99 protein-coding genes (1 of these 99 running past the window's edge) are annotated in these 113,751 nt (G+C 71.3%); 46 read left to right on the top strand and 53 right to left on the bottom strand.

Annotated elements, in window-relative coordinates; all coding sequences use genetic code 11:
* The first annotated feature begins 250 nt into the window (after positions 1–250).
* Together KOI35_RS32200 and KOI35_RS32195 are read left to right on the top strand one after the other, a co-directional pair.
* Positions 251–2,692 carry a sensor histidine kinase gene (locus tag KOI35_RS32200; protein ID WP_215792427.1) on the top strand — a complete coding sequence of 814 codons (2,442 nt, stop codon included), beginning with the start codon at positions 251–253 and terminating at the stop codon, positions 2,690–2,692.
* 26 nt (positions 2,693–2,718) lie between these two features.
* Entirely contained in the window at positions 2,719–3,348 is a 630-nt protein-coding gene (locus tag KOI35_RS32195) for a TetR/AcrR family transcriptional regulator (RefSeq protein WP_215792426.1), read from the top strand.
* Here the strand turns inward: KOI35_RS32195 and KOI35_RS32190 are convergent.
* From KOI35_RS32190 to KOI35_RS32180, 3 genes are all read right to left on the bottom strand, one after another.
* The gene (locus tag KOI35_RS32190) at positions 3,338–4,525 is read right to left on the bottom strand and encodes a fumarylacetoacetate hydrolase family protein (protein WP_215792425.1); all 1,188 of its coding nucleotides are present in this window, start codon (positions 4,523–4,525) and stop codon (positions 3,338–3,340) included. The two genes, KOI35_RS32195 and KOI35_RS32190, sit on opposite strands and share 11 nt — an antisense overlap.
* 117 nt (positions 4,526–4,642) lie before the next feature.
* Positions 4,643–5,314, bottom strand: a complete 672-nt coding sequence (locus KOI35_RS32185; RefSeq protein ID WP_215792424.1) for a response regulator — start codon at positions 5,312–5,314, stop codon at positions 4,643–4,645.
* A complete protein-coding gene (locus tag KOI35_RS32180; RefSeq protein ID WP_246614143.1) occupies positions 5,311–6,447 on the bottom strand; it encodes a sensor histidine kinase in 1,137 nt (378 codons plus the stop codon). The genes KOI35_RS32185 and KOI35_RS32180 overlap by 4 nt, the downstream gene beginning before the upstream one ends.
* Before the next feature lie 167 nt (positions 6,448–6,614).
* Here KOI35_RS32180 and KOI35_RS32175 point away from each other — a divergent pair, with 167 nt between their 5' ends.
* Positions 6,615–8,573, top strand: a complete 1,959-nt coding sequence (locus KOI35_RS32175; RefSeq protein WP_215792422.1) for a hypothetical protein — start codon at positions 6,615–6,617, stop codon at positions 8,571–8,573.
* A gap of 13 nt (positions 8,574–8,586) precedes the next feature.
* On the opposite strand, the gene KOI35_RS32170 is transcribed toward KOI35_RS32175, so the two are convergent.
* On the bottom strand, positions 8,587–16,362 hold the full coding sequence (locus KOI35_RS32170; protein WP_215792421.1) for a CHAT domain-containing tetratricopeptide repeat protein: 7,776 nt from the start codon (positions 16,360–16,362) through the stop codon (positions 8,587–8,589).
* 413 nt (positions 16,363–16,775) lie between these two features.
* Between KOI35_RS32170 and fusA the strand changes: the two genes are divergently transcribed.
* Positions 16,776–18,677: an elongation factor G gene (fusA, locus tag KOI35_RS32165; protein ID WP_308121241.1), complete on the top strand. Its 1,902-nt coding sequence runs from the start codon at positions 16,776–16,778 to the stop codon at positions 18,675–18,677.
* Between the two features lie 47 nt (positions 18,678–18,724).
* Here the strand turns inward: fusA and KOI35_RS32160 are convergent, their stop codons facing one another.
* A complete protein-coding gene (locus tag KOI35_RS32160; protein WP_215792419.1) occupies positions 18,725–19,225 on the bottom strand; it encodes a cupin domain-containing protein in 501 nt (166 codons plus the stop codon).
* Positions 19,226–19,244: 19 nt separating this feature from the next.
* The gene (locus KOI35_RS32155) at positions 19,245–20,117 is read right to left on the bottom strand and encodes an NADP-dependent oxidoreductase (RefSeq protein WP_215792418.1); all 873 of its coding nucleotides are present in this window, start codon (positions 20,115–20,117) and stop codon (positions 19,245–19,247) included.
* 126 nt (positions 20,118–20,243) lie between these two features.
* Between KOI35_RS32155 and KOI35_RS32150 the strand changes: the two genes are divergently transcribed.
* Entirely contained in the window at positions 20,244–20,945 is a 702-nt protein-coding gene (locus KOI35_RS32150; RefSeq protein WP_308121240.1) for a M24 family metallopeptidase, read from the top strand.
* Positions 20,946–20,947: 2 nt separating this feature from the next.
* Here the strand turns inward: KOI35_RS32150 and KOI35_RS32145 are convergent, their stop codons facing one another.
* Genes KOI35_RS32145 through KOI35_RS32100 form a run of 10 tightly spaced genes read right to left on the bottom strand, consistent with a single transcriptional unit; the run spans position 20,948 to position 32,170 of the window.
* Positions 20,948–21,685 carry an SDR family oxidoreductase gene (locus KOI35_RS32145; RefSeq protein WP_215792416.1) on the bottom strand — a complete coding sequence of 246 codons (738 nt, stop codon included), beginning with the start codon at positions 21,683–21,685 and terminating at the stop codon, positions 20,948–20,950.
* The gene (locus KOI35_RS32140; RefSeq protein ID WP_215792415.1) at positions 21,679–22,689 is read right to left on the bottom strand and encodes a zinc-dependent alcohol dehydrogenase; all 1,011 of its coding nucleotides are present in this window, start codon (positions 22,687–22,689) and stop codon (positions 21,679–21,681) included. Before KOI35_RS32140 ends, KOI35_RS32145 begins: the two co-directional genes overlap by 7 nt.
* Positions 22,686–24,173, bottom strand: a complete 1,488-nt coding sequence (locus KOI35_RS32135; protein WP_308121239.1) for an aldehyde dehydrogenase family protein — start codon at positions 24,171–24,173, stop codon at positions 22,686–22,688. Before KOI35_RS32135 ends, KOI35_RS32140 begins: the two co-directional genes overlap by 4 nt.
* Positions 24,170–24,955, bottom strand: a complete 786-nt coding sequence (locus KOI35_RS32130; protein WP_215792414.1) for an IclR family transcriptional regulator — start codon at positions 24,953–24,955, stop codon at positions 24,170–24,172. Before KOI35_RS32130 ends, KOI35_RS32135 begins: the two co-directional genes overlap by 4 nt.
* Positions 24,956–24,957: 2 nt before the next feature.
* Complete coding sequence (locus KOI35_RS32125; RefSeq protein ID WP_246614069.1) at positions 24,958–25,701, bottom strand: maleate cis-trans isomerase family protein; 744 nt, start codon at positions 25,699–25,701, stop codon at positions 24,958–24,960.
* Entirely contained in the window at positions 25,698–27,086 is a 1,389-nt protein-coding gene (locus KOI35_RS32120; RefSeq protein WP_215792413.1) for an alpha/beta fold hydrolase, read from the bottom strand. Before KOI35_RS32120 ends, KOI35_RS32125 begins: the two co-directional genes overlap by 4 nt.
* Positions 27,083–28,564 (bottom strand): aldehyde dehydrogenase family protein, encoded by a 1,482-nt coding sequence (locus KOI35_RS32115; protein ID WP_215792412.1) that lies wholly within the window; start codon positions 28,562–28,564, stop codon positions 27,083–27,085. The genes KOI35_RS32120 and KOI35_RS32115 overlap by 4 nt, the downstream gene beginning before the upstream one ends.
* A complete protein-coding gene (locus tag KOI35_RS32110) occupies positions 28,561–30,075 on the bottom strand; it encodes a sugar ABC transporter ATP-binding protein (RefSeq protein WP_215792411.1) in 1,515 nt (504 codons plus the stop codon). The genes KOI35_RS32115 and KOI35_RS32110 overlap by 4 nt, the downstream gene beginning before the upstream one ends.
* Entirely contained in the window at positions 30,072–31,076 is a 1,005-nt protein-coding gene (locus KOI35_RS32105) for an ABC transporter permease (protein WP_215792410.1), read from the bottom strand. Before KOI35_RS32105 ends, KOI35_RS32110 begins: the two co-directional genes overlap by 4 nt.
* Before the next feature lie 29 nt (positions 31,077–31,105).
* Positions 31,106–32,170, bottom strand: coding sequence for a sugar ABC transporter substrate-binding protein (locus tag KOI35_RS32100; RefSeq protein WP_215792409.1), 1,065 nt, complete (start codon positions 32,168–32,170; stop codon positions 31,106–31,108).
* Positions 32,171–32,484: 314 nt separating this feature from the next.
* Between KOI35_RS32100 and KOI35_RS32095 the strand changes: the two genes are divergently transcribed.
* From KOI35_RS32095 to KOI35_RS32070, 6 genes are read left to right on the top strand one after another with little or no spacing between them, the layout of a single operon-like run.
* A complete protein-coding gene (locus KOI35_RS32095; RefSeq protein ID WP_215792408.1) occupies positions 32,485–33,711 on the top strand; it encodes an FAD-dependent oxidoreductase in 1,227 nt (408 codons plus the stop codon).
* Positions 33,708–34,328: an isochorismatase family protein gene (locus KOI35_RS32090; RefSeq protein WP_215792407.1), complete on the top strand. Its 621-nt coding sequence runs from the start codon at positions 33,708–33,710 to the stop codon at positions 34,326–34,328. Before KOI35_RS32095 ends, KOI35_RS32090 begins: the two co-directional genes overlap by 4 nt.
* Positions 34,329–34,339: 11 nt before the next feature.
* The gene (locus KOI35_RS32085) at positions 34,340–35,422 is read left to right on the top strand and encodes an alcohol dehydrogenase catalytic domain-containing protein (RefSeq protein WP_215792406.1); all 1,083 of its coding nucleotides are present in this window, start codon (positions 34,340–34,342) and stop codon (positions 35,420–35,422) included.
* Positions 35,419–36,270 carry an isocitrate lyase/PEP mutase family protein gene (locus tag KOI35_RS32080; protein ID WP_215792405.1) on the top strand — a complete coding sequence of 284 codons (852 nt, stop codon included), beginning with the start codon at positions 35,419–35,421 and terminating at the stop codon, positions 36,268–36,270. Before KOI35_RS32085 ends, KOI35_RS32080 begins: the two co-directional genes overlap by 4 nt.
* Positions 36,267–37,541, top strand: a complete 1,275-nt coding sequence (locus tag KOI35_RS32075; RefSeq protein ID WP_215792404.1) for an aconitase/3-isopropylmalate dehydratase large subunit family protein — start codon at positions 36,267–36,269, stop codon at positions 37,539–37,541. The genes KOI35_RS32080 and KOI35_RS32075 overlap by 4 nt, the downstream gene beginning before the upstream one ends.
* Positions 37,538–38,053, top strand: coding sequence for a LeuD/DmdB family oxidoreductase small subunit (locus KOI35_RS32070; protein ID WP_215792403.1), 516 nt, complete (start codon positions 37,538–37,540; stop codon positions 38,051–38,053). The genes KOI35_RS32075 and KOI35_RS32070 overlap by 4 nt, the downstream gene beginning before the upstream one ends.
* 40 nt (positions 38,054–38,093) lie before the next feature.
* Here KOI35_RS32070 and KOI35_RS32065 read toward each other — a convergent pair whose 3' ends face one another.
* Genes KOI35_RS32065 through KOI35_RS32055 form a run of 3 tightly spaced genes read right to left on the bottom strand, consistent with a single transcriptional unit; the run spans position 38,094 to position 40,115 of the window.
* A complete protein-coding gene (locus tag KOI35_RS32065; RefSeq protein ID WP_215792402.1) occupies positions 38,094–38,978 on the bottom strand; it encodes a DUF5996 family protein in 885 nt (294 codons plus the stop codon).
* Positions 38,978–39,667 carry an alpha/beta fold hydrolase gene (locus tag KOI35_RS32060; protein ID WP_215792401.1) on the bottom strand — a complete coding sequence of 230 codons (690 nt, stop codon included), beginning with the start codon at positions 39,665–39,667 and terminating at the stop codon, positions 38,978–38,980. Before KOI35_RS32060 ends, KOI35_RS32065 begins: the two co-directional genes overlap by 1 nt.
* 34 nt (positions 39,668–39,701) lie before the next feature.
* Entirely contained in the window at positions 39,702–40,115 is a 414-nt protein-coding gene (locus tag KOI35_RS32055; protein WP_215792400.1) for a MarR family winged helix-turn-helix transcriptional regulator, read from the bottom strand.
* 79 nt (positions 40,116–40,194) lie between these two features.
* On the opposite strand from KOI35_RS32055, the gene KOI35_RS32050 reads away from it, so the two are divergent.
* Entirely contained in the window at positions 40,195–41,103 is a 909-nt protein-coding gene (locus tag KOI35_RS32050; protein WP_215792399.1) for an alpha/beta hydrolase, read from the top strand.
* Here KOI35_RS32050 and KOI35_RS32045 read toward each other — a convergent pair.
* Genes KOI35_RS32045 through KOI35_RS32020 form a run of 6 tightly spaced genes read right to left on the bottom strand, consistent with a single transcriptional unit; the run spans position 41,074 to position 47,624 of the window.
* A complete protein-coding gene (locus KOI35_RS32045; protein WP_215792398.1) occupies positions 41,074–42,150 on the bottom strand; it encodes a tartrate dehydrogenase in 1,077 nt (358 codons plus the stop codon). The two genes, KOI35_RS32050 and KOI35_RS32045, sit on opposite strands and share 30 nt — an antisense overlap.
* Positions 42,151–42,153: 3 nt before the next feature.
* Positions 42,154–43,137, bottom strand: a complete 984-nt coding sequence (locus tag KOI35_RS32040) for an ABC transporter ATP-binding protein (RefSeq protein ID WP_215792397.1) — start codon at positions 43,135–43,137, stop codon at positions 42,154–42,156.
* Positions 43,134–44,132: an ABC transporter ATP-binding protein gene (locus tag KOI35_RS32035; RefSeq protein ID WP_215792396.1), complete on the bottom strand. Its 999-nt coding sequence runs from the start codon at positions 44,130–44,132 to the stop codon at positions 43,134–43,136. Before KOI35_RS32035 ends, KOI35_RS32040 begins: the two co-directional genes overlap by 4 nt.
* Entirely contained in the window at positions 44,129–44,992 is an 864-nt protein-coding gene (locus tag KOI35_RS32030; protein ID WP_215792395.1) for an ABC transporter permease, read from the bottom strand. Before KOI35_RS32030 ends, KOI35_RS32035 begins: the two co-directional genes overlap by 4 nt.
* A complete protein-coding gene (locus tag KOI35_RS32025) occupies positions 44,989–45,975 on the bottom strand; it encodes an ABC transporter permease (protein WP_215792394.1) in 987 nt (328 codons plus the stop codon). Before KOI35_RS32025 ends, KOI35_RS32030 begins: the two co-directional genes overlap by 4 nt.
* On the bottom strand, positions 45,957–47,624 hold the full coding sequence (locus KOI35_RS32020; RefSeq protein WP_215792393.1) for an ABC transporter substrate-binding protein: 1,668 nt from the start codon (positions 47,622–47,624) through the stop codon (positions 45,957–45,959). Before KOI35_RS32020 ends, KOI35_RS32025 begins: the two co-directional genes overlap by 19 nt.
* A 200-nt stretch (positions 47,625–47,824) precedes the next feature.
* Between KOI35_RS32020 and KOI35_RS32015 the strand changes: the two genes are divergently transcribed.
* Positions 47,825–48,532, top strand: coding sequence for a TetR/AcrR family transcriptional regulator (locus KOI35_RS32015; RefSeq protein ID WP_215792392.1), 708 nt, complete (start codon positions 47,825–47,827; stop codon positions 48,530–48,532).
* Here KOI35_RS32015 and KOI35_RS32010 read toward each other — a convergent pair.
* From KOI35_RS32010 to KOI35_RS32000, 3 genes are read right to left on the bottom strand one after another with little or no spacing between them, the layout of a single operon-like run.
* On the bottom strand, positions 48,511–50,271 hold the full coding sequence (locus KOI35_RS32010) for an alpha/beta hydrolase family protein (protein WP_215792391.1): 1,761 nt from the start codon (positions 50,269–50,271) through the stop codon (positions 48,511–48,513). The two genes, KOI35_RS32015 and KOI35_RS32010, sit on opposite strands and share 22 nt — an antisense overlap.
* Positions 50,268–51,347 (bottom strand): M20/M25/M40 family metallo-hydrolase, encoded by a 1,080-nt coding sequence (locus KOI35_RS32005; protein ID WP_215792390.1) that lies wholly within the window; start codon positions 51,345–51,347, stop codon positions 50,268–50,270. Before KOI35_RS32005 ends, KOI35_RS32010 begins: the two co-directional genes overlap by 4 nt.
* Positions 51,344–52,237, bottom strand: coding sequence for an alpha/beta fold hydrolase (locus KOI35_RS32000; protein WP_215792389.1), 894 nt, complete (start codon positions 52,235–52,237; stop codon positions 51,344–51,346). Before KOI35_RS32000 ends, KOI35_RS32005 begins: the two co-directional genes overlap by 4 nt.
* A 265-nt stretch (positions 52,238–52,502) precedes the next feature.
* On the opposite strand from KOI35_RS32000, the gene KOI35_RS31995 reads away from it, so the two are divergent.
* Positions 52,503–53,003, top strand: coding sequence for a hypothetical protein (locus KOI35_RS31995; protein WP_215792388.1), 501 nt, complete (start codon positions 52,503–52,505; stop codon positions 53,001–53,003).
* A gap of 171 nt (positions 53,004–53,174) precedes the next feature.
* On the opposite strand, the gene KOI35_RS31990 is transcribed toward KOI35_RS31995, so the two are convergent.
* Positions 53,175–53,798 (bottom strand): GOLPH3/VPS74 family protein, encoded by a 624-nt coding sequence (locus tag KOI35_RS31990; RefSeq protein WP_215792387.1) that lies wholly within the window; start codon positions 53,796–53,798, stop codon positions 53,175–53,177.
* A 77-nt stretch (positions 53,799–53,875) separates the two neighbouring features.
* Between KOI35_RS31990 and KOI35_RS31985 the strand changes: the two genes are divergently transcribed.
* Together KOI35_RS31985 and bla are read left to right on the top strand one after the other, a co-directional pair.
* Positions 53,876–55,636 (top strand): carboxylesterase/lipase family protein, encoded by a 1,761-nt coding sequence (locus KOI35_RS31985; protein WP_215792386.1) that lies wholly within the window; start codon positions 53,876–53,878, stop codon positions 55,634–55,636.
* A 17-nt stretch (positions 55,637–55,653) separates the two neighbouring features.
* Positions 55,654–56,547 carry a class A beta-lactamase gene (gene bla / locus KOI35_RS31980; protein WP_215792385.1) on the top strand — a complete coding sequence of 298 codons (894 nt, stop codon included), beginning with the start codon at positions 55,654–55,656 and terminating at the stop codon, positions 56,545–56,547.
* A gap of 89 nt (positions 56,548–56,636) precedes the next feature.
* Here bla and KOI35_RS31975 read toward each other — a convergent pair whose 3' ends face one another.
* Positions 56,637–57,374, bottom strand: coding sequence for a helix-turn-helix domain-containing protein (locus KOI35_RS31975; protein WP_215792384.1), 738 nt, complete (start codon positions 57,372–57,374; stop codon positions 56,637–56,639).
* 86 nt (positions 57,375–57,460) lie between these two features.
* Here KOI35_RS31975 and KOI35_RS31970 point away from each other — a divergent pair, with 86 nt between their 5' ends.
* Positions 57,461–58,102 carry a GOLPH3/VPS74 family protein gene (locus tag KOI35_RS31970; protein ID WP_215792383.1) on the top strand — a complete coding sequence of 214 codons (642 nt, stop codon included), beginning with the start codon at positions 57,461–57,463 and terminating at the stop codon, positions 58,100–58,102.
* A gap of 11 nt (positions 58,103–58,113) precedes the next feature.
* Entirely contained in the window at positions 58,114–58,596 is a 483-nt protein-coding gene (locus tag KOI35_RS31965) for a hypothetical protein (RefSeq protein ID WP_215792382.1), read from the top strand.
* Between the two features lie 74 nt (positions 58,597–58,670).
* On the opposite strand, the gene KOI35_RS31960 is transcribed toward KOI35_RS31965, so the two are convergent.
* Positions 58,671–59,873, bottom strand: a complete 1,203-nt coding sequence (locus KOI35_RS31960; protein ID WP_215792381.1) for a pectate lyase — start codon at positions 59,871–59,873, stop codon at positions 58,671–58,673.
* A gap of 196 nt (positions 59,874–60,069) precedes the next feature.
* Between KOI35_RS31960 and KOI35_RS31955 the strand changes: the two genes are divergently transcribed.
* Positions 60,070–60,804: a cellulose binding domain-containing protein gene (locus tag KOI35_RS31955; protein ID WP_308121238.1), complete on the top strand. Its 735-nt coding sequence runs from the start codon at positions 60,070–60,072 to the stop codon at positions 60,802–60,804.
* A gap of 103 nt (positions 60,805–60,907) precedes the next feature.
* Here the strand turns inward: KOI35_RS31955 and KOI35_RS31950 are convergent, their stop codons facing one another.
* A complete protein-coding gene (locus tag KOI35_RS31950) occupies positions 60,908–61,729 on the bottom strand; it encodes an oxidoreductase (protein ID WP_215792380.1) in 822 nt (273 codons plus the stop codon).
* Between the two features lie 86 nt (positions 61,730–61,815).
* Here KOI35_RS31950 and KOI35_RS31945 point away from each other — a divergent pair, with 86 nt between their 5' ends.
* Positions 61,816–62,673, top strand: a complete 858-nt coding sequence (locus KOI35_RS31945) for a helix-turn-helix transcriptional regulator (protein ID WP_215792379.1) — start codon at positions 61,816–61,818, stop codon at positions 62,671–62,673.
* A 109-nt stretch (positions 62,674–62,782) separates the two neighbouring features.
* Here KOI35_RS31945 and KOI35_RS31940 read toward each other — a convergent pair whose 3' ends face one another.
* Positions 62,783–65,125, bottom strand: a complete 2,343-nt coding sequence (locus KOI35_RS31940) for an AbfB domain-containing protein (protein WP_215792378.1) — start codon at positions 65,123–65,125, stop codon at positions 62,783–62,785.
* A 132-nt stretch (positions 65,126–65,257) separates the two neighbouring features.
* On the bottom strand, positions 65,258–66,157 hold the full coding sequence (locus KOI35_RS31935) for a LysR family transcriptional regulator (RefSeq protein WP_215792377.1): 900 nt from the start codon (positions 66,155–66,157) through the stop codon (positions 65,258–65,260).
* Between the two features lie 91 nt (positions 66,158–66,248).
* Between KOI35_RS31935 and hisD (KOI35_RS31930) the strand changes: the two genes are divergently transcribed.
* The 9 genes from hisD (KOI35_RS31930) to KOI35_RS31890 are packed head-to-tail and all read left to right on the top strand — an operon-like array spanning position 66,249 to position 75,146.
* Positions 66,249–67,559 carry a histidinol dehydrogenase gene (gene hisD / locus KOI35_RS31930; RefSeq protein ID WP_215792376.1) on the top strand — a complete coding sequence of 437 codons (1,311 nt, stop codon included), beginning with the start codon at positions 66,249–66,251 and terminating at the stop codon, positions 67,557–67,559.
* A 33-nt stretch (positions 67,560–67,592) separates the two neighbouring features.
* Positions 67,593–68,354, top strand: a complete 762-nt coding sequence (locus KOI35_RS31925) for an ATP-binding cassette domain-containing protein (protein WP_215792375.1) — start codon at positions 67,593–67,595, stop codon at positions 68,352–68,354.
* Positions 68,351–69,343 (top strand): ABC transporter permease, encoded by a 993-nt coding sequence (locus tag KOI35_RS31920; protein ID WP_215792374.1) that lies wholly within the window; start codon positions 68,351–68,353, stop codon positions 69,341–69,343. Before KOI35_RS31925 ends, KOI35_RS31920 begins: the two co-directional genes overlap by 4 nt.
* Before the next feature lie 25 nt (positions 69,344–69,368).
* Positions 69,369–70,349, top strand: coding sequence for an ABC transporter substrate-binding protein (locus tag KOI35_RS31915; RefSeq protein WP_215792373.1), 981 nt, complete (start codon positions 69,369–69,371; stop codon positions 70,347–70,349).
* Positions 70,349–71,536 carry an ester cyclase gene (locus tag KOI35_RS31910; RefSeq protein WP_215792372.1) on the top strand — a complete coding sequence of 396 codons (1,188 nt, stop codon included), beginning with the start codon at positions 70,349–70,351 and terminating at the stop codon, positions 71,534–71,536. The genes KOI35_RS31915 and KOI35_RS31910 overlap by 1 nt, the downstream gene beginning before the upstream one ends.
* Positions 71,533–72,408: a nitrilase-related carbon-nitrogen hydrolase gene (locus KOI35_RS31905; protein ID WP_215792371.1), complete on the top strand. Its 876-nt coding sequence runs from the start codon at positions 71,533–71,535 to the stop codon at positions 72,406–72,408. Before KOI35_RS31910 ends, KOI35_RS31905 begins: the two co-directional genes overlap by 4 nt.
* Positions 72,408–73,715, top strand: coding sequence for a histidinol dehydrogenase (gene hisD / locus KOI35_RS31900; RefSeq protein ID WP_215792370.1), 1,308 nt, complete (start codon positions 72,408–72,410; stop codon positions 73,713–73,715). The genes KOI35_RS31905 and hisD (KOI35_RS31900) overlap by 1 nt, the downstream gene beginning before the upstream one ends.
* A complete protein-coding gene (locus KOI35_RS31895) occupies positions 73,708–74,469 on the top strand; it encodes an SDR family NAD(P)-dependent oxidoreductase (protein WP_215792369.1) in 762 nt (253 codons plus the stop codon). The genes hisD (KOI35_RS31900) and KOI35_RS31895 overlap by 8 nt, the downstream gene beginning before the upstream one ends.
* Complete coding sequence (locus KOI35_RS31890) at positions 74,466–75,146, top strand: alpha/beta fold hydrolase (RefSeq protein WP_215792368.1); 681 nt, start codon at positions 74,466–74,468, stop codon at positions 75,144–75,146. Before KOI35_RS31895 ends, KOI35_RS31890 begins: the two co-directional genes overlap by 4 nt.
* Positions 75,147–75,149: 3 nt before the next feature.
* On the opposite strand, the gene KOI35_RS31885 is transcribed toward KOI35_RS31890, so the two are convergent.
* Both KOI35_RS31885 and KOI35_RS31880 read right to left on the bottom strand, forming a co-directional pair.
* Positions 75,150–76,148 carry a LacI family DNA-binding transcriptional regulator gene (locus KOI35_RS31885; protein ID WP_215792367.1) on the bottom strand — a complete coding sequence of 333 codons (999 nt, stop codon included), beginning with the start codon at positions 76,146–76,148 and terminating at the stop codon, positions 75,150–75,152.
* 2 nt (positions 76,149–76,150) lie between these two features.
* A complete protein-coding gene (locus KOI35_RS31880; RefSeq protein ID WP_215792366.1) occupies positions 76,151–77,068 on the bottom strand; it encodes an HpcH/HpaI aldolase family protein in 918 nt (305 codons plus the stop codon).
* 115 nt (positions 77,069–77,183) lie between these two features.
* On the opposite strand from KOI35_RS31880, the gene KOI35_RS31875 reads away from it, so the two are divergent.
* From KOI35_RS31875 to KOI35_RS31860, 4 genes are all read left to right on the top strand, one after another.
* Positions 77,184–78,299 (top strand): cupin domain-containing protein, encoded by a 1,116-nt coding sequence (locus tag KOI35_RS31875; RefSeq protein WP_215792365.1) that lies wholly within the window; start codon positions 77,184–77,186, stop codon positions 78,297–78,299.
* A gap of 80 nt (positions 78,300–78,379) precedes the next feature.
* Positions 78,380–79,204 carry a DUF4397 domain-containing protein gene (locus KOI35_RS31870; protein ID WP_215792364.1) on the top strand — a complete coding sequence of 275 codons (825 nt, stop codon included), beginning with the start codon at positions 78,380–78,382 and terminating at the stop codon, positions 79,202–79,204.
* A complete protein-coding gene (locus tag KOI35_RS31865; protein ID WP_215792363.1) occupies positions 79,201–79,893 on the top strand; it encodes a class F sortase in 693 nt (230 codons plus the stop codon). Before KOI35_RS31870 ends, KOI35_RS31865 begins: the two co-directional genes overlap by 4 nt.
* A 17-nt stretch (positions 79,894–79,910) precedes the next feature.
* Positions 79,911–80,726, top strand: a complete 816-nt coding sequence (locus tag KOI35_RS31860) for an aldo/keto reductase (RefSeq protein ID WP_215792362.1) — start codon at positions 79,911–79,913, stop codon at positions 80,724–80,726.
* On the opposite strand, the gene KOI35_RS31855 is transcribed toward KOI35_RS31860, so the two are convergent.
* The 5 genes from KOI35_RS31855 to KOI35_RS31835 form a co-directional block, all read right to left on the bottom strand.
* The gene (locus KOI35_RS31855; protein ID WP_215792361.1) at positions 80,703–81,974 is read right to left on the bottom strand and encodes an MFS transporter; all 1,272 of its coding nucleotides are present in this window, start codon (positions 81,972–81,974) and stop codon (positions 80,703–80,705) included. The two genes, KOI35_RS31860 and KOI35_RS31855, sit on opposite strands and share 24 nt — an antisense overlap.
* On the bottom strand, positions 81,971–82,906 hold the full coding sequence (locus KOI35_RS31850) for an SDR family oxidoreductase (protein WP_215792360.1): 936 nt from the start codon (positions 82,904–82,906) through the stop codon (positions 81,971–81,973). The genes KOI35_RS31855 and KOI35_RS31850 overlap by 4 nt, the downstream gene beginning before the upstream one ends.
* Before the next feature lie 118 nt (positions 82,907–83,024).
* Positions 83,025–83,540 carry a copper resistance CopC family protein gene (locus tag KOI35_RS31845; protein WP_308121237.1) on the bottom strand — a complete coding sequence of 172 codons (516 nt, stop codon included), beginning with the start codon at positions 83,538–83,540 and terminating at the stop codon, positions 83,025–83,027.
* Positions 83,537–84,709, bottom strand: a complete 1,173-nt coding sequence (locus KOI35_RS31840; protein WP_215792358.1) for a Dyp-type peroxidase — start codon at positions 84,707–84,709, stop codon at positions 83,537–83,539. Before KOI35_RS31840 ends, KOI35_RS31845 begins: the two co-directional genes overlap by 4 nt.
* On the bottom strand, positions 84,706–85,245 hold the full coding sequence (locus tag KOI35_RS31835; protein WP_438870640.1) for a copper chaperone PCu(A)C: 540 nt from the start codon (positions 85,243–85,245) through the stop codon (positions 84,706–84,708). Before KOI35_RS31835 ends, KOI35_RS31840 begins: the two co-directional genes overlap by 4 nt.
* Positions 85,246–85,556: 311 nt before the next feature.
* Here KOI35_RS31835 and KOI35_RS31830 point away from each other — a divergent pair, with 311 nt between their 5' ends.
* A complete protein-coding gene (locus KOI35_RS31830; RefSeq protein WP_215792356.1) occupies positions 85,557–85,946 on the top strand; it encodes a hypothetical protein in 390 nt (129 codons plus the stop codon).
* 57 nt (positions 85,947–86,003) lie between these two features.
* On the opposite strand, the gene KOI35_RS31825 is transcribed toward KOI35_RS31830, so the two are convergent.
* Complete coding sequence (locus KOI35_RS31825) at positions 86,004–87,584, bottom strand: ricin-type beta-trefoil lectin domain protein (protein WP_246614068.1); 1,581 nt, start codon at positions 87,582–87,584, stop codon at positions 86,004–86,006.
* A gap of 161 nt (positions 87,585–87,745) precedes the next feature.
* Positions 87,746–89,383: a carbohydrate-binding domain-containing protein gene (locus tag KOI35_RS31820; RefSeq protein ID WP_215792355.1), complete on the bottom strand. Its 1,638-nt coding sequence runs from the start codon at positions 89,381–89,383 to the stop codon at positions 87,746–87,748.
* 150 nt (positions 89,384–89,533) lie between these two features.
* Between KOI35_RS31820 and KOI35_RS31815 the strand changes: the two genes are divergently transcribed.
* Complete coding sequence (locus KOI35_RS31815; RefSeq protein WP_215792354.1) at positions 89,534–91,492, top strand: M6 family metalloprotease domain-containing protein; 1,959 nt, start codon at positions 89,534–89,536, stop codon at positions 91,490–91,492.
* Here the strand turns inward: KOI35_RS31815 and KOI35_RS31810 are convergent.
* Positions 91,482–93,122, bottom strand: a complete 1,641-nt coding sequence (locus tag KOI35_RS31810) for an alpha/beta fold hydrolase (RefSeq protein WP_215792353.1) — start codon at positions 93,120–93,122, stop codon at positions 91,482–91,484. The genes KOI35_RS31815 and KOI35_RS31810 overlap by 11 nt on opposite strands.
* Positions 93,123–93,175: 53 nt before the next feature.
* On the opposite strand from KOI35_RS31810, the gene KOI35_RS31805 reads away from it, so the two are divergent.
* Positions 93,176–93,541: a hypothetical protein gene (locus KOI35_RS31805; protein WP_215792352.1), complete on the top strand. Its 366-nt coding sequence runs from the start codon at positions 93,176–93,178 to the stop codon at positions 93,539–93,541.
* 16 nt (positions 93,542–93,557) lie between these two features.
* Here KOI35_RS31805 and KOI35_RS31800 read toward each other — a convergent pair whose 3' ends face one another.
* From KOI35_RS31800 to KOI35_RS31775, 6 genes are all read right to left on the bottom strand, one after another.
* The gene (locus KOI35_RS31800) at positions 93,558–94,391 is read right to left on the bottom strand and encodes a molybdate ABC transporter substrate-binding protein (protein WP_215792351.1); all 834 of its coding nucleotides are present in this window, start codon (positions 94,389–94,391) and stop codon (positions 93,558–93,560) included.
* Between the two features lie 126 nt (positions 94,392–94,517).
* A complete protein-coding gene (locus tag KOI35_RS31795) occupies positions 94,518–95,249 on the bottom strand; it encodes a lytic polysaccharide monooxygenase (RefSeq protein ID WP_215792350.1) in 732 nt (243 codons plus the stop codon).
* A 110-nt stretch (positions 95,250–95,359) separates the two neighbouring features.
* Entirely contained in the window at positions 95,360–97,789 is a 2,430-nt protein-coding gene (locus KOI35_RS31790) for a putative bifunctional diguanylate cyclase/phosphodiesterase (protein ID WP_215792349.1), read from the bottom strand.
* Positions 97,790–97,871: 82 nt separating this feature from the next.
* Complete coding sequence (locus KOI35_RS31785; protein ID WP_215792348.1) at positions 97,872–99,377, bottom strand: S8 family serine peptidase; 1,506 nt, start codon at positions 99,375–99,377, stop codon at positions 97,872–97,874.
* A 71-nt stretch (positions 99,378–99,448) separates the two neighbouring features.
* Positions 99,449–101,131: a hypothetical protein gene (locus tag KOI35_RS31780; protein ID WP_215792347.1), complete on the bottom strand. Its 1,683-nt coding sequence runs from the start codon at positions 101,129–101,131 to the stop codon at positions 99,449–99,451.
* Positions 101,132–101,210: 79 nt separating this feature from the next.
* Complete coding sequence (locus tag KOI35_RS31775; protein WP_215792346.1) at positions 101,211–101,966, bottom strand: hypothetical protein; 756 nt, start codon at positions 101,964–101,966, stop codon at positions 101,211–101,213.
* A 195-nt stretch (positions 101,967–102,161) separates the two neighbouring features.
* Here KOI35_RS31775 and KOI35_RS31770 point away from each other — a divergent pair, with 195 nt between their 5' ends.
* Positions 102,162–104,405 carry an ATP-binding protein gene (locus KOI35_RS31770; RefSeq protein WP_215792345.1) on the top strand — a complete coding sequence of 748 codons (2,244 nt, stop codon included), beginning with the start codon at positions 102,162–102,164 and terminating at the stop codon, positions 104,403–104,405.
* Positions 104,406–104,483: 78 nt separating this feature from the next.
* On the opposite strand, the gene KOI35_RS31765 is transcribed toward KOI35_RS31770, so the two are convergent.
* Both KOI35_RS31765 and KOI35_RS31760 read right to left on the bottom strand, forming a co-directional pair.
* Positions 104,484–105,341 (bottom strand): hypothetical protein, encoded by an 858-nt coding sequence (locus KOI35_RS31765; protein WP_215792344.1) that lies wholly within the window; start codon positions 105,339–105,341, stop codon positions 104,484–104,486.
* Complete coding sequence (locus KOI35_RS31760; protein ID WP_215792343.1) at positions 105,338–105,865, bottom strand: peptidase inhibitor family I36 protein; 528 nt, start codon at positions 105,863–105,865, stop codon at positions 105,338–105,340. Before KOI35_RS31760 ends, KOI35_RS31765 begins: the two co-directional genes overlap by 4 nt.
* Before the next feature lie 168 nt (positions 105,866–106,033).
* On the opposite strand from KOI35_RS31760, the gene KOI35_RS31755 reads away from it, so the two are divergent.
* From KOI35_RS31755 to KOI35_RS31735, 5 genes are read left to right on the top strand one after another with little or no spacing between them, the layout of a single operon-like run.
* Positions 106,034–106,969 carry a glycosyltransferase family 2 protein gene (locus KOI35_RS31755; RefSeq protein WP_308121236.1) on the top strand — a complete coding sequence of 312 codons (936 nt, stop codon included), beginning with the start codon at positions 106,034–106,036 and terminating at the stop codon, positions 106,967–106,969.
* Positions 106,966–108,120 carry a mannosyltransferase family protein gene (locus tag KOI35_RS31750; RefSeq protein WP_215792342.1) on the top strand — a complete coding sequence of 385 codons (1,155 nt, stop codon included), beginning with the start codon at positions 106,966–106,968 and terminating at the stop codon, positions 108,118–108,120. Before KOI35_RS31755 ends, KOI35_RS31750 begins: the two co-directional genes overlap by 4 nt.
* A gap of 41 nt (positions 108,121–108,161) precedes the next feature.
* The gene (locus tag KOI35_RS31745; RefSeq protein WP_215792341.1) at positions 108,162–108,824 is read left to right on the top strand and encodes a response regulator transcription factor; all 663 of its coding nucleotides are present in this window, start codon (positions 108,162–108,164) and stop codon (positions 108,822–108,824) included.
* Complete coding sequence (locus tag KOI35_RS31740; protein ID WP_215792340.1) at positions 108,824–109,861, top strand: sensor histidine kinase; 1,038 nt, start codon at positions 108,824–108,826, stop codon at positions 109,859–109,861. Before KOI35_RS31745 ends, KOI35_RS31740 begins: the two co-directional genes overlap by 1 nt.
* A gap of 8 nt (positions 109,862–109,869) precedes the next feature.
* Positions 109,870–110,685 (top strand): patatin-like phospholipase family protein, encoded by an 816-nt coding sequence (locus KOI35_RS31735; protein ID WP_215792339.1) that lies wholly within the window; start codon positions 109,870–109,872, stop codon positions 110,683–110,685.
* Positions 110,686–110,710: 25 nt separating this feature from the next.
* Here the strand turns inward: KOI35_RS31735 and KOI35_RS49090 are convergent, their stop codons facing one another.
* Positions 110,711–111,187, bottom strand: coding sequence for a PH domain-containing protein (locus tag KOI35_RS49090; RefSeq protein WP_215792338.1), 477 nt, complete (start codon positions 111,185–111,187; stop codon positions 110,711–110,713).
* An 84-nt stretch (positions 111,188–111,271) separates the two neighbouring features.
* Between KOI35_RS49090 and KOI35_RS31725 the strand changes: the two genes are divergently transcribed.
* From KOI35_RS31725 to KOI35_RS31710, 4 genes are all read left to right on the top strand, one after another.
* Entirely contained in the window at positions 111,272–111,919 is a 648-nt protein-coding gene (locus tag KOI35_RS31725) for a response regulator transcription factor (protein WP_215792337.1), read from the top strand.
* Positions 111,920–111,988: 69 nt separating this feature from the next.
* The gene (locus tag KOI35_RS31720) at positions 111,989–113,182 is read left to right on the top strand and encodes a cytochrome P450 (RefSeq protein ID WP_215792336.1); all 1,194 of its coding nucleotides are present in this window, start codon (positions 111,989–111,991) and stop codon (positions 113,180–113,182) included.
* A gap of 5 nt (positions 113,183–113,187) precedes the next feature.
* The gene (locus KOI35_RS31715; RefSeq protein ID WP_215792335.1) at positions 113,188–113,385 is read left to right on the top strand and encodes a ferredoxin; all 198 of its coding nucleotides are present in this window, start codon (positions 113,188–113,190) and stop codon (positions 113,383–113,385) included.
* Positions 113,382–113,751, top strand: partial view of an NAD(P)/FAD-dependent oxidoreductase gene (locus tag KOI35_RS31710; RefSeq protein WP_215792334.1) — the 5' portion only. It continues 755 nt past the right edge of the window; the window shows 370 of its 1,125 coding nt (coding positions 1–370); the start codon lies at positions 113,382–113,384; its stop codon lies beyond the right edge, outside the window. The genes KOI35_RS31715 and KOI35_RS31710 overlap by 4 nt, the downstream gene beginning before the upstream one ends.

Genomic DNA, 113,751 nt, shown 5'->3' with positions numbered 1-113,751 from the left:
TCCAGCGCGGCCGACCCAAACCCCAGGACCAGCACTTCGGAAAAGTCACAACCCGAACCCGCCAACCACCAGCCTAAAACACCACCCACCACAAACCCTTGACAGAGGGGTGCCGGGAGCGACGGTCCGTCACCCACCACTCAGCCGGGACATCAGGCTCTTGACGGTGAAGTCCGAGCATTACCACCACGCTGGGACGTCAGGTTCTTGATCTTGATGCTGGAAACTACCGCCGAAGAGAGCGGACGACATGGCACGTGGCGAACTGCGGATCTTTCTCGGTGCTGCTCCCGGCGTGGGCAAGACCTACACGATGCTGGAGGAGGCGCATCGGCGGGCCGAGCGCGGCACCGATGTGGTGGTCGGGCTGGTCGAGACGCACGGGCGTAAGCACACCCAGGCGATGATCGCCGACCTCGAGGTGGTGCCGCGCACCGAGATGCGGTATCGCGGGGCCGGCTTCACCGAGATGGATCTCGACGCGTTGCTGGTGCGCAAGCCTGAGCTGGCCGTGGTCGACGAACTGGCCCACACGAACGTGCCGGGGTCGCGCAACGCCAAGCGGTGGCAGGACGTCAACGAGCTGCTGGACGCCGGGATCGACGTGCTGACCACGGTCAACATCCAGCATCTGGAGTCGCTCAACGACGTGGTCGCGCAGATCACCGGGGCGCAGCAGCGCGAGACCGTGCCGGACGCGGTGGTGCGGGCGGCCGAGCAGGTCGAGCTGGTCGACATGACGCCGGAGGCGCTGCGCCGGCGGATGGCGCACGGCAACATCTATCAGCCCGAGAAGATCGATGCCGCGCTGGGCAATTATTTCCGTACGGGCAACCTGACCGCTCTGCGCGAACTGGCCCTGCTGTGGCTGGCCGACAAGGTCGAGGAGCAGCTGGACAAGTACCGGGCGGATCACCGGATCAGCGCGACCTGGGAGACCCGCGAGCGGATCGTGGTGGCCCTGACCGGTGGGCTCGAGGGCGACACGCTGATCCGCCGGGCGGCCCGGATCGCGGCCCGCGACAAGGGCGCCGACCTGATGGCCGTGCACGTCACCCGCAACGACGGTCTGGCCGGGGCGGATCCGGCTGTGCTGGCCCGGCAGCGGGTTCTGGTGGAGAGCCTGGGCGGCACCTATCACCAGGTGGTCGGGGCGGACGTGCCGCGGGCGCTGCTCGACTTCGCGGGGGCCGTCAACGCGACCCAGATCGTGCTGGGGGCGTCCAGCCGGGGCAAGATCGCGCAGCTGTTCTCGGCCGGTGTGGGCGTTACCACCACCGCCATGTCCGGCAGCATCGACGTGCATCTGGTGACCCACGAGCGGGCGGCCCAGGGGCGGCGGAGGCGCAGGTTGCCGGCCGCGCTCTCCCGGCGCCGCCGGATCGCCGGTTTCGTCGTGACGGTCCTCGGCCTGCCCGCCCTGACCGCCGTGCTCGAGGTCGGGCCGTCGCTGTCGCTGACCAACGACATCCTGCTCTTCCTGGCTCTCGTCATCGGGGTCGCCCTGGTCGGCGGACTGTGGCCGGCCCTGCTGGCCGCGGTGGCCGGGTCGCTGCTGCTGAACTGGTTCTTCACCCTGCCGTACGGGCGGCTCACCATCGCCGAGGGCGACAATCTGCTCGCGCTGGCGATCTTCGTGGTGGTGGCGGTGGCGGTGAGCTGGGTGGTCGATACCGCGGCCCGCAAGACCCGGCAGGCCGCGGCCGCCTCGGCCGATGCGCAGACCCTCGCCACGGTGGCGGGCAGCGTGCTGCGCGGTGAGCGGCCGCTGATGGCGTTGCTGGAGCGGCTGCGCGAGACGTTCACGCTCGAGTCGGTGACCCTGCTGGACAAGGGCACGGTGGTCGCGCACGTGGGGGAGGCCTGCGCCAGTCCGAAGGATGCCGACGTGGAGGTCAAGGTCGACGACAACCTGACGATGTTGTTGCGTGGTCATCCACTGGCGGCGTCGGACCGGCGGATCGTGGAGGCGTTCGCCGCGCAGGCCGCGATCGCGATGCGGCATGAAGCGTTGACCGCCGTCGCCGAAGCCGACCGGATGCGCACCGCACTGCTGGCCGCGGTCAGCCACGATCTGCGCACGCCGCTGGCCTCGGCCAAGGCGGCGGTGGCCGGGCTGCGCAGCGACGAGGTCCACTTCGACGAGGAGGACCGCCGCGAGCTGCTGGCCACCGCCGACGAGTCGCTGGACCGGTTGGTGCGGCTGGTGACCAACCTGCTCGACATGAGCCGGCTGCAGGCGGGCGCGCTCGGCGTGACCGCGGTGGACATCGGCGCCGAGGACATCGTGCCGGGCGCGCTGGACGACCTGGGCGAGGAGGGTCGCCTGGTGGTCGTCGAGATCCCGGACGATCTGCCGCCGCTGCACGCCGATCCGGGGTTGTTGCGACAGGTGCTGGTCAACCTGGTCGCCAACGCGTTGCGGTACAGCCCGCCCGGCCGGCCGCCGACGGTCACGGCCGGAGTCTCCGAGCTGCGGGTCATCGACCACGGACCGGGCATTCCCGAGGACCGGTGGGACGACGTGTTCCTGCCCTTCCAGCGGCTCGGCGACCGCGACAACCACACCGGTGTCGGCCTCGGGCTGGCCCTCTCGCGTGGTCTCACCGAGGCGATGGGTGGCACCCTGGTTCCCGAGCACACCCCGGGCGGCGGACTCACCATGGTGCTGACGCTGCCCACTTTGCCGTGACCCGGTCACACTGCCAGGATCGAGCCATGGTCTCTCGCGCTACCTATCACCACGGCGACCTGCGGTCCGCGCTCATCACGGCGGGGATCGGCCTGGCCCGGGACGGTGGTCCGCAGGCGGTGGTGCTGCGCGAGGTGACCCGCGCGGTGGGGGTGGCGCCGAACTCGGCGTACGGGCACTTCGCGACCCTGACCGCGCTCAAGAAGGCGGTGGCCGAGCAGGCCCGGGGGGACATGGCCGAAGCGATGGCGGCCGACCTCGACGCCGTGGCCGCGAACGAGCCGGACGACCCGGCGGAGGCGGCGAAGACCTATCTGATCGAGGTGGGCCGCGCCTACGTGCGGTTCGCGCTGGCCGAGCCGGGCCTGTTCCGGACCGCGATGGGTGGCGACCCGACCGGTCTCCGGGTTCCCGCCGAAAAGGACGATGACGGCCGGCTCAAGCCCAAGGTCTTCCTGCTGCGGGCGCTCACCCGGCTCAGCGAGGCCGGCTGCATGCGGCCCGGGGACACCGAGCGGGCCGTGCTGGCCAGCTGGGCGACCGTGCACGGCCTGTCGATGATGCTGCTCGACCTGCTGCCGCAGCTGAGCGACGAGCAGAAGGACGCCGCCGTCGGCGGCGTCCTCGACGTGCTGGTCGCCGGGCTCAGTTCGTGATCGTGGTGAAGATCTGACCGAGGCCGTCGGCCCGGGTGACGATCTCGTCGCCGGGCTTGAGATAGACGCCGGCGTTGCGGGCGTCGCGGACGTACACCTGCAGGGCCGAGTCCACGATGGAGTCGGCGTTGGTGCCGAAGCTGCCGGCCCACTCCAGGAAGCCGAGGAACCGCTGGCGGGTGTCCGGTGCGCGGTAGACGACGCCCTCCGGGGTGCCGGTCTGCAGGATCGTGCCGCGGGTGATGACGCCGGGCCGGTCGGTCAGGAGGGTCGGCACCCCGTCGCTGTCCCAGGTGCGATCGCCGGCGGCCAGCGTCTTCGCGATCATCGTGCGGACGTCCCAGATCAGGTTGTCCGGGTGGGCGCGCTGGCGCAGATCACCGTTGACGAACAGGTCGAGCTGCAACTTCGTGTAGTACGCCGCCCAGTCGGCCGGGATGACGAACAGGTCGCCGGTACTCAGGAAACCGGGCTGGCTCTTGGCGTTGGTGAACCCGGCCCCGCCGGTCAGGTTGTCCGGCTCGATCTGGCTGACCAGCAGCTCGCGGTCGGTCCAGTCGTTGGAGAGGACCAGACCCAGATGTTCCGGTACGCCCGTTGCCGCGCTGATGTCGTTCAGGGCGACGATGCCCAGCTCCACCTCGTAGTCGAGCAGCCCGGCGCCGACCGGAAGCGGGCTGTGCGAGTTCGTCGGCTCGGCGATCTTGGGGAAGACGAACGGTTCCTCGATCGTCGCCTCGGCCTGGTGCTCCTTGTAGTTGGTGCCGATGCCGACGTGGTGCGAGTGCGTGTCCAGCGAGGTCAGGGTGTCGGCGGCGGCCACCGTGACGCGCTTCCGGCCGGGGTCGGTCGCGATCGCCCGGATGGCCTCGTACCCGAGCTTGTCGAAGGCGGCGATGGGCTCGGTGAAGTCGCCTCCAAGATCAACCCCACTGATCAGACCTTTCCCGTACGCGGTGACAGCCAGCACCCTCGGGCCGTCGCCCCGGTCGACGCGGGCGAAGGTCAGCGCCGTGGCCGGGTCGGCGATGGTGACGTGGCCGGTGGCGGCGGGGTCGAGCTTCTCGGCGTAGACGAGCGGGAACTCGGCCGGGAGGGCGCGGGCGACGCCGTACGAGCCCAGGCCCGCTGCGGTCAGGGTGGCGGCGACGATGCCGGTGACTACGAGAGTCTTCATGACGGTTCTCCTGATTCGTAGTTGCTGCCGGGGTGGCGAGCAGAAACGTACGAACGGGAACCGGAACGGGGCATCACCCCGCGGGTGCGGGTGGGCCGTACCGGCGTACGGGCTGCGTCAGGACGAACCGGGTTTGACGACACCGGTGTCATAGGCGAGCAGTACGGCATGGACCCGGTCGCGCAGATGCAGCTTGGTCAGGATCCGGCTGACGTGGGTCTTCGCGGTCTGCTCGGCCATGAACAGGTCCTGGCCGATCTCGGCGTTCGAGCGTCCGGTGGCGATCAGCCGGAACACCTCCCGCTCGCGCTCGGTGAGGCTGTTGAGGACGGTGACCGGTTTCAGGCCGGCCGGGCGGCTGCCGACGAAGTTCTCGATGAGCCGGCGGGTGATCTGCGGGGCGATCAGCGAGTCGCCCCGGGCCACGACCTGCACGGCGTTGGCGAGCTGTGGGGCGTCGGCGTCCTTGAGCAGGAAGCCGCTCGCGCCCGCCTCCAGGGCGGCATACACGTAGTCGTCGATGTCGAAAGTGGTCAGCATGATGACCCGGGGGACGGGTGCCGGACCGGTGGCGCGGGTCAGCTCGCGGGTGGCGTCGATCCCGTTCATCTTGGGCATCCGGACGTCCATCAGGACGACGTCGGGGTGCAGGAAACGGCTGCGCGACAACGCCTCGGCGCCGTCGCCGGCCTCGCCGACCACGGTGATGTCGTCCTCGGCGCCGAGCACGGCGGCCAGGCCCACGCGGTACATGGGCTGGTCGTCGACGATGAGCACACGGATGGTCATGGCTGCTCCGATGGGGCGGGGATGGTTGCCTCGACGAGATAGCCGCCGTCTGTCGTGGGCTCGGTCGTGAGGCGGCCGCCGAGCAGCATGACCCGCTCCCGCATGCCGCGCAGCCCCTGACCACCACGGTCCGGGCTGGGCGTGGCCGTCGCGGGGGCTTCATTCCGTACGGAAACATGGTTCGCCTTGATGATCACCTCGGTGGCGGCGGCCGGCGCGTGGCGGACGACGTTGCTGAGCGCCTCCTGCACGATGCGGTAGATCGTGAGCTGGACCAGCGGGCTCGCCTCGTTCGCGACGGGGTCGACCGCCAGCCGGATCGGGATGCCGGCCCGGGAGGTGGCGGCGATCAGCTCGTCGAGGTCGCCGAGGCCCGGCTGCGGCTGCCGGTCAGCGTCGTCGGAACGCAGGACGCCCAGAAGCTGGCGCATCTCGTCGAGCGCCGTGCGGGCACCCCGGGCGATGTCCCGGAACTCGCCGTCGATGGTGGCCGGATCCGCGCCCCGCAAACGGATCGGGGCCGACATCGCCTGCATGTGGATCAGCGACATGCTGTGCGCGACCACGTCGTGCAACTCGCGCGCGATGCGGGCCCGCTCCTCGACGAGCTCTTTGCCGCGCCGCGCGGCGGCCAGCTCGGCCCGGATCCGGCGCCGCTGGCCGAGGGCGATCGCCGCCACCAGCACCGTGGCCGTGTAACCGGCGTAGATCGACAGGTTCGTGCCCCACTGGTCGGGATTCTGGTATCGGGCCGGGTTGGCCACGATCAGCCCGATCAGCACGACGACGCTCGACCACCAGGTGACCACCGGGGTGGGCCAGCGCTCACGCAGACCCAGCAGCAGGATCAGGGCGCCGAGCGACAGCATCGCGGGGATCGGGAGCGGCCAGGGCTCGTCGTCGGCGTGCCGGGTGGCCAGCACCAGCGCGACGACCGAGGCCAGATGCACGACGACCGCGGGCCTCGGCCGGAAGATCGCGAGCACAAGCGAGCCGCACTGCACGGTGGTGATGGTGAAGGCGGTGACCAGATTCAGTTCGTACAGGGAAATGATGACCGGAACCGAGACGGTGTAGAGGCACGTGAGGAAAAGCGCCATCACGCACCAGGCCCAGAACGGGAGCGCGCGCATCACCACTGGGCTGCTCCTGATCTGTGTCGGGAGCAGCAATCCTAACACTGTACAGATTGATTTCGATGATCTCTCTGGCCGTGACCGCCACGGCTGTCCGACGCTTTCGGAGGATCGCCAGGTCACCCTTGGGCCACTACATTGGCCCGAGGGTGAGGGGAGATCATGTGAACCTCGGCGTGCTTCGGAAGGTGCTGGCCAAGGCCCTGCCCGAGTTCCTGGCACTGGTCCCGAAAGAGACTCAACCCCTGTTCCTCCGACGGCTGAGCCGGCTGCTGGTCGAGGCTGACGACGTCGACGTCGACGAGCGGTTGCCCGGTCTCTTCGACCACGACGACGAGGCGGTGGCGCAGGCCCGGCTGGTGCTGGATGACCTGGTGCGCACGGTGCGGCCGCCGGTCCTGGCCGATCGGCAGGCTCCCGTCCACGGAGCCCGTTACGTCAACACCTGCTTCACGCGCGAAGCCGGCAGCCCCGCGTTGCCGGCGACCCTGTGCCCCGGGGCCGGGGGCGCGTACTTCCTTCGCGTGGACGTCGGCCCCTGGTCCGACGACAGCATCGTGGAGAATCCCCGGCCGTTTCCAGTCGAGGAACTCGGGCCGACCCGGGTCGGCTATTGGCTGATGGTGGCCGCGACCAGCCAGGACTACGCACTGGACAGCACCGAGCGGCCGATCTTCCTCCCGGCCGAGGGGCGAGCCTGGACGTGTGACTGTGACCCTGGCACCTTCCGGCACCGCTGCCGGGCCGACGATCGTTCGCCCTATCTCGTGATTCCCGTCGTTGCGCCGGCCGAGGCCGGGCGCGCCGACCTCCGCCTGACGGTCACGTATCGCGGCAGCCTGGTGCAGAGCCAGGCGATCACTACCGATGTCCGGCCGCGGGAGGTGCCGGGATTCGGTGCGCACGCCCGGATCGACTACTCGTTGGGCGGACTTCTGAATCGGCTCACCACGCTGCCCGGGCGGGGAGTGAACGTCGTCGGCGATCAAGCCATGGACGGGTCGCATGTGCTCACCATCGGCGGCCTCGGCCCGGAGCGCTTCTCGATCCGGTTGACCGAGGGGCAGGTGGACGCGGCGTCCCGGGTCGCCTGGCTGGCCCTGCGGAGGGTGAAGGAGAACCCGGGAGATGGGCTGGGGGCGGATCTCGCCCGACTTGCCGTGGAAGGCTACCGCTTGTGGAATCTCCTGTTCGGAGGCCGGTTCCCGAAGCGACGGGACGACATCCAGCGGTTGCTCCGGGAACCGGCCACGATCCAGGTCGGCCGCACCTCCGGCAGTGCGATGGCGTTTCCCTGGGCGCTGGTCTACGACATCAAACTGCTGAGTGACGAGAAGGACCATCGCCCGTGCAAGATCGTCGAGAGCATGCCGTCCCCCGCTCCGCCCCGATGCCCGTACGAGGCCGAGCATCGCTACAACGTGCTGTGCCCGTACGGCTTCTGGGGTATGCGGCACCTGGTGGAGCAGCCGCCGTCGCTGGAAAGCGATCGAAGCCTGCCGACACGGATCTGGGGTGCACGCCCGTCGCCGATGGTGGTCGGTGTCGGATCCCGGATGGACGACGAATTGCTGGCCCTCCATCTGGCCCGGCTCCAGGCACTGCACCCGGCGATCGGCGCACGTTCCTACGCGGGGCTGGCCGGCCTGATGGACGCGCTGGCCCAGCCTGACCTTCCCCTGGTGTATCTCTACTGCCACGGTCGGCGCCAAGCTCTGCCCGGAGCTCTGGAACCGTTGCCATATCTGGAGTTCGAGGGCAAGAAGCTGACCCCGTCCGATCTGACCGTGCTGCACGACGACGTGTGGCCGAAGGACCATTGGGCCGACACGTCGCCACTCGTCTTCATCAACAGTTGCAGCTCGGTGGAGATCACCCCGAATTCCCTGGCCCACTTCGTCGACGCGTTCTGCGGCATCTACGCCGGCGGTGTGATCGGCGTCGAGACGGTGGTCGAGCAGGAACTGGCCGGGCGGGTGGCGGAGACGTTCTGGTCGTCGTTCGGGGCCGGGCGTACGGTCGGCGAGTCGCTGCGGGCGGTCAGGCTCCAACTGCTCGGCGAGGGCGACCTGTTCGGACTCGCCTACACCGCCTACTGCTCGACGGACCTGCGGCTCGGGTAGGCCGGCCCGCCGGTCAGCCCGCGTCGCCGAGCAGGATGTAGGCACCCCAGACGGAGGGCTGGTCCTTGCCCGGGAGCCGCCGCAGGTCGAGCACGGCGTGCCGCAGCGCCGCCGCCTTGGACTGACCGGCCAGCAGATTCGTGTAGAAGAAGCCGAGCAGTGTCCGCGTCGTCTCGGCCCCGACCGGCCAGAGCGTCAGGAGGGCGCATCGCGCTCCCGCGTACAGCAGGGCGTGACCCAGACCGGCGGCGTCGACCGTGTCGTCCGGCCCGCTGAGCCCGCTCTCGCAGGCCGCGAGGACCACGAGGTCGGCGTCGATCCGCATACGCATGATCTCGCGGGCGGTGAGGAGACCGTCCGCCAGGTGAATTCCCGAGCCCAGCGGATCGTGCTGATGGAACACCCCGTGTCCCGACAGGTGGAGGACGCGCCACGTCCCCGCGATCCGGCTGCGCGTCGCTCTGGTCCCCCATTGCGGGTCGACTCCCAGTTGGGCGGCCACGTCCACGGTGGTGCCCTCGATCTCGACAGCCGCGTCCCGGCCGTCCGGCGACGCGTATCCCAGCACCAGTGACGGCTGGTCCGCTCCGGCTCGGGGACGATCGAGCAAGCGGCGGAGCACCGCGGCCGACGGGGCGTAGGCCACCGGTGCCCGGTCGAGAAGGGTGCCCCCGTCCGGACCGAGGGCGTGCAGCGGTATCTGGTTCAGTTGCCGGTGCGGCAGCAGGTAGAGCAGCTCCGAACCGTCAGCGATGGCGGGCTCCAGGTCTCCGATCAGCGCCACGTACGGCAGATGGCGCATGTCGGTTCGGACGATCTTCTTGCCGCCGTCCTCGGCCGGCAGATAGAGAATCGCCGGCGCTGGTTCGCCGTGCGCACGCCGTATGCCGTCGAACACATCGTCCGGCAGTCTCATCCGCCGTACGGCGATCGGCTCGGCCATCCCGCGACCGTGGATCAGCGTCGCCGCGATCGATTGGCCGTGATAGAACGCGAGCAGTCCGATGTGGCCGCGACTCACGATCGCGTCGAGGTCGTTCGGCGACGAGTTGTCCTCCGGAGCGGGCAGCTCCTCGGCATCAAGCTGAGCCAGCAGGTCCCGAGCCTTGCTCTGCTCGACGCGGCGCCATGCCTTGGCGGCCTGCCCGGTCCGCAGATAGCAGGTGATCAACTGGTCCAGAACGGCAGCGCCGGGTCCGTGCGCGGACTCCTGCCCCGCGCTCACAGTCCGCTGGAGGCGATCCGCTTCCTCGGCGTCGAGAAGGGCCGGCGACAGGTCGTCGGTCTCGGACGCGGTGATGCTCCGTTGCAGAAGACTCATGACCAGCTGGGGCGTTTCACCGATCTCCCGGAAGACCTCGATCGCCTCGGTGAACCGGACGAGGGCCGTCGCGGTGTCCTCCCGTACGAGGGCGGCCGCGCCAAGGCCGAGAAGCGCATTGCCGACGCCGCTTCGATAGTCGTTGCGCCGGGAGATCTCCAGAGCCTCGGCGAGGTGACCCTCGCCCACCTCGCCGTAGGCATCCATCTGCGCCAGCGTCAGGAGAGTGAGGACGACACCGTTCAGTTGCCCGGTCCGCCGTTCGGCGAGCAGGGCCCGCTCGGTCAGCTCGCGCGCCTCCTCCCGATGGCCGCGCAGGAACTCGACGTGGCCGAGATTCGCGTACGCTCCGGCCAGTTGGTCGTCCCCGCCGAGGTCCTCCTGGATGCGGATGCTTTCCCGGTAGTCGTCGTAAGCGGTTTCGACGTCGTGCTGCTTCATGCTCAAGTTCCCGCGGCTCTGCAGCAGAGATGCCTCGTGGCGGCGTTGCCCGGACGAGCGGGCCAGGCGCAGGCCGTCGTCGATGACTGTCTGGGCCTTCGACCAGTCGCCGCTGTCGATCAGGGCGAGGGCGAGCGAGTTGAGCACATCCAGCTCGTTACTCGGCTCGGACCGGTCGGTGGTCGGGATCAGGGCGGCCGCCTGCTCCAGCGCATCGACCGCCTCCGCCACGCGTCCGCGGACGCGGGCCGCCGATCCCAGGTTCCGCAGGTGGGCGATCTTGAGCGATGGGTCCTCGGTGACCTCGGCACCTTCCTTGGCGTAGTCGTAGGCCAGCTCGAGCCGGCCGAGATTACGCGCGGTCGGGCTGAGATCGTGCAGCAGCAGCGATCGCAGTTCGGGATCCGAGGTGACGGAGAGTGCCTCCTGCCCGAGGGTGAGGGCGGTCGCCAGATCGCCACTGTCGTGGGCGGCTCGTATCGCTCGATCGGCGGCGAAGTAGCTCTGTCGTTCTGGAGTCAGGTGCTCCGTCGAGAGCCCGTCCAGCTCCTCGCGACTCCGGCGCGCGTCGCCCAGCCGGAGGTCCCAGAGCGCGATCCTGGCCCGCATGGCGTCGAGCAGTCGCGGTGACGAGAAAGTCACTGATTGGACGGTCCGGGCGATGTCCGCCGCGTCGTCGGTGTCGACGTTGTCGAGGGCGAACTGCATGGATGCCCGGGCGCGGCGGATGTCGCCCGACTTCTCGTAGACAAGCGCCAACCGGCGAGCGACGGTTCCGGCCGAACTTGGTTTCCCCGCCCGCTCGAAGTAGTCGCGAGCGCTCTCCAGGGCCTCCTGCTCCCCGGTCAGGTCGCCGCGTGCCTCGGCGAGCTCAGCTTTCACTTCTTCGATCATTGCTGTCGCCAGGGCATCGCCGCCGGCCAGGCGGGTTGCCTCGGCCAGCCGTTCCGCGGCCCGGGCGTGGTCGCCGGCCTCCCCGTCGAGCTTGGCCCGTCCGAGCAGGATGTACAGCCGTACGGACGGATCGCCGGAGCGCTCGGCGAATTCGTCGGCCTTGTCGAGATCCGCCAGCGCGGCTTCGCGGTTCTGCGAGGAGAGGGCAGCGGGCTCGGTGACCTCCAGGTCGAGACGCAGGATGGCGGCGTTGCGATAGCCGAGCGCCGCTTTGTCCCACTTCCCGGCCGCGGCGAACTGCTCGGCGGCGCTCCGGAAGCTGGCCACCGCCTGATCGAAGTCCCGGGACTCGAGGTGCAGTCCGGCGATCCGGCCGTCGACCGCGGCGACGCCGTCCAGGTCGTCGAGCGCCTGGAACTCCTGCTTCGCGGCGGCCATGGACGACAGGGCACCGTCCCGGTCGCCGGCGGCCTGCCGAGCCAGGGCGAAGCTGTAGAGCGCGTGGGCCGCGCGCGGCAGTTCTCCGGAGCGGCGGAACAGGGCGGCGGTCGGCTCCTCGAGGGCGCGGGCCTCCTCCGTCATCCCGCCGCCCATCATCGACCGCCAGACGACGACATAGCTGTCCTCGGCCATCGAGGCCGATGCGGCCAGGTCGGCCGCGGCGTGGGCATTGCGGACGGCGGTCGCGGCGTCGTGCTGAGCGACGGCCAGCATCGCGCGCGAGACGTGGCCGTGGTGCGCCTGGCCCCGATTGCCGGCCGCCGTCCAGAGCGCGATGGCACGATCCATGCGCCGGGCCGACTCCTCCGGCGCGGCGCTGGGGGCCGACAGCATCAGCAACTCCGGCTGGAGGGTGTCCGGCCCGGATCCCGCGGACTTGTGGAGGGCCTCGTTCGCACGGAGCGCCTCGTCGAAGTAGGCGAGCGCCGACTCCTCATCGCCCCGCTTCGTGCACACCACCGCCATGTCGCGCAGCTGGTAGATCTCCGAGGCCCTCTCGCCCATGTGGCGGTAGAGGTTCCGGGCGCGCTCGTAGGCGTCGAAGGCCGCCGGCCAGTCCTCGGCCGACTCCGTGATCCCGCCGATCATCGACCAGGCCTGAGCTGCGCCCGTCCGCGCGTCACGGTCGTTCATCCCGGCCAGCTCGGCGGTGGCGCGTCGCAGGAACCGCAGGGCCAGCGACGGATGCTCGTCCTTCAACCCGCGGGCCGCGCTGACCAGATAGCGCTGGCGGGCGTGGGAGGCGACGCCCGGATCGATCAGATGAAGACGCAGGCCGATCAGCCACTCGGCCAGGTCGTCGTCGACGAGCGGGACCAGCCCGACCGCGAGCTCGGCGAGTTTGTCGGCGGCTCCGGGTTCCAGACCTTCCAGGATGATCTCCGGAGGCGGACGGCGGGACGGGTCGTCCAGACCGTCGGCCAGGCGGCGGGCACCGGCGGCGATGCCACGGTTGCCCACCTCGATCTGACGGAGTGCCTCGGCCAGATCGTCCAGGTCCCGGGTCGACGCGAACCGGCGGAAGAGGGCTCGTACGAGAGTCAGGACTGTCCCGTCGCGGGCGACTGACATCTCGTCGAGTCCGGCCACCGCCTCGCGGGCGTACTGCACGATGCGATGCAGGTCGCGGTCGCCGTCCTCGTCGGACTGCCCGTCCATCATGAGCTCGGCCATCAGGCCCTGGGCCGCGGCGGCGTACGACTCGTCGTCGAGCAGCCCGGCCGCCAAGGTCAGGGCCTCCTTCAGCGCGTCGGCGTCGAAAGACGTCCGCACGGCCAGCATCAGGGCGGCGGCCAGTGCGTACCTCCCCTTGGCCCGGAAGCGATCGGTGTCGGCGGCGCCGGCTGCCGCCCGCGCGGCGGTGACCGCCTCACCCGCGGACGCGGCGTCGCGGGTGAACTGGGCGACCAGGAGCGCGGCGTTGGCCACGTTGGCCACGTTGGCCATCAGATTGGCGTGCTCGGAGTGTCCGGCCGGGGCCAGAGCCACCGCTGCACGGGTGGCCACGAGCAGTGCGGCCGAGCTCTCCGCCGACTGGTCGCCCAGAAAGTCGGCGTGGGCGCGGTCGGCGGCGGCGCGCGCCCGGTTCAACGGATCGTCGATGTGCTTGTGCGCGGTCTCCAGCTGGCGGCGAACGTGCTCTGCCATGGCCGGTTCCACGGGATCCGGTCGTACCGCCTGGTAGGACTCGATGGCCGCGCTCAGCTGGGACGATTCCCCGCTCAGGCTGAACAGCTCGAACAGGGAGTCGGCGCAATGCAGGACGAGCCGCGGATCGGTCGACCGGCCCCGCAACAGTCGGGCGGCGGTGGCCAGCGCCTCCGCGGCGGAGGGCTCCAGGCCGGCTCGCCAGCGCCGGCGGAGCAGTTCCACCAGGACGACGGCCTCCTGAGGCCAGGTCGGCCGGTCCTGCGTCCAGGCGAGACGAAAGTAGAGGCCGTGCAGCGTGCGAAGGTCGGCGGTGTCGTTGACGGCCGATCGGGCCGCGGCGGCCAGGCCCGGTCCGTAGCGGTCCGGGTCGAGGAGCGCAGCCGCGAACCACGCCGCGACGGCCGACTCGCCCAGGGCGGGATCACGGCCGGCGCCGAACTGCTCGGACAGCTCCTGCGCGGCGATGGCATGCCGCCCCGCCTCGCTGTCGTCCGCCTCCTCCGTGCCGGCGGGGGTCGTACGACGGAGGTCGTACAGATCGGCGGCCCACTGGATCAGGTTCTCCGATTCCGGCCCGGCCGCCGTGACGGCCTCCCGCAGCAGGTCGATCGCGCGATCGAGGTCGTGGCGCTCGTGCCGCCGGCGGTAACGCAGGTGATGGAGACGCGCGGCGTCGGCCAGTGCGTCGGCGCGGTCGGCGTTCCCGGCGTCGGCACCGACCGGCGCCAAGGCGGCCAGAGCCCGGGTGAAGTCGGACTCGTCGTTGTTCCGGTCGTACCTCAGGGCCAGCGCTCGATAGAGCGACCATCGGGGGTAGGCGCCCGCTGATGCGCCGTCGGTGTCGACGGCGGACTGGCCGAACCGGACGGCGTCGTCGACGGTCACCGACGGATCGGACGCCACGACGAAGGCGACGGCCAGTTCGGCGCAGAGCGCCCACGCGTGCGAACGGAGCCGGTCGCCGGCGGCGGAACTCGTGGCGGCGGCCCGGGCATGCGTCAACGCCGTACGGCCGTCGGCCGGACTGTGGCCGGCCCGGAAGGCCAGGTGGAGAGTGCCCGCCAGTTCGATCAGCAGCCGTGGACGGTCGTCGTCCCCGAGATCGGGCCGGGCCAGCACCGTCTCGTAGTGCCGGATCGCCGTTCGCAGATCGTCGTCGCCGGTCCCGCTCTCCCGCCGGTCGAATCGATCACGCAGCATCTGGGCGAGACCGATGCAGAACTCCACAGCGTCGTGCGGGTCGGTAGGGGTCTCGGTGGCGCGAGCGGCGGCTTCGATTGCCCGGTCGAGATGATGGGAGTCGTCGGTCAGATCGAACAGCGCCCGGGACGGGAGCGCCACCATGCGGTACAGAACCTCGGACGTGTCGGACTGCTCATCCGCCGACATCGACGCCACCGTCATGCCGACCTGGTAGGCCGCCTCGAGGTCGGCGGTACTGCGGTTGAGGCTCCCGCGCAGGCGCAGCATCTCGCCGAGCTCGAGGGCCGACTGGATCGAATGCGCCCCGGCCTGGGACGCCGGCGAGTTCCACAACGCGAGCCCGGCCTCGACGGCAGCGTCCAGATCAGCCGGGTCCTCGGTCACCCGGAGGCGTTCGCGACGCGTCAGCTGCACCTGGAGCAGGATGGCCGGCTGCAGCTCATGATCGAGGTGGACCACCGCTGCCAGCAGGGTGAGCGCCCGGTCCAGGGCTGTCCGATCCTGATCCCGCCGGCCGACGGCGGTCCACAGGCGGGCGGCGTTGAGATGGCGGAGGACGCGCGCCGCATCGTCCTCTGCCGAGCCCTTGGCCGCCTTCTCGGCCACGCGGGCCGTCTCCCGCACATCGGAGTCGTCGCCGAAGAGTTCCAGATTGAGGGCCAGTGCGGTGGCCAACTGGGACAGCGCGACGGCGGCCTGCCCGGTGCCGGCCGCCTCGGCGACCGCCCGGCGGGCTTCGGTCACGGCCGCGGTGACGTCCTCTCGGCTTCGATCATGGCGGGCCCGGTGCTGCAGCTGGAAGCTGATGCTGATCCGGATCTGGACCCGGGCCGTCGCATCGAGGCGGTCATCGTCAACATGGCGGCGCATGACGTCGAGCGCTGCGGCGTGGTCGGGTGGCTCGATACCGGCCTGGATTCGCGTGGTGCAGGCGTTGAGCAGGTGGACCAGCCCTTCACGGAACTTCTTCGTGTCCCGGAGTGTGCCGACCGCGCGCGTGTACCGGGCGATCGCCTCATCCAGGTCGGCTGCGGCGCCGGTGCGTTCGAACAGGGCGGCCTGGACGCCACCGACGGAGAGCTCGATCTTGGCGGCGGATTCGGGATCCGGGGCGACCCGCATCGCCCGGTCGTACAGAGCGATCGCTTCGCGGGCGTCGCTTCGCGGGCCGCCGGCTCGATACCGCATGAAATAGCCCATGGCGCGGATCTGGAGGACGAGCTCGTCGTCCGTCTCGCCGGCGATGGCGGAGATCGAGGCGGTGAACTGCTCGTCCGTCAGGATGCGCCGGGTCACCTCGTTGCGGAGGAGCTGGGCCTCGATGACCGGACGCCACTGACTGTCATCGCCACTGGAGCCCAGGGCCTGCCGTAGCCGGTCGGTCGATTCGTCGAGATCAGCAATGCGGCCGTGCTCGTCGAACCTTGCCTGCAGCGCCTCGGCCACCAGTGCCTGGTGCAGAACCGCGTCGTCGGGACTGTCAACCGGCAGGTTGTCGAGGTGCTGGCGCCCGGCGAGGACGCGATCGAGGTCAGCCGTGTCATGGCGGAGCCGCCAGCGCATCAGGTAACAGTTCTCGGCCGCACGTTCCACGGCGCCGAGCTCCGGGAAAGGGGAGGCGCGGCCCAGTTCGACGACCGTATCCCAGGCGCGGATCGCCGCGTCCAGATGATCGGGATCGGTGGTCCGGCCGTACGCGGCCATCTGCCCCCATCCGACCGCCATCTGCTCTCGTGCGAGCATCCGAATCGGATCTTGGTCGAGCCCGTCGTCGGTCATCCACCGGCTCCCTCCGCCACTCAGCCGTGGACGTACCCATCGTCCGGCCCGGCTAGCCGGAACACCCAGATCCATACAGCCGGTTGAGTGACCTGAACCGTGGATGGCGAGCGACCTTCGTCCTGTGCGAACATTCGCGAAGATCGACACCCGATGATGCCGACGCGTCCAGGTGCTGGTCACGCCGGACCGAATACCGATGGACGGGGATCGGCGTCGGTTCGTATCCTCGGCACTGTCGTTGTGAGGTCATCGTGAGTGCGGGAGGAGCAGTCATGCCCACCCGCCGATTCGACCTGATCCTCGTGTCTGGTGTGCCCGGCTCCGGCCGCGCCACCGGGGCTGGACGTTCCCGACCGCTGTTCTGATCGCGGCCGGGCGGGCGCTGTCGTCGTCCACACCACAGCCGAAAGATCGAGATCATGCGCGTACGCAATATCGGCATCCTCGCCCACGTCGATGCCGGAAAGACCACCCTGACCGAACGCATCCTGTTCAGCACCGGCGCCACCTACAAGCGCGGTGAGGTGCACGACGGCACGACGGTCACCGACTTCGACCCGCAGGAGCGCGAACGTGGCATCACCATCTTCGCCGCCGCGGTCAGCTGCGACTGGGCCGGCCACCGGCTGAACCTGATCGACACCCCGGGCCACGTCGACTTCGCCGACGAGGTGGAACGGTCGCTGCGCGTGCTCGACGGCGCGGTCGCGGTCTTCGACGCTGTCGCCGGGGTGCAGCCGCAGTCGGAATCGGTGTGGCGGCAGGCCGACCGGTACGCCGTGCCCCGGATCGCCTTCGTCAACAAGCTCGACCGGGCCGGGGCCGACTTCGCCGCGGCGGTCGCCTCCATCCGCGACCGGCTGGAGGCCACGCCCCTGGTCGTGCAGGTGCCGATCGGCCACATCGGCGTGGTCGATCTGGTCGGCATGCGCCGGCTCACCTGGCCCGACGGCGTTCTGCACGAGGAACCGGCGGACGATCCGGCCACCCGGCAGGCCCGGCGGGAGCTGGAGGAACAGGTGGCCGAGCGGCATGCCGGGGCACTGGAGGAGCTGGGCGCGATGTCTGATGACACCCTGCGCGCGGCGCTGCGCGAACTGACCCGGGCCGGGGACGCGGTCGTGGTGCTGTGCGGGTCGGCCTACCGCAACGTCGGCGTCGAACCGCTGCTCGACGCCGTGGTCGACTACCTGCCGGCTCCGGCGGGCCGGCCGGACGCGTCCCTGGCGGCGCTGGTGTTCAAGCGGGCCGGGCGACTGGCGTACGTGCGGGTCTACGACGGCGTGATCGCCAAGGGGGACACGGTGTGGGACGCGGGCGCGGGCCGGGCCGAACGGGTGGCCCGGGTGCTGCGGGTTCAGGCCGACCGGCACGAGGACATCGACCGGGCCGTGGCCGGTGACATCGTCGCGGTGGCCGGGCTGAAACAGGCCCGGGCCGGCACGACGCTGTCGGCCCGCGACCATCCGGTGCTGCTGGAGGCGGCCGTCACGGCGCCGCCGCTGGTGTCGGTCGCCGTCGAAGCGCGGACCCGGGCCGACGCGCAACGCCTGCTGCCGGCCCTGACCGCGCTGGTCGACGAGGACCCTTCGCTGGCCGTACGGACGGACTCCGAGACCGGGCAGATCCTGCTCTCCGGGCTCGGCGAACTGCATCTGGAGGTGACGGTGACGCGGCTGCAGCAGGCAACCGGTCTGCGGGTGACCGTGGGCCGGCCGCAGGTCGCGCTGCGGGAAGCGGTCGTGCGGGGCGTGACCGGGGTGCTCTACCGGCACGTCAAGCAGGACGGCGGCCCCGGTCAGTTCGCCCACGTCACGCTCGACGTCCAACCGGTCGAGGGCACCGGCTTCTCGTTCGCGTCCACCGTGACCGGTGGGCGGGTACCGGGCGAGTACGTCCGGGCGGTCGAAGCCGGTTGCCGGGACGCCCTCGTGGCCGGACCGCTCGCCGGGCATCCGGTGGTGGGCCTCGCGGTCACCCTGACCGACGGCGCGACCCACCCGAAGGACTCGTCCGAGGTGGCGTTCCGGGCGGCGGGCCGGTTCGGGTTGCGGGCGGCGCTGGCCGGATGCGAGCTGAGCGTGCTCGAGCCGGTCGCCGAGGTCACGGTGGCCGCACCGGCCGAGGCTCTGGGCGCCGTGCTCGGTGACCTGTCCGCCCGCCGCGGTCAGGTCACCGGCTCGACCGGGCGGGCGGTGACCGCGGTGGTGCCGCTGGCCGAGCTGTTCGGCTATGCGACCCAGTTGCGCAGCCGTACGCACGGCCGCGGAACCTTCACCACCCGGCCCGCCGGCTACCGTCGAGCGGCCTGACCGAACGCGGCGCCGGAGCCCCCGTGCTCCGGCGCCGTGCGGGCGGCCTACAGGAACTCGCTGCGGTACGTCGAGGCCAGTTCGCCCGCGAGCCGGCGCCGCTCGGCCTGCTCGTCGGGGGAGAGCTGCGGCGGCGGCGCGTCCCAGCCGTCGACGGCGTCGCCGATCCGGGCGAAGTACTCGTCCTGGCCGGCCGGGGTGCACATACAGAGCATGCGGGCCGGGGCGCCGGAGACGTTGCGGAAGTGGTGCGGCGCGTTGGCCGGGATGTTGACCGTCGAGCCCGCCCGTACGATGTGCTGCGCGCCGCGGAAGGTGAACTCGATCTCGCCCTCGAGAATCGTGAACATCTCCTCGAAGTCGTGCCGGTGCGGGGGCGGGCCACCGCCGTCGGGCACCCGCATGTCGATCAGGCAGTACTGGCCGTTGGTCTGCTCGCCGGTGATCAGCATGGCGTAGGTGTTGCCGACCAGCGAGATGAAGGTCGTACCCGGGTCGTCGGGGTTGGCCACGGTGAGCGAGCGGTTCGGGTCGTCAGCGGGAATCATCGGTGCGCTCTCCAGTCGCTCAGATCGTGATGACGGTCTTGCCGTGCAGGTGCCCGGCGGCGGCCTGCGCATGCACGGTGGGCAGCTCGGCCAGCGGGAACCGCTGCGCGACGTCGATCCGCAGGTCGCCGGCGTCGACCAACTCGGCCAGGTGCCCGAGCTGGGCCGCGTCGCTACGGACATAAAGATCGATTCCCCGTACGCCGCGTTGCTCGTCACTCGGGGCGGGCATCCACACCGTGGTGTTGACGAGCACGCCGCCGTCCCCGATCAGGTCGAGGAGCCCGGCCAGCTCGGCCGGCTCGATCGGCGCGAGGTTGAGCACCACGTCGACCTTCTCTGTCAGCTCGATGCTGCCGGGGCCGGTCTTGGCGATGACGTGGGCGCCGGCGCTCCCGGCCAGCTGAACCGCGTAGCCGCCGACCGCCCCGGCCGCGCCGTTGATCAGCACGCGCTGACCGGCGGTCAGCTTGGCGTGCTCGAACAGCGCCTGCCACGCGGTCAGACCCACGGCGGGCAGCGCCGCCGCATCGGCCAGCGGCACGGTGGTGGGTGCCGGCGCGAGGATCTCGGCCGGGGCCACGACGTACTCCGCGGACGCGCCGTCCCCGGTCATCGGCAGGAACCCGATCACCCGATCGCCGGCCGCGATACCGGTCACGCCCGCGCCGACCTCGGCGACCGTGCCCGACACGTCGATGCCCGGCGTGTGCGGCAGCGTGACCGGGATCGGCCCCTGCATGAACCCGGCCCGGATGTTGCCGTCGACACCGTTGAACGAGGTGCCCGCAACCCGGATCAGCACCTGACCGGCACCGGCCACGGGCCGCTCGACGTCTTCGTGAATCAGAACGGCCGGTTCCCCGTACGAGTGGAAACGCACTGCCTTCATGTCAAGCTCCCTGTCGTGAGTTGCTTCGAACTCGAAGCACCTCGAACACTAATCTGCTTCGAACTCGAAGCAAGTGATGAGCGGTGTGAGCCGCCTTACAGGGGCGTGGTCAGTAACGTGACCGGGGTGGCAGAGGAAGACGAACGGGCCGCGCGGCTACTGGATGCGCAGGCCAAGGCGGTCGAACTGTTCGGCGAGATCGAGCGCCGGGGCCTGATCGCGGCCGGGCGGGGCGAGCGGGCCGTCAGCGACACGATCCGGGAACTGGCCAACGAGATGTTCGGGGTGCGGAAGTTCTGGCACAAGCGGATCGTCCGGGCCGGCCCGAACACGCTGCACCCCTACCGGGTCAACCCGCCGGACCGGCTGATCGCCGAGGACGACATCGTGTTCTGCGACTTCGGTCCGATCTTCGCCGACTGGGAGGCCGACTTCGGCCGTACGTTCGTGATCGGCGACGACCCGGTCAAGCACCGGCTGCGCGACGATCTGCCCCGGATCTGGGACGGCGGTCGGCGCTGTTTCGAGCAGCGACCCGGCATCACCGGCGAGCAGCTGTGCGCCGAGGTGCGCCGGCTGATCGCCGAGGCGGGCTGGGAACACGGGGCGCCGTACGCGGGACACCTGGTCGGCGAGTTCCCGCACGAGCGCATCAACGGCGACGACATCGAGTTCTACATCGCGCCGGGCAGCGACCAGCCGATGCGCCGCCCCGACCGGGCCGGGCGCCGGTGCCACTGGATTCTCGAGATCCACGTGATCGACCGCGCCCGCGGTTTCGGCGGCTTCCACGAGGAACTGCTGGACCTCGGCCACGCCCCGGCCTGACGTCAGCGGTGGAGGCCGCTCAGGGCGTCGAGCACGTCGGCGTAGCGGCCCTCGGCCTCGGCGTTGCGCAGCCACTTGACCCGTTCGACGAGGATCTGCGGTGCGTCCGGGCGGCTGGCCAGCAGGCTCATCACCTCGTCCAGGAACTCGTCCAGCGGCATCGCCGTCGGGTCGTTCTCCTGGTTCATCAGGGTGGTCCGCACGCCGGGCGGGGCCAGTTCGACGACCCGCACCGACGTCCCCCGCAGCTGGACGCGCAGGCTCTCGCTGAAGGAGTGGATCGCCGCCTTCGTCGCGTTGTACGTGGGCGTCGCCGGCAGAGGCACGTAGGCCAGCCCGGACGTCACCGTCATCACGGTGGCTCGCGGACGCTGCAGCAGGGCGGGCAGGAAAGCCGCGATCAGCCGGATCGGGCCGAGCAGGTTGGTGGTCACCGTGTCCTCGGCGGTGGCCAGGAAGGACGGGTCGCGCAGATCCTCGGTCAGCATGATGCCGGCCATCGTGATCAGCGTGTCGAGCTGCGGGTGCCGCTCGAGAACCTCGGCGGCGGCGGCCGTGATCGAGGCCGGGTCGCAGGTGTCGATGCGGACGGTGTCGAGGCCGGGGTGCTCGGCGCGGATCCGGTACAGCAACTCGGTGCGGCGGCCGCCGACGATGACCGTGCTTCCGGCCTCTCGCAGGCGCAGGGCCAGGCCTAAGCCGATGCCCGAGGTGGCACCGGGGATGAAGACGCTCAGCATGCGAGCACCGCCCGCAGCACCGTGGTGCCGGGCTCGGTGACGGCCCGCATCGCCTCGCCGGTCTCGTCCAGTCCGAAGTGGTGCGACACCACTGCGGCCGGGCGCACGTGCCCGTCGCGGACCAGCTCGACGGCCCGTGGGTAGGTGCCCGACCCGCCGCGTGAGCCGAAGACGGTCAGTTCCCGGCCGAGCACATCGGCGGCGGCGAAGTCGGCCGGTGCCCGCCCGACCACGGCGATGGCCGAGCCGGGCGTGGCCAGCCGGCTCGCCAGAGCGACGCCGCCGGCCGTGGCCGAGGTCTCGACGACCAGCACCGGACCGTCCGCGGGGTCGCCGGCCGGGGCGTCGTTGCTGTCCCGCACGTCGAGGCCGGCCGCCCGGCCCGCTTCCCGGCGGTGGCCGAGGGGTTCGAACACCAGGGTCTCCCATCCGTACGAGTTCAGGGTCTGCGCCGCGATGATGCCGAGCGGGCCGCCGCCGACGACCCGGGCCACCGGTTTCGCGGTCCACGGGCCGAGCCGTTCCAGCACGTGCAGGGCGACCGCGATCGGCTCGAGCACCGTGGCGTCGACGTCGGTCACGGTGCCGGGCAGCGGCACCAGGTTGCGGGCCGGCACCACGATCCGCGACGCCATCGTGCCGTCGCAGGTCATGCCCAGGTAGCCGCCGGCCAGGCACAGCTGGGGCCGGCTCTGGGTGCAGTAGACGCAGGCGCCGCAGGCGATCGTGGGGTCGATGGTGACCCGCTCGCCGATCGCGGCCGGGCTGTCGGTGCCGGGGCCGAGCGCGTCGACCACCCCGGCCGCGTCGTGCCCGAGGACGATCGGCAGGGCGGCGGGCCGTCCCGCGTACGCGTGCACATCGGTGCCGCACACCCCGCAGGCGGTGAGCCGGATCAGCGCCTCACCCGGACCCGGCGACGGGACCGCGTCGTCGGTCAGGGTGATCACCCCGGCCGCGGTCAGCCGGGCGACCCGGCCGCCGGCCCGCACCCCGGCGCTCATCCGGCAGCCGCCGGCACCGGGTAAGCGTTGCCCAGTGCCCGGTTCTCCCGGATCGCGGCCGGGCTGTTGATCGAGTGGCTCTGCACGTACTCGGCCACACCGGCCTCGCCGAACTCGCGGCCGTGCCCGCTGTGCCGCCGTCCACCGAAGGAGGCCCGCAACGACGTACCGGCCCGGTTGTGGCAGTTGATGAAGGTGAACCCGGCGTCCAGCCGGCGCGCCACCGCGACCGCCCGCTGCTCGTCGGCCGACCACACCGACGACGCCAGAGCCTGATCGACGCCGTTGGCCCGGGCCACCGCCTCGTCCACGCTGTCGTAGGTGAGCAGCGGCACGGTCGGCCCGAACTGCTCGTCGGCGACCAGCGGGTGGCGGTCGTCGAGGCCGAGCACCAGGGTCGGGCGCACCCAGTAGCCGTCGTCGCTGCTCGGCTCGTAGACGCCCAACTCGTGCACGGTGGCGCCGGCGTCACGGGCCGACTGCACCAGGCCGGTGAGCCGCTGCTGGTGCTCGCGGGAGATGACCGGGCCCATCGTCGACCGCGGGTCGAGCGGGTCGCCCACGCGCAGCACCCGGCGGGCCGCCTCCAGGTAGGCCTCGACGAACTCGTCGCGCCGCGCGGCCGGGACCAGCAGCCGCTTGATCGCCATGCACACCTGGCCGCTGGTCAGGAACGAGCCGAACACCGCCCGCTGCAGCGTCGCGACGTCCAGGTCGGCGTCCGGCAGGAAGATCGCCGCGTCGTTGCCGCCCAGCTCCATCACGGTCGGCCGCACGTGCTCGGCCGCGGTGGCCGCGATGTGCCGGGCGGTGGCCAGGCCGCCGGTGAAGCTGACCTTGGCCACCCGCGGGTCGCCGACCAGGGCCTGCCCGACGTCGGCGCCGCCGTTGACCACGTTCAGCACGCCGTCGGGCAGCCGCCGGGCGACCTGGGACAGGAAGTCGGTGACAGCCAGTGGGGCCAGCGGGGATCCCTTGACCACCATGGTGTTGCCGGTCATCAGGCCGGGCACCACCTTGAGCGCGGCCAGGATGACCGGGGCGTTCCACGGGGTGATGGCGGCGATGACGCCGTACGGGTCGGCCGTGGTGATCAGCGTGCCCTCGTCGTCGTGCAGCACCCGGTCGGCGCACAGGCGCTCGGCCACCGGGCCGTCGTACCGGGCCAGCGCCAGCGCGAAGCCGAGCTCGCCCTGCACGTCGCCGATCACCTTGCCCAGCTCGCGGCTCAGCAGCGGCCCGCGCTCGCCGTTGGCCGTCGACGTCTCGACGATGGCCTCGGTGACCCGGGCGACCCGCTCGGCCACCGGAACCCGAGCCCAGCCGGCGAACGCCGCGGCCGCCGCGCCGACCGCCTCTCCGGTGAGGGCGGCGTCGGCCGTCCGGACCGTGCCGACCTGCTCGGAAGGGTCGGCCGGATTCTCCCGGGCGATCTCGCCGGTGCCCCGGACCGGCTGCCCGTTGATCCACAGAGGAAGGTTCACGACGTGCCTTTCAGACGACCGGCCAGGTCGTCGTTGATCTCGTCGGCGACGCGGCGGACCGCGCTGATGATGTCCTGCCGGCGGGTGTCGAACAGTCGGTACAGCGGCCCGGCCACGGCCAGCGCCGCGACCATCTCGCCGCCGTCGAAGATGGCCGCCGAGCAGCCCCAGATGCCCTCCTCGACCTGCCCGAAGCTCTCGGCCCAGCCCTGCGCGGCGACCGCGCGCAGCTCGGCCTCGTCGGGCAGGCCGGCGATCTCGCCGGTGGTGCCGCGCACCGCCCGGTAGTAGGCCTGGCGCTGGGCCGGCGGCATGGTGGCCAGCAGCAGCCGGGCCGCCGCGCCCTGGTGCAGCGACATCAGCGCGCCACGCTCGAACCGCAGCCGCACCGCCTGATGCGATTCGGCGATGTCGACCGCGACCACCGAGTGGCCGATCCGCTTGACGATGAGGGCGGTCTCGCCGGTCTCGCGGGCCAGCTGGTCGAGGTAGGGCCGGGCGATCGCAGCGACCCCGCCGGCCGCGGCCCGGGCGGCCCGGGCCAGCCCGACCGCACGCATCGAGACCTGGTATCGGCCCCGCTCGGCCTCCTCGAGGATGCCGAACTCGCGCAGCAGCCCGACGTAGCGGTAGACCGTGCTGACCGGGGCGCCCAGATAGGCCGCGAGGTCGTTGACCGACTGCGTGTGGTTCTCCTCGGTGAACGAGAACAGCAGGCTCAGCAGCTTGCGCGAGCTCTCGTTCCCGGAGCCGCTGCGGGCCGTCTCCTCGGACTTCTGCATGTCTACCGCTCCTCCAGCAACCGGCCGAATCCGGAGATCCGATCAGTGAATCCGTTCTGGCGCAACGCGTGCCAGAACGTCACGGCGTTGATCGCCAGGACCGGCTTGCCCAGCCGCGCCTCGAGGTCGGCCGCCACCGACACGGCCGGCAGGTTGGTGCCGGCCTGCACGAGGGCGTCCACCTGGGACGAGTTGACGGCCCGGAAGGCCCGCTCCACCTCGTCCAACGGCACTTCGGCGATCGAGGTGGCGGACGGGCACTTGAGCCCGAGCACGGTCTCGACCTCGAAGCCGAGCCCCTCGAAGAACTGCCGCACCTGCTCGTCGCCGACCGGTTGGTACGGGGTGATCACCCCGATCCGGCGGGCGCCGAGCTCGCGCAACGCCGCCCCGCAGGCCGCGGCGCCGGTGGCCGGGGTCAGGCCGCAGCGCTCCTGCACCCAGGCGGTGAACTTCTCGCTGCCCTCGACGCCACCCCAGAACGTCTCGGCCGACATCCCCATGATCATGCCGTCCGGCTTGACCGTCATCACCCGGTCGATGGCGCCGCCGAGTTCCAGGCGTAGCTCCTCGAGGAACTGCTCGAAGCGCTCGTCACCGGCCAGGCTCTCGTTGCGCATGTGGATCCGGCCGGCGTGCACCGAGATGCCGGGCGGGCGCATGAGGTTGTACTCGTCCTCGACCACCGTGTTGGTGGACGGCACGATCACGCCGAACACGGCGCGGGGGGCGAGGGTGGTCGTCAAAGGGTGCTCCCGGTGAAAGTGAGGTGCTGGTCCACCACGGCGGCCGTGGTGGCGGGGGTGGCGTCGGCGACACGGGCGTGCGGCAGCAGCTCGCGCACCCGGTCGAGGTCGCGGGCCAGCGGGTCGCCGGCGGTGCGCAGCAAAAGCGTGGGCGTGACCGGGCCGGGCGGCTGGCGCTCGACGGCATAGGTGAGCACGGCCCGATAGAGGACGTCGTACGTGGTGGCGCCGCGCAGCAGGTCGGCCGTCCACGCGGTGGCCCGGTCGCGGTCGTGGCCCTTGGCCCAGGCCCGTAGCACGTGGTGGCCGTCGGGGTCGGGCGTGAGGTCGGGCAGATAGGCGTCCAGGTCGAGGTGCGCGAAGGCCGAGCCCAGGGGCAGCCCGTCGAGGATGAGGTGACGCACCCGGTCCGGGTGGCGGCGCTGCCACAGCAGGGCGAGCAGCGCTCCGGAGTGGATGCCGAGGACGTCCACCTCGGCCAGGTCGAGTTCGGTGGCGAAGGCTTCGATCCGGTCCGCGTACGACTCACAACCGGCCCGGTCGACGCCGAGCGGGACCGAGCGGCCGTGCCCCGGGTAGTCGACGGTCAGCACGGGCCGGGTCCGGCCGAGCTCCTCGGCCAGCGGCACGACCTTCGTGCTGGATCCGGGCGCGGGCGGCAGCACGATCAGCGGGCGCCCACCGTGGTGCCAGCCGGCCGTCCGGTAGTGCACACCACCGGCGTAGCCCACGGCGCCGATGCGGTTGCCGAGGGCTGCCGCCGTACGGGAAACGGGGTTGATCTGCGAAAGACCGGCCACCGACCAAGCCGGCAGTTCGACCGCTCCGCCCGGGTCGAAGGGCTCGTGGGACGGGGTGAACGACGGACGGCCCAGGACGTCGGCGACCACCTCGTTGAGGTCGGCCGGCGTGCCGTCGACAAAGGGGCGCATCCGCCACCAGGTGTCGATCAGGTGACCGACCCCCGGTGGCGGCACCGGCGCCGTTGCCGGAGTCGTGCCCCGAGCCACCCACCGGTTAGGACCGCTGAGATGAGCCACCACGCGTGCCCCGTACCCGAGCCCCGCTGTCGGAGCCCCGGCCAGACCGAGTGTCTCCAGCACCTCGGCCACCGTCCGCGCCGCGGAGGACGCCGGGGCGGAAGAAGCCGGAACAGTGGTGCCGCCGTGCCCCGGTAGATCGATGGTGACCACTCGGAAGCGATCGGCCAGCCGGACGGCCATTGGCGCCAGGGCGGCGGACGAGCCGGGGGAGTCGTGCAGCAGTATCAGCGGCGGTAGGCCGGCGTGCCCGAAGACCCGCACGTGGACCGCGCCCTCGCCGACGGTCACATAGCCGGGAACCCCGGCTCGGACAGCCGGTTCCGGACGCGGTCGCGCGATCACCCCTGCTCCTCCCGCACCCGGATGCCGGCCTCGAGGCCGCCGGTGTCGTCGCCGGCCAGCTGCACCGACTTGATCTCGAGGTAGGCCTCGAAGCCGTAGACGCCCAGCTCGCGGCCGAAGCCGGACTGCTTGTACCCGCCGAACGGCGACACCAGGTTGGTCTTGGCCCCGTTGACGTCGATCCGGCCGGTGCGCAGCTGCTTCACGTAGGGCAGGGCGGCCTGCTCGTCGGCCGCCCACACCGCGCCGTGCAGGCCGAAGATGGAGTCGTTGGCGATGGCCACGCCCTCGTCCGGGGTGTCGTAGCCGAGGATCGACATGACCGGGCCGAACACCTCCTCCTGGGCGATCCGGTCGCCCGGCTTGACCCCGGCGAACACGGTCGGCTTGACGAACCATCCCCGGTCGATGCCGTCGGGGCGGCCCAGGCCACCGGCCACCAGCTTCGCGTCCGAGTCGATCGCGCCGCCGATGTACTCCTGCACCCGGTCGAAGCAGGCCCTGTTCTGCTGCGGGCCCAGGTCGGTGTCGCTCGACGCCGGGTCGCCGCTGCGGTACTGAGCAGCCTGGTCGGCCGCGATCTCGGCCGCCTCGGACATGCGGTCGTCCGGGACGAGCATCCGGCTCCAGGCCAGGCAGGCCTGCCCGGAGTTGAAGTAGGCCTGATCGACCGTGGTCCGCACGGCCTTCTCGAAGTCGGCGTCGGGCAGGATCAGGCTGGCACTCTTGCCACCGAGCTCGAGGTGCATGCGCTTGACCGTCTCGCTGGCCGCCGCGAACACCTGCCGGCCGGCCCGGGTCGAACCGGTCATCGACACCATGTTGACCAGCGGGTGCCGCGAGATGGCCTCGCCCACCACCGGGCCCGTACCGCAGACGATGTTGAACACGCCGTCGGGCAGGCCGGCCTCCTGGAAGATCTCGGCCAGCATGTACGCGGTCAGCGGCGTGTACTCGCTCGGCTTGAGCACGATCGTGCAGCCCGCGGCCAGGGCCGGGGCCAGCTTGGCCATGACCAGCTGGATCGGGAAGTTCCAGGGGCTGATCGCGCCGACGACGCCGACCGCCTCCTTGAGGATCAGCGAGTTGGCGATGTGGTCGTCCCAGGTGAAGGTGCGCAGGATGTCGACGTGCGACTTGAGCACGTTGAGCGGGAAGCCGACCTGCGCGCTGAGCGAGATCTTGTCGGGCGCGCCGACCTCGGCCGTGATCGTCTCGGCCAGGGCCTTGCCCTGCCGTTCCATGCCCTCGACGGCGCGGGCCAGGACGGCCGCCCGGTCGGCCGGGGTGGTGGCCGACCAGGCCGGGAAGGCGGCGACGGCGACCCGGACGGCCCGGTCGACGTCCTCGGCCGTGCCCGCCGGCACCCGGCCCAGCAGCTGCTCGGTGGTCGGGTTGATCAGATCGATGACACCGTCGGACGCCGGCGCGACCTGCTTGCCGTCGATCCAGTGGTAGAGGCGGGAGTACGTGGTCATGAGCGCCTTCCGTTCTGTTCTTCCGATGGTGCCGAGACCATGGCCGCCAGCACGGCCGGCTCGGTGAGTCCGTCGCCCGGCAGTTCGGCCACGAGCGCGCCCCGATCGAGCACCAGGACGCGGTCGCACAGCTCGATGAGCTCGGGCAGGTCGGTGGTCACGACCAGGACGCCGATCCCGGTCGCGGCGAGTTCGCGGACCCGCTGGTGGATCTCGGCGCGGGCCCGCACGTCGACGCCGGCGGTGGGGTCGTGCAGCAGCAGTGCCGCGCAGTCACGGGCCATCCAGCGCGCGAACACCGCCTTCTGCTGGTTGCCGCCGGACAGCGCGGAGATCGGCCGGCCGAGCGCGCCGTCGAGCCGCACGGCTGCGGTCAACGCGCGCACGGTGGCGGTCTCCCGCTTCGGGGCGGGCACACCCCATTTCCCGTACGCGGGCAGGTTGCTGATGCTCACGTTGGAGCGGACGTCGTGATTGGGCAGCACGGCCAGCGCCCGGTTGCCGGGCACGTAGGCCACCCCGGCCCGCACGGCGCGCACCCGGTCTCCGGACGGAAGAGCCTTCTCCCGTACGGTCACCGTCCCGCCCGTCCGACCGTCGATGCCCGCCACCATGGCCATCACCTCGTCCGCGCCCGAGCCGGAGAGCCCGGCCAGGCCGACGATCTCGCCCGCGCCGACCCGGAACGACACGCCCTGCAGAGGCCCACCGGTCAGGTCCTCGACCGTCAGCACGGTCGAGCCGGCCACGGCGGCCGCGGCGGGCCGGGGCGGCACCGCGTGCGACAGCTCGTCGACCGGGCTGACCAGCGAGACGAGCGTAGCCCGGTTGATCTTGTCTTTCGGCAGATCGGCGACGACCCGGGCGTCGCGGACCCCGGTGACCGCGTCGGCGACCTGCTCGATGTCGTCGAAACGGTGCGAGACGTACAGGAACGCGACCCCGGTGCCGGCGATGGTGCGTACCGCGGCCAGGATCGCCCCGGCCTCCTGGGGTGCCAGCGCGGCCGTCGGCTCGTCCAGGATGACCAGCCGGGCGTCGCGGGCCAGGGCCCGGGCCACCATGACCAACCGCCGGTCGACCGGGCTGAGCGAGGTGACCGGGGCGTCCGGGTCGAACGCGGCACCGAGCCGGTCGAGGGCGCGGACGGCCATCTGCCGGGAGCGGCGGGCGCTGACGAAGCCGGCCCGCCGCGGCTCGTTGCCCAGCACCACGTTGTCGGCCACGCTCAGGTTGGGCGCGAGCCGCATCTCCTGCGGCACCAGGGCGATGCCGGCCGCGATGGCGTCGACGGGGCGCCGGAAGGTCACCGGCGCCCCGTCGATGCGCATCTCGCCGTGCTCCGGGGTCAGCGAGCCGGCGATGAGCTGCATCAGCGTCGACTTGCCGGCGCCGTTGGGTCCGACCACGCCGCGTACCTCGCCCGCCCCGAGTGCCAGGTCGGCCTGGCTGATCGCCACCATCGAGCCGAACTGCTTGTGCAGCCCGCTCGCGGTGAACCAGGCGCTCATCGGGCCACCTGGCGCCGGGTCAGCAGGAACACCGCGGTCAGCAGCACCAGGCCCTGCAGGAACTGGCTGAGCCAGCTCGGGTAGTTCATCATCGTCACGCCGGTGGTGACGCAGGCCAGGAAGACCGCGCCGAGCAGCGCCCCGCCCACGTTGAAGCGCCAGCCCCGGCCCAGCGACAGGCTCAGGTAGGCGGCGGCGTAGGCGGCCAGCAGCAGCGCCGCCCCCGGGTCGGGGTAGTACTGGCCCGCGGTCGAGGTGAGCAGCACCCCGGCCACGCCGGCGCAGGCGCCGCTGATGGTGAAGCCGATCAGCTTGGACAGCCGCACGTTGACCCCGGCGATACGGGCCGCGTCCGGGTTGTCGCCGATCGCCGCCGCCTGCCGGCCGAACACCGAGTAGCGCAGCACCGCCCCGATGACCAGCAGCACCAGGCCGATGACGATCAGGTTGACCGGCACGCCGAGGAAGCGGGTCAGTGTGAGGTCGAGGTACTCGTCCGGGATGCCCTCGAACACGGTCTGGTAGGCGATCGCCTGCATCACGCCCTGGATGATCGAGCCGGTGGCCAGGGTGCCGATGAACGACGGCACCCGCAGATAGCCGACCAGTACGCCGTTGACCGCGCCGAGCAGCAGGCCGAGCGCGACGCCGTAGAAGACCGCCGACCAGACCGTGGCGTTGAACAGCACCAGCGCCTGGACGGTCAGCGCGCCGCTGGCGCCGGCGATGGAGGCGAACGACAGGTCGAACTCCCGCATCGCCAGCACCACGCACAGCCCGCCGAGCACGATGAGCAGTGGTGCGTTCTGCTGCAGCAGGGAGCGGCCGTTGCTCACCGTGAAGAACGCGCCGGGCCGGGCGATCGTGAAGAACGCGACGGTCAGGACGAACACGCCGGGCAGGATCCACCGCTCCCACGACGGCCCGTTCCAGAGCCGGGTGCCCGTGGAATCCTTCGCGCGGGGCGGGGCCTCCGGACGCGCGTCGCTGTCCACTGTCATCGCTGGTGCTCCTTCTTCCTGCGCGGGTCTCAGGCCGCGCCGTACTTGGTGGTCCAGCTGTCGAAGAACGGCTTGCTGATCTCGGTCAGCAGGTAGACGGCGGCGCCCTTGGCCGGCGCGTTGGTCTTGTCGATGATCTGGTAGGTCAGGGCCTGGTCGGCCGGGATCTCGGTCGGGATCGGGGTGTTGCTGACCCACAGCGCCAGCAGCGCGTCGATGGCCAGGAAGCCGGCCTTGGCGGTGCCGTCCGAGGTGGCGACGATGGCCTGGCCGCTGCGGACCGCGTCGAGGGCCGAGCTGATCGCGCCGAAGCTGTAGATCGGCACCTCGCGGCCGGTCTGCTTGAGCGCGGGGGCGATCGCCTGCGGGCCGATGTCGAGGGCGGCGTAGAAGGCGCTCAGGTCGGGGTTGGCGTTGAGGAAGCTGGATGCCGCCTTGGTCTGGCCGTTGAAGATGTCGGCCACCGGCGCGTTGGCGGTCTGCAGCACGTTGAAGCCGTACTGGCCCTTCTGCGCCTCGAGGGCGGCCATCACCTGGTCGATGCCGTAGTAGCCCTGCACAGCGATCGGGGCGATCTTGGCCTTGTCGCCCAGGTCCTTACCCATCCGCTCGAGCAGGAGCTTGGCCTCCTCGGCCTGGTCGGGGGCGTACTCGGCGGTGATGTTGGGGTTCGGGGTGCCCTGGTAGCCGACGCTGAGCACCGGGATGCCGGCTGCCTTGGCCTGGGCCAGCTGCGCGGCGATCAGGCCGCTGGCCACGAACACGGTGAGGATCGCGTCGACCTTCTGCGAGATCAGCGACTGCATCGTGCTCTGCATGGCCTGCTGGTCGCCGTTGGAGTCGGTGACGACCACCTTCCAGCCGAGCGCGTCGGCCGCGGCCTTGATGCCCGCGAGGGTCTCGACCTGGCCCTCGCCGTCGCCCTGGGACTGCCAGATGCCCAGGGTCTTGGCCGGGGCCTTGATCTTGTTGGTGACCACCGGCTGCTCGGCCGCGGCCGGGGCGGCGGGCTCGGCGGCCCGGGTGCAGGCGGTCAGCAGCAGGGGGGCCACCAGCGCCGCGGCGACCAGTCGAAGTTTTCGGGTACGGCTCATGGGTTCTCCCAAGGGGTGAGCAGAAACCGGGAAGGAAGATCGGGCGGCGTGTGGAGCGACGCCGGGAAATCTCAATTTGTGAGGAGCGGCCTGCCGCAAAGTGAGAACTGCGGTGTGGCACGGACCATAACCATGCCGCGAGAAGCTGGTCAAGAGGTTGCCGTTACGACCTCGTGTCCGCCGGTAACGGAACCGTATCGCCAGCTCGTGGGCCACTTTCCGGGAATCCGGCCGATTGACGGCCGCGCCGGGGCGTGCCTATGGTTTCCCGCATCTGAATAGAAACTTTCTCATCTCACGAGAATTGGTGAGGTATGAGCTCCACTTCCGATCACATCTCCGCTCTCCCGTCCCAGGCCGGCCCGGACACCGTCGTCGTGCTGGGCCTCGGTCCGGTCGGTTCGGTCGCCGCGCTCGCCCTGGCCGTCCGCGGGATCACCGTCATCGCCCTGGAGAGCGACCACGAGCAGTACGCGAACCCGCTCGAGTCGCGCGCCTCGACGTTCCACCCGCCGACGCTGGAGATGCTGGACGAGCTCGGCGTCACCGACGAACTGCTCGGCACCGGCCTGCGCGCCCCCACCTATCAGCACCGGGACCGGCGGGACGGGGTGGTGGCCGGCTTCGACCTCGCCCTGCTGGCCGGGGACACGCGTTATCCGTTCCGGTTGCAGAGCGAGCAGAGCAACCTGGTGCGCATCGTGCGCCGGAGACTGGGCGAGTTCCCGCACGTCCGGGTGGTGAGCGGGGCCGAGGTGACCGCGGTGCGCCAGGACGCGTCCGGGGTCGAGCTGACCCTGCCGACCGGCACCCTGACCGCGCAGTGGGTGGTCGCGGCCGACGGCAGCAACAGCATCGCCCGCCGTGACCTGGACATCGGCTTCGACGGCATCACGTATCCCGAGCGGTTCCTGGTCGCCAGCACCACCACCGACCTGGCCGAGCTGCTCGACGATCTGGCCTACGTCAACTACGTGTCCGACCCCGACGAGTGGCTCGTGCTGCTGCGCACCCCCCGGCACTGGCGGGTGCTGTTCCCGATCGAGGACGGCGCCGATCTCGACCGCGTGCAGGACCCGGCCGAGATCGCCCGGCGCCTGCAGGGCGTGGCCGAGTACCCGCCCGGCTACGACGTCACCCACACCACGCTCTACAACGTGCACCAGCGGGTGGCCGCGACCTTCCGGGACCGGCGGGTGCTGCTCGTCGGCGACGCCGCGCACATCAACAACCCGCTCGGCGGCATGGGCATGAACAGCGGCATCCACGACGCCGTCGCCGCGGTGAAGGCGCTGGAGGCGACGTTCGGAGGTGCGTCCGAGGCCCTCGACGAGTTCGCCGAGACCCGGCGCACGGTCGCGCTGGAATACGTGCAGAAGGCGACCCACCGCAACTGGCAGACCATGCAGGAGCGCGATCCGGCCGTCCGGGCCGAGCAGCACGAGCGCCTGCGCGCCATCGCGGCCGACCCGGTGCGGGCCCGCGACTACCTGCTGGAGGCGGCCATGCTCGCGCCGGCGCGACCCGTGCCCGCGACATGACGAGTGCGGACGAGGCGTACCGGCGCGGGTCGTTCGGCGGGGCCCAGCGCCCGGGGGAGCGGCCGGCCCTGATCGTGGTCGACCTCAACCTCGGCTTCACCGACCCGGCGTCGCCGCTGTCGTGCGCGACCGGCCCGGCCGTCGAGGCGGTGGCCGAACTGCTGGACGCCGCGCGGACGGCCGGACGCCCGGTGGTCTACACGACCATCGCGTACGACGAAGCGGGCGAGCGCACGGCCCACGCGTTCATCGCCAAGTCGCCCAACCTGTTGCTTCTGCGGCCCGGGTCCCGCCTCACCGAGATCGACCCGCGGATCGCGCCCCGGCCGGGCGAGGCCGTGCTGAGCAAGCTGTTCGCGTCGGCGTTCGCCGGCACCACCCTGGCCGCGCTGCTGACCGCCGAACGCTGCGACAGCGTCGTCATCACCGGCGCCTCCACCTCGGGCTGTGTGCGGGCCACCGCGGTCGACGCGCTGCAGCACGGCTACAGCGTGGTCGTCGCCCGCGACGGGGTGGCCGACCGGGCCACCGACGCCCACGAGGCGTCGCTGCGCGACCTGCAGGCCAAGTACGCCGACGTGGTCGACCAGGCCACGGCTCGGTCCATGCTTTCCTAAGGAGACGTCCGATGGTGCAAGCAGCAGTGCTGCCCGCGATCGGCAGCCCGCTCGTGGTCGAGGAGCTGACCCTGGCCGCGCCGGGCCGCGGCGAGGTCCGGCTCGACCTCGCGTACGCCGGGGTCTGCCACTCCGACCTGTCGGTCATCGACGGTGTCCGGCCCCGCCCGGTCCCGATGGCACTGGGCCACGAGGCCAGCGGCGTGGTCGCCGAGATCGGACCCGGGGTCACCGACCTGGCGCCGGGCGACCACGTGATCTGCACATTCGTGCCGGCCTGTGGTGCCTGCCCGCCGTGTGTGAACGGCCGTCCCGCACTGTGCGAGCCGGGGGCAGCCGCCAACACCGCGGGCACGCTGCTGCGCGGTGCCCGCCCGTTCCGCCGGGCCGACGGCTCCGAGGTGCACCAGCACCTGGGCGTGTCGGCGTTCGCCCGGCAGACCGTGGTGTCGCGCGAGTCGCTGGTCCAGGTGGACAAGGACCTGCCGCTCGACGTGGCCGTGCTGTTCGGTTGCGGCGTGCTCACCGGTGCGGGGGCGGTGCTCAACGCGGCCCCGGTGCGGCCGGGGAGCTCGGTGGCGGTGCTCGGGCTGGGCGGGGTCGGGCTCAGTGCCCTGCTGGCGGCGGTGGCGGCCGGGGCGTACCCGGTGCTGGCGGTGGACGTCCGCGAGGACAAGCTCGAACTGGCCCGCTCCCTGGGGGCCCACCACACGCGCCGGGCCGACGTGGATTCCGGTGAGCGCTACGAGACCGTCATCGAATGTGCCGGGAACGAGCGGGTGCTGGCCCAGGCGTACGCGATGACCGCCCGCGGCGGCACCACGGTGACCGTCGGCCTGCCCCACCCCGACCGGCAGCTGAGCATCCCGGCCGTCTCACTGGTGGCCGAGGAACGCACGCTGCGCGGCTCCTACCTCGGTTCGGCCGTGCCCGCCCGTGACATCCCGCGCCTGATCGGCCTGTACCGGGCCGGGCTGCTCCCGGTCGACCGGCTGGTCTCCCGCGTGTACCCGCTGGCCGGGATCAACGACGCGTTCGACGCCCTGCGGGCCGGTGAAGTGGCCCGCGCCCTGATCAACCTGGAGGACCAGTGACCCTCGACCTGTTCACCCGCCCCGGCATCGACGTGGTGGCCGGCGCCGGCAGCCCGCTCGAGGCCCGGCTGATCGAGAAGGCCGGCTTCGAGGCGATCTACGTCAGCGGGTACGCCGTCTCGGCCGCCATGCACGGCCGCCCCGACATCGGCATCTACGACGCCGCCGAGAACGCCGCGAGCGTGGCCGCCATCCGCGCGGTCACCGACCTGCCGCTGATCGTGGACGCCGACACCGGCTACGGCGACGTCGTCAATGTGCGTGACACCGTGCGCCGCCTCGAACTGGCCGGGGCCGCCGCCGTGCAGATCGAGGACCAGCACTGGCCCAAGAAGTGCGGGCACATGGCGGGAAAGCGGGTGGTCGGGACCGACGAGGCCGTACGCCGGATCGCCGCCGCCGTGGCCGGCCGCCGCGACCCGGGCACCGCGATCATCGCCCGCACCGACGCCCGGGCCACCCACGGCCTCGACGAGGCGCTGCGCCGGGTCGCCCTCTTCCGCGCGGCCGGCGCCGACGTCTGCTTCGTCGACGCGCCGCAGAGCGAGGACGAGCTGCGCGTCATCGGTGAGCTCGCCGCGGGTGGCCCGCTGATGGTCAACATGTCCGAGAGCGGGCTGACGCCGATCCTGCCCGCCGCGACGCTGGGGGAGATGGGCTACAGCGTCGTCATCTATCCCACCGCGGCGATCCGGGCCGGGGCGGCGGCCGCGCTCGAGGTGCTCCGCGGGCTGCGCCGTACGGGCGACACTCTCGGGGCCGCGCATGTGGTGATGTCGCTCGACGACCTCAACGACGTGGTCGGCCTGGGTGAGCTCGCGGCCTTCGAGGACAAGGTCGCCGGATGACCGGGCAGACCCTCACCGCCAAGGTGCTGCGGGCGCACGGCGTCGGGGACGTGACGCCCGGGGCGTACGGGCTGCTGGACGTTGATCTGCTGATGTTGAACGACGTATCAGGGGCGGTGGCGCTCAAGGAGTTCGCGCGGATGGGCGCCGAGCGGGTGTTCGACCCGGCCCGGGTGGCCTGCGTGGCCGACCACTTCTGGCCGGCCAAGGACATCCGCAGCGCCCACCAGGTGCGGCTGCTGCGCGAGTTCGCCGACGCCCAGGGCATCGCGGACTACTGGGAGACCGGGGCCACCGTGGACTCCGGGATCGAGCACGCGCTGCTGGCCGAGCAGGGCCGGGTGCTGCCGGGCCGGGTCGTCGTCGGCGGTGACTCGCACACCTGCACGGCCGGGGCACTGGGCGCCTTCGGCACCGGCGTCGGGTCGACCGACGTGGCCGCCGTGCTCGCGCTCGGGCAGCTGTGGATCCGGGTGCCCGAGGCGCACCGGGTCACCTTCGCCGGCACACCTGGGCGCTTCGTGACCGGCAAGGACCTCGCGCTGGCGCTGCTGCGGCACGGCGGGGTGAGCGGTTCGACGTACGCCTCGGTCGAATACGCCGGCGAGGCGCTCACGCGCACCTCGGTCGACGATCGGATGGCCCTGTGCAACATGGCCGTGGAGGCGGGCGCCAAGACCGGCATGGTGGCCGCCGACGACGTGACGCTCGACTGGCTGGAACCCCGCCTCGGGCACCGGCCGGACGCGGTGGCCGCCGACCCGGACGCCGCGTACGAACGGGAGGTCACCATCGACGTGTCGGACATGCCGCCGCTGATCGCCGCGCCGTGGAGCCCCGGAAACGTGCGCACAGTCGACGAGGTCGGCTCGGGCGTACGAGTTCATCAGGTCTACGTCGGCAACTGCGCCAACGGCACGATCAGCGACCTGCGGGCCCTGGCCACGGTGATGCGCGGCCGCACGGTGGCCAAGGGCACCCGGCTCGTGGTGGTGCCGGCCACCCAGCGCACGTATCGGCAGGCTCTGGCCGAGGGCGTGGTGGCGACCCTGCTCGACGCCGGGGCGATGCTTTCCCCACCCACGTGCGGCGCCTGCTTCGGCGGCCACACCGGCATCCTGGACGACGGGGAGGTCGCGGTGGCCACCACCAACCGCAACTTCGTCGGGCGTATGGGCCACCCCGGCTCGCGCGTCTACCTGGCCAACGCGTGGGTGGCCGGCGCGGCCGCCGTCACCGGCGAACTGACCGACCCGGCGGTGCTCGTATGAAGGCCATGACCGGCGGCGTGGTCCGCATCGGCGACGACGTCGACACCGACATGATGGTGCCGGGCGCCTACCTCAACGTGACCGACCCCGAGCTGCTGGCCCCGCACCTGCTCGAGGCCTACGACCCGGCGGTGACGGCACGCATCGGGCCCGGGACGATCCTGGTCGCCGGGCGCAACCTCGGCCTGGGCTCGTCGCGCGAACACGCACAGCTCGCCCTGCGCGGCCGGGGCGTGCAGGCGGTGATCGCGGAGAGCTTCGCGCGCATCTTCTTCCGCAACTGCGTCAACCTGGGCCTGCCGGTGATCGAGCACCCTTCGGCGGCGCGGGCCCTGCGCGACGGGGCTTCGGTCACGGTCGACCTGGCCCGGGGCCGCCTCGCCAGTGAGGGCACCGAGTGGACGATCCCGCCGGCGCCGCCGTTCATCGCCGAGCTGGTCGCGGCGGGCGGCCTCGTGCCGTGGGTGCGCGAGCGCCTGGCCGGCTCGGAGCCGCGCCGACCCACCACGTAGTGGTCGTCGACGCAACCACCGGGCCACCGGCCGCCTCGTCCTATCGGCTCATTTCCAAGGCCTTGCGGTCCCAGCCGCCCAGATCGGCGGCGCCCGCGTAGGTCGTGCGCAGAAACTCCAGCACCGTCGCGCCGGGATCGGCCGAGTCGGCTGCCACCTCGTACGGGAGCAGGCATTCCTTCAGGGTGTGGTCATAGAACCGGCCGGTGCGCTCGGCATAACCGGGAGGCTCCGGATAGGCATACGCGTAGAACGCTCCTTCCGTGCCGCCCCCGGGCCAGAAACCGAAACTGGCCAGCTCGTGTGAATAGCCCTCCTGCATCACCCACGGCGGGCAGTTCGGGGCGCCACCCGGGTGAATCGGCGCGACCCGGCCGGAAAAGCGTGTGTAGGCGAGGTCCATCGCACCCCAGAAGAAATGCACCGGGCTCGCCTTGCCCACGAACTCGGACCGGAACTGTTCGAGCACCCGTTGCGCCTGCAGCATCTGGCGCCAGAACCGTTGCACGGCTTCACCGTCGTACGAGAAATGGGTCTCGTCCTCGGCGAAGGGAATGGCCGCCTCGACCTCGTTGGGCGACGCGTGGATCCGCGGTTCGATGCCCAACGTGGAGAGTGCTTCCATCGTTTCGCCGTAGAAGGTGGCCACCGATTTCGGTTCGAGCGTGACCTCGCGGGCCCGGCCGTCGCTGCTGCGAATATGCAGGCGATGGTCGAGGAAATCAAAATCAAGGGTGAAGACCGTTTCCCCGTACGGAATGGCCGACGTGCTCAGCCCGCGCGCGCCGGGATAAAGCGTGCAGTGCCACCAATGGTTGACCGGCGGCGCGTAGGCCATGCGCACCTTGCCCACGATCTGCGTCCACATGTGCAGGGTGTCGCGGGTTTCGGTCCAGTCGGCCACCCGCAGGCGCGGCCACGTCATCAGCTCGCCGCTTTCACGATGACCTCGGCCACCGCGGCCGGCGAAGAGGCCGGGATGGCGTGCGACGCCCCGGGCAGTTCCACGCTGATCCGGGCACCGGCGCGCTCGGCCATGAAACGGTGCGCGGCGAGCGGGATGTTGTAGTCGAGTTCGGGATAGACGAACCAGGACGGCACGGTTTTCCAGGCCGGTTCGCCGGAGCCCTCGTTGAGCGCCGTGGTGTTGAGCGGGCGCTGGGTGGCGGCGTCGATCGCGGCGCGTTCGGGCGTGAGGTCGGCCGCGAACTGCTGGTGGAACTTCTCGGGCCGGATGTAGAGGTCGACCGTCCCGTCCGGCAGGGGCACCTCGCGCAGCGTCTCGCCCAGGGTGCTGCCGGGGAATTTTCCGGACAGCGCGCCGATGCTCTCCCCGGCCTCGGGCGCGAACCCGGCGACGAACACCAGCGCCCGCACGTGGTCGTGCCCGACGGCGGCGTTCGAGATGACCGCGCCCCCGTACGAGTGGCCGACGAGCACGACCGGCCCGCTGATCGTGGCGAGCAGGCTGGAGACGACGGCGGCGTCGCCGGTCAGGCTGCGCAGCGGGTTGGGCGCGGCGACGACCGGGTAGCCCGGCAGGCGCTCGATCACCCCGCTCCAACTGGCCGACTCGGCGAAGGCCCCGTGGACGAGGACGACGGTGGGTTTCATGGTGGCGATTCGACACCGTGTTGTGGGAACCGGGTCAATCCGCGGCGGTCAGGGCGAGCAGGATGCGGGCCAGCTCGGAGCGGTCATGTGACGTGATCTTGTCGAGTCGCCGGTCGAACTCGGCGGCGAGCACGGCCAGGGCGCGGTCGCGGGCCGCCACCCCGGTGGGAGTCAGCTCGAGCCGGTGTCGGCGCAGGTCGGCGTCGTCGATCTCGCGCCGCAGAAAACCCAGGGCGACCAGATTCCGTACGTACGCGGTCATGCTCGCCTTGGAGATGACGAGCGTGGACGCGAGCTCGGCCGGGTAGGGCGACGTCGCCACCTCGGCCAGCACGAAGAACTCCTTGGTGTCCAGCCCGAGCTCGGCCAGGTCGGCGGTGCACGCGTCCAGCACCACGGTGAGCAGGCGGTGGTTCAACCTCCACAGACCTGCGGCATCAACCGACATGTGATCAATTCTAGGCCGGTGGCAACTAGTACGGTTTCGAACTATCGTGATTCCGTACGGAAACGAAAGGGGTTGTTCCATGCACGTCGAAATCCCGCGGGGACCGATCACGCTCGCCGCCGAACTGCACCTGCCCCACGAACTCGACGCGTCGGCCCCGCTGAGCGCCGTCGTGCTGTCCACGCCCGGCAGCAGCGTGAAGGAGCAGATCGGCGCCAACTACGCTTCCCGGCTGGCCGCGCACGGCATCGCGGCCCTCGTGTTCGACCCGGCCCACCAGGGCGAGAGCGGCGGCGAGCCCCGTGACCTGGAGGACCCGTACCGGCGCAGCGAGGACATCTCGTACGCGATCGACGCCCTCACCGCGCTCCCCGGCATCGACCCGCAGCGCATCGGCGTGCTCGGCATCTGCGCCGGCGGCGGCTACGCGATCTTCACCGCCCGCACCGACCACCGCATCAAAGCGGTCGGCGCGGTCGACCCGGGCGAGATCGGCGCCTCGTTCCGCGGGTTCCAGGCCGACGGCCCGGCGGCCGCGCTCGACGCCCTGGCCGAGGCACGCCTCGAAGAGGTCCGCACCGGCGAACTGAGCCGCGAGCAGTGGCTGCCCGACACCATGGGCGACGCGGTCGCGGCCGGGGTCACCGACGTCGACCTGCTGCAGGCGATCACCTACTACCGCACCGGCCGGGGCCGTCACGAGCGCTCGACCAACCGCCGGCTGACCCGCGGCGACTCGCTGCTGATCGGGTTCGACGCGTTCCACCTGGTCGACCAGCTCATGACCCAGCCGCTGCAGCTGGTGCTGGCCGAGCATCTGGAGGGCACCGGGTTCGACACGGCGGCCGAGCGGCTGTGGAAGCTGGCCCCGAACCCGGTCGACCGCCTGGTGGTCCCGGACGCCCGGCACTACGAGATGTACGACGTCCCGGAATACGTGGACGCCGCCGTCGACCGGCTAGCCGGCTTCTACGCGAGCCACCTCTGAGGCGATCGCCCGGCCCAGATCCTCGGTCCGGGCGGCGCCGCCGAGATCGGGGGTGAGCTGCGTGCCCGCGGTGAGCACCGACTCGACGGCGGCCACGATCGCGGCGGCGGCGCGCGGCTGCCCGAGGTGTTCGAGCATCAGCGCGCCGCACCAGATCTGGCCGATCGGGTTGGCGATGCCGCGGCCCGCGATGTCCGGGGCCGAGCCGTGCACCGGCTCGAACAGGCTGGGGAAGGTCCGCTCGGGGTTGATGTTCGCGCTCGGCGCCACCCCGAGCGTGCCGGTCAGCGCGGGGCCGAGATCCGAGAGGATGTCGCCGAACAGGTTGCTGGCCACGATGACGTCGAACTTCCCCGGGTCGAGCACCAGATGCGCGGTGAGCGCGTCGATGTGGAACTGGTCGACCCGCACCTCGGGCCGGCGCTCGGCGGCCTGCCGCATGCGCTCGTCCCAGTAGGGCATCGAGATCGAGATGCCGTTGCTCTTGGTCGCCGAGGTGAGATGCCGGGCCGGGCGGCGGGCGGCCAGATCCAGCGCGTACGCCTGCACCCGATCGACCCCTACGCGGGTCATGACGGTCTGCTGCACCACGAGTTCGCGCTCGGTGCCCTCGAACATCCGCCCGCCGATGCTCGAGTACTCGCCCTCGGTGTTCTCCCGCACCACGATGAAGTCGATGTCACCGGCCTGCCGTCCGGCCAGCGGGCTCGGCACACCCGGCAGCAACCGGCACGGGCGCAGGTTGACGTACTGGTCGAAGCCGCGCCGGAACTGCAGCAGGCTGCCCCACAGCGACACGTGGTCGGGCACCACCTCGGGCCAGCCGACCGCGCCGAAGAAGATCGCGTCGTACGGCCGCAGCAGGTCGAACCAGTCGTCCGGCAGCATCGTGCCGTGCCGGGTCCAGTAGTCGGCGCTGGCGAAGTCGAACCACTCGAACTCCAGCGGCACGCCATGAAGCGAAGCCGCCGCTTCGAGCACCCGGATGCCCTCGGGCACCACCTCACGCCCGATGCCGTCCCCCGGGATCACCGCAATTCTCGCCATGACTCAGTTCTCTCCTCGAACGGCGGGGTGGTGACAGGCGACCCGCTGACCGTCGCCCACCTCCAGCAGCAGGGGCGGTTCGGTCGTGCAGATCTCGGTCGCCTTCCAGCACCGGGTCCGGAAGCGGCAGCCCGACGGCGGGTCGACCGGGCTCGGCACGTCACCGGTCAGCACGATGCGCTCGCGCGCCCGTTCCCGTCGCGGGTCGGCCAGGGGCACGGCCGAGAGCAAGGCTTGCGTGTACGGATGTCGGGGCGCCTCGAAAAGTAGATCGGTGGGCGCTTCCTCGACCACCCCGCCGAGATACATCACGCCCACCGTGGCACTGGAATGCCGCACGACCGACAGGTCGTGCGCGATGAACAGGTAGGTCAGGCCGAACTCGTCCTGCAGGTCGGCCAGCAGGTTGAGCACCCCGGCCCGCACGCTCACGTCGAGCGCGCTGACCGGCTCGTCGAGCACGAGCACCTGCGGCTCGACGGCGAGGGCACGGGCGATACCGAGCCGTTGCCGCTGGCCTCCGGAGAACTCGTGCGGGAACCGGTCGGCCGCGGACGCGCCGAGTCCGACCATGGCCAGCAGATCCCGTACGCGTTCCCGCCGCCGCCCGGCGTGCAGGCCGTGGATGACCAGCGGCTCGGTCAGCATCTGCTCGACGGTCAGCCGGGGGTTGAGCGACGCGTACGGGTCCTGGAAGACCAACTGCACCAACCGCCGTACGGTCCGCAGCGGCACCCCGCCGGCCGGCCCGACGTCGGTGTCGCCCACCAGCACGCGGCCCTGGTCGGGGTCGGCCAGCCGGGCCACGCACCGGCCCAGGCTGGACTTGCCGCAGCCGGTCTCGCCGACCAGCCCGTACGTCTGGGCGGCGGGCACCGACAGGCTCACCCGGTTGACCGCCTGCACCGACTGATGTCCGCGCCCGAACAGCCCGCCGCCGATCCGGTAGTGCTTGGTCACGTCGGTGATGGTCAGGGCCGAGCTCATCGGGTCACCTCCGCCGCGATCTCGCCGGCGCGCACACATCGCGCCTTCTGGGTGGCGGAGACGGCGACCGGCTCCGGTTTGGCCCGGTCGCACCGGCCCGGTTCGGCGTGCGGGCAGCGTTCGGCGAAGCGGCAGCCGGGTGGCAGGGCGGTCGGTGCGGGCGGCTGCCCGGCGATCTGGTGCAGCCGGGCGCCCGGCACCCGCCGCTGCATGGCGGGCAGCGAGGCCAGCAGCCCCGACGTGTAGGGGTGAGCCGGAGTGTAGAAGATGTCCTCCACGCCGCCCTGTTCGATCTGGTCACCGCCGTACATCACAAGCACGCGATCGGCCAGCCCGGCCACCACCCCGAGGTCGTGGGTGATGAGCAACAGAGCGGCTCCCGTACGCCGTTGCACGTCACCGAGCACATCGAGCACCTGCGCCTGCACGGTGACGTCGAGGGCCGTGGTGGGCTCGTCGGCGATGATCAGGCGGGGCTCGTTGGCGATGCTCATCGCGATCATGACGCGTTGCCGCATGCCGCCGGAGAACTCGTGCGGAAACTGGGCCAGACGCCGTACGGGAGAAGGAATCCCGACCAGCTCGAGCAGCTCGGTGGCCCGCGTGGTCAGCTCGCGCCGGGTCGCCTGCCGCCGGTGCACCCGGATCGCCTCGGTCAGCTGGTCGCCGACGGTCATCACCGGGTTGAGGGCGGCCAGCGCGTCCTGGAAGACCATGGCGATCCGGCGGCCCCGGATGTCGCGCAGCCTGCGGTCGGAGAGACCGACGAGTTCCTGCCCTTCGAAGCGCACCGAACCGGAGACCCGGGCCGCCCGGGGCAGCAGGCCGAGGATCGCCATCGACGTCATGGTCTTGCCCGACCCCGACTCGCCGACGATGCCCAGCGTCTCACCGGGCTCGACCCGGAACGACAGTCCGTCGACGACATGGGCCGGACCGGCGTGTGTCTTGTAGTCGACCCGCAGGTCGGTGACCTCGAGCAGGGGTTCGTTCACAGCTGCCGTCCCCGCGGGTCGAGGGCGTCGCGCAGCCCGTCGCCGATGAAGTTCACGCACAGCACCGCGACCAGGATGAGCAGGCCCGGCGTGTAGAGCAGGTAGGCCTGGGGCGTGCCCAGATAGCCGGCCGCCTGGCTCAGCAGCGAGCCCCAGCTGGTCTGCGGCGGCTGCACGCCGTAGCCGAGGTAGCTCAGCGTCGACTCGGCGATGATCGCGGCCGCGACCGACAGCGAGATGCCGACCGCGATCACCCCGGCCAGGTTGGGCAGCAGGTGCCGGAAGATGATCCGGGCCCCGGAGGCGCCGATGCCGCGGGCCGCCTCGACGAACTCGCGTTCGCGCAGCGATAGCACCTGGCCGCGGACCACCCGGGCGATGTAGGTCCAGCCGAGCGCGGCCAGCACCAGCACGATCGTGATCATCGAGCTGCCGAACGCCTGCAGGGCCAGGGCCAGCACGGCGATGCCGGGCACGATCAGGAACAGGTCGGTCAGCCGCAGGATCGCCTCGCTGCCGATCCCGCCCAGATAGCCGGCCACCGCGCCGAGCAGGGTGCCGACGGCGGTGGACAGGATCGCCACGGCCAGGCCGATGGCCAGCGAGATGCGGCCCGCGTACATCAGCTCGGTCAGCTGGTCGCGCCCGAGCTCGTCGGTGCCCAGCCAGTGCGCGCCGGAGGGCGGGGTCGGGCCGAGGGCCAGATCCTGGTGGCCACGGGCGAACGGCGCGAGCCAGTCGGCGCCGAAGCAGGCGACCAGCAGCACGAACAGGATGATCAGCCCGGCCGCGGCCAGGCGGTGCCGCAGGAACCGGCGCAGGAAGCCGGGCCGGGTGGTGGCCGGCGCGCTCGTCGTCATCGCAGCCTCACCCGCGGGTCCAGAAGGGCGTAACCGATGTCGGCCAGCAGGTTGCACAGCACGATGGCCGCCGCGACCACCAGCATCCACGGCACCAGGACGAACACGTCGCCGGAACCGAGCGAGGCGAAGAACAGGCGGCCCATGCCGGGGATGGCGAAGATCTGCTCGGTGACCACGAGTCCTCCGATGAGCAGCGCCGCGTCCAGGGCGACGACGGTCAGGAACGGTGCGGCCGAGTTGCGCGCGGCGTGCCGCCAGATGACGCGGCGGCGCGGGACGCCCTTGGCCCGCGCCGTCCGCACGTAGTCGCTGGCCAGCGCGTCGAGCATCGACGAGCGGGCGAACCGGCTCCAGGTCGCGACCAGGGTGATCGAGACGGTGGCCACCGGCAGCACCAGATGACGCAGGTAGTCGAGGTCGAAGCCGGACTGTCCGTTCGAGTGCAGGCCGATGAAGTAGAGCGGCGGCTCGGCCAGCCCGAAGCGCTGGCGCGGCCCGACGGCCAGCAGGTCGATCAGCACCAGCCCGAACCAGAACGCCGGCAACGAGATGCCCACGTAGGCCAGGCCGGTGAAGAAGTGGTCGGCGCCGGAGTACTGCCGTACGGCCGAGTAGACGCCGACCAGCGCGGCCAGGACGGTGGCGACCGCGATGCTCCAGAACGCGAGCTGCGCGGTCGGCCACAACGCGTGCACGATCATCGAGCGCACGTCTTCGCCCGTACGGCTGCTGCTGCCCCAGTCACCACCGGCGAACGCCCGTAGCCAGAGCCAGTACTGCTCGGGCAGGGAACGGTCCAGGCCCTGCTGCTCGATCGCGCGCTGCACGGCCTGCGGGTCCTGGGACTGCCGCAGCTTGGCCACCGGGTCGAAGGTCTTGCGGACGGCCCAGAAGAGCACCATCGAGGCGATCAGCAGGACCGGCACGCTCACCACGAGACGGCGCAGGACGTAGCGGACCATCAGCTTGCGATGCCCCACTGCTCCAGGTTCCAGAAGGGACCCTCGACCGGGTTGATGGCCAGCGGTCCGCCGACCTTGTCGGCCCAGAGCAGCACCAGCGGCACGGTGTCGAGCGGCAGCGAGAGCGCGTCCTTGGCGATGACCGCGTCGGCCTGTTTGGCCGCCTCGGTGCGGGCGGGCACCTCCAGCGTGGTGTCGACCTTCTCGAGCAGCCCGTCCAGCCCGTCGGCCTTGGCCCGGATGAAGTTGATGCCGGAGAAGCCGTTGGCGTCGCTCGGGATGTTGGCCGAGTTGAAGGTCGCGCTCAGCGTCGGGTCGGGGAAGGTGTCGACCAGCGACCACAGCCCGGCCTGGTAGGCGCCCTTCGGAGTGATCTTGCTGAACAGGTTGGCCGGGGTCTCGGTCTTGACGCTCATCGCGAAGCCGGCCGTCTTGAGCTGCTCCTGCAGGATCTGCACCATCAGGTCGCGGCGCTTGTTGGCGGCCAGGCTGACCATCGTGAACTCGGCGCGCTGGCCGCTCTTGGCCCACACGCCGTCGGCGCCCTTGGCCCAGCCGTCCCCGGTCATCAGCGAGTCGACCTGGCCCAGGTCCAGCTGGTAGGCCGAGAAGTCCTGACCCGCGTAGGCGCCGACGATCGGGGTGTTGAAGCTCTGCGCGACCTGGGTGACGCCGAGCCCGCCGTAGATGCGCTGGACGATGGCCTTGCGGTCGATCGCGTACGAGAAGGCCTGCCGCACCGCCGCCGAGTCGAACGGGGCGGCCGCGTTGTTGAACCAGACCGCCTCGAGGCTGCCGCTCTGCGGATCGACCTGCGACTGGATGCCGGGCAGGCCGGCCTTGATCTGGTTGATCGCGTCGAGCTGGGGCGACGGGTAGAGCGCGTCGACCTGGCCGCTCTTGAGGGCCTGGAAGGCGGCCGAGGTGTCCGGCAGGAAGCTGAAGGTGACCTTGTCCAGCTTGGGTTTGTCGCCCCAGTACTTGTCGTTGGGTACCAGCGTGACCGAGGTGCCCTTCTGCCAGCTCGCGATCTTCCACGGGCCACCGCTGAACGAGTAGCCGTCCTTCATGATCGCGGCGCGGTCCTTGCCCTCGAGCAGGTGGGCCGGCAGCACGCCGTAGACGCTGAACAGGCTGCGCCAGCCCGCGTACGCGCTCTTGAGGGTCACCACCGCGGTGGCCGCGTCGGGGGTGTCGACCTTCTCGATGCGGTCGTAGCCGGTCTTGTCGAAGATGTCGTCGCCGTCGCGGATCTGCAGCGCCGTGTACTTCAGGTCGGCCGAGCTGATCGGTTTGCCGTCCGACCACACGGCCTTCGGGCTGATCTTGTAGGTGATGACCTGCTTGCCGCCCTGCATGGTGGCCTGCGGCTCGCCGGCCATCATGTCCGACGGCACCGGCGCCCACACCCCGCCGACCTTGCGGGTGTCGAAGACCTGGGGGATGGTCGGCACCTGCATCGTGTAGGTGCCCCAGATGGCCCCGGCGCAGGTCGCGATCCAGTCGGCACAGTCCGGCTCCTGCTCGGCGCCGATGACCAGCGAACCACCCTGGGTGACCGGCCGGGCTGAAGGCGCGGCGGACCGGTCGGTGACGGCGCCGCCGCCGGTGGAGCAGGCCCCCAGCGCGACCAGCGAGACGGCGGCTATCCAAACGCGCGGCTTCATGCGCGGAAGAAGATGAGAACTCGACATGGCTGCACTCCTCAACGTACGCGGCTGGCGGAGCGGATCGGTGCGAATCCCCGTCCGGACGTGGCGGGTGTGCCGAGCGTAGGGCGCTGTTCATCGCTTAGCAAGGGTCTTAGTCATCTTGATTGACTAACGCGAAGACGTACGCCGTGACTGCGGGGGAATAGGATGCGTTCATGGTGAAGCCAGCCGCCAGCGAGCGACCCCGACGGCCCCGGCGCGCACGCGACAGCCTCAGTCGCGACGTGATCATCCAGGCCGCCAAGACGGTGGCCGTGCGCAGCGGGCTGGAGGGCCTGACGTTCCAGGCGCTGGGCGAGGAGCTCGACGCCCACCCGACGTCGATCTACCGGCACTTCCGCGACAAGGACGAGCTGGTCCTCGAGCTGATCGACGCGCTGCGCAACGAGTCGTACGGCGGCAAGCACGTCCCGACCGACGACTGGCGCAGCGATCTCAAGTCACTGTCCGACAGCATCCACCAGCACTATCTGCGCTATCCGGAGTTCGCCCAGCAGATGGCCGCCCGCACGACCCGTCGGCCGACCGAGTTCGCCAACGTGGAACTGGCGCTCGACGCGCTGCTGCGGGCCGGGCTGCCGCCCACCGAGGCCGTGCTCTACCTGCGGGTGTTCGGCAACTTCGTGCGCAGCCTGTCCTCGATCGAGGCCGCCGTGACGGCGCTGCCGGCCACCCTGCGCCGGGCCGACGAGATGGCCTGGCGCACCAGCTACGCCGAGGTCGACCCCGAGCAATATCCGCGGATCGCCCAGGTCGCCGAGCATCTGCACGGCATCGGCGACCCGACGGTCTACGAGGAGGGCATCGAGCTGCTGCTGGACGCGATCGAGCAGCGCGCCCGTCAGCTGTCTTCCCAAGACTGACGCTTTTCCGTCCGCCGGGTGAGGGCCAGCATCGTCTCGTGGTCGGCACGTTCGCGGTCCAGTCCGGTCGGCTCGTGGCCCGCGTCGAACCAGTGCAGCACCACGTCACCGCCGGCCGCGGCCAGCGCGTCGGCGTACCGCTGGATCTGGGTGCCGGGCGTCCGGGTGTCGCGGCTGCCCTGGTTGAGCCAGACCGAGCCGCGCACCTGGCCGACATAGGTGATGGCCGAGAACCGGGCGATCGCCTCGGCGTCGCCGCCGACCCAGGTCATCCACACGCCGCGGACGGCCGGGTTCATCTCGTCGAACGCCGACGCCCAGTCGGCCATGGCGACGTGCGCGAACCCGCCGGCGAAGTCGTCCGGCAGCCGGCCCAGGCACTGCAGGGTCATGTGCCCGCCGTACGAGGCCCCGGTCACGAAGGTCGACTCGGGCCGGGCCACGCCCTGCTCGCGGAGAAAGTCGAGAGCCGCCCGTACGTCGGCCAGCTCCGGCTCCACCCCGGCCCGCCAGAACCCCTCGCGGAAGGCCCGGCCGAACGTCACCGACCCCCGGTAGTTGACCGCCGCGTACGCGAAACCGGCGTCCAGCCAGGCCTGTGCCGTCGGGGAGTACTCGTCGACGTGCACCAGGTTCGGGCCGCCGTGGATCTCCAGGATGGTGCCGCATTTTTTATTACCGGGCGGGCGCGCCCACCACACCTGAACCTTCGAGCCGTCGGCGCTGGTGACCATGTGCGAATCGAGACGTACCCCGGGCGGGACCGGGGCCGGGTCGATCAGGCCGACCACCTGCACCGGCTGGTCCCACCTCGACCGCAGCACCCGCAGCGTGCCGTCGGGCGCGAAGTACGAGGCCCACTGCCAGTCGTGCACGTCGGCCACATCCGGGTTGGCGTAGGCGCCGGGCTCGTCGACGACGTCGAGGATCCGCCCGTCGCGTTCGTCGAGCACCAGCAGGCGGTGCCGGCCCTCGTCGACGTGCAGGGCCAGAACCCGGCCGGTCGCCGCGTGCCAGTCGAGCGGGATCAGTTCGCCCTCGACGCCGGCCGGTTCGAGGTCGGTGCGGGCACCGGTCGCGTAGTTCCACACCGCCGGTCGCGCGTATCCGGACCGTTCGGTGCTCACCAGCAGCCGAGTGTCGCCCGGTTCCGGGCTGAATCGGGTCGCGCGAACCGGGCCGGTCGGCAGGTCGTCGAGAACCGCGACGGTGTCACCGGTGGCCACGTCGACCACTGTCACCGCCGTACGACGGACGCCCGGGTTGTGATCGGTCGAGTCGATGCACATCGTGCGGCCGTCGGCGGACAGCCGGGCGTACCAGGCCTCGTGCGGGGACGACCACACCGTACGGGCGGCCGGGATGAGCACGGCGTGGAAGCCCGCCTCGTCCACCGCCGTGATCAGCACGGATTCGGCACCGACGTCCAGCCCGCGCAACACGTACGGCTCCCGGTCCGGGGTCAGATCGACGGCGGGACCACCGTCGACCGGCCGCGCGACCAGGTGGCCGACCTCGCTGCCGCCGTCGTCGTCCAACATGAGCACATGGCGCAGGTCGGGGGTGAGCTCGGCGTCGAGCGGCACCTCGAACGGGAGCAGCTCCCCTTCTCCGCCGGGCCAGATGCGGCCGGTCGTCCCGGCACGCCCTTCCTCGATCAGCAGGGCCGCCTCGGTCCTGCGGCCGCGGACCGGCCGGACCGTCCGCAGCCGCGGAGTCGTGAACCACTTGTCGGTCATGCTTCTCCTCCGGTGTGCAGGGCGTCGATCAGGGCGGTCAGCAGGGCGGCCCGGCCTTCGAGGGAGGGCAGGTCGACCCATTCGGACTCGGCGTGGGCGCCACCGCCGATCGCGCCCAGCCCGTCGAGTGTGGGGATGCCGAGGGCGGCGGTGAAGTTGCCGTCGGACGCGCCACCGGCGGCCACCGTGCCCGGCACGGCCAGCCCGAGTCCGGCGGCGAGTCGCTGGGCCAGCCCGGCCAGTCCGGCCGAGGCCGAGACGGGCATCGGGGGCCGGTTGACGCCGCCGCCGACCTCGATGGTGACGGCCGGGTCGCCGGTCCGGAAGCCACGCACGGCGGCGTCCACCCGCTCGAGTTCGGCCAGGTCCCACGACCGCACGTCGAGCGTCAGCCGAGCCGAGGCGGGCACCACGTTGAGCGCGGATCCGGCGACGGCCAGAGTCGGGGTCACGGTGGTTTCCCTCGCACGGTCGGCGAGGGTCGCGCAATGCGTGACGAGTGCCGCCATCTCGGCCAGGGCGTTGTGTCCCCGCTCCGGCTCCAGCCCCGCGTGGGCGGCCCGGCCCGAGAACGTCACCTCGTACGAGGCGCAGCCTTTGCGGGCGGTCTTGAGATCGCCGTCCAGGCTGGGTTCGGTCACCAGCACGGCCCGGCAGCCCGAGGCCGCCCGTTCCAGCAGTGCCCGCGACGTCACCGAGCCGACCTCCTCGTCCCCGGTGAGCAGCACGGCCACCCCCGACGGGTCGGCGACGCGGGCGACCGCCTCGGCGGCCAGGACCACGCCCGCCTTCATGTCGAACACGCCCGGCCCGGTCACCCGGTCGCCGGTCACCGTGAACGGCCGGCGGTCCACGGTGCCCGCCGGCCACACGGTGTCGATGTGGCCCAGCAACAGCACGCTGTGGCTCGACAACGGCGCCCAGTAGAGGTGCGGGACGCCGTCGACGACGACCCGTTCCGGCGCCCGGCCGAGCCGTGCGAACCAGGCGGACACCAGGTCGTACGCGGCGGTCAGGCGGGCCGCGTCCCCGGAGGGGGTCTCGAGGCCGACCAGGTGGCCGAGGCGGTCCTTCATCGTGGCACCCTCCAGAATTCGCGCAGGGCCTCGCACAGTTCGACCGGCGCCTCCTCGGGCACGTAATGATCGGCCGGCAGGGCCCGCCCGGTCACGTGGTCGGCGACCGCGCGCCAGGTGCCGGACACGTCGAAGTGCCGCCCGACATAGCTCGTCGCGCCCCAGGCCGCGAGCACGGGCATGCCGAGCCGGCGGCGGGCCGCACGGTCGGCCCGGTCGTGCGCGAGGTCGGTGGTCGCGGCGGCTCGGTAGTCGGCACACGAGGCGGCGATCGTCGCCGGGCGCCGGAAGTAACGGGCGTACGCCTCGATCGCCTCGGCCTCGATGACCCGGCCCCCCGCGTGCCGCCCCCGGAACCGGCCGGCGATCCAGGCGTCCGGCGCGGCCCCGATCAGCTCCTCGGGCAGCGGCGCCGGCCGGCTGAGCAGGAACCAGTGGAAGTAGGTCTCGGCCATGGCCCGGTCGACATGCTCGTACATGTGCAGGGTGGGCACGATGTCGAGGACCGCGACCGAGGTGACCTCCTCCGGGAAGTCGAGCGCGAGCCGATGGGCCACCCGGCCACCCCGGTCGTGCCCGACCACCGCGAACCGCTCGTGCCCGAGCTCGCGCATCACCCGCGCCTGGTCGGCGGCCATCTCACGCTTGCTGTAGACGGTGTGCTCAGCATCATCCGGCGGGGCCGACGACGCGCCGTAACCCCGCAGGTCGGTCACCACGACTTCGTGGTCGCGAGCCAGGTCGGCGGCCACGTGCCGCCACATCAGGTGGCATTGCGGATAGCCGTGCAACAGCAGCACCGGCGATCCCCGCCCGGCCCGCCACACCGCCGTCCGCACCCCGTCCCGAACCACGTCGGAGCGAACCGCGTCGACCGCTTCCCAAGACATGGCCGCACGCTACCCCGGCGTCACACCTATAGTCTACGTCATTGACAACGCCTTCTGTCGGCGCCACCGTCTCCTACGCGGTCACGGCCGAGCGCTGACTCGCCGGCCGAGCCCTCGATCTCCAGCCGCGGCTCCGCAGGCAACCGCCGTCGGCGTAACCGAAGCCACAACGAGCGAGTAACGCTCGGTCGGACACCTACTCTGGCCCGATGGCCTGTCCGCGACGATCGGAGGGCGAGACAATGCGAGGCAGAGCGAGGCCCTCATGACACCCGAGCAATGGACGACTGAGGAAGAGGCTCTCTGGCGCCGCCAGCATCTGCTGAGCGACCTGCGGGAATGGGTTCTCGCCCAGCCCGGCATCGAGGACAGCGGCTACGTCACCTCGATCAACGACGCGCAGGCCGGGTCCACCGTTCTGGTGTGGTACGGACCGCCCGACCCCGTCCAGCAGCAGATCGTCGACGAGGCCCGCCGCCGGAACATCCCCGTCTCCGTCCAGCAACGCCGGCACAGCCGGGCCGAACTCGAGCGCGCCGCCACCCTGCTCACCACCATCGCCTCGGGCACCGGCGTGTTCCACAACTTCCAGGTCAGTGCGATCGCCGACCTGGACATCGACTTCGACGGCGTCACCGTCATCGGCGAACACCTTCGTCCGCCGGCCGAGGGCATCGCCGACGCGGACGCTGCGCTGGCGCAGGCGCTGACCGCCGCAACCGGCGTGGCAGTCACGATCGAACACGGCCGGTTCGAACTCTTGTGACAGGCAGACTCACCCTTTGACCGCGATGGGTCGCTGCGACGCGTTCCACCGCGGGCAGTACGGCCACTCCTGATCCGCTTCTTCACCGGCAGCGGCCGCACGCGCCACGTCGCCGAGCGAGAACCGGAGATGCGACCGTGGCTTTCGTCGGCCACGGATCGCCACTGCGGATTACGCGGGTGAGCGCTGCACGGCTATCGCGGCCTCGGTGGCCGGGCGCAAGCCGGTCAGTTCGCGGTCGATTCGCTGGCGTAGGGCCCGTAGTGCGGACGACTGACCCCGCAGATCGCGCCAGCGGTAGACGGTGCTCACGTTGCCGTCTGCGGCCAGGACGGCCAGCAGCGCGTCCTCGATCGGGGCGTCCTGGTGCAGTGCGCGGCGGACCCGGTCGCGCAGGGCCTCGACGGGAGTGGGATCGGTCAGGGTGAGGCGCTGTGTGGGGAGCAGGCCCAGCACGCGGTGCGTCTCGACGATGATGGTGCGGTTGGCGGCGAGCTGGTCCCGTACGGTGGCCTCGGCCTTGTCTGATCTGTTGTGCACCAGCTCGAACCAGCCGTGGCGGCGATCGGGACGGACGTCGTCGAGTACCTCGGTCAGGAACGGCTCCAGCGGCTGGGCCGGTGCTGCGTCGGTGCGCTCGGGGTGACCGTCGTGGTCGCGCAGCAGGCCGCGCAGGCGCAGCTCGGCCAGCGCCGCCGAGCGCAGCAGGGAACCGCGGACGGCGGCGCTGTCGTCGTCGAGGCGGCCCTTGTCCGGGCGGAGACTGAGCAGGAAGAGCGACTCGGGCAGGGACATGCGCCCAGTGGACACCCGGTGGTCGGAACACAGTCCAGCCTTGACTCTGTGGTGGGAACACGTTGTCGACTCGGCCGATGCTTCCGCTCATCCCGATCGCCCTGCTCGGATTCGGTCTGCTCTGGCTCAACCGCAGCCCGTGGTGGGGCTGGGTTCTCGTCGTGGGACTGCTGGTCGCGCTCGGCCTGATCGCGCGGCGGCCGGCCGGCCCGCCGCGGAGAAGTGCGTGGTTGGCGGCTGCGATTCTGGTATGTGGCACGGCGATTGTGGCCCATCCGCCGCCGCAGACCCGGGTGGCTGGAGGTGAAGACCGGCGGCCGACTGCGGAGGTCATTACCCGCGAAGGGCCTGTCACCGGTGTCACGAACGACGACCGTACGGTGGAAGTGTTTGCGGGTCTTCCCTACGCGCAGGCCCCGGTCGGCGAATGGCGCTGGCGTGCGCCGCAGCCTGCCCCGCGACGTTCCGAAGTCTTTGCGGCGGAACGGTTTTCGGCGGTTCCCGTGCAGGCCACCTCCACGTTTCGGAGCCGTGCGCTGAGCCGGATCGTTGAGGTTCCGCTGGAGGACACGTTGCTCAACCCCTATCCGGTGAGCGAGGACAGCCTGACCCTCAACGTCTGGCGGCCTACCACCGCCACCGCGAAACGGCCGGTGCTTGTCTACATCCCGGGTGGTGGGTTCGCTACCGGCTCGGGGGCGCTGCCCCTGTACGACGGTGAGGCCCTCGCGGCGCGCGGCGACATCATCACCGTGACGCTGAACTATCGGCTGGGGGTGTTCGGCTTTCTCGCCCATCCTGAGCTCGCCGCAGGGGAGAGCAACTTCGGGCTTCTGGACCAGGTGGCCGCGCTGCGGTGGATCCGGGACAACATCACGGCGTTCGGGGGCGATCCGGGGCGGGTGACGATCGCGGGGGAGTCGGCCGGTGGCGAGAGCGTCTGTGCGCTGGGGGCGACGCCGCTGGCCCGGGGACTCGTGCACGGCATCATCGGTGGGAGCGGCGCCTGCATGGGCACCACCGGCGACACCGGGCGGGGCGACCAGGGCGACACCCGGGCGGTGGCCGAGCACGCGGGGCGTCAGCTTTCCGAGCGGCTCGGTGGGGCGACGATCGACGAGATGCGCATGATGCCGGCCGACCGGGTCCGGGAGGCGGCCGACGAGCTCAAGTCGCATTGGCGTCCCTCGGTCGACGGGTATGTGCTGCCCCGGCCGCCGGCCGAGATCTACGCGGCGGGTGAACAACTCGACGTTCCGATTCTGGTCGGTAGCAACGCCGACGAGGCCTCGCTCGCGCTGGCCAGTCCGCCGGACACCGACGTCGGCACGTACGGGAAAGAGGTGCGGGAGAAGTACGGGCGGGATTTCCTGGGCCTGTACCCGGGGCGTACGGAGGAGCAGGTGCTCGAGTCGCGGCTGCGCGCCGACACCGACCGGGTCATGACGCGGGCCATGCATCGCTGGGCCCGGCTGCAGTCCGAGACCGGACGGGCGCCGGCCTATCTCTACTTCTTCACGCGGGTGCCGCCGGAGGACGGGCTGGCGAAGTTCGGGGCCTATCACGGCGCCGAGGTGATGTACGCCTACGACAACCTGGGGCGCGACGGGAGGGCTGACTACGGGCCGGTGGATTTTCGGCTGCGGGACACGATGAGTGCGTACTGGATCAACTTCGTGCGTGGGGGAGACCCGAACGGGGCCGGACTGCCCGCGTGGCCCACGGTGGAACGGGCGCCTGACCGGGTGATGGAGTTCGGTGACGACACCGCGGTCAGACCGCGTCCGCGGGCGAGTGCCGTCGACTTCTGGATGGCGTACGAGGGGCCGATCGCGTGACCGTGTTCAATCGGGGCATGATGCGATTTGCCCGGCTCGTCCTCGCTGTCGCGGTCCTGAGTGGTTGCAGCGGCGCCGACAGCGACGCCGCGCCGCCCGCCCCGCCGTCGTCGTCCGCGCCGCCCGCCCCCGTGTCGTCCCCAGCGCCCGCTCTTCCGTTGAGCGGGCTGGAGAAACAGTTCGGGGCGCGGGTGGGCGTGCACGCGATCGACACCGCTAGCGGACGGACGATGTCGTACCGCGCCGACGAACGGTTCGCGCACGCCTCGACGTTCAAGGCGCTGCTGGCCGGTGTGCTGCTGCGGCGAATGAGTGATGACGATCGTCGGCGCGTCATCGCGTACGGGAAAACGGATTTGCTCGAATGGGCTCCGATCACGGCCAAGCACGTGAGCACCGGGATGACGATTGACGCCTTGATCGCGGCGGCCGTGCAATACAGCGACAACACCGCGGCCAACCTGCTGCTCGAGCAGATCGGCGGACCGGCGGGCCTGCAACGCGAACTGCGGGCGATCGGCGACAAGACCACGATCGTCAGCCGCTCCGAGCCGACACTGAACGAGGCCACGCCGGGCGACAAGCGGGATACGAGCACTCCGCGGGCGCTCGCCGAAGACCTGCGACGGATGGTGCTCGGTGACGTGCTGCCGCCGGATCGGCGCGACAAGCTGACCGAGCTGCTGGTCGGCAACACCACTGGGGACGCGCTGATCCGGGCCGGGGTGCCGACGGGCTGGAAGGTCGGCGACAAGACGGGTAGCGGCGGGCACGGGACCCGCAACGACATCGCGGTCGTGTGGCCTCCTACCGGTGGGCCCCTGGTCATCGCCGTCCAGACCGACGGCGGGACGGGGGACGACGCGCTGATCGCCGCGGCTACCAAGGCTGTGGTGTCGGCGATCGCTTGACCCTGTGCCCGGAACACGGTGTCGGATCAGAGGGAACCGAAGCGGCGGAAGGAGTCCCGAATCGTGCCCAGTTCGTCTTTCGTCGCCGTTCAGGCGTCGTGATCGCGCGCGACCTGCTCGTGGGCCAGGATGCTGGCCTGGGCGAGCACGTCACGCTGGGCCGGGTTGTAGAGGTCGCCGATGGCGTCGAGAAACGTCTGCCGTACGACCGACTCGCTCTTGGACAGACGCGGGCCCGGCGCCCGCAGCCACGGGTAGTCGATCAGGTGCTGCGCGATCACCGGCGCCAGTTTCTCGGCCAGGTTGTGGCGGGTCGCCTCGTCGGCGTCGGCGGGCAGCGCGTCGAAATCGTCGCTGACCGGGTTGGTGTCCTCCTCGACCATCCGCCGCACGTCGGCCATCGCCTGGTCGTCGTAGAGGTGCCGGTAGATGCTGATCAGCGACCGGTCGGCCGGCGACAGGCGCGCGGCGACCGCCTCGAAACCGGGCGGGATGTCGGCCGGGGCGTCGTCGCGCAGAATGGCGGCGATGTCTTCGCGGGCCTGGGCCAGACGGGCGATGTCGGCCGCCAGTTCGGTGTCGACCCGGCGCAGCGCCTCGGGCGGAAGGGTGCCCTCGGGGCCGGCCGCGGCGATCTCGGCCAGCGGCACCCCCAGCTCGGCCAGCCGGCGGATGCGCAGCAGGCGGACCAGGTCGGGAACGCCGTAGAGCTTGTAGCCGTTGTACCGCCGCTCGGGCTCGGGCAGCAGGCCCAGCCGGTGATAGTGGCGGATCGTATTCACCGTGGTGCCGGTGAGTTCCGCGAGTTCGCGAGTGCTCCAGGCCACGCGCCATCCCACCGCTCGAAGTTCGGTCCCGCCCGGTACAGAACTAAATTAGCACGCACGTGCGTGCTCGATACCGAGGAGTGCCCATGACTGAACCGACGCTCGCCGAGGACCTGCTGCTCCTGCTGTTCCAGCCGGACTCGGGCACCATCGCCGGCGAGAACACGCTCTTCTACGTGCTCGGCGGCGCGGTCCTGGCCGACCTCGCATTGAACGAACAGGTGCGCACACCTTCCGGCTCGGCCAAGGTGGCGGCGGTCGAGGGCCGGCCGCCGGCGGACGACATCCTGCGTTCGGCGTGGGACTACGTCGCCGGGAAACCGCGTGGGGTGCAGACCGTGCTGGCCGCGGTCGGGCCGCCCTTGCGCGGTCCGCTGCTCGACCGGCTCGTCGAGAACGGCCACATCCGGCGGACGTCCCGCAAGGCGCTCGGTGTGTTCACCACGACCAGCCTGAGTGACGGCGGCACCGGGCGGCGGGCCGGGCTGCTGGGTGCCGTACGGGGTGTCCTGGTCGACGGAGCCGAGCCGGCGCCACGGATCGCCGCGCTGGCCGCGCTGCTGTACGCAAGTGGCACGCTGCCCCAGTTCGACCCGGAGATCCCGTGGACGTCGGCCGTCGTCACCCGGGCCGAGGAGCTGAAGCAGGGCAACTGGAGTGCCGCGGCCGTCGCCGAGGCGGTGACCCGCACGATCACGGCCACCGTCGTGGCGATACCCCCGCAGTAGGCTCTCGGGCCGTGGACGCATTCATCGTCTGGTGTGGCTTCTTCGGTGCCTGGCTGCTGGTCGCCGGTCCGGTCTATCAGGCCGCGCTCGAGCTGGGCGAGCAGGAGCTGATGCGGGCCGGGATCGAGCGCGTGTCGGCCGGCCTGCGGGACACGGTCGCGCCGGTCTCGGCCTGGTGGTGGCTGTTCCCGCCGGTGCTCTATCTCAAGCACCGGCGGCGGGAGGCGGCCCAGCGCGAGTTGCTGCTGTCGCATCTGACCCCGGAGCAGACCCGGCAGATGCTCGCCTTCATGAACAAGGCCGCCGGATGGTGGCTGGTCGGCCTGGGCGGTCTGCTGATCGCGGCCAAGGAGACCGGCGAACTCGTCGATTTCTACGAATGGCCGGGCTGGACGTTCGCGGCGCTGGCGGTGGTGATGGCCCTGCTGGCGCTGGCCAATGCCGGCCTCCGGATGCAGCGCACCCGTCAGCTGATCCAGCCGCGCCTCGTTTAGCCGCGCCCAGCGCGATCATCAGCGCGCTCGCGGTCGCGGGAGGGGCGTGAGTCGCCCCTCCCTCGACCGGCGGACTAGCGGTAGGTGATGTCGCTCTGGCTTACCTTGCAGTTGGCGTCGTTCCAGCCCGCGCCCAGGTACTTGGGCTCGCTGCCCTTGGCGACGCCCTGGTACTTGCCGCAGACGACAGCGCTCGAGCTGTTGCTGAGGGTGACCCGGGTGATGGTGGCCGTGTCACCCCAGTTGGAGTTGATGCCGGCGACCATGTCGATGTCGTTCAGCAGCACGTTGTCGATCTTCACGTGGCGGGTGTACGAGTTGGTGCAGTTGCCGCAGCCGCGGTAGAGCTTGCCCGCGCCGCTCAGATAGAAGCCCGAGATGCTGACGGTGCCGTTGCCGTTGTGCTGGAACGTCTTGTCGCTGCCGGAGCGGGCGCCGCCGCCGATCACGTAGCTGGTGCCGCCGCCGGTGCCCTTGAAGGTGGCGGCGTCCTCGCCGATGTCGTTCCACCACACGTTGCGGATGGTGCAGGTGCCCTCGCAGTGCACGCCGTCGCCGGCCGGCGAGCCGAGGATGACGTTCTGCAGGGTGCCGCCGTTCGCGATCTTGAACATTGGGTCCTGGGACTCGCTCTGTGAACCGTCCCCGATGCAGCAGTACGTCTTCATGCCACCGTCGAAGGTGCCCGAGACGTTGACCGTGCCCGAGATGCTGACCGATCCGGCCGAGGACGGCCAGGCCCCGGTCGGGGTGCTGCCGCCGGTTCCTCCGGTCGGGGCCGGTGTCGTCGGGCCGGTGGTCGGGGTCGAGCCGCCGCTGCCGTACGTCTCGAACTCGCTGATGCGCGGGGCGCCGGACGCGCTGGTGATGTCGAAGGTGAGCTTCTTGAGCGAGGTCGAGGCGAACGAGATCGTGCTCGGGCTACCGCTGCCGCTGGTCAGCACGGCGCCGCTGTCGGCGTTGAGCAGACGCCAGGCGCTGATCGTGCCGCCGCCCGAGGCCTGCCGGATGACGGCCGACGAGACGGTGGTGGCGCTGCTCCACTTGACCGAGACGTAGCCGGTCGAGCTCGCCGGCGCCCAGTAGGTGCCGGTGTTGCCGTCCTTGACGTTGCCGTAGCTGGTGCCACTGGCCTTGCTGGAGCCGTCGGCACCGCCGTTCAGGCTCAGGTTGTCGGCCGCGAGGGCCTGGGCGGCCGGCAGCGTCATCATGATCGCGGCGGCCGTGACCGCGGTGGCCGCGGCAGCCGACCACCGTAGGGCGATTGAGCGTTTCATCCCTTGTCTCGCTTTCCTCGGAGGGAGTGTGTCGCGCTGCCCACCCCCACGACAGGAAAGCGCTTACCTGCGGACGATAGGCACCCGTCGATATCAAGACAAGGAGTTGCAGGATTTGCATCGACTGGGACGGCATTTGATTGATCGGCAACAGTCGATATAAGTGAGGTTCCGTTGGTCGTACAGGGGAGGCAACGTGCACCGGTTCAGCGCCGTGCTCGGCGGAACACTCATGGTCTTGGCCGCCGTCATCTTCGGCGGTAGCGGCGGAACGGCGGCGGCTGCCCCCGCACCGGCCGTCACGCCCGCACCTACGCCACCGTTGACCTGCCCGCCGGTGCTGCCGATCAGCGGGGTGGCCTCCGGGGCGACGACGGACAGCGTGACCATCAGCTACTACCTGTTCCTGAGCCCGCCCTGCGGTTACAACCCGCCGATCACCGTGACCCTGTTCGCCGGCGCCGACAACGCCCGCCAGTGGACCGACCCGGTGGCCGAGGCGGTGTCCGGCCCCGAGCGCAGCGGCCAGGTCACGATCGGCGACCTGGCGCCGGACACCCAGTACTGGTTCCGGTTCACCGCCGACGGCAAGCGCGACCCGTACGTGGTCGGTTCCGCCCGCACCACGGCACTCGCCTGCACCGCCACCCTGACGGTCAGCAGCGCATGGACCGGCGGCGCCGTGGCGACCGTCGCCGTCCGCAACATCGGCCCCGACACGCTCAGCACCTGGCGGGTCTCGTGGCGCTGGTCCGGCGACGAGCGCATCACATCACTGTGGAACGGCGTAACCACCAACGGTGCCGACGGCGTCACGGTCGCCAACGCCTCGTGGAACGGGACGCTGGCACCCGGCGCCACGACCACGTTCGGCCTGCTCGTCGACACCAGCGCCCCGCTCGGCGCCATCACGCCGACCTGCACCCGCTGACACGAGCGCGAGTCACCGTCGGGGCTCGGTCTCGGACGCGGTTTGCTGGTGTGGGTGCGGGCTTTGGACGTGGTTCGGCCATGGACGCTGACGTGAGTATGGGTCACTGACGCGTGTCGGTGGAGTGGGACAGCTCTTCCCATGTGTCGATGTCTCGTTCGGTGGCTTCGCGGCCGCCTCGGACGATTCGCAGGGCGTCCGAGCCGAGCAGCAGGTGCCGGGGCGGCTGCGGCAGGTCGAGCACGCGCAGCACGGCGGCGGCCGCCCGCGCGGGATCGCCGAGTTGGCGGCCGCTGGCCTCTCGGCGAGCCGTGCGGATGGGGTCGAACAGGTCGTCGTAGTCGGAGATGGTGCGCGGGGCCCGCTCCATCGAGCGCCCGGCCCAGTCGGTGCGGAACGAACCCGGAGCTACCGCGGTGACGTGGATGCCGAAGGCGGCGACCTCTTGGGCCAGCGACTCGAGGATGCCCTCGAGCGCGAACTTGCTGCCGCAGTAGGCCGAGACTCCGGGAAAACCGGCCAGCCCGCCCATCGAGGTGACGGCGAGGATGTGACCGCGACGGCGGGCGCGCATGGCGGGCAGGACGGCCTGGATGGTGGCGACCGCGCCGAATACGTTGACGTCGAACTGGGCGCGCATCGCAGCGAGCGGAGTCTCTTCGAACGTGCCCTCGAGGCCGTAGCCGGCGTTGGCGATCAGCGCGTCGATCGGCCCGACGGTCCGCTCGATCTCGGCCACCGTGGCGAAGACGGCCCGGTCGTCGGTGACGTCGAGGATGCGGGCGTGGGCCCGCTCGGGGTGGAGGGCGGCGAAAGCGTCGGCATCTTTGCGAACCGTGCCCACGACCGTGTGGCCCGCCTCGATCGCGGCGACGGCGAAGGCACGGCCGAGGCCGGTGCTGACTCCCGTGATGAGAAGGTTCATGGGGCCATCCTGGGGCGCTCGTTCGCCGGCAACCAGGGCATGTCATGCCCAGGCTGTTTCCGCGGTGGCGGCCTAGCCTGGGCAGCGTGATCGGCAACAGTCTCGGCGAATTCCTCCGCGCTCGGCGCTCTCGGCTGAGTCCCGGCGAGGTAGGCCTGCCCTCGTACGGGAAAAGGCGGGTGAAAGGACTGCGGCGCGAGGAGGTGGCGGTGCTGGCCGGTATGAACAGCGACTATTACGCCCGGCTGGAGCAGGGGCGCGAGCGCAGCCCGTCGGCGCAGGTGCTCGAGGCGATCAGCGTCGCCCTGCGCCTCGACGATCCGGCCCGCGAGCATCTTTACCGGCTGGCCGGGGCCACGCCGTCGACGCGCCCGGCGCCGCGCGAGACGATCAGTGCGCCGCTGCGTCACCTGCTCGACGGCTACGGCACCGTGCCCGCCTTCGTGCTCAATCCGGCCAAAGACTTCATGGCGCTCAACGCTCTGGCCGGGGCGCTGTTCGCACCGTTCCGGGCGGTGGACAACCTGGCCCGCATGACGTTCCTCGACCCGGCGGCGCGGCGTTTCTTCCCGGAGTGGGATCGGTTCGCCGAGTCGATCGTGGCCGGGCTGCGCCACGCCGAGGGTCTCGACCCGGCCTATCCGCGGCTGCGCGAGGTGGTGGGCACGCTGATCGAGCAGAGCGAGAGCTTCGCCGCGTTGTGGTCGGCGCAGACCGTCTACGGCAAGAGCCAGGACCCGACGCGGATCGTCCACCCCGACGTGGGGCCGATGGCGTTGGTGTCGCAGTCCTTCGACGTACGGGGTGCCGAGGGTCAGCTGCTGGTCGTCTATCAGCCCGAGCCCGGCACGGCCGACGCGCAGGCCCTGACTCTGCTGGGCACACTCGCTGCGACGGAAATGGTCAGCGGTGAGCGAACGCGGCGGGGTGGTGGTGGGTGGTGAGCGGCGTGGCGCGGGTCAGCGGTGAGTGGGCGTGGCGGACGCGTTGACCGGGCGCGCGGCGTGGGCGGGGACCCGCCGGACGCGTTGGCGCGCGCCCGGCGGGTGGTGGTCACGGGGCCCAGGGGGCTACGACGTTCCAGACGCTGTCGTTCGGGAACAGGCTTGGCGTGTTCCAGGCTGGGCCGCCGGAACCCTGGGAACGCCAGACCTCCGCGTTGTAGTGCCGCATGTAGGAGCCGGCGTAGTTGTACGACTCCAGGGATACGCCGGAGCCGGTCTGGCCCTGCCGGGCGCACCACGTGGCGTCGGCGCGGAACAGGGCGTCGGAGCCGGAACCGATGCGGATGCGGGAATCGCTGTGCCGCAGGTAGTTTCCGGGCACGTTGACCGCCTCGAGCGAGTAGCACGACGAGTCGGCCAGGCCGGGGCGTACCCAGAAGGTGGCGTCGTTCTTTGTGAGGGCATCGCTGGAGCCGGTGACGGGATCCGTGCGTACGAGGGAATTCTGGTGACGCATGTAGCGGCTCGTCACGTTCTGGGCCTGCAGCGAGATGCGGCCGTTCACCGGCAGGGTCACGCGGGGGAGCGGCGCCTGACCGGCCGCGGCCAGCATGCCCTGGTGGGCCGCCCGCACCCGGTTCAGGTCCATCTTGGTGACGCGCCGGTCGTACGTGAAGAAGCCGTTGACCTCGCCCTCCAGATCGGTGATCTCGGTGTAGACCGTGGCGCTCAGGGTGCCGTTGCGGATCAGCTGGGCGGCCGAGTTGGCCAGCTGGACGTAGCGGTCGGTCAGCGCCGTCTGCGAGCTGACCTGCTCGTACGCGCCGAACTGACCGTTCGGGCTGTACTGGTTGCCGGGCGTCTGCAGGCTGGTGCCGCCGAATTCGCCCAGCGCCGACCAGCGGGTCGAGGTGGCCCGGGGCGCCTCGGGACCCGTGTAGTGGTGGTGGTCGAGCAGGTCACCGTTGCCGGGGTCGCCGAGGGACTGGCAGCAGTTGTAGCCGCTGTGCACGTTCATGTAACGGGTCGGGTCGTACGCCTTGAGCTCGTTGCCGACCCGGGTCGTGGTGGCCAGGCTGGTCTCGCCCCAGCCCTCGTTGTACGGGGTGTAGAGCACGACGGCGGGGGAGAAGCGGTGCTCGTCGATGATCTCGCGCGCCTCGGTCTCCCACTGGGCCTGCTGGGCGGCGTTGGCGTTGATGTTGCCGTCGGCCGTCATCGACGGGATGTCCTGCCAGACCAGCAGTCCGAGGCGGTCGGCCCAGTAGTACCAGCGGGCCGGTTCGACCTTGATGTGCTTGCGGACCATGTTGAAGCCGAGGTCCTTGATCTTCTGCAGGTCGGAGGCGAGCGCGGCGTCGGTGGGCGCGGTGTACAGCCCGTCGGGCCAGAAGCCCTGGTCGAGCGGGCCGATGTGCGGGACGAACTGGCCGTTGAGGGTGGGCCGGCGGACGCCGTTGATGGTGGCGGTGCCGACCTCGCGCATGCCGAAGTAGTGCGTGGTCTGGTCGACGGTCGCCCCGGAGGCGTTCCGCAGGGACACGCGCAGGTTGTAGAGGAACGGGTCGCTGGGTGACCAGCGGCGCGCGCTGGGCACGGGCACGGTGAACTCGGTGAAACCGCCGGTGGCCGTGCCGACGACCGTGGTGCCGTTCAGGGCTTCGGCGAACACCGAGTGGCCGCTGACGTTGCCGCGCGTGAAGACCCGTACGCGCAAAGTGTTGTTGGCCAGGTTGGGGTAGTAGTCGACGCTGTAGATCGAGCTGGTCGGGGTCGGTTCCATCCACACGGTCTGCCAGATGCCGGACGACGGCGTGTAGAAGATGCCGGACGGCGTGGTGGTCTGTTTGCCGAGCGCCTGCACCATGCCGTTCTGCTCGGTGTCGGTCGGGTCCCAGACCTTCACGACGAGTTCGTTGGTGCCGCCGTTGAGGGCGGGCGTGATGTCGGCCTCGAATCGGTCGTAGCCGCCGCGGTGGGTGGCCACCTGCTGGCCGTTGACCCAGACGGTGCTCTCCCAGTCGACCGCGCCGAAGTGCAGCTGGATGCGGCGGCCGTTCCAGCCGGCCGGGACGGTGAAGGTGCGGCGGTAGAACAGGTAGTGCCGGTTGTCGTTGGCCGGGCGCATGACGCCGGACAGGGCCGATTCCACCGGGTACGGGACGTTGATGCGCTCGGGCAGGGTGACGCCGAACTGCGGCGCGTCGTTGGTGGCCGACTGCCGCAGCTGCCATTCGCCGTTCAGGTTCTGCCAGTCGGGGCGGACCATCTGCGGGCGGGGGTACTCCGGCAGGGGATTGGCCGGGTTGACCTGGCTGGTCCACGGGGTGGTCAGCGGCGGGGTCTTGATCGGGGCGGCCTGCGCGGGGGTGGCGCCGACGACCGAGGTGGACAGGGCACAGAGGGCGGCCGCCAGGACCGCCAGGAATCGGGGACGGGGGATGGGGGCCATGCGCCCTCCTAAAGCGTGTGAACGCGGCGTCACCAGTGGGTTACAAGAGTCGATAGATTGACATGTATGAACGCAGGGCAGCAATAGTCAAACCCAAAGCCACATGGGTTAAATGAAATCGAACACAATCGATCAGCGGGCGCGGGCCAGGAGCATGCCCTGGGCGAGCCGGGCGATCTCGGCCGTCGCCGGGGAGAGGACGGCCGATTCGCGCTGCACCAGGGCGATCGTGTCGTAGAGCGGCTCGGCGAACGCGACCGTGCCGACGCCGTCGGGGAAGGCCGAGCTCTCGGCCACGGCGCGGGAGATGAAGGTGTCGCCGACGCCGCGGGCGACCAGGCGCAGCGCGGCCTCGACGTGCTCGACCTCGATCATGGCGTCCAGCTTCACGCCCTCCAGCTGGGCCCGTTCGGCGAGCTGGCGACGGGTCGGGTCGCGCCAGCCGTAGTGGGCGTCGTAGAGGATGAGCCGCGCCTCGGCCAGCCGCCGGGTGGTCATCGGATCGGTCAGCCGTTCCGGGTCGGCGCTGGCGAACAGCACCTCGTCGCGCAGCAGGGGGCGTACCCGAAGGCCGGCGTCGTCGATCGGCAGCACCACCAGGCCGGCCTCGAGCTGCCCGGCGGCGACCGACGCGGCCACGTCGACCGAGTTCTGGCCGACCAGCCGTACGTGCACCTTGGGGTAGGCCTGGTGGAACTCCTTCACCAGGTCGGTCAGGAAGTAGTAGTCGGCGTTGCGCAGGACGCCGAAGGTGGCGACACCGCCGCCCAGCGAGCGCAGGGCCAGCAGTGCTTCGTCGGCGCTGTCGGCGGCGGCGACGGACTGTTCGGCGTACGACAGGAGGGCCTCTCCGGCCGTGGTCAGCACGAGGCGCCGGGGCTGGCGGGTGAACAGCGGGAGGTGGTATTCCTCCTCGAGCCGGCGCACCAGCTCGGACACCGAGGCCTGGCTCATGCGCATCTCTTCGGCGGCCGCGGTGAAAGATCCGGATCTGGCGGCGGCCAGAAACGCGCGTAACTGATTCAGTGTCACCCAAATCACCCTACCCACAGGAAAACCCTGTGGTTCCTACAAGAAGAAACAATGTTTACGGGGTCTGCATACGTATGACAAAGTCTCGCCCATGCAGCTGATCCCCTCCCGCATCGTGCACCTCGACGGCGCGTACAAGGTGCTCAAGGCCCCCGGCGTCGACGGGCCGCCCGCCCAGCGTGACCCCAGGGTCGTCGCCACCGTCAGCGAGATGCTCTCGACCATCGAGAAGGGCGGCATGGACGCGGTCCTGTCCTACGCCCGCAAGCTCGACAACTGGGCCGGTGGCGACGTCGAGGTCGACCTGTCGAAGCCGGTGACCGGTGAACTGCCCGAAAAGCTGTGCGCCGCCCTCGATCTGGGCGCCGAGCGCACCCGGGCCTTCGCCACCCTGACCCGCGAGAAGCTGGTCGACTTCGAGGCCGAGCTGGTGCCGGGCCTGACCGTCGGGCACCGCTACATCCCGATCGCCCGGGTCGGCGCCTATCTGCCCGCGGGCCGGTTCCCGCTGCTGGCCAGCGCGTTCATGACGGTCAACGTGGCCAAGGCGGCCGGCGTCGGCACGGTAATCGGGTGCACGCCGCCGCAGCCCGACGGCCGGCCCAGCCCGGCGGTCGTCTACACGGCCCAGGTCACCGGGGCCGACCGGCTGTTCTGCATCGGCGGTGTGCAGGCCCTGGCCGCCATGGCGTTCGGACTGCTCGGTGACCTGCCGGTGGACATGCTGGTGGGCGCCGGTAACGCGTACGTCGCCGAGGCCAAGCGCCAGCTCTTCGGTCGCGTCGCGATCGACCTGCTGGCCGGGCCGTCCGAGGTCGCGGTGATCGCCGACGAGACGGCCCGGGCCGACCTGGTCGCGGCCGATCTGCTCGGTCAGGCCGAGCACGGCCCCGACTCGCCCTCGGCCCTGGTCACCACGTCGGAGGAGCTGGGCCGGGCGGTGATCGACGAGGTCGAGCGGCAACTGGCCACGCTGAGCACGAACGACATCGCCGGACCGGCCTGGCGCGACCACGGCAGCGTCGTCTGGGCCCAGGACCGGGAGACCGCGGTCGCGCTGATGGACGAGTACGCCCCCGAGCACCTCGAGGTGCAGACCGCCGACGACGACTGGTACCTGGCCCACCTGACCAACTACGGCTCGGTCTTCCTCGGCGAGGCCAGCACCGTCGCCTACTCCGACAAGGGCATGGCCGGCACCAACCACGTGCTGCCGACCGCGGGCGGGGCCCGGCACTCGGCCGGACTGTCCGTCTCGCGCTTCCTCAAGCCGCTCACGTTCCAGCGGGTCACCACGGCGGCGACCCCCGAGCTGGCCGTGGCCGTCGACGAGATGTCGACGTACGAGGGAATGGCGGCCCACCGGGCGACCGCCACCCGCCGCATGGATCTCTGGGCCTGACGCCCTTTTCTCGGACAAGGAGCGGAGACCGTCGTGGGAGTGCTGTTCGAGGCGCGTGGCCTCATCAAGCGGTACGGGCATGTCGAAGCGCTGGGTGGCGCCGACTTCACCCTGAACGAGGGCGAGGTCGTGGCCCTGATCGGCGACAACGGCGCGGGCAAGAGCACGCTCGTGAAGTGCATGTCCGGCGTCGAGTCGCCCGACGAGGGTGAGCTGCTGCTGCGCGGCACGCCGATCACGATGGCCTCCCCGTCGGACGCCCGGAAGCACGGCATCGAGACCGTCTATCAGGACCTCGCGCTCGCCCCCGAGCTCGGGCCGGCCGAGAACACGTACATCGGGCGCGAGCTGCTCAAGCCGGGGCTGATGGGCAAGCTCGGCGTGCTCGACAAGAAGACCATGCGGGCCAAGGCGGCCGAGGCCTTCACCTCGATGGGCACCGACGTCAAGGACCTCGACGCGCCGGTCTCCGCCCTGTCCGGTGGCCAGAAGCAGAGCGTGGCGATCTGCCGGGCGGTGATGTGGGCCAGCGGCATCGTCTTCATGGACGAGCCGACGGCCGCGCTCGGCGTCCGGCAGACCCGCAACGTCCTCAAGCTGATCCGCCGGGTCGCCGAGACCGGGGTCTCGGTCGTGCTGATCAGCCACAACATGACCGAGGTGCTCGAGGTCGCCGACCGCATCGAGGTGCTGCGGCTGGGCAAGCGGGTCGCCCGCTACGACGCCGCGGACAGCAACGTCGAGCAGCTCGTCGGCGCCATGACCGGCGCCCTGGACACGGGAGACATCAAGTGACAGCGACGGTGACCCCGGCCCGGCGGGTCCGGTCGAAACTCTTCGGCGCGACCGCCTTCTATCTGCTCGGCGTCATCGTTGCGATGGCGATCGTCTTCAGCATCATCCGGCCCGACGCGTTCCCCACGTTCGCGAACAGCCGCAACATCCTCACCGACGTCAGCATCCTGCTGGTGATCGCGGTCGGGACGACGTACGTGATGGTCGCGGCCGGTTTCGACCTCTCGGTCGGCTCGGTCCTCGTGTTCGCCGGCGTGATGGGGGCCAAGGTCATGGCCGCGACCGGTGGGGAGGGCTGGACCACCGTCGTGATCGGGCTGGTCGTCGCCCTGATCTCGGGTGTGGTCTGGGGCGTCTTCAACGGCGTGTGCATCACCGTCTTCAAGGTGCCGGCGCTGATCACGACGCTGGGCTCGATGGGCGCCGCGCTCGGCATCGCCCGGCTCATCACCAACGGCAACGACATCCGTACGGTGCCGCTCTCGATGATCAAGTTTTCGGTCGCCGAGTTCCTCGGCCTGCCCTGGATCGTCTGGATCGCCGCCGTCGTCGCGGTGGTCGGCGGGGTGGTGCTGCACGTGACCCGGTTCGGCCGCCGCACATACGTCATCGGATCGAACGACGAGGCCGCCCGCCGCGGCGGCGTCAACGTCAACGCCCACCTCATCAAGCTGTACGCACTGAGCGGGTTGTGCGCCGGGTTCGCCGGCTTCCTCTCGCTGGTGCGGTTCTCCACCACCACGATCACCGGGCACAGCACCGACGCCCTGCAGGTGATCACCGGCGTCGTTCTCGGGGGAACGAGCCTCTTCGGCGGCATCGGCACAGTCGCCGGAACCGTCGTCGGCATGTTCGTCTCGGCAGTCCTGAACAACGGCCTCATCGTCATCGACGTCGAGCCGTTCTGGCAGGAGGTGGCGATCGGATTCATTCTCATCGTCGCCGTCTACATCGACCAGCGTCGGCGTCGCCGGCGTAGTCGAGCCTGATCCTCCCCTCGAAAGGCTTCTGACCATGCGCAAGCCCTTCGCCCTCGCGGCGGTCCTTCCCCTCGTGCTCACGGCCGCGGCGTGCGGCAGCAGCGACTCCTCCGGCAGCACGTCTTCAGGCCCGGCCGGCAAGAAGGTCGTCTACGTCCAGGGCATGTCCGGCATCCCGTTCTACCAGACGGTTTCCTGCGGAGCGGCCGAGGCGGCCAAGGCGGCCGGCATCGAGTTCTCGTCACAGGGCGCGTCCGAGTGGGACGTCGCCAAACAGACGCAGATCGTCGACGCGCTGGTGGCCTCGAAACCGGACGCCATCATGATCTCGGTGACCGACACCAAGGCGATGATCGCCCCGCTGATCAAGGCCAAGGCGGCCGGCATCCCGATCATCGGCATCGACGACAACCTGCAGGACGAGTCGGTGATGAACACCTACATCCAGTCCGACTCGATCGAGGGCGGCAAGCTGGCCGGCAAGAAGATGGGCGAGCTGCTCGGCGGCAAGGGCGCGGTGATGGCGCTGAACAACGAGCCCGGCACCCCGATCGGTGACGCCCGGGTCGACGGCTTCAAGCAGGGCATCGCCGAGTTCCCCGGGATCAAGTTCCTCGGCGTGCAGTACACCCAGAACACCACCGCCAAGGCCGCGAACATCACCTCGACCACGGCGACCTCGAACGCGGAGTTGAACGGCATCTTCGGCGTCACCACCAACAACACCGAGGGTGCGGTCACCGGCCTGCGCGAGGCCAAGAAGACCGGCGCGGTCAAGGTCGTCGGGTACGACACGTCGGACCCGATCGTCGAGGCGCTCAAGAACGGCGCGGCCGACGCCCTGGTCGTGCAGTACCCGTTCGGCGAGGGCAAGGCCGGCATCGACTCGGCGCAGAAGATCTGGGCCAAGCAGGACGTGCCGAAGAAGCAGAGCTCGCCCTTCGTCGTCGCCACCAAGGACAACCTGTCCACGCCCGAGGTGCAGGAATACATCTACAAGATGGACTGCGCCTGATGGGGGACAACGCGGAGGAGACCGGCGGCCCGATCATCGGGCCGACGCTCGGGGACGGTCCGTCGAAGCGCACCATGCCCCGCGACTACCGCATCGCGCTCAAGCCGGCCAACGGCACCGACACCCGGGCCGCGGCGGCCGTCCGGGAGGCGACCGGTCGCCGCCAGTCGATGAACGGCTTCGAGGACACGTACGTCGACGTCATCGACTACATCCTGCGGATCACCCACCGCATCTGGGAGGACCAGGACGTCGGCTACATCTACGACACGTACGCCCCGGGCTGTTTCGTCTTCGACGACAGCGGCGCCAACTGGGGCGTGGAGCGGGTCGTGACCGGCACCATGCAGAGCCTGCACGCTTTCCCCGACCTGCGCTCGTACGCCGACGACGTGATCTGGGCCGGCAGCGACAGCGAGGGGTTCGTCACCTCGCACCGCTACATCACCACCGGACACCACCTCGGCCCGTGGCAGTACGGCCCGGCGACCGGCCGGCCGGTGACCATGTGGGGCATCGCCAACTGTGTGGTCAAGGACAACGAGATCTTCGAGGAGTGGGTCCTCTACAACACCGCCACCAAGCTGGCCCAGGTCGGCGTGAACGTGGCCGAGGCGGCCCGGGCGTACGGCAACGAGATGCACGCCTTCCCAGCGGCCGGTCGCTACCTGCCCGAGGTGCACCGGCTCGAGGGCGGCCGCAAGCCCGAGTACTACCCGGAGCTGGCGCCGGGCGAGTTCGACCCGGAGCACTTCGCCCGCAAACTGTTCCACGACGCGTACAACCGCCGGGATCTGTCCACGATCGACCGGGCGTACGCGACCACGGCCCGGTGGCGCAGCGCCTCCAACCGATCCGGCACCGGCCCGCAGGACGTCAAGGGCTTCGCCCGCAGCCTGATGGCGACCTTCCCCGACCTGGGGATGCGGGTCGACGAGGTCTACTGGATGGGCAACGACGCCGACGGCTACCGGCTCTCGGTGCGCTGGTCGGCCTCGGGCAGCCACCGCGGCTTCGGCCTGTACGGCAGTCCGACCGGTCGCCGGGTGCGTCTCTGGGGCATTTCCCAGCTGTACGTGTCGGTCACCGAGCACGGGCCGCGGGTGACCGAGGACTGGACCATGTTCAACGAGTTCGACGTGATGGCCCAGATCCTGGCCGACGAACCCGCGCAGCTCGTTCCATGACCGGGCCGCTGCAGGTCGCGTGCGTGCAGCTCGCCCCGGTGGCCGGCGCGGACGACGACAATGCGGCCCGGTCGGTGGCGGCCGTCGCGAGCGCGGTGGCGGGCGGAGCCGGGCTGGTCGTCCTGCCCGAGCTGGTGACGAGCGGGTACCCGTTTGAATCCGTACGGGAAGCACGCTCCTCGGCTCTGCCCCCGGACGCGCCGATCTTTGCCGAATGGGCCCGCGCGGCCGGTGACGCGGTCGTGGTCGGGGGGTTCGCCGAGCGCGGCGGCAGCGGCAAGGTCTACAACAGCGCCGTGCTGGTCGACCGCACCGGCGTGCGGACGGTGTATCGCAAGACGCACCTGTGGGACAGCGAGCACCGCTTCTTCACGCCGGGCACCGCGCCGCCGCCCGTGATCGACACCGCGGCCGGCCGGATCGGCGTGCTGATCTGCTACGACATGGAGTTCCCGGAGATGACCCGGGGGCTGGCCGCGCGCGGTGCCGAGGTGCTCGCCGTGCCGGTCAACTGGCCGCTCGTCGACCGGCCGGTCGGCGAGCGTGCCCCCGAGGTGGTCATCGCCATGGCCGCGGCGCGGGTCAACCGGCTCGCCATCGCCTGCTGCGACCGGTCCGGAGACGACCGCGGACAGGTGTGGACCGAGGGCACGACGATCATCGGCGCCGACGGCTGGGTGCTGGCCGAGACCCCGTACGCCCGGGGTGACCGGGGCCTGCCGATCTGGGGCAGCGAACCCGACGGGCTCGAGGTCGTCCGCGCCCGCCTCGACCCGGCCCGCAGCCGCGACAAGACGATCTCAGCGCACAACGACCTGCTCGGCGACCGTCGCCCCGACGTGTACGCCGCACTGATGGGAGATGCTCAGTAATGGCCACTCAGGTGAAGTCCGCCCTCCCGGCCGAGCGAGCGGTCACCGACCCGGCCGTCGCCGCCACCGTGACCGGGATCCTCGACGACGTCGGCCGCCGCGGTGACGCCGCGATCCGCGAGTACAGCGAGAAGTTCGACAAGTGGTCGCCCGAGTCGTTCCGGCTGTCGGCGGAACAGGTCGCCGAGATCGTCGCAACCGTGCCCGAGCAGGTGATCGAGGACATCCGGTTCGTGCAGGACCAGGTGCGCCGGTTCGCCCAGCACCAGCGGGACTCGCTGACCGACTTCGAGGTCGAGACGCTGCCCGGGGTGTTCCTGGGCCAGAAGCAGGTGCCGGTGGCCGCGGTCGGCGCCTACGTGCCGGGCGGCCGCTATCCGCTGACCGCCTCGGCCCACATGACCATCGTGACCGCGAAGGTGGCCGGCGTGCCCCGGGTCGTGGCCTGCACCCCGCCGATCCGTGGCGAGATCCCGTCCGCCACCGTGGCCGCGATGGCAATGGCCGGCGCCGACGAGATCTATCTGCTCGGCGGCGTCCAGGCGATGGCCGCGATGGCGCTGGGCACCGCATCGATCCAGAAGGTCGACCTCATCGCCGGGCCCGGCAACGCCTATGTGGCCGAGGCCAAGCGGCAGCTCTTCGGTCAGGTCGGCATCGACCTGTTCGCCGGACCGACCGAGATCCTGGTGATCGCCGACGACGACGCCGACCCGTTCGTCGTCGCGGTCGACCTGCTCAGCCAGGCCGAGCACGGACCGGATTCGCCGGCCGTGCTGGTGACGACCTCGTCCTCGTTGGCGGAACGGGTGATCGAGCACGTCGACGAGATCCTGGTCGACATGCCGACCCGGGACATGGCCGGCCCGGCGTGGCGCGACCACGGGCAGGTCATCGTCACCGAGGGCCTGGACGAGGCGTACGCGGTGGCCGACTCCTTCGCCAGCGAGCACGTCGAGGTGCTGACCCGCGAACCCCGGCTGGCCCTGGAGAAGATGCAGCACTACGGCGCGCTGTTCCTGGGTGAGGGGACCTGTGTGTCGTACGGGGACAAGGTCATCGGCACCAACCACGTGCTGCCGACCCGGGGCAACGCCCGGTTCACCGGTGGCCTGTGGGTCGGCAAGTATCTGCGGACCGTGACCTATCAGGAGGTCGTCACGCACGAGGCGTCGGCCATGCTCGGGGACGTCTGCGGTCGCGCGGCCCGGGTCGAGCTGTTCGAGGGGCACGCCCGCTCCGGCGACGTGCGGGCCGCGAAGTATCGGGGCACGTCGTTGCCGTGGTCGGAGCACAAGTATGCCTGAGCGCCTGACCGGGCGTACGGCGCTGGTCAGTGGGGCCGGCAACGGTCTGGGGCGGGCGATCGCGCGCGCCCTGGACGCCGAGGGGGCGCGGGTCGTGCTGGTCGGGCGTCGTCGCGAGCCGCTGCTGGACACACTGGCCGCGCTCGGTTCGGCCCGGGTCGCCACGGCCGACGTGTCCGACCCGGCCTCGGTCGACGCGCTGCGCCACGAGCTGCGCGACGAGCAGGTGTCGATCCTGGTCAACAACGCCGGCGTGGCCGGGCCGGTCAAGCAGCTGACCGAGATCGAGCCGCACGAGTGGGACGAGGTGTTCGCCGTCAACGTGCGCGGCGTCTACCTGATGTGCCGGGCCTTCGTGCCGGGCATGGTCGCGCGCGCTTCGGGCGACGTCATCAACGTCGCTTCGGTCACCGGCAAGAGACCCCTTCCCGGCCGTACGCCCTATGCCGCCTCCAAAACCGCAGTGCACGGGCTGACCGTCACCCTCGGGTCCGAGGTGGGCACCGCGGGAGTACGGGTCAACAGTCTGTCGCCGGGTCCGGTCGCCGGTCCGCGGATGGAACGCAATTTCCGGCTCGAGGCGGAGCGTTCCGGCATCACGGTCGAGGAGGCCGAACGGGCCTTCGTCAGCCGGTCCTCGCTGGGCCGGATGGTCACCGAGACCGAGGTCGGCGACGCCGTCGTGGCGATGCTGGGGATGGGCGGGCTGCACTGCGCCGACATCGACCTGTCGGCCGGGATGGTGGCCCGGTGATCGATCTGGTGCTGCTGCCGGGGATGCTCGGCAGCAGCGCGGTCTGGGACGACGTCGTCGCGTTGCTGCCCTTTCCGACGCACCCCGCCCGTCTCGAGGCGCACGACAACGTGCCCGCCCTCGCGACCGCGGTGCTGGCCGGGGCGCCGCCACGGTTCGCGGTGGCCGGGCATTCGTTCGGTGCCGTGGTGGCCTTCGAGATGCAGCGTCAGGCGCCCGAGCGGGTGCTGGGACTGGCCGTGGTGAACGGCAGCGCCCGCGGACCCAGCGACGCGCAGCGGGCCGCCTGGAACTCCTGGCGTGAGCGCACCGAGAGCGGCGAGTTCGACACGGTGGTCGTGGAGCTGGCCCGGTCGACCCTGCCCGAGACCCGGCCGGACCTGGTCGGCCGCAACGCCGCCATGGGACACGCGATGGGTGCCGCCGCCTTCCTCCGTCAGCTGTCGGCGCAGCTGACCCGGCCGGACAGCGTGCCCGGCCTGCCCGCGATCGGGGTACCGACGGTGGCGGTGGCCGGCGCCCTGGACCAGATCTGCCCGCCCGCGCTGCAACACGAGATCGCCGGGCACGTCCCGGGCGCGCGGCTGATCACGCTGCCCGGCACCGGCCACATGTCGCCGCTGGAAAACCCGGTGGGCGTGGCCGGCGCGCTGCGCGCCGGGCTACTCGGAGCCTAAGGCCTACGGCCTTAGGTGGGTCGACCGCGGCACCGGCACCACGGGGTGCACGACGCGGCGGCCCAGCCCGGTGAACCCGCCGATCCGTTCCAGCAGAAGGGATACCGCGCTGCGCAGCATCTCGTCGAACGGCACCCGGATCGTCGACAGCTCGACCAGCGGCCAGGACGCGGTCTCGATGTCGTCGAAGCCGACCAGCGCCACATCGCGCGGCACCCGCAGGCCGGCCGCGTGCGCCGCGTTCAGCGCGCCGATCGCGATCGTGTCGTTGGCGCAGAACAGAGCGGTCGGTGCCGTACGCCCTCCGGTCACCTCGGCCAGCGACCGGAACCCGTGGCTCATCTCGAATCCGCCGTAGCGCACCCACCGGTCGGGCAGGTCGACGCCGGCCTCGGTGAGCACCCGCCGGAAACCGGCCTCCCGCTCGCGGCCGGTGCTGGTGTCGGCCGGCCCGAACAGCGCGCCGATCCGCTCGTGCCCGGCCTCGAGGAGCATGCGGGCGGCGGCGGCCCCGCCCTCGGCGTCGTCGGCCACGGCGGCGTCGACGTCGGGGTCGGAGCTGTGCCGCTGCACCAGCACGACCGGGATGCCGCGGCCGCGCAACGTGTCGGGCAGCGTGGAGGCCAGCCGGGAGGCGCTCACGATCACACCGTCGACCGAGCCGTCGGCCAGCTGCGTCTCGACGTCACGCTCGCCGTGCGACGCGACCAGGCCGAGTTCGTAGCCGTGCCCGGCCAGTTCGTCGTGCATCCGGCCGACGAGCAGCGGCCACAGCGGGTTGTCGAGGTCGATGACCATCGCCACCCGGTTGGTGGCGCCGGTCGACAAGGCCCGGGCGCGCGAACTCGGCACATAGTGCAGTGCCGCCGCGGCTTCGAGGACCTTTTTCACCGTACGGGATCCGATGTTCGGGTCGTTGCGCAAGGCTCGGGACACAGTGGACTGGGAGACGCCCGCCGCACGGGCGACGTCGAAGCTGGTGACCCGGCCCTCGCTCGCCATCGTCAGTAACCGCCGCCCGTGTCCGTCTCGTGCCCGCCCCGGACGGCGGTCCGTGACTCGGCCGTCGCGGACGGCTGGTCGCCGCGGACGGCGGTCAGCGACTCGGGGCCCGCGGACGGCTGGTTGCCGCGGACGGCGGTCAGTGACTCGGCCGTCGCGGACGGCTGGTCGCCTCGTACGACGGCCAGCGACTCGGCCGCCGCGGCCCGCAGCAGCATGATGTCGTTCATCGGCACCACCAGGTCGTAGCCCTGGTCGGCCAGCCGGCGGGCGGTTGCCGCGTCGCCGCAGAACGACCCGGCCGCCAGCCCGGCGCTGTGTGCGGCCTCGAGCACTTCGGCCCACGCCGCGTCGACCTCGGGCGTCGGCCGGCCTGGCTCGACACCGATCGACATGGCGAGATCGTTCGGGCCCACGAACAGACCGTACAGCCCCGGGGTGGCGGCGATCTCGCGCACGGCGGCCAGGGCCGGCGCCGACTCGATCATGGCCCAGCCCATCACCTCGTCGTTGGCCCGCGCGAGATAATCGGGCCCGCCCTGCAGTGCCGCGCGGGCCGGGCCGTAGCTGCGCCGGCCCAGCGGGGGATAGCGCAGCGCGGCCACGAAATCGGCGGCCTGTTGCGGGGTGTCGACGCCGGGGCCGATCACCGCGTAGGCGCCCGCGTCGAGCACCTTGCCGATCGTGGCCGCCTCGAGCGAGGGCACCCGCACCCACGGCTCGGCCGGCCCGGCGCTGACCGCCTGGAGCAGGGGCACGAGGGTGTCGAACCCGAACATGCCGTGCTGCAGGTCGATCGTCACCGCGTCGTAGCCCGCATGGGAGAGGGACTCGGCGACATAGCCGCTGCCGGTGGCGACCCACGCGCCGACGACGGTGCGACCCTGGGCCACTGCTTCGCGCACTCTGCTGTTCCGCACGGCGCACAGCCTACTACGTATGCATTGGCTATTTCATATTGCCCAGGCCTTGACGGTTCCGCGTCCCGGGCGCCTACAGTGCATGCGTATGCATTCGACTGGGAAGGTGATTTCCATGCCCGACGACGTCCACGTCTCCGCCGACGAGCTCGTCAGCCGGACCATCCTGCGTAAGGACCTCGTCCCCGACACCGCCGCGTTCCTGGACACCAAGATCCCGGGCAGCGAAACGAAGATCAACTACCCCCTGATCGGCCCCGGCGTCTCCGAGAACGGCGAGCAGGTCGTCCCGGTCGACGTCCCGCACGGGTTCAACCTCGGCGGCGCCGTCATGCCGGCCGGGACCATCAACAACCTGCATCTGCACTACACGGCCGAGGTCTTCTTCTGCTTCGGTGGCGAGTGGACGTTCCGCTGGGGTGTCGGCGGCGCCGACGGCGAGGCCACCGTGCGCGACGGCGACGTCATCTCCATCCCGACCTGGATCTTCCGCGGCTTCACCAGCGAGACCGACGACGCGTGGCTCTACACCGCGCTCGGGCGGGACGAGAGCGGCGGCCTGATCTGGGAGCCGTCGGTCATCGCCCGGGCGGCCGAGACCGGCATGTTCCTCTCGGCCGACCACCGGATCGTCGAGGTCGAGCCGGGCACCACACCCGAGGGCGTCGAACTGGTCACCCCGTTGACCCCGGCCGAGCTCGACGCGCTGCGCAAGGTGCCGCCGGCCGAGATGCGCGAACGGCTCACCCAGCCCGGCGACCTCCGGTGGCGCTCGGACGCGCTGCTCGACGCCGAACTGCCCGGCGGCGGAGCCGAGCTCGCCCTGGTCATCGGCTACGGCCTGACCGAGCACCGCGAGCAGGCGCCCCGGCTGGCCGACCCGCACGGCTTCTCGATCGCCTGGCTGCGCGCCGCGCCCGGCCACGGCATGCTCACCCACCGGATCGACGAGTCGCAGGTCCTGCTGGTCAAGAGTGGGCGCTGGCGGGTCACGCTCAACCGCGAAGACCCGGTGACGGCCGTCCTGGGCCCGTTCGACGTCCTCTCGATCCCGGTCGGAGCCTGGCGCCGCATCGAGGCCGTCGAGGGCGACGACGCCCGGCTCCTCGTGATGACGGGCGGGGACGGCCGCGTACGGCTGGATTGGGACTCTGAAGTGGTGGCCGACGCGCGGGCCAAGAATGTCGCCCTCGACGCCAACGGTTACCGGGCCCCGGCTCATTTGATCTGACCTCATCTGCATCCAGGGACGGCCGCGGTGACGAAGGAACGGGCGTAACGAGTCCATCGACGTTCACCCCGGGAGTTCCGATGCGTTCTCAGCCCGTCCGCCGCGCCGCCGCGATCGGCGCGGCCATACTGCTCAGCGTCGGCGGGGCCGCCGCGCTGGGCTCCGCCCCGGCCTACGCCAAGGCCAACTCGAAGGTCACGGTCGTCCACGGCATTCCCGGTCAGGCCGTGGACGTCTACGTCAACGGCAAGAAGACCATCCCGGACTTCCAGCCCGGAAAGGTCGCCGGGCCGCTGAGCCTGCCCGCCGGTCAGTACGACATCGCCCTGACCAAGCCCGGCGACGCCATCGGCAAGGCCCTGCTCAAGGTGGACAACGCCGAGGTGCCCGGCGATGCCAACATCAGCCTGGTCGCCCACCTGACCGCGGACGGCAAGCCGGCCCTGACGCCGTTCGTCAACGACACCAAAAAGCTGGCCGCCGGTAAGGCCCGGCTCATCGTCCGGCACGCCGCGGCCGCGCCCGCCGTGGACATCCGGGCCGGTGGCCAGCCGGTGTTCAAGGGTGTGACCAACGGCAAGGAAGGCAAGGCCGACCTGGACGCGGGCACCGTCTCGGCCGACGTGGTGCTGGCCGGCACCGACACCCGGGTGCTCGGCCCGGCCGACCTCGACCTGAAGGAAGGCACCGCGACCATCGTGTACGCGGTCGGCTCGGCCGACGACAAGTCCCTCGACCTGGTGTCGCAGTCGATCACCGGCCTGCACTCGGCGCCGGGCGGCGTCCCCAGCGGCGACGGCGGCATGGCCGACGGCAACGGCTCGCTGCCCTGGTACGGAGCCGGCGCGGTGGGCATCCTGCTCGCCCTGTTCGGCCTCACCCGGCTGGCGACCCGGCGTTCATGAGCTCGCTCGGTGGCACGCCCCGGACCCGTCCGGGGCGTGCCCTGCTCCTCGTGCTGCTCGGCGTCACCCTGGCCGTCACCTCGGGTGTCGTCGCCTGCCAGTCCGCGCCGGCCGCCGATTTCGGCACCCCGCCGGCATCTTCCGCCAGTGCACCGGGGCCGACCGTAGGCGTGCCGGGGCCGACCGCAGGCGTGCCGATCCAGGACGGTGCTCTGCCCCGGGGATCAGCCGCTGACGAAGCGCCCACGCGGCTGCGGATTCCCGCCCTCGACCTCGACGCGACGGTGGACGCTGTCGGGATCGACCCGGCGACCGGCGACTTCGCGGTCCCGCCGAGCGTGGACCAGGTCGGCTGGTACCGCTACGGCCCGGGCTTCGCCGCCGACGCCGGTTCCATCGTCATCGCCGGTCACGTCGACAGCGCGGCCGAGGGCAAGGGCGCGTTCTTCCGCCTCGGCGCCCTCGAAGCAGGCGACGCCATGACCCTGACCGGTCCGGACGGCCAGGTGCGGGCCTTCGAGGTGGTGGCTCGCGAGCGCTACCGCAAGGTGGCCATTCCGCTCGACAAGTACTTCGCCCGCGACGGCGCCGTACGGCTCACCCTGATCACCTGCGGCGGCCCGTTCGACCCCAAGACCCGGCACTACCGTGACAACGTTGTGGTCACGGCGGCGGTCCGCCCGGCCTGAGCGGGAGAATGGCAGACATGATCTACGAGGGGCAGACACGCGAACTCAACGACGGCCACCGGATCCCGCTGCTCGGGCTCGGTGTCTGGCAGGTGCGGGACGGGCGTCAGTGCGAGGACGCGGTGCGCTGGGCGCTCGACGCCGGCTACCGGCACATCGACACCGCGCAGGTCTACGGGAACGAGACCAGCGTCGGACGGGCGTTGCGGGGCAGCGGCGTACCCCGGGAAGAAGTCTTTGTCACGACCAAGCTCAACCCGAGCCGGCGTGACCCGGTGGCCGAGGCGGAGGACAGCCTGAAGCGGCTCGGCCTCGACTACCTCGACCTTTACCTGGTGCACTGGCCGCAGGGCGGACCGACCCGGGCCTGGGACGGCATGCAGCGCGCACACCAGCTCGGCCTGACCCGGTCGATCGGCGTCTCCAACTACGGTGTTCCGCAGCTCGGCACCCTCCTGCGGTCGGCCAGCACGCCGCCGGCCGTCAATCAGGTGCAGATCAGCCCGTACGAGTTCCGCCGCGCCCTGCTCGACGAGAGTGAGCGCCACGGGGTGGCCGTGGAGGCGTACAGCCCGCTCGGCACCGGCCGGCACCTCGGCAGCCGCGAGGTGGCCGGGATCGCCGAGCAGCACGGGCGCACACCGGCCCAGGTGCTGATCCGCTGGTCGCTGCAGCACGGCCTGATCGTCCTGCCCAAGTCGACGCACCGCGAGCGCATCGAGCAGAACGCCCAGGTGTTCGACTTCGAGCTCGGCCCGGACGACATGGCCGCCCTGGACCGGCTCGACCGCACCGGCGGCACCGGTGACTCACTGGAGCAACCGTGGTGGTGAGTCCCTCAGGGCCGCGGAGGCGGCCAGTTCGTCGCGGGCGGCGAGCCGGTCGAAGCCGTGGACGGGCGGATAGACGTACGGGCCGAGGGTGGCGATGAGGACGGCACCGATGGCCAGGAAGCCCATCAGAACCGGCAGGACCGGGTCGTAGCTGCCGAGCGAGTCGTAGCCCAGCCCGAGCAGCAGCGGCCCGAACGCCGAGCCGAGCACGAACGCGGCCTGCACCGAGCCGACCAGCCGGCCGAAGCTGCGCATGCCCAGGTAACGGGTGATGAGCAGGGCCAGCAGGTCGCCCTCGATGCCGAACGCGACGCCGATGAAGCCGACCGCGGCGGCCGCCCCGGCGTACGGCAGGTCCAGGAAGAACAGGCCGAGGATGGGCGCGAGCATCACGATCGGCCCGACCACGGTGCCGTGCACGCGGTCGATCAGGAGGCCACCCGCCACCCGGCCCACCAGGGAGGCCAGCCCGAAGATCACCAGCAGCGAGGCGGCCTGGTCGTCGCTGAGGCCACGGTCGGTCATCATCGGCACCAGGTGCACCTGCAGGCCGGTGACGACCACGCCGACCAGGCCCAGCCCGACCGCGATGCCCCAGAACTGCCGGGTGCGGATCGCCTCGGCGAAGCTCCGGCCGGGCAGTTCCTGCTCTACCAGGCGGCCCCGCATATGTCGTTCGGCGCGCGCCCGCACGAACAGCGTGACCATGGTGACCGGCACGACGACCGAGATCAAGGCCATGATCCCGTACGCGGAACGCCAGCCCACGGCGTCGATCAGCGCCCCGGCCAGCAGCGGAGCCAGCGCCGCGCCCAGTCCGATAAGGCCGGTCACCACGCCGACGGCCAGCGCGCGGTTGTTGTCGAACCAGCTCACCACGGCCCGGGAGGCGGGCACCATGGTCGCCGCCCCGAAGAAGCCCACGAAGAAGCAGGGCAGCAGGTAGGCCAGGGCGACCGGCGGCATCAGCCCGATCAGCGCCATCGAGCCGGCGAACAGCACGAATCCCGGGATCAGCAGGTAGCGCGCCGCGAACCGGTCGACGATCCGGGCCACCGCCAGCAGGCCGATCGCCATGCCGAGCGCGGCCACCGAGGCGGCGGCGGTGACGGTGGTGCGGCTGAACCCGGTCTCGGCCGAGATCGGATCCACGAACAGGCCGAGCGAGGCCAGGTACATCTGCGGGCCGAAGGCGGCCGCCACCCCACCGCCGACGACCACCCACCAGGGACTGCGGGGCCGGCTCATGCGGCGGCGGCGAACGGGGCGCGGGCCAGCCGTTCGGAGACGTCCCACACGCGGGCGGCATCCTCGGCGCTGCGCAGCGGCGGGTAGAGCCGCTGCTCGGCCGGGCGGCCGCCGAGGTTGCCGGGGCCGCTGGGCCCGTAGAAGGCGCCGGGGTGGGTGGCCGCCATCAGCGCGGGCAGCCCGGCGGTCTCGGCGGTGCCGATCAGGATGCCGCGCGACGACAGGCCCTGGATCAGCCGGAACTGCGGGGCGTCCTGGCCGCGGCCGATCTCGGGGCGGGCGGCCAGCAGGCTGGTCGGGGCGACGCCGGGGTGCGACAGGTTGCTGGTGATGCCCCAGCCGTTCGCCTCGCTGCGCCGCTGCAGTTCGAGTCCGAACAGCCCGAAGGCGATCTTCGACTGGCTGTAGGCCCGCATGCCGTGGTACGAGCGTTCCCAGTTCAGGTCGTCCCAGTTGATGGTGCCCCGACGGGCGGCGACGCTGATCTGCGAGGTGACCCGGGCCCGGCCCGCCCGCAGCAACGGCAGCAGGTGCCCGACCAGCGCGAAGTGGCCCAGGTGGTTGGTGCCGAACTGCAGCTCGAAGCCGTCGGCGGTGGTCTGCCGGGCCGGCGGGCGCATCACCCCGGCGTTGTTGATCAGCAGGTGGATCGGATCGCCCTCGGCGCGCAGGGTCTCGCCGAGGGCGGCGACCGACGCGAGCGAGGACAGGTCGAGGGCGCGCAGCGAGACCCGTGCGCGTGGGTTGTCGCGGCGGATGCCCGCGATCGCCCGGTCACCTTTGGCCGGGTTGCGGACCGGCAGGATCAGCTCGGCGCCGGCCGCGGCCAGCCGGGTCGCCATGATCAGGCCCATCCCGTCGCTGGCGCCGGTGATCACGACGCGCTGGCCGGTCAGGTCGGGAACGGAGATGTCGATCGGGGTGCGTGTCATCGGAGTTCTCCTCGTGCGGTCGGCTGATTTCGAGAATCAGCCACCGCCGGAGACGCATCCAGGACCTGTCGATCCCCGGCTCACCGATCCGGTTGCCGCCGGCCTGTTGCTCCCCGGCTCACCGATCTGATTGCCGCCGACCGGCGAACCAGAACCAGACGGCCAGCGCCGCGAGGATGACGCCGAGCGCGGCCAGCCCGATCACGACGCCGGTGGGGAGGCCACCCGATCCGGCCGGGGGAGCCGCGGCTGCGGAGGGAGCCGCACGTTGTGCCGGGTCGCCCACGGTGAACCCGTACGAACCCTGCACGGTGTGCCCGTCCCGGGAGACGACCCGATAGGCCACCGTGTAAGTGCCGTTGCCTATCGGCTGGGTGAGTGTCGCCGTAGCCTCGGAACCGTCGACCGCCGGGGCCGACAGCGGCAACCGTTGCCGGCCCGCGTCGCTGAGCACGACGGTGACGAACTCGGGGTTGAGCTTCTCGCTGAAGGTCAGCGTCACCGCCGTCGGTGCCGTGGTCAGCGTCTGGTCGCGGGCCGGGACGGCCGACAGCAGCTGCGCGTGCGCCCAGGCCGGGGCGGCCGGCGCGAGCACGGCCACGACCGCGGCCAGGGCGAGCAGGATCCGTTTCACGCCAGCACCTGTTCGCCGATCCAGCCGTCGTCGGCGCAGCCGGGCGGGACCGCGAAGACGGCCGAGCCGATCGGGGTGATCCATTCGTTGAGCAGGTCCTTCTCGGCCAGGCGCTGCTGGATGGGTACGAACTGGCGGGCGATGTCGCGCTGGTAGGCGGCGAAGATGAGCCCCGCGTCGGGCTGTCCGGCCGCGTTGGGCGCGCCGTCGTAGTTGTACGGCCGGCGCAGGATCTTCAGCGTCGGATCGGTGACCCGGGCCCGGGTGACGTGCGAGAAGTCCGGCATGGCGGGCAGCCCGGAGTCGTCCAGCTGGGCGAAGTCGGGCTCGTCGTGCTCCTGTGTGCCGCTGAGTGGCGCGCCGGACTCGAGGCGACGGCCGACCGCGTTCTCCTTGTCGCTGACCGCGAGGATGTCCCACTTCTCGATCTCGGCCCGGACCCGCCGGACGACCAGCTGGGTCGAGCCGTCGGCGTTCCACACGGCCGGGTCGATCTCGGGGCCGCGGGGGTTGGCGGTGCCGTCGAGCTGGCCCATGACGTTGCGCTGGGTGTGCTCGGGGGCCTGCACGCCGGGGCTGCGCCGGAAGCCCTGCTGGACCCACCGGACGGCCCCGAACGGGCGGGCGTCCTTGATCAGCATGCGCTGGGTGTGCGCGACCGTGAGCGGGTCGTCGGCGCAGATCTGCAGCAGCAGGTCACCGCCGGACCAGCGCCGCTCGAGCCGGTCGATCGTGAACGTGGGCAGGTCGGTGACGGGCGACTTCTGGCCGGCCGCGCGGTAGAGGCCGGGACCGAAGCCGAAGGTGACGGTCAGCCGGGCCGGCAGCACGGCGAGCGTCGCATCGGTGTCGCCGAGGGCCGGCGCGCCCGCGGTGAGGCGGCGCGCGTCGTCGGTGAGCAGCCGCATCATCCGGGCCAGGGCGCGCCGGTCGACGCCGCCGGCCAGGGTGAACGCCACGAACGCGGCGTGTGCGGGCGGATCCTCGGCGACACCGGCCTGGCGCGGGCCGTGGAAGTCCACGGTGGCCGTTCCGGTGTCGACGGTGGCGGCCGCCGCGACCGTGACCGGGGTGTCGTCCCGGCCGGTCGCGGCGACCACCGCGGCGCCCGCCGCCACACCGAGGCCGGCGGCTGCGCCCCCGGCGAGCAGTCGGCGCCGTGAGGTCACGGCGCCATGCTTCCCATGTCGCTGGGGGCGTAGCTCTCCTCGGCGCCCGCGAAGGGCTTGGCGATCGCGGTGAACGGGACGGTCGCGCCGTCGGCCAGCTTCAGCGTGAACGTGAGCTCGTCGCCGGGCTCGATGGCCTTGGCCGGCTTCATCAGCATCAGGTGGTCACCGCCGGGCGACAGCTCGTGGGTGCCCTTGGCCTTGATGACGAAGCCGCCCTCCTTGGGCTGCATCACCATCTTGCCGTCCTTCATCGTCATCTCGTGCAGCTCCAGCGGGGAGTCCGGAGACTCGGCGGAGGTGATCGTGATGTCGGCGTCGGTGCCGTTGACCAGGGTGCCGAAGGCGGCGGTCATCTCACCCGCCGGGCCCGCCTTCACCCACGGGTCCTTGACCGTCACGGTCGCGGCGGCCGACGGGGCCGGGGTGGGCGTGCCGCTGCCCGCGGCGTCGGTGCCGCCGCAACCGGCGAGGCCGAGGGTGGTCAGTGCGCCGGCCAGCACTACTGCGGCCCAGGTGCGAACGTTTCGCATGATGTCCGTTTCTCGAAGAGGACGACGGAGCATTGGTCCGGTCCCGGGCCGGGAAAGTTCCCGGCACCCCGGCGCTTTTCGGAGTACCGCCCCGGGCGGTGAGTCTTCGCACCACCCCGCGCCCCTTCTCGTACGGCCTAGCTGGACCGGAAGCACGGCGTCGCACCCGGCCACCAGTTGCAGACGCGATACCTGATCACCGGCGAGTGCACAGAATCCTGATCACCTGCGTTTTCGTAGGTGTGACCCGGTTCGACGAACGTATGCGTGAAGGTATGGCGGAGGGAGAGAATCTGCCGACGGATCCAGCGCGGGTGTATGCCCGGATCCAGGAGCTGAGCCGCACCTACCGGCTGCGGCGGCGGATCGTGCAGTCGGCCGGCGGTGCCCTGCTGGGGGCCGGGGCCCTGGCCGGCGTGGTCCAGATGCACGGGTTCCTGCAGGGCGGAACCGCGGTCGTGGCGCCGTCGCCGGCGGTCGCGTCGCGGGTGGTGGAAGTACCGACCCGCCTGCCCTCGCCGTCCGAGACGTTGCCGTCCGAGACGCCGCCGCCCGGTCAGGCCGAGATGGACGCCTTCTTCGCGGCCGGATACAGCTGGCCGGATGCCGAGCGCCTGGCCCGCCTGTGGCACTACCGGGATCCCACCGACGCCAAGGTCGAGGCGGGCCGTCGCCTGCTGGCCGGCAAGCGGCTCCCGCGCTGACGAAAAAGCGGGCCGGCCGTGTCGAAACACGGCCGGCCCGCCCCGATGAAATCCGGACTAGCCGCGGCGCCACTTCTGGTTCGCGCCGCCGTGGCACTCCCACAGCACCAGCGTGGCGCCGTCGTTGGGGTTCCACGCCTCGATGTCGGCGCACTTGTTGGCCTGCGGGTTCACCAGGTCACCGGCGGCCGACAGCACCCACTGCTGGGCCGGGTTGCCCGAGCAGCCGACGATCTGCAGGATCGCGCCGTTGGCGGTCGAGCCCCACGCCACGTCCAGGCACTTGTTGTTGCCCGTACGCAGGGTGCCGTTGACGAACTCCCACTTCTGGGCGGCCGAGCCGTTGCAGTTCCACATCTGGACCCGTACGCCGTCGGAGAAGTTGCCGTTCGGAATGTCCAGGCAACGGCCGTTGAGCGCGCTGATGACCGCGCCGCCCGCACCGCCGCCGGTGCCGCCGCCGCTGGTGACCAGGGCGATGCCCCAGCGCGACAGGATCGGGTTGACCGGCTGGAACCAGGTCTGCGGGTTGGCCGAGCCACAGCCGCCGGAGATGCCCGAGGTGACGCCCTGGGCCTGGTTGCCGGCGATGACCGAACCACCCGAGTCACCCGGGTTGGCGCAGGCGCTCATCCGGCTCATGCCGTACACCGGGCCGTTCGAGTAGTTGATCGTCTCGTTGCGGCCCTGCAGGGTGCCGCAGGTCCACGACGAGGTGCGGCCCGAGCGGCAGATCGACGAGCCGATGGCGGCGTCGTTCGAGCCGGCCACGATCACGTTGCCACCGGCGTAGTTGTTGACCCACGGCTGCGGGGTCCAGTTGCCGTTGGCCGCCACGTACGCCATGTCGGTGTTCGGGAACTCCGACTCCTGGAAGCTGCCCAGGTCGACGTTGTTGAAGCCCTTGACCGGGGCGCCCCGGCCGCCGCAGTGACCGGCGGTGACGAAGCCGGGCGCGCCGCCGCGGCGGGCCGGGAAGCCGACCGAGCACAGCGTGTTGCCGTTGATCACGTACTGGTCGCCGCCGCGGATGTCGTAGACCGGCTTCGGCGCGATCGCGGCGGTCTCGATGGTGATGTCGGAGACACCGCTGGCCTCGGCGAACGCGCGGGCCTCGGCCTCGGCGCCCGGCTTCACGGAGACGACGACGCTGTTGGTCGCCGGGTCGATGCGCCAGGTCCGGATGGCGTCGTCCGCCTTCGCGCCGCGCTTGTCGAGCTTCGCGCGGTCGGCCGCGAGCGCGCTCTCCCCGCGGTCGACGATCTCGGCCTCGGCGCCCTCGGCGCGGACCTGCTTGGCGGCCGCCTCGGAGGTGACGGCGACGGTGAGCCGCTCGTCGCCCTTCTTGATCCAGGCACCGCCGTACGCGTTGCCCAGCTTCGCCTTCAGGCGCTTCTGCACGATCGGGGCCGCGGCCTCGGTGCGGAGTCGCTCGGCGACCTGCTCGTCCGAGGTGAGCTTGAGGTCGCGCTTCATCGCCTTGACCACACCGGCCGGCAGGTCCAGCGTCTGCGGCACGTCGACCCGGGGATAGGCCGTGGGCTCGGGTTTGTCGTCAGCGAAGCTGATCAGGGGGGTCAGGCCGACCGCGGTCACCGCAACCGCGGCCACCGCCATCCACCGGTACGGGCGAGCCAAGGGGAGCTCCTCGTGGGGGATTCTGGGGGGAACGTGAGCAGATAGGTCCGCCCACTCGCATTGAAGTCTGCGTATCACTTAAGAAGGTGTCAAGAATTGCCCGTACGCCGTGACCTGGTGTTTGGTGGTCGGTGGCCTTAAGGGAAATTCGTAAGACTCCCTTATGAAAATGGTCGACGGATAGTGTCGTGCCGCTGCCCCGGAGTGAGGTAATCGATCCACACCACGTCGCCGCTGTCCAGACGCAGCGTCACCGTCGCGTCGCGTGGGACCGGCACCGGGAGGGTCACGTCGGCCCAGTTGGTGGCCGCGCCCCGGTTCGGCAGGGCCACGCTGTGCCGGGCGACGCCGTTGACCAGTACGGTCAGGTTCACGTTGTCCGTGGTCGTGGCGTAGCGCAGGCCGAGCGCGGTGCCGCCGGCGACATGGTCGAACGCGAGCGAGGCGCCGTTGGCGTAGATCAGTGCGGTCCGGTCGTTCGAGGCGGTCGGGTCGGCGATCGCGATGCCGGTGGTGCCGCCGTGGGGCAGGTCGGCGTACTCGGCCTCGGAACGGCCCGGCCCGGAGAAGTCGGGTGCCTCGAACGGGCGGGCGCGGCGCGGGCCGTGTTCGTACAGGGACCTGCTGATCTCGTTCTTGAATCTCGCCAGGATCAGCGGGTCGGCCTGGACGCGACTGTCGCCCCAGTAGCCGTTGGCGCAGGAGCCCGGTCGGCAGTTCCACATCGACTGCGACTTCCAGTCCGTGTTGATGTAGGCGACGCCGCGGATGATGTCGCGGTTGCGCTCGACGAACCGGAAGTAGGGGCCGTACCAGGTGTCCCAGATCTGCTGGGCGGTGACCGGCACGGTGGCGTGCGGGCCGCCGGTCGCCGGGTCGGCGAAAATGCAGCCGGCCGTCTTGTTCTCGAGGTCGAAACCCTGGGGAGCGGACTCGGAGACGAACACCGGCTTGCGGTGCCGGCGGGCGAAGTCGAGCAGGGACTGCTGCACCCGCAGTGGCGTCGACGCGATGTTCTCCGGCTTCTCGCAACCCCACTGGTAGCGGTCGAACTGCTCGCCGTAGAAATGCGACAGCCCGGCCCAGTCGACGTAGGCGTCGCCCGGGTACCAGCGGTCCCAGTGGCCGGCGGCGGTCGCGTCGAAGGGCGCCTTCTCGACCCGCGGCCACGACGCGGTCTGCCAGACGGTCGCGATCCGGCGCGCGCCGAGCTGGTCGATGCGGCGGGCGATGTAGCGGTAGGCCTGCTTGTAGAGCTCGGGGTCGTACGCGTTCCAGGCCCCGTCGAACTCGTAGCCGATCCGCAGGAACACCTCCCGCCCGGTGCGGTCGAGATAGGTGAGGAACTCGTCGAGCCACTTCCGGTAGCGGGCCACGGTGGCGGCGTCGCCCGTTCCCGCGTACGCCTTCAGCGGCGTCTGCGCCGGGTCGGACAGGTACAGGCCGACGGCCAGCCCGCCGCCGAACTCGTTGATGGTGGCCGGGAAGTCGTTCTCGCCCGAGCCGTAGTCGGTGGGCTGGAACATCCCGCTCATCGGCGCGCCGACCAGATTGGTGTAGAGCGTGACGCCGGCCGGACGGGGGAACCGGGGGTCGGTGTCGAGCACGTCGTCGCGGAAGTCGCCCAGGGTGGTGCTGTCCTGTCCCATGTAGAACAGCACGCGACCGCCGGACGGCAGGTTCCGGGCCGACAGGGGGCGACCGGCCTCGGCCGGGTGCGGTGCGACGGCCAATGCGGCGGTAGTCAGCAGAGCAGCGGCCACGGCCACCGCCGTACGGCGGAAAAGGTGTTTCGGCACGGGGTCTCCTCGGATGCCGGCGGCGGCCGACCGCGATGACCGCAGGTCGACCGCCGGGACTGCGGCGACCCTAGGCCCGCACCGGAGCGGTGACCCAGACGTTTCGAAAGACTCATTGATATGCGTCGATGCATTTGTCAGGATGGCGGCATGACGAGTGTGCGGCGGCTGGTTTCGGTCATGTCCGTGATGCTGCTGGCCGGTGCCTTCGTCGCCGCACCGGCCTCGGCCGCGCCGCCGGACACCCCGTGGCGCAAGCGGCACTGGCCGCAGACCCAGCCCTGGCAGGTCGACGAGGCGGTGGCGCTGAACGGGAAGAGCGGTCCGCAGCCGATCGACCCGCAGCGGTACGAGTTGCCCGACACGATGACCTGGGACGACTACAAACCGGTGCCGGGTACGAAGTGGGCCGACCCGTCCGTACGGGGGTCGGAGCGCAACTTCAACGGTGCGCTCGTGCTCGTCGACTACCCGAACCAGCCGTTCGTGGTCACGCAGCCGGCCGGCTCCACGATCTACGGCAACCCGTCCGGCGTACAGAATCTTGCTCGGAATGACGTTCCCGGGTTCTATCGCGACTTCCTCAACAAGCCGGGGGCGCTCAACCGCGGGCACACCATCCACGAGTACTGGATGGAGGACTCGCTCGGGAAGTTCGGCATCGAGCTGAGCGCGTTCGGGGTCTACCAGATGCCGTCCAAGAGTCACGAGTACGGCATCGAGGGCCAGTTCCAGCGCGGCGCGGGCTGCCCGGCCGGCGACACCTGCAACCGGAACCTGCGCACCGACGCCCGCGCGGCCTGGGTCGCCGCCGTCGGGGAGGCCGAGGTCGCCCGGTACGACTTCGTGTTCTACCTGTCGGCCGGGCAGGACGAGTCGGCGACCTGGCAGGAGTTCGGGCCGATGAAGTTCACCACCAAAGAGGACGTCACCGACGACTGGGGACCGCCGGACACCGCGCTGCCCAACTGGAACGCCACCCGCTACGTCGACTGGACCTCGTGGCAGGCGTCGGCCAACATCTGGCCCAACGCCACCCAGGGCAGCTCACTGCAGGCCGAGAGTTCGGGCATGTCGACCTACGCGCACGAGTTCAGCCACATCCTCGGGGTCGGTGACAACTACAACAACCCGTACGGGATCCCGGCCCGCCGCGACTACAGCGGCCCGTGGGAGATGCTCAGCCGCGGCACCTTCAACGGACCCGGTGGCCCGCACAGCCGCTGGCTGATCCCGGGCACGGCCGGCTCGTCGATGGGCGCCCAGCACATGCTGCGCAACAAGATGAAGCTCGGCATCGCCGGCCCGGTCCTCAACCTGTCCCGCGACGCGCTGGCTACCTCGGGCCTGGTCGTGACGCAGGTGACGGCCCGCTCGGCCGGGTCGGGCGGCATCAACGTGACCCTCGACGGCGGTGACCGCTCGCCCGCGTGCAACGACCCCCTCTGCGACGGCGGCGGTTACGACAACTACACGCTCGAGGTCGTCGACCGGATGGGCTTCGACAGCTTCACCCCCGACTCCGGCGTGCTGCTGGCCAAGACCAAGAACGCCGACGCCGCCCCGTTCATCTGGACGATCGACGCCAACCCGCAGGACATTGACAAGGTTGACTTCGTGCTCCCGGACGGCACCCCGCAGAAGATGACAATCGGCGACTACCGGCAGCTGTCCGACGCCCTCTTCCACGCGGGCACGGGTTCGGGGAGCCGTTTCGAGTACGTCGACACCGCGAACCGCCTGCACTTCTACGTTCTCGACCGATCCCGCAACCGCAAAGGCGTTCTCTCGTACGATGTAGCCGTGCGCTCCCTCGACGGTGCCGGCCCGGCCACCCGTGCGGTCCGCGCGTTCCCGGCCACGGCCCGTCGCGACTCTGCGGGCTGGGCGCGCTGCACGATTCCGGTCCGCAACACGGGCGCGGCCACCGATGTCTTCCGCGTCACCGCACCGGGCGCAAGCCTTCCCCGTACGGTGACAGCAGTCCCCGCCGGCCGGTCGTCCACGGTGGACGTGTGGCTCTTCGGTCGCAACCGTGCCTCGGTGACGGTCACCTCCGAGAGCGACTCGGCCGCAACAGCCACCACGACGTGCCGGGTCACCCGATGAGGCGGCGAATCTCGTCGGCGATCAGGGCGGGTTCGGTGATCGGCACGTAGTGGCCCGATCGCGCGGCGACGACGTGGCGCCCGGCCCGCTCGGCGTGTGCGGCGTTGGCCGCGGCCCGGACTGACGCGCTCATACCGTCGCCGGGCCGGCCGCCGGAGATGACGGTGACCGGGATGTCGCCGAGCCCGGGCGGGTTGCCGCGCCAGAGGGCGAGCTCGTCGAGGAACGTCCGCGCCTGCGCGATCTGGGTGCGGACGGCGGAGGTCGTGAACGCTTCGCGGACCATGTCGGCCCGGACGTCGGCCGGGACGGCGTCGAGCAGGAAACGGTACAGGCGCGGGAGCAGGCCGGTCCGGGCCAGCACCAGACCGGCCGGCCCGGCCAGCTTCTCCGCGCGCCGGAACGTCCGTCCGAACAGGACCGTGGCCGCCTCGTCGGTCGGATCGACGAGCACGAGCCCGGCGATCCGGTCCGGGCGGCGGGCGGCGGCCAGGCGCACGATCGGGCCGCCGGCGCTGTGCCCGGCCAGGACGAAAGGCCCCGGCCCGATCCCGTCGAGCAGGTCGTTGAGGTCGTCGGCCATCCGGTCGAGCGTGCGGCCGTGCGGGTCGGGGGCGGACCGGCCGAGCCCCGACCGGTCGTAGACGACCGCCCGTGCGAACCGGGCCACCAGCGGCTGCACCAGCGCCCACGACGAGCGGCTGCCCGCCGCGCCCGCCTCGAAGACGACGGTCGGTGCGTCGCTCGCCGGGGGAGCGGGCAGCGACGCGGTGTGCAGACGCCGCCCGTCGCGCGTGGTCACCCAGCTCGACGGTCCCTGCGTGTGCGCGGTGCCGTAAAGGTTCAGCCGGTACGCGCGGGTCTGCGGCAACGCTTTCAGCGCGGGCATGAGCACCCGGTACGGCATCGGAAGCGTACGGCGTACGGCGGATTGTGCCCCGACCGTGCTCGAGTCGAGCAGCCGCAGTCCCGGGTGCCAGCTCTCGACGGCATGTGGGTCGTCGCAGGCCCACTGCAGCGGCGCGGACATCTTCCGCAGGGCGTCGTGCCGGTGCTGGTTGCGGATGATCCAGCGGCCCCAGGTGTCGAACGCGATCCGGCCGTCCGGAAACCGCTCGGCGATCCGGGCGACGGCGGCCCGGGCGTCCGCCTCGGCGAGATAGGTGAGCACCGCCTCGGCGACGAAGAAGTACGGCCCCGGGCGGGACGCCACGGTGTCGAGCCAGTCGTCGTCGAGCACCGACCCGGCGATCATGGTGCGCCGCTCGGAGTCCGCGAAGAACCGCCGGCGCAGGGCCATCGAGTCGGGCAGATCGAGCTCGACCCAGTGGGCCGTGCCGTTGCCGAGGCGCTCGAACCGGGTGTTCAGCCCGGCGCCGATCTCGACCACGGTGCCGTGCGGGAACTCGGTCAGGAACTCGCGCACCCAGTGGTCGAACACCATGCCGCGCAGCACCGAACCGATCAGGCTGCGGCCACCGTCGAACTTCGCGAAGTCGTAGTCGATCGCCGCGACCAGCTCGGCGGCCCGAGGATCACGGACGAGCGGGCGGCTCTTGCCGCTCTCGACGGCCCGTCCGTACAACGGAATCAGGAGCGTTTCCTGTACGGCGCCCAGGTCGACCTTCATGGAAAGTTAGGCTAGCCTAACTCGCGACCTACGGCCCGAAGAGTCCGCGCGGCGTGGCCACGGGCCGCGTGATGAGCGTGCTCATGGCCGTGCTGATCGCCGGCATCGGGGTGTCCGGGGTACTCAGCCTGCAGCGGCAGCTGGGCGGCGACGCGGGTTTCTGGCCGGGCTTCGTCTTCGGGGCGGCCGTGTTCACCGTGCTGCACGTCTTCGACCTGGTGGTGGTCGACTGGCTGGTGTTCTGCCGCCTCCAGCCGCGCATCATGGTGCTGCCCGGCACCGAGGGCATGCCCGAGTACCGCGACTGGCGATTCCACTACCGGGTGTTGTTCCCGCGCCCGATCCCCTGGCCCGTGCTGCTGATCCCGGCCTACGGCCTGGCGGTCGGCGGTGGGGCGGCACTGGCCGCGGCGTTCTGACGCGCGCGCTGCTGGTTCAGGCGGGGGACAGGCCGGCGTCGGCGAAGACGTGGCGGGCCAGGGCGGAACTCAGGAACGACACGAACGCGTCCGCGCCCACCCGGTTGACGCCGGTGGTGGGGCGGATCGCGGTGTACTGATCGGCCCGGCTGGTGGCCGCGGTGAAGTCGACCGCCCGCAGGCCGCCGCCCGCCGTGACGACGTCGGTGCGGTAGACCAGGGCGGCGTCAGCGGCGCCGGAGCTGACCTGGGCCAGCGCGCTGGCCGCGTCGGGTTCGACGGTCGGCTGCCGGACGACCACGGCGGCGGCCTCGAGGGCGGCGCGGCTGCCGCTGCCGCACGGGGTGGCCTCGGCGCACAGAGCCACCCGCGCCTGCGCGAGGTCACCGACGGCGGCGACCCGTTCGCCCGTACGGGGAAGGGCGATCACGATCGGATTGCGCGCGACGACGACCGGGGTGCCGCGGTCGTGCGCGGCGGTGACCATGCCGGTGGCGGCCTCGTCGGCCGACACGAACACGTCGACCGGCATGCCGTGCAGGATGTGCTGGGCGTGTTCGAGGCCGGCGCCGTATTCGACGCTCACCCGGGCGCCGGGGAACGCCTCCTCGAACTTGGGGACCAGCCGGGTCAGCGTGTCACGCAACGGATCGGCCGCGTGCACGACGATCGTGCCGCCGGGCGCGCCCGAAGGGGCGGGGCCGGCGCTCTGGCCGTGATGATGTGCGGCGGCCGACGGGGCCGGTGGTGGCGCGGAAACGGGTGCGGGTGCGGAGACCGGGGCCGGGCCCGAGCAGGCCGAGAGGGTGACGGCGGCCAGGGCGGCGACGGTGAGGCGGCGAGGTGTCATCGGACTCCGCTCGGGGTGGATGCCGCCCGGCCCGCTGGGGACCCGGGCCGGACGGCGGGGTGGTGCGGGGTGGTGCCGCCCGGCCCGCGGACTGCGGGTCGGGCGGCGTTGACCCGTACGGGAAAATCAGCAGGCGCCCTTGTCCTGCCAGGCGCCCCACTCGCCGGTGGTGCCCGGCTCCTCGCCCTGGGTCCACCAGCGCGCGGTGTAGGCCCGGCCCTTGTGCGAGACGTTCATGCCGCCGGTGTAGACCGCCGAAGCGCTCCACGCCGACCCGCACGTGGCGGGCGGGTCGGTCGGCGGGTTCGTGGGCGGGGTGGTCGGCGGGTTGGTGGTCCCGCCACCGCTCACGTTGACGTCGACGCACGAGTAGAACGCCATCGCGGTGTCGTAGATGTTCCAGACGGCGAGGATCTTGTGCTTTCCGCTGGGCAGACCGGTCAGCTGGTGGCTGAGCGTCTGCGGCGGCTGCGCGTTGCCGTTGGTGAACGTCTGGTGCAGGCGACCGTCCACGTAGTACTGCCAGTTGAGCGTGCGGTGCATGGCCGTGTTGCGCCAGGTGAACGAGGCCGAGCTGCCGATCGAGGTGACCCGCCAGCCCTTGTTGTCGTCGTTGAGCACGGTGTACGAGCTGCCGCCGCTGCAGCTCATCGAACCCTTGGGCGCCTCGACGCTCTGGGGTTCGTACTGGATGGTGCCGCAGTTGGCGACCGCGCCGGTGGCGCACTGGTCCTGACGGCTCGGGGGACTGGTGATCCAGCCATGGGCGCTGGCCGGGCTCGCGGGGGCAATGACGGCGACGAGCGGAGCAATGAGGACGGCGGCCGCGAGCGCGGACAGTCTTCTTCTCAGGCTCATGTCGCTCCCTTCTGGGGGGATTAGGAGCATCGTCCCATCAGCGAACGTCAATACAGTTAACTTTGTCAACAGTTTCGAGACATCCGTGCCGCATCCGCGACCGGCAACGGTCAGCCGGCGTGCGGGTGAGCCGGCGCCAAGCCGTAAGCCGCGTCTTCGGCCAGCCAGGTCAGGAAGTCGGCCGGGTCGAGCGGGCGCGCGACGAAGTAGCCCTGGATCGAGTCGCAGCCCAGGTCGCGCAGGTAGTCGAACTCCTCCTGGGTCTCGGCGCCCTCGGCCACCACGTGCAGGCCGAGGGCGTGGCCCAGCTGACGGGCGGCCATCGTGACGGTCTGCCGGGTGCGGTGCTGGGTGATGTCGCGGACGAAGCTCCGGTCGATCTTCAGTTCCTGCACGGGCAGGTCGGTCAGCCGGCTCAGCGACGAGTGGCCGGTGCCGAAGTCGTCGATCGACAGGCGGACGCCGAGGCCGCGCAGGGCGTGCAGCACCCGGACGCCGTTGACCGGGTCGGCGATCAGGCCGCCCTCCGTGATCTCCAGGGTCAGGGCTTCGGCCGGCACGCCGTGGCGGCGCAACGCGCGTTCCACCATCTCGCGGACGCCGGTCTGGCCGGTCAGCATCTGCGGCGACAGGTTGACCGCGACCGACAGGTCGTGCCCGGCCCGCCGCCACGACGCACAGCCGGCCAGCGCGGTGTCCAGGATGTGCTCGGTCAGCGGTGTGATCAGGCCCGACCGCTCGGCCAGCGGGATGAACTCGTCGGGCCGCACCGGACCGTCGGGCCGCGTCCATCGGGCCAGCGCCTCGGCCCCGAGCACCCGCCCGGTCACCGGGTCGACCTTGGGCTGGTAAGCCACCCGCACCGCGCCGCTCTCGACCGCGCTGCGCAGGTCGGTGAGCAGGGCCAGGCGCCGTGGGGTGTCCTCGTCGTCCGCGCTTTCGTAGACGTGCACGCCCGTACGGGACTGCTTCGCCACATACATCGCGACGTCGGCCCGCTGCAGCAGCCGGTCGGGGTCGGTGCCGTGCCGGGGCGACACGCAGACGCCGATGCTGGCCTGGGTGGTCAGGGCGAGCCCGGAGACCGCGGTCAGCCCGGCCAGCGTGTCGTGCAGTTCGGTGGCGACGGCGAGCACGTCCTCCAACGAGGAGGCGCGGGTGATCAGCAGGGCGAACTCGTCACCGCCGAGCCGCGCCACGGTGGCCCGGTCGCCGAACCGCTCCTGGACCCGCCGGCCGACCTCGCGCAGCACGTCGTCGCCGATGCTGTGCCCGAGCGCGTCGTTGATGTCCTTGAACCGGTCGAGGTCGAACAGCAGCACGCCGACCTGACCGTGTCCGGCCGCCGCGCGCAGCTCGGCCAGCAGCTGACGGCGGTTGGGCAGGCCGGTCAGGGCGTCGTGCCGGGCGCTGTGGCTGAGCTCCTGCACCAGCCGGGCGTTGGTCAGGGCGACGCCCGCGTGGGCGACGAGCGCTTCCAGCAGCCGCAGATGCCCGGCGTCGAACTCCTCGATGTCGGCCATCGCGCCGGACACGGCCAGCACGGCGGTGGCGTCACCGAGCGCGACCGGCACCGCCATCGATTCGGGCCGCAGTATCGATTCGCCGTCGCGGACGGCCTGCCACCAGTCGTCGCTCTGAAGAGGGGGCAATACCCGGAACGTGTCCTGGCCGCTGAGCACCATGCGGGTGGCGTCGGGCAGGATCAGCTCGGCCGTCTCGCCCCGCACCAGGTCGCGTACCTGGGTCAGCACCTCGTGGGCGACCGTGGTGGCGTCGTTCGAGCCGCTGACCGCCCGGGTGAAGCGGTAGAGCGCCTCGACCTGCTCGTGCCCCTGGGTCTGCTGGGCGTAGCGCTGGAAGACCCGGAAGATGGCGAAGCTCAGGATGCCGAGCAGGGCCGCCGCCGCGAGCTGGTCGCGGACCACGATGGCGGTGATCAGGCCGAGCGCGGTGGTGACGACGACCAGCGGCATCTGCAGCACGTCGCGCAGATCGGCGCTGAGCAGCCGGCGCCACTCCTCGGTGTCGTCGTTGATGGCGATCACGGCGCTGATCAGCACGACCGAGAGCAGGTCGGCCACGAAGGCGGCGGCGAAGCAGGCCAGCCACCCGCGCGGTCCGAGCGGGTCACCCGACCCGGCGATCAGGTGGAAGGTGAGCCCGGCGGCGGCGGCCTGAGCACCGTAGAGGGCGGTGTTGAAGGCGAGTTTGCGGCCGCGCTGGTGACCGAAGACCGCCATCCCGGCCAGACCACCGGCCAGGCGCACCAGCACGAGCGCGACCGGGCCGAGGGCGATCAGCCCGAGCACCAGCGGGATCTCACTGAGGTTGATCGTGTGCGACCCGCGGCGTACGGGAAAAGTCACGTTGAACCGCTCGGCCAGCGCGAAGAGCACCGTGACGGCCAGGAGCAGACCCAGGCTTCCCGCGTACGGGTGTGGGTGCCGGACGGTCCAGTAGGCGGTGACCGCCGCGGTGGCCGCCAGGAGCGTGCACGACAGCAGCCAGGTGCGGACGGCGGACCGGGCCCCCAGCATCAGCGGCTCTCCTCGTCGTCGGCTCGCCTCACTCAGATCGGCAGCCGCCGGACCGGGTTGAGGGCCCGGCCCGGCGGATACATCAACTCCAGCTGGCCGACGACCAGTCGTCGCTCGACCAGGAGCGGCTCGACCATGTGCCGCTCGTCCACGAGCGCCCGGTCCAGCGGCGGCCCGACCACGACGGGTCGCTCCAGCCGGCCTTGGCCGTCCACGGCGCCGAGTTCGACCAGTCCGCCGCGCCCCACGTGCGGCCGGCCCACGAGGTGCCGGTCCAGCCGTCGGCGGCCAGCCGGTAGCCCATCCACTCGCCGCCGGACCACGAGGTGCCCAGGGTGGCCTTCGGGGCCCAGGCGACGGGGGAGAAGCTGCCCCAGACGCTGCGCTGGCCGGAGAGCGGGGACTTGTCCATCATCAGCCGGCTGTCGCCGCGCGAGCTGTCCAGCGTGCCGGTGCCGGTCGACTTGGTCCAGATCTGCGGGAGCACCAGACCCGTACGGGCCAGGGCGCCGTTGACGTTGATCTCCTGCAGTCCCAGGTTGGCCGCGGTCCCGTTCGGCACCCGGGTCGAGCCCTTGATCAGCCAGTCCTTGATCTCGTCGGGCTTGGCCGACGGCTTGGCCTGGAACAGCAGCGCCGCGGCGGCCGAGACGACCGCGGTGGCCTGCGAGGTGCCGCTGCCCCGGAACAGGGTGTCACCGGTGCGAGCGGTGGGGAACGTGGTGTCGATGTACGAACCCGGGTCGCGCAACGACTCGATCGAGACGCCCGGGGCGAGCAGGTTGATCTGCTTGCCGCCGTTGCCCAGGTTGGTGAACGTGGTCAGGCTGTCGTCGGCCACGCTCGCGGTGCCCTTGGTGTCGGCCGCGCCGACCGTGATGATCCAGTCGTCCGACGCCGGGTTGGCCAGCGTGCCCGCGCTGTTGCCCTCGTTGCCGGCCGCGGCCACCACCACGATGCCCGCCTGCCAGGCCTTCTCGACGGCGAACCCGAGCGGGTCGGCCCACGTCTTCGGTGCGCCACCGGAGCCGTACGAGAGGTTGATGACCTTGATCGGGTTGGCCGAGTCGTCGTTCTTGTGCTCGACCACCCAGTCGACGGCCGCGATGACCTGGCTGACGTCGACCGCGCCGGTGGCCGTGCCCACCTTGATCGAGGTGAGCTTGACGCCCGGCGCGATCCCCTTGGTGCCGGTCGCGGTGTCGTTGCCGACGATGATGCCGGCCATGTGCGTGCCGTGGCCGTACGTGTCCAGGTAGCGCAGGTCGGGCGCCTGCGACTCGAGCGACAGGTCGGGCCCGTTGACGATCTGCGCGGCGGGCAGGCCGCTGACCGGCGCCACGCCGGTGTCGATCAGGGCTACGCCGACACCCTTGCCGGTCAGCGAGGCGGAGGCGCCGGTGTCGGCCCCGATCACCGTACGGACGTGCTTGAGCGTGATGCCCGTCCCGGTGACGGTCGTGCCGAGCCAGCTGGCCCAGTTCGACGTGGACCCGGCCGCGCCGGCCGGCGCCGCGGCACCGGTGAGCGACCAGGCCCCCAGGGCCAGAGCTGTCGTCCAGGCACTGGCCCGTTTGATCCTGTTCATGCGTACCCCACCGTCTCGAGTTGCTCGGGCGAATGCATCGGCGGGAGGTCACCGCAACCAAGAAGAAACCTTTAAAGAATCCAGGGAATCTCAGATCCGCAGCCCGGCCGGTCGCAGATCAGCGCGACGTAGACCTCCTGGAGCGTGGTGCCGTCGGAGCCGGACCCGCCGCACCGGTAGCCCTGGCAGAGGTTCTGACGCTCCCATGCGGCCCGTGGGGGCTCGGCCGTCCGGCTGATCCAGTTGCCCAGCGCCGAGGCCAGCGGCGAGAACTCGCATTCCGCGGCGCACGGACCGGCCGCGTAGACCTGGTGCGGGCGTTGCAGGCGGGCCGCGACCTCGGCTCCCCGCCCGGTCAGCGCCCGGTCGCCGAGGTAGGAACCGGCCAGGGCGAGCAGCGTGGCGGTCTCGATCGTGTCGGCGGCGCCGGGGCGGGCCGAGCCGGCGAGCGCGGCCCGCGCGGCCCGGACCCGGATTCCGGAGTCCAGCGAGCCGGCCGACAGCAGCTGGGGCAGCGACCCCTCGGGCAGGGTGGTGAGCGCGGCCGCCGCCCGATCACGGACCGAGGGGGAGAGGGCACCGGTCGACCGCGCGACGGCGAGCAGCCGGGCGGCGTCCACGCCACCACCGTTGCGGCCGGGCTGCGCGAGGAGCGGAAGCCACCGGGTGGACACCGACGGGCGTACGGCGGAAGCGGCTTTCTTCTCGTCGCCGAGCGCGGCCGCGAGGCGCAGAGCGGCGTTGGTGGCCGCGAGGGACTCGTGCGGGTCGCTCACCGCGCCGGAGATCCAGCCCGCGCGCGTGTACGGCCGATCCGGCGCCACGGCCGCCCGGCACCCGAGTTCGTGGGCGTAGAAGCCGGCTTGGGTGTCGGCCGTGGTCTCCCCGGGCAGCGTCACGTGGCCGTCCCGGTCGACCAGCGCGGCGCAGTAGGCCGCGCCGATCGGGGCGCGTGCCTGACCGAGCGCCGCCCGGACGCCGTCCAGTTGATGGCGAGCGCCGAGCCAGGCGGCGTCGACCTGGCCCGGGGCCAGGCGGTTCAGTCCGTCCAGGGCCGCCCCGGCGACCCGGGGGGCCGAGTCCGGGGACGACCCGGCGGTCGTGACGATCTCGAGGAGCGGGATCGCGGTGCCGACGATGGTGTCCGGCGGCAGCCGATCGGGGAGCCGGTCGAGCTCGGCTCGCGCCGACGTGACGATCGGGCCGGGAACGGGGAGCCGGGCGTCGGTCATCGCGCTAACCGCGGCCGCGGTGCTGCCCCAGTTGGCCGTCGTGCCCGGGTCGGGCGCGTACCGGTCGCCCTGGCGCAGGGCGGCCAGCGCGGCGGCGACGCGCGCGCCGTCCACCGGCAGGCCGAGCCGGCGGGCGGTGCCGGTGGCCAGGCTGATCTGCCCGATCCGTTGCAGCGTCGAGGATCCGGGGGTGCCGGCGGCGGCCTCCGCGAGCCACGGGGCCAACCGGTCGCGCTGGACCCCGGCCGGGATCGTGGGACGCCAGCGGGACTGCCACGCCGTCTCGTACAGGGAGAACGGGGACTGCCGGACACTCCACGCGTGGTCGACGAAGTATCCGCCGGTGCGGGCGGTGCCGAGTACGAGCGAGTCGGCGAGCAGATCGCCGATCGCCGCGCGGCCGGACAGGGGAAGGGTCGTCACCGGGGGAGCGGCGGCCGGTGGCGGTGGTGCCGGGGGCGCGTGGCAGGCGGCGATCGAGCCGGCGAGCACGGCGGCGGCGACGAGGCGACGGACGAGCATGGTGACCTCCGGCGAGTATCGGGACGGCGGTGGGCCCGGCCCGGGCGGTGTCCGCCCGGGCCGGTTCTCGTGGCGACCGTCAGGTCAGGGCCACGCTGCTGTACGCGTCGGTGGTGTAGTAGGTGCTGCCGAACTGGAAACCGCCGTGGGCCTCGTACTTGACCCGGTTGATGCTGCCGGGCCAGCCCCGGATGCCGATCTTGACGTGGGCCACGTTGTGGGTGATGTACCAGGTGTCGGACTGCGAGTTCTCGTACGACAACCGGCCGCTCCCCAGGTTGAGGGTGCCGGCCGGCGTGCCGCTGAACTCCCAGCCGATGGCGGTGTAGTCGATGTCCCACACGTCGCTGTGCTTGACGCTGTTGGCGTTGAACGGGCTGGATCCGTACCAGCCGGACGTGGACGTCGTGTTGTAGTAGTCCGCCTGCCGGAAACCGCAACCCGGGCAGGTGTAGGCGTCCACGAACGCGGTGCCCTTGGACCGGAGCTGGCCCGACGACCCGCCGCCGGGCGTGATGGTCCGGCTGAACTCCTTGTGGATGTTGAACTGGCACGGCGGCACGCCGCCCTGGCAGTGAATGGCCGAGTTGTCACCGACGTAGGCGGCCAGCGCGACCCGGCCCGCGGGCGCGGCACGGTCGGCGATCGCCGGCGCGACCTTGGTCCGGACGGCCGGATCCGGCTTGGTCACGGTGACCACGCCGGGTTCGGAAACCACGACCACGGAGCCGCCGGACGGCTTGGCGGCCGCCGGCGTGGCCTGCAACGACAGGATCGCCGCGGCCACGCTCGCCGTCAGGGCGATTCCCCGGAGCGCCGCTCGAGAGACGGACAATGGATTCTCCTCTGTGTCCAAAGTGTGCCGTGCGAGGTGTTCGCGCTGGTCACAGAGGAGAGTTTCGATGGATCGGCGAGGCCGTCACAGGAGCTTCACCGGCAAAACAGAGGCAGAAAACACGCGCCCGGATCACTATGATGGTCATCGATGCGGGGGCATTGGGGGCGCCCGCCGGTGTGCCCGGGGGGCCGTGTGTTCGGTGAGGTCGTCCGCAGGCATCGCACCAAACTTCTGATCACCCAGGAGGAGCTGGCCGAGCGGACCGGCGTGAGCGTGCGGCACATCCGCTACATCGAGTCCGGCCGGGTCGCCACGCCCCGCGCCGTCACGGTCCGGCTGCTGGCCGAGGCGTTCCAGCTGACCGCGGCCGACCGGGTCACCTTCGAGCAGTCGGCCCGCACCGGCGAGGAACCGGTGGCGCCGGTCGCCGTCGACGCACCGGCCGGGCCGGTCCGCCCGGCCCAGCTGCCCGCGCCGGTGACCGGATTCGCCGGGCGCACCGGGCATCTGCGGGCCCTCGACTCGGCCGGCGATCCGGTCGTGCTGGTGGTCGGGGCCGGCGGCGTCGGCAAGACCACGCTGGCGCTGCACTGGGCGCACACGGCCACCGATCGCTTCCCTGACGGTCAGCTCTATGCCAACCTGCGCGGCTTCGACCCGTCCGGCACCGTCGCCGAGCCGGCCGACGTGCTGCACGGCTTCCTCGGCGCGCTGGGCATCACCGGCCCGCAGGTCCCGGCCACCCGGCACGGCCGTGCGGCGCTGTACCGGTCGTTGCTGAGCGACCGGCGGATGCTCATCGTGCTCGACAACGCCGGGGACGCCGACCAGGTGCGCCCGCTGCTGCCCGGCACGGCCGCCTGCCGGGTGCTGGTGACCAGCCGGGACAGCCTCACCGGCCTGGTCGTCAGCGATTCGGCGCGCGTGCTCCCGCTGGCGCCGATGGAGACCGGTGAGGCCCGGGAACTGCTCAGCCTGCGCCTGGGTGAGCAGCGGGTGGCCGCCGAGCCCGGGCCGGTCGACCGGCTCATCGAGCGCTGCGACCGTCTGCCGATCGCGCTGGCCCTGGTCGCGGCCCGGCTCGCGACCAGCCCGGGGTCCACTGTCGAACGGCTGACGGCGGAGATCGGCGACCCGGCCCGCACGCTCGACGGCCTCACCGTGGGCGACACGCGGACCGACATCCGGGCGGTGTTCTCCTGGTCGTACCGCAAGCTGTCGGCGCCGGCGGCCCGCCTCTTCCGGCTGCTGGCCGTGCACCCGGGACCGGACCTCCCGGTCGAGGCCGCCGCCAGCCTGGCCGGGGTGGAGCTGCGGGCCGCCCGGGCCGGGCTGGCCGAGCTGATCCGGTTCCATCTGGTCCGCGAGCACCGCCCCGGCCGCTACGAGCTGCACGACCTGCTGCGGGCCTACGCGGCGGAACTCGCGGGCACCGACGAGACCGCCGCCGGCCGGGGGAGCGCGTTACGCCGGACCGTCGACCACTACGTGCGGATCGCCGCGGCGGCGGCCGGACTGCTGCTGCCGCACCGCGATCCGGTGGCCGTGCCGGAGGGCGAGCCCGGGGTGGTGCCCGTCTGCGTCGAAGACCGCGACGCCGCGATGGGCTGGTTCGCCGACGAGCATCAGGTCCTGCTGGCCGTGCTCGACATCGCGATGCGGCCCGAGCTCGACGCATACGTCGAACCGTGGTGCCAGTCGTTCGTGGCCTTCGCCTCGCTGCGCGGGCACTGGGCGGACGAACTGCGCGGCCACCGGGCGGCCCTGACGGTCGCGGAACGGCACGGCGACCGGGCCCGGCAGGGCCGCGGGCATCTCGGCATCGCCATCGTCCACCTGCGGCTGTCCGATCCGGAGACGGCCGAGCGGCATTTCCGGCTCGCCCTCGACGCGTACGAGAAGGTCGGTGATCTGGTCGGTGCCGGGCACGTCAACAGCAATCTGGCCCGGCTCAAGGACGCCGCCGACCGCCCCGGCGAAGCTCTGGTGCTCGGCTGGGCGGCCCTCCAGCAGTACACGGCGGCCGGCCACGGCGTCTTCCGGGCCCGCGCGCTGAGCGGGCTCGGCTGGTACCAGGCCAAGGCCGGCGACCACGCCGGGGCGCTGCGGTCCGGGCTCGAGGCGCTGACCCTGCTGCGCGACATCGGCGACCGCGACGGCGAGGCGGCGACGCTCGACACGCTGGGCTACGCGTACGGGCAGGCCGGTGACCACACCGAGGCGGTCGCGCACTACCAGCGGGCCGCCTCGCTGCACCACGACATGGGCGACCGCTACAACGAGGCCCTGGTCCTCTCCCACATCGGCGACAGCGAGCGCGAACTCGGCCTGACCGAGCGGGCCCGCACCACCTGGACCGCGGCCCTGGAGATCCTGACCGACCTGGGTCACCAGGACGCCGAGGGGCTACGGCGGCGGCTGTCCGGCCTCGGCTGACCGGTCAACACGGCGGCGGCTGTCCGGTCTCGGCTGACCGGTCAACACGGCGGCGGCTGTCCGGTCTCGGCTGACCGCTCAACACGGCGGCACGGGACGGATCAGGATGCCGGCCGCCGCCGTCGTGGCCGCGCAGTCGATCACCGCCAGCTCGTTCAGCTCGCGGCGGTCGTCCGCGGGCAGCCCGGCCGCCGCCCGCCGGCGCAACGCGAGTTCGGTGCCGGTCAGGTGGGCCCGCAGGTCGCATTCGCCGTCGGCGACCGCGATCGCGACCTCCCGCGCGGGCACACCGGCCGCTTCCCGGGCCGCGGCGGGGGAGGCGTACGGAAAACCGTTCGATCGCATGCAGTCGGCCCAGCGGTGTGTGGCCGCGGCCAGCGAGGGGTCGGATGACACCTGGCCGCGCAGGCGGTTGCCGAGGATCTGCGGGACCGAGTCGACCCGCGCCCACCGCAGCACGTCCGAGTAGAGCGCGGCCCGAGCCTGGGCGATGCAGCCGGTCGACGGGAAGCTCAGCGTCGACCGGTCGGGCAGGGTGAGGGTCAGATCGCGCGCGCTGTCCCCGAACAGGGCCTGGTGATAGGACGCCCGGTCGGTGCCGGGGACGGCGGCCGGCTGCTCGGCCGGCCGGCTGAGCTCGTAGCCCCGGGCCCGGCGCTTGGGCAGGTCGATCAGCCGGTGCTCGTCGTCGCCGGTGGCCAGCGGGGGCACGTACGGCCGGTACGGCTCGCCCCACCCGGCCATGCAGCGACGGGTGACCTCCTCCTCGGCGGTCGCGGTCAGCACCTTGCGGCCCGGCCGTGTGCCCGAATCGGTGACCAGGTCGACGGCGGCCGCGGTGAGGGGCGCCGCGGGGGCGGTGCCCGCCCGCGGCGCGCACGCGCCGCAGACGAGCACCGTGACCGCGGACGCGATCAGGACCGAGGTCCGTTTCACCACGAGCACCACTTGTGCGACGAGAGCCGGTCGTTCATCGGCTGGCCGTCGCTCATCTTGTCGATCGTGAGGTTGGCCAGACGACCGCCCCGGGCCAGGTTGTAGTAGCCGCGGCCGGTGCCGTAGTTGACGTCGTCGTACAGCTGGATGTTGCAGTTGTTCCCGTTGTTGAAGACCGAGCTGGCGCAGTTGTTCCAGGTCCGCAGGTTGAGATAGCCGCAGCTCGCGTGACTCCAGCTGAGGTAGTTGTTGGAGTTGTTGGGCCACTGGCCCGGGCCGTCGTTGAAGTTGGCGTTGACCCAGACGCAGAACGAACCCGAGTCGCACGCCTCGAGTCCGCCGGCCGCCAGCATGTTGTCCACCGGCACGATGGCCCGGCCCCCGTTGGCCGCCTTCGCCGCCGCCATCTCGCGGGCCGTCGCGGCCGACGGACCCTCCGCCGCACTCGCCGGCCCGGCCAGTGCCGTCATCATCAGGATGACGCCGGCTCCGACGGCCCCCGCGCGCCGTAGCAGTGCTCGCATGTCGTACCTCCATGTCGATGTATCGATGGATTCATCGTCGGAGGACGCTCCGGCCGAACACAGGAGAGAAACCGGCAACCCACCGGCACTTTCGCGGTCCCTCCCGGATTCGTGCCACCTCGCCCCGCTTTATCCGGGCCTTATAACGCCTCGATCACCGTTGTCGTCGTGAACTTCGATGTGAAACCCGAGCTTTCGGTGGTCGTTCCGGTCTTCAACGAGCAGGACGTGCTGCCGCTGTTCGCCCAGCGTCTGCGCCCGGTGCTCGACCGCCTCGGCGTGTCCTACGAGGTGCTCGCGGTCGACGACGGCAGCCGCGACGCCACCCCGGCCGTGCTGGCCGGGATGCGCCGGGACTGGCCCGCGCTGCGGGTGGTGCGGTTGCGCCGCAACGCCGGGCACCAGAACGCGCTCACCGCCGGCCTGCACCGCGCCCGCGGCTGCTACGTGGTCAGCATCGACGTCGACCTGCAGGATCCGCCCGAGGTCATCGCCGACATGCTGGACCTGGCCCGCGAGGAGCGGCTCGACGTGGTGCACGGCGTCCGGACCGATCGCCGTACCGACAGCCCGTTCAAGCGGGTGACCGCCGGGCTGTACTACCGGCTGATCCGCCGGGTGGTCGGGACTGCCGTGCCACGCCACGCGGGCGACTTCCGCCTGTTGAGCCGCACCGCCGTGGACGCGCTGACCGAGCTGCCCGAGCACCTGCCGGTCTATCGACTGCTGGTGCCGTGGCTGGGCCTGCCGAGCGGGGAGGTGCCGTACGCCCGGGAGGTGCGCGCGGCCGGCCGCTCCAAATATCCGCTGGCCAGGATGGTCCGGCTCGCCCTCGACAGCCTGACCGGGTTCTCGGCCGCACCGCTGCGGGTCGCGACGTGGCTGGGGTGCGCCGGAATCGCGCTCTGCTTCGTCATGGGCGGGGCGGTGCTCGCGGCGTACGCGTGGGGAAATGTCGTTCCGGGTTGGACGTCGATGTTCGTCGCACTGGTGTTCCTCGGGGCGCTGCAGCTGCTGTGCCTGGGTCTGCTCGGCGAGTACGTGGCGCGCATCTTCACCGCCGTGCAGGGGCGGCCGGCGTACGTGGTGACGGAGGAGTCGTGACCGCGGTCCTCGAGCGATCTGTCGCCGTTGCCGTCGCGCCGAAGCACCGGCCGTGGCGATCGGCTGGACTGGCCGCCGCGGCGATCTGGTCGACCTCGGTCGCCGTCCATCTGATGGTGAGCGCACTCGCCTGGCTCACCTATCAGGGCGACGGCCCGGCCCCCGATCTGTGGTCGATCGCGTTGCGCTGGAACGGGTGGGACGCCGGCCACTACGTGCGGATCGCCGGAAGCGGCTACCACCTGGGCCCCGGCTTCCCGGCGTTCTTCCCGCTCTACCCGATGCTGATCAACCTGCTCGGCGGCGGGGTGATGGCCGCCGTCGTGCTGGCCAACGCGGCCGCGCTGGGCGCCCTGGCCGTGCTCTACCGGCTGGCCGACCACGAGTTCGGTCCCCGCGTGGCCCAGCGCGCGGCCTGGTATCTGGCGGTCTTCCCGATGGGGTTCTTCCTGTTCATCGGCTACAACGAGTCGCTGTTCCTGCTGCTCGTGGTAGGCGCCCTGTACGCCGGCCGCCGCGGCCACTGGTGGCTGGCCGGCACGCTGGGCGCGTTCTCGTCGGCCACCCGGCTCTTCGGGGTGCTGCTGGTCGTCCCGCTGGCCGTGGAGTACTGGCGTCAGACCGGCCGCCTGCGCCGCGACGTGCTCGCGCTGGCCCTGGTGCCGCTGGGCGTGCTCGCCTACAGCGTCTACTGCCTGATCGAGCTCGGGAACCCGCTGCAGTTCAGCATCGCCCAGGACCAGTGGGGCCGGCGCTACACGTTCCCCGGCGAGGCCTGGCTGATCTCGATCCGGCAGATCGCCGGTCCGCTCGACAAGGCCACCCTGGGCGCGCTCGTCGACGCCGGCACGATCCTGGTCGCGGTGGTGCTGATGATCCTGTGCCTCAAGGGGCCGTTCAAGTTCCGGCGGGACCAGAGATATCTGGTGGTGCAGGGCGGCCTCACGTTGCTCATGCTGATGTCGACCGAGGTCGGCGGGCGCTCGATGCAGTCGGCCGCGCGCTACGCCATGGAGGCGGTGGCCATCTTCCTGGTGCTGGCCCGGATCGGCGCCAACCGGACGGCCGACCGCGCGATCCTCGTCGCCGGGGCCTCCCTGCAGGCAATCTTCCTGGTCACCTTCATGGCCGGAACATTCCTGGTGGCGTGACCTTATCGTCGCCTTATCCGGATCATGGAAGGCTGACCGACGTGCGAGTACTGGTGGCGGACGATGAACGGCTGCTGGCCGACACGATCGCCGTGGGCCTGCGACGGGCCGCCATGGCGGTCGACGTCGCCTACGACGGCGCCCAGGCGATCGAGAAGATCCAGGTCAACCGGTACGACGTGGCCGTGCTCGACCGGGACATGCCGGGCGGCTCCGGCGACGACGTGTGCCGCTGGGTCGCCGAGCAGCAGCTCACCACCCGGGTGCTGCTGCTCACCGCCGCGGTCGGCGTCTACGACCGGGTCGAGGGGCTCGGGCTGGGCGCGGACGACTACCTGACCAAGCCGTTCGCGTTCGCCGAGCTGGTCGCCCGGGTGCAGGCGCTGGCCCGCCGGACCGCCCCGGCCCTGCCCCCGGTCCTCAAGAGCGAGGGCGTCGTGCTCGACGTGGCGACCCGTACCGCCAGCCGTGACGGCCGTGCGCTGGAACTGACCAACAAGGAGTTCGGCGTCCTGCACACGCTGATGCGCGCCCAGGGTCAGGCGGTCACCACCGAAGACCTGCTCGAACAGGTCTGGGACGAGCACACCGACCCGTTCAGCAACGTCGTGCGGGTCACCGTCTCGACGCTGCGCCGCAAACTCGGCGAACCACCCGTCGTGCAGACCGTGCCGCGGGCCGGCTACCGCGTCGGGCAGCCCTGATGGGCCTGCGCGCGCGGCTCGCGGTCGCGGTGCTGGCCACGGTGACCTGGGTCTACGTCGCCCAGTACATCTTCGCCAAGCTGCCCTGGAACCTGCCCTACTACGCGCCCTGCTGGGAGAATGTCGACGGCCTGGCCTGCCGGGTCACCCGCAAGATCCCGATCGACAACCTCGTGCAGTACGGCATCGTGCTGGCCGTGACCGCCCTGCTCGTGCTCCTGCTGATCCGCTGGGTGCTGCTGCCGGTCCGCCGCATGCTCCCGCTGATCGCCCAGGTCGGCCCGCAGAACCTCGGCCACCGCATCAGACCCGGCCGCGGCCGCGACGAGATCAGACAGCTCGGCCGCTCGCTCGACACCATGATGGACGGCATCGCGGCCGGCTACGAGGGCCAGCGCAGCTTCGCCGCCAACGCCTCGCACGAGCTGCGCACCCCGCTCGCCCTGCAGCGCACGCTGATCGAGGTCGGCATGGCCGAGCCACTCACCCCCGAGCAGTCGTCCCTGCTGGCCGGCCAGCTGCTGGAGACCAACGCCCGCAACGAGCGACTGATCGAGGGTCTGCTCGTGCTCAGCCAGGCCGACCAGGGCCTCAAGACGCGCACCCCGCAACGCCTCGACCGCATTGCCGCCGACGTCACCGACGCACACACCCGGGCCGCCGCCGAGGCCGATGTCAAGATCAAGACCGAGCTTTCCCCGTACGAGGTGACAGGCGACCCGATCCTGCTGGAGCGCCTGGTCCGCAACCTGGTCCACAACGCCGTCAAATACAACCGGCCGGGCGGCACCGTGGTGGTCACGACCGGCGCAACGCTCGTGGTGCGGAACACCGGCCCGCTGGTCCCGGCCGAAGACGTGAACCGCTTGTTCGAGCCGTTCACCCGCCTCGCCACCGGCCGCATCGACCACAGTGGCGGCAGCGGCCTGGGCCTGGCCATCGCCCGCTCCATCGTGCGCGCCCACGACGGCACGATCACGGCCACCGCCCCCGCCGACGGCGGTCTGAGCGTGTCAGTCGGCCTGCGAAGTGCTTGAATGCCCGCATGAGGGCACTCGTGCTGGGCGGTGGCGGCGTCACCGGGGTCGCCTGGGAGATCGGTCTGCTGCACGGCCTGGCCGAGCAGGGCGTCGACCTGACCGCGGCCGGGCTCGTGGTCGGCACGTCGGCCGGGTCGTCGGTGGCGGCGCAGGTGCTGTCCGGCTTGCCGCTGAAAGATCTGTACGAGGCCCAGTTGGCCGGCGCCGGTTCCGAGATCGCCGCCCGGATGAGCCCCGGCGACCTGCTCAAGTTCGTGGTGGCCGGCTTGTGGCCGGGCGGTCGCGCCTGGCTCGGCCGGCAGGCGCTGCGCGCCCGGACGGTGCCCGAGGCCGAACGACGGGCCGTGATCGAGCGGCGCATCGGTGACGCCCCCTGGCCGGCGACGCGCCTGCTGATCACCGCGGTGGAAGCCGAAACGGGTAGGACGCGCATCTTCGACGCGGCCTCCGGGGTGTCGCTGGTCGACGCGGTCGCCGCCAGCTGCGCGGTCCCACTGGTCTGGCCGCCGGTGACGATCGACGGCGTGCGCTACATCGACGGCGGGGTCCGCTCGGTCGCCAACGCCGACCTGGCCGCGGGCGCCGCGCAGGTGGTGGTGCTGGCCCCGGTGACCCAGTCGGCCCGTCGCTCCGGCCGCCCGGCGGCGCAGGTCGCGGCGTTCGGCCCGTCGGTGCGCAGCGCTTTGTTGTCACCGGACGCGGCCGCCCGAGCCGCCATCGGTGGCAACCTGCTCGACCCGGCCCGGCGCCGCCCCGCCGCCGAGGCGGGCCGCGCCCAGGCCGCCACCGAGGTGGCCCGCCTCCGCACGGTCTGGACGTGACCTGACCGGCATCCGGCTCCTCGAATCACGCCGGGCCGCGGGACCGTCGCCGGTGCCACAGGTCGAGGAACTCGTTGTACTCGCGTTCCATGTCCTTGGGGCTGCGGTAGGCGCGATCGTCGAAGAAATGCAGCGTCCTGACGCCGGGGGTCCGGACGTAGACCGCCAGGTGCGGCGCCACCTGGAACGGGCCGACCATGGCGACCGAGTTGTTGACGTGGATGTCGACGTTGACGATCTCGTCCCAGGTGTGGTGCCGCGTGCCGAACAGAGACCGCCGGGTGACCCTGTCCTCCGTGATGATCGTTCCCATCCGGGGCACCCGGGCCCACAGGGCGGCCAGCAGCAGCAGGATCACCGAGATGACCGCCGCCCGCACCCAGGCGGGCCAGGCGTCTTCGTAGTAGGCGACCGGCAACGGGATCACCAGGACGAACGTCAGGGCCGCGAGGCCGCCGTAGATGCCTTTGGGGGTCCGGAATCTCCACGGAAGATTACGCACACCGGCATGATATCGGCCGGATTCAATCCGACGGGGTCGTCCCATGCGCCTAGAATCATCAGCCCCGGACGGGAAGGTGCTGATATGTACGGCAGCCGTCTGCTGGTCGTCGCCCCGGAGGCTGAGCTGCGGGTCTCGCTCGCCCGGCGCCTGCGGCCGGCCGGATATCTGTTCGAGACCGCGTGCACCGGCGGTGAGGCGATCGCGTCGCTGGGCCGGGCCCGGGCCGACCTGATCATCGTCGATGTCGAGATCCCGGACGTGTACGAGCTGGACCGCAGCTGGCCGGTTTTCGCCGATCGGCCGCCGGTCCTGTGTGTCACGCCGTGCGAATCGCTGGGTTCGCTGGTCGGCGAGCTCGGCGACCGCGTCGAGGACTATGTCACCAAGCCGTGCCGGGTCGCCGAACTGCTGGCCCGGGTGCAGGTGCTGCTGCGCGGCCGGTCGGTGCTGCGGCACGGCGATCTGCGGCTCGACGAGCGCACCTGCCGGGTCTGGCGCGGCGACCGGCCGATCGAGGTCACCGCGTCCGAGTTCCGGCTGCTGCGGCGCCTGCTGCTCAACGCCGGTCAGGTGCTGTCCAAGGAGCAGCTTGGCACGTCCGACTACGGGCTGAACGCCGTCGAACGCCAGATCTCCCGGCTGCGCCGCAAGATCGACGCGACCGGACCGGCGCTGATCCACACCCGCCGAGGTCTGGGCTACTGGCTCGGCGAAGGCGAAGCGGGATAGAAAAACGTTGTCAGGCTCCGGTCAGGAAACGGTCCGGGTCGCGTCAGCCGGTCCTGTTTGCCTGAAGGTATGCCGCATCCTTATCCCACCGCCCGCGAACCCCGCTGCCCGTTCGCGCCGGCCCCCGAGATCCGTGACATGCCGCCGCTGGCACAAGTGGAGATCTGGGACGGCAGCACGCCCTGGTTCATCACCCGGCACGCCGACCAGCGCGCCCTGCTCAACGACCCGCGTCTGAGCATCGACGAGAAGCGGCCCGGCTACCCGCACATGACGCGGAGCCGTGCCGCGGGCGCCCCGCACCATCCGCCCCTGATCACCAACACTGATCCGCCGGAGCACACGCGGTTACGGCGTACGGTGAACGCTCCTTTCATGGTCAAACGGATCGAGGCCTTGCGCCCGCGGATCCAGCGGGTGCTCGACGACCTGATCGACGAGATGCTGGCCGGGCCGCGACCGGCCGACCTGGTGCAGGCGATCGCCCTGCCGGTGCCCACGGTGGTCATCACCGAGATCCTCGGCGCCCCGTACGCGGATCGCGAGCTCTTCCAGACCGCGAGCCACGTGCTGGTCAGCCACGACACCACGCCCGAGGAGTCGGCCGAGGCGGGTGGGCGGCTCGGGGCGTACCTGGGAAGGCTCCTCCAGCAGAAGATGGCCGCGCCCGGCGACGACGTCATCTCCGAGATGGCGGCCAAGGTCAAGACGGGCGAGATGACCGCGCCCGAGGCCGTCACCATGGCCAGTGCCATCCTGATCGCCGGGCACGAGACCAGCGCGAGCATGATCTCGCTGGGCACCCTGGCCCTGCTGCGGAACCCGGATCAGCTCGAGCTGCTGCGCTCCCGGTCCGGCGATCCACGGTTCGTGGCCGGCACGGTCGAGGAACTGCTGCGCTACCTGACCATCGTCCACACCGGAATCCGGCGGATCGCCGACGCTGACATCGGGTTGCACGGCCAGGTGATCCGGGCCGGCGACGGGGTCGTCTTCGAGCTGGCCGGCGCCAACTACGACCCGGCGGAGTTCCCCGACCCGATGCGCCTCGACCTGACCCGGCCGGCCCGGCAGCACCACGCGTTCGGCTACGGCGCGCACCAGTGCCTCGGCCAGTCGCTGGCCCGCGTCGAGTTGCAGGTCGTGTTCTCGACGCTCTACCGGCGCATCCCGGCGCTGGCCCTCGCGGTGCCGTTCGAGGAGGTCGAGTTCGCCATGGAAGGCGTCGCCTACGGTCTGCGCGCGCTGCCGGTGACGTGGTGACGGCCGTGCGCATCGAGTTCGACGAGCCGAAGTGTGTCGCCGCCGGGCAGTGCGCCATGGTCGCGCCCGACGTGTTCGACCAGCGCGACGACGACGGTGTGGCCGTCGTTCTGGACGACACGCCCGGTCCCGGGCAGCACGAAGTCGTTCGCGAGGCGGCGGCGGTCTGCCCGGCGGCCGCGATCCACCTGATCGAATCGTGAACCGGATCGTCGTCGTCGGTGCTTCGGCCGCCGGCCTGGCCGCCTGCGAAACCCTGCGCCGCGAGGGCTTCGAGGGCACGGTCACGCTGATCGGGGCCGAGACCCGTTTCCCGTACGACCGTCCGCCGCTCTCGAAACAGTTGCTCGCCGGGGCGTGGGACCCTTCGCGGCTGTCACTGCGTAGTCCGGCCCAGATCGACGCGCTGCGCCTGGACGCGCGGCTGGGCACAACGGCGACCGGCCTTTCCGTGGCCGATCACACGATCACCCTGGACACCGGGCCCCTCGCCTACGACGGCTTGATCATCGCCACCGGCGTCCGCCCGCGCCGACTGGCCGGCGATCAGACCCATGTTCTCCGTACGG

The organism is Paractinoplanes bogorensis (assembly GCF_018829635.1).
Classification (GTDB): domain Bacteria; phylum Actinomycetota; class Actinomycetes; order Mycobacteriales; family Micromonosporaceae; genus Actinoplanes; species Actinoplanes bogorensis.
This window is presented reverse-complemented; position numbering and strand designations above follow the sequence as displayed.

Excerpts from the sequence above, each read along its gene's own strand:
- KOI35_RS32200 (WP_215792427.1), top strand. The coding sequence starts at position 251 with ATGGCACGTGGCGAACTGCGGATCTTTCTCGGTGCTGCTCCCGGCGTG.
- KOI35_RS32195 (WP_215792426.1), top strand. The coding sequence starts at position 2,719 with ATGGTCTCTCGCGCTACCTATCACCACGGCGACCTGCGGTCCGCGCTC.
- KOI35_RS32190 (WP_215792425.1), bottom strand. The coding sequence starts at position 4,525 with ATGAAGACTCTCGTAGTCACCGGCATCGTCGCCGCCACCCTGACCGCA.
- KOI35_RS32185 (WP_215792424.1), bottom strand. The coding sequence starts at position 5,314 with ATGACCATCCGTGTGCTCATCGTCGACGACCAGCCCATGTACCGCGTG.
- KOI35_RS32180 (WP_246614143.1), bottom strand. The coding sequence starts at position 6,447 with ATGCGCGCGCTCCCGTTCTGGGCCTGGTGCGTGATGGCGCTTTTCCTC.
- KOI35_RS32170 (WP_215792421.1), bottom strand. The coding sequence starts at position 16,362 with ATGACCGACGACGGGCTCGACCAAGATCCGATTCGGATGCTCGCACGA.
- KOI35_RS32160 (WP_215792419.1), bottom strand. The coding sequence starts at position 19,225 with ATGATTCCCGCTGACGACCCGAACCGCTCGCTCACCGTGGCCAACCCC.
- KOI35_RS32155 (WP_215792418.1), bottom strand. The coding sequence starts at position 20,117 with ATGAAGGCAGTGCGTTTCCACTCGTACGGGGAACCGGCCGTTCTGATT.
- KOI35_RS32145 (WP_215792416.1), bottom strand. The coding sequence starts at position 21,685 with ATGCTGAGCGTCTTCATCCCCGGTGCCACCTCGGGCATCGGCTTAGGC.
- KOI35_RS32140 (WP_215792415.1), bottom strand. The coding sequence starts at position 22,689 with ATGAGCGCCGGGGTGCGGGCCGGCGGCCGGGTCGCCCGGCTGACCGCG.
- KOI35_RS32130 (WP_215792414.1), bottom strand. The coding sequence starts at position 24,955 with ATGCAGAAGTCCGAGGAGACGGCCCGCAGCGGCTCCGGGAACGAGAGC.
- KOI35_RS32115 (WP_215792412.1), bottom strand. The coding sequence starts at position 28,564 with ATGACCACGTACTCCCGCCTCTACCACTGGATCGACGGCAAGCAGGTC.
- KOI35_RS32110 (WP_215792411.1), bottom strand. The coding sequence starts at position 30,075 with ATGAGCGCCTGGTTCACCGCGAGCGGGCTGCACAAGCAGTTCGGCTCG.
- KOI35_RS32105 (WP_215792410.1), bottom strand. The coding sequence starts at position 31,076 with ATGACAGTGGACAGCGACGCGCGTCCGGAGGCCCCGCCCCGCGCGAAG.
- KOI35_RS32100 (WP_215792409.1), bottom strand. The coding sequence starts at position 32,170 with ATGAGCCGTACCCGAAAACTTCGACTGGTCGCCGCGGCGCTGGTGGCC.
- KOI35_RS32095 (WP_215792408.1), top strand. The coding sequence starts at position 32,485 with ATGAGCTCCACTTCCGATCACATCTCCGCTCTCCCGTCCCAGGCCGGC.
- KOI35_RS32090 (WP_215792407.1), top strand. The coding sequence starts at position 33,708 with ATGACGAGTGCGGACGAGGCGTACCGGCGCGGGTCGTTCGGCGGGGCC.
- KOI35_RS32085 (WP_215792406.1), top strand. The coding sequence starts at position 34,340 with ATGGTGCAAGCAGCAGTGCTGCCCGCGATCGGCAGCCCGCTCGTGGTC.
- KOI35_RS32075 (WP_215792404.1), top strand. The coding sequence starts at position 36,267 with ATGACCGGGCAGACCCTCACCGCCAAGGTGCTGCGGGCGCACGGCGTC.
- KOI35_RS32070 (WP_215792403.1), top strand. The coding sequence starts at position 37,538 with ATGAAGGCCATGACCGGCGGCGTGGTCCGCATCGGCGACGACGTCGAC.
- KOI35_RS32065 (WP_215792402.1), bottom strand. The coding sequence starts at position 38,978 with ATGACGTGGCCGCGCCTGCGGGTGGCCGACTGGACCGAAACCCGCGAC.
- KOI35_RS32060 (WP_215792401.1), bottom strand. The coding sequence starts at position 39,667 with ATGAAACCCACCGTCGTCCTCGTCCACGGGGCCTTCGCCGAGTCGGCC.
- KOI35_RS32055 (WP_215792400.1), bottom strand. The coding sequence starts at position 40,115 with ATGTCGGTTGATGCCGCAGGTCTGTGGAGGTTGAACCACCGCCTGCTC.
- KOI35_RS32050 (WP_215792399.1), top strand. The coding sequence starts at position 40,195 with ATGCACGTCGAAATCCCGCGGGGACCGATCACGCTCGCCGCCGAACTG.
- KOI35_RS32045 (WP_215792398.1), bottom strand. The coding sequence starts at position 42,150 with ATGGCGAGAATTGCGGTGATCCCGGGGGACGGCATCGGGCGTGAGGTG.
- KOI35_RS32040 (WP_215792397.1), bottom strand. The coding sequence starts at position 43,137 with ATGAGCTCGGCCCTGACCATCACCGACGTGACCAAGCACTACCGGATC.
- KOI35_RS32030 (WP_215792395.1), bottom strand. The coding sequence starts at position 44,992 with ATGACGACGAGCGCGCCGGCCACCACCCGGCCCGGCTTCCTGCGCCGG.
- KOI35_RS32020 (WP_215792393.1), bottom strand. The coding sequence starts at position 47,624 with ATGAAGCCGCGCGTTTGGATAGCCGCCGTCTCGCTGGTCGCGCTGGGG.
- KOI35_RS32015 (WP_215792392.1), top strand. The coding sequence starts at position 47,825 with ATGGTGAAGCCAGCCGCCAGCGAGCGACCCCGACGGCCCCGGCGCGCA.
- KOI35_RS32010 (WP_215792391.1), bottom strand. The coding sequence starts at position 50,271 with ATGACCGACAAGTGGTTCACGACTCCGCGGCTGCGGACGGTCCGGCCG.
- KOI35_RS32005 (WP_215792390.1), bottom strand. The coding sequence starts at position 51,347 with ATGAAGGACCGCCTCGGCCACCTGGTCGGCCTCGAGACCCCCTCCGGG.
- KOI35_RS32000 (WP_215792389.1), bottom strand. The coding sequence starts at position 52,237 with ATGTCTTGGGAAGCGGTCGACGCGGTTCGCTCCGACGTGGTTCGGGAC.
- KOI35_RS31995 (WP_215792388.1), top strand. The coding sequence starts at position 52,503 with ATGACACCCGAGCAATGGACGACTGAGGAAGAGGCTCTCTGGCGCCGC.
- KOI35_RS31990 (WP_215792387.1), bottom strand. The coding sequence starts at position 53,798 with ATGTCCCTGCCCGAGTCGCTCTTCCTGCTCAGTCTCCGCCCGGACAAG.
- KOI35_RS31985 (WP_215792386.1), top strand. The coding sequence starts at position 53,876 with ATGCTTCCGCTCATCCCGATCGCCCTGCTCGGATTCGGTCTGCTCTGG.
- bla (WP_215792385.1), top strand. The coding sequence starts at position 55,654 with ATGATGCGATTTGCCCGGCTCGTCCTCGCTGTCGCGGTCCTGAGTGGT.
- KOI35_RS31970 (WP_215792383.1), top strand. The coding sequence starts at position 57,461 with ATGACTGAACCGACGCTCGCCGAGGACCTGCTGCTCCTGCTGTTCCAG.
- KOI35_RS31960 (WP_215792381.1), bottom strand. The coding sequence starts at position 59,873 with ATGAAACGCTCAATCGCCCTACGGTGGTCGGCTGCCGCGGCCACCGCG.
- KOI35_RS31950 (WP_215792380.1), bottom strand. The coding sequence starts at position 61,729 with ATGAACCTTCTCATCACGGGAGTCAGCACCGGCCTCGGCCGTGCCTTC.
- KOI35_RS31940 (WP_215792378.1), bottom strand. The coding sequence starts at position 65,125 with ATGGCCCCCATCCCCCGTCCCCGATTCCTGGCGGTCCTGGCGGCCGCC.
- hisD (WP_215792376.1), top strand. The coding sequence starts at position 66,249 with ATGCAGCTGATCCCCTCCCGCATCGTGCACCTCGACGGCGCGTACAAG.
- KOI35_RS31915 (WP_215792373.1), top strand. The coding sequence starts at position 69,369 with ATGCGCAAGCCCTTCGCCCTCGCGGCGGTCCTTCCCCTCGTGCTCACG.
- KOI35_RS31910 (WP_215792372.1), top strand. The coding sequence starts at position 70,349 with ATGGGGGACAACGCGGAGGAGACCGGCGGCCCGATCATCGGGCCGACG.
- KOI35_RS31905 (WP_215792371.1), top strand. The coding sequence starts at position 71,533 with ATGACCGGGCCGCTGCAGGTCGCGTGCGTGCAGCTCGCCCCGGTGGCC.
- hisD (WP_215792370.1), top strand. The coding sequence starts at position 72,408 with ATGGCCACTCAGGTGAAGTCCGCCCTCCCGGCCGAGCGAGCGGTCACC.
- KOI35_RS31895 (WP_215792369.1), top strand. The coding sequence starts at position 73,708 with ATGCCTGAGCGCCTGACCGGGCGTACGGCGCTGGTCAGTGGGGCCGGC.
- KOI35_RS31885 (WP_215792367.1), bottom strand. The coding sequence starts at position 76,148 with ATGGCGAGCGAGGGCCGGGTCACCAGCTTCGACGTCGCCCGTGCGGCG.
- KOI35_RS31875 (WP_215792365.1), top strand. The coding sequence starts at position 77,184 with ATGCCCGACGACGTCCACGTCTCCGCCGACGAGCTCGTCAGCCGGACC.
- KOI35_RS31870 (WP_215792364.1), top strand. The coding sequence starts at position 78,380 with ATGCGTTCTCAGCCCGTCCGCCGCGCCGCCGCGATCGGCGCGGCCATA.
- KOI35_RS31865 (WP_215792363.1), top strand. The coding sequence starts at position 79,201 with ATGAGCTCGCTCGGTGGCACGCCCCGGACCCGTCCGGGGCGTGCCCTG.
- KOI35_RS31860 (WP_215792362.1), top strand. The coding sequence starts at position 79,911 with ATGATCTACGAGGGGCAGACACGCGAACTCAACGACGGCCACCGGATC.
- KOI35_RS31855 (WP_215792361.1), bottom strand. The coding sequence starts at position 81,974 with ATGAGCCGGCCCCGCAGTCCCTGGTGGGTGGTCGTCGGCGGTGGGGTG.
- KOI35_RS31850 (WP_215792360.1), bottom strand. The coding sequence starts at position 82,906 with ATGACACGCACCCCGATCGACATCTCCGTTCCCGACCTGACCGGCCAG.
- KOI35_RS31815 (WP_215792354.1), top strand. The coding sequence starts at position 89,534 with ATGACGAGTGTGCGGCGGCTGGTTTCGGTCATGTCCGTGATGCTGCTG.
- KOI35_RS31810 (WP_215792353.1), bottom strand. The coding sequence starts at position 93,122 with ATGAAGGTCGACCTGGGCGCCGTACAGGAAACGCTCCTGATTCCGTTG.
- KOI35_RS31800 (WP_215792351.1), bottom strand. The coding sequence starts at position 94,391 with ATGACACCTCGCCGCCTCACCGTCGCCGCCCTGGCCGCCGTCACCCTC.
- KOI35_RS31795 (WP_215792350.1), bottom strand. The coding sequence starts at position 95,249 with ATGAGCCTGAGAAGAAGACTGTCCGCGCTCGCGGCCGCCGTCCTCATT.
- KOI35_RS31790 (WP_215792349.1), bottom strand. The coding sequence starts at position 97,789 with ATGCTGGGGGCCCGGTCCGCCGTCCGCACCTGGCTGCTGTCGTGCACG.
- KOI35_RS31785 (WP_215792348.1), bottom strand. The coding sequence starts at position 99,377 with ATGAACAGGATCAAACGGGCCAGTGCCTGGACGACAGCTCTGGCCCTG.
- KOI35_RS31780 (WP_215792347.1), bottom strand. The coding sequence starts at position 101,131 with ATGCTCGTCCGTCGCCTCGTCGCCGCCGCCGTGCTCGCCGGCTCGATC.
- KOI35_RS31760 (WP_215792343.1), bottom strand. The coding sequence starts at position 105,865 with ATGCGAGCACTGCTACGGCGCGCGGGGGCCGTCGGAGCCGGCGTCATC.
- KOI35_RS31740 (WP_215792340.1), top strand. The coding sequence starts at position 108,824 with ATGGGCCTGCGCGCGCGGCTCGCGGTCGCGGTGCTGGCCACGGTGACC.
- KOI35_RS31735 (WP_215792339.1), top strand. The coding sequence starts at position 109,870 with ATGAGGGCACTCGTGCTGGGCGGTGGCGGCGTCACCGGGGTCGCCTGG.
- KOI35_RS31725 (WP_215792337.1), top strand. The coding sequence starts at position 111,272 with ATGTACGGCAGCCGTCTGCTGGTCGTCGCCCCGGAGGCTGAGCTGCGG.
- KOI35_RS31720 (WP_215792336.1), top strand. The coding sequence starts at position 111,989 with ATGCCGCATCCTTATCCCACCGCCCGCGAACCCCGCTGCCCGTTCGCG.